The 115,343-nt window shown below is 68.5% G+C and carries 96 protein-coding genes and 1 tRNA gene; 72 read left to right on the top strand and 25 right to left on the bottom strand.

Translation table 11 applies throughout. The annotated features are described in order from the left end of the window. The first annotated feature begins 645 nt into the window (after positions 1 to 645). The 18 genes from WS91_RS37955 (at position 646) to WS91_RS37765 (ending at position 23,373) form a co-directional block, all read left to right on the top strand. On the top strand, positions 646 to 861 hold the full coding sequence (locus WS91_RS37955; RefSeq protein WP_081989341.1) for a hypothetical protein: 216 nt from the start codon (positions 646 to 648) through the stop codon (positions 859 to 861). Then, the gene (locus tag WS91_RS16425; protein ID WP_059670611.1) at positions 834 to 4,115 is read left to right on the top strand and encodes a hypothetical protein; all 3,282 of its coding nucleotides are present in this window, start codon (positions 834 to 836) and stop codon (positions 4,113 to 4,115) included. Before WS91_RS37955 ends, WS91_RS16425 begins: the two co-directional genes overlap by 28 nt. A 21-nt stretch (positions 4,116 to 4,136) precedes the next feature. Continuing rightward, the gene (locus tag WS91_RS16420; RefSeq protein WP_059670610.1) at positions 4,137 to 10,235 is read left to right on the top strand and encodes a toxin TcdB middle/N-terminal domain-containing protein; all 6,099 of its coding nucleotides are present in this window, start codon (positions 4,137 to 4,139) and stop codon (positions 10,233 to 10,235) included. A 422-nt stretch (positions 10,236 to 10,657) separates the two neighbouring features. Continuing rightward, positions 10,658 to 11,101: a hypothetical protein gene (locus WS91_RS16410; protein ID WP_038744423.1), complete on the top strand. Its 444-nt coding sequence runs from the start codon at positions 10,658 to 10,660 to the stop codon at positions 11,099 to 11,101. After that, positions 11,098 to 12,066: a hypothetical protein gene (locus WS91_RS16405; protein ID WP_038744424.1), complete on the top strand. Its 969-nt coding sequence runs from the start codon at positions 11,098 to 11,100 to the stop codon at positions 12,064 to 12,066. Before WS91_RS16410 ends, WS91_RS16405 begins: the two co-directional genes overlap by 4 nt. Positions 12,067 to 12,193: 127 nt before the next feature. Further along, the gene (locus WS91_RS16400; RefSeq protein WP_038744425.1) at positions 12,194 to 12,511 is read left to right on the top strand and encodes a hypothetical protein; all 318 of its coding nucleotides are present in this window, start codon (positions 12,194 to 12,196) and stop codon (positions 12,509 to 12,511) included. A gap of 165 nt (positions 12,512 to 12,676) precedes the next feature. Next, positions 12,677 to 12,952: a hypothetical protein gene (locus tag WS91_RS16395; RefSeq protein WP_038744426.1), complete on the top strand. Its 276-nt coding sequence runs from the start codon at positions 12,677 to 12,679 to the stop codon at positions 12,950 to 12,952. An 847-nt stretch (positions 12,953 to 13,799) separates the two neighbouring features. Next, positions 13,800 to 14,114 carry a hypothetical protein gene (locus tag WS91_RS16390; protein WP_038744427.1) on the top strand — a complete coding sequence of 105 codons (315 nt, stop codon included), beginning with the start codon at positions 13,800 to 13,802 and terminating at the stop codon, positions 14,112 to 14,114. A 157-nt stretch (positions 14,115 to 14,271) separates the two neighbouring features. Next, positions 14,272 to 15,498 carry a YcaO-like family protein gene (locus WS91_RS16385; protein WP_059670608.1) on the top strand — a complete coding sequence of 409 codons (1,227 nt, stop codon included), beginning with the start codon at positions 14,272 to 14,274 and terminating at the stop codon, positions 15,496 to 15,498. Further along, complete coding sequence (locus WS91_RS16380) at positions 15,495 to 16,145, top strand: TfuA-like protein (protein ID WP_059575837.1); 651 nt, start codon at positions 15,495 to 15,497, stop codon at positions 16,143 to 16,145. The genes WS91_RS16385 and WS91_RS16380 overlap by 4 nt, the downstream gene beginning before the upstream one ends. A 1-nt stretch (position 16,146) precedes the next feature. Continuing rightward, positions 16,147 to 16,914 carry an aKG-HExxH-type peptide beta-hydroxylase gene (locus tag WS91_RS36870; RefSeq protein ID WP_038744429.1) on the top strand — a complete coding sequence of 256 codons (768 nt, stop codon included), beginning with the start codon at positions 16,147 to 16,149 and terminating at the stop codon, positions 16,912 to 16,914. After that, a complete protein-coding gene (locus WS91_RS16370) occupies positions 16,904 to 17,512 on the top strand; it encodes a TIGR02466 family protein (RefSeq protein WP_161788635.1) in 609 nt (202 codons plus the stop codon). Before WS91_RS36870 ends, WS91_RS16370 begins: the two co-directional genes overlap by 11 nt. Further along, a complete protein-coding gene (locus WS91_RS37370) occupies positions 17,509 to 18,123 on the top strand; it encodes a hypothetical protein (RefSeq protein ID WP_059670607.1) in 615 nt (204 codons plus the stop codon). Before WS91_RS16370 ends, WS91_RS37370 begins: the two co-directional genes overlap by 4 nt. After that, the gene (locus tag WS91_RS16360; RefSeq protein ID WP_059575835.1) at positions 18,120 to 19,460 is read left to right on the top strand and encodes an MFS transporter; all 1,341 of its coding nucleotides are present in this window, start codon (positions 18,120 to 18,122) and stop codon (positions 19,458 to 19,460) included. The genes WS91_RS37370 and WS91_RS16360 overlap by 4 nt, the downstream gene beginning before the upstream one ends. Before the next feature lie 49 nt (positions 19,461 to 19,509). Beyond that, on the top strand, positions 19,510 to 20,508 hold the full coding sequence (locus tag WS91_RS16355; RefSeq protein ID WP_038744432.1) for a methyltransferase: 999 nt from the start codon (positions 19,510 to 19,512) through the stop codon (positions 20,506 to 20,508). Between the two features lie 35 nt (positions 20,509 to 20,543). After that, complete coding sequence (locus tag WS91_RS16350; RefSeq protein WP_052145004.1) at positions 20,544 to 21,221, top strand: hypothetical protein; 678 nt, start codon at positions 20,544 to 20,546, stop codon at positions 21,219 to 21,221. A gap of 506 nt (positions 21,222 to 21,727) precedes the next feature. Continuing rightward, positions 21,728 to 22,900, top strand: a complete 1,173-nt coding sequence (gene moeB / locus WS91_RS16340; RefSeq protein WP_059575831.1) for a molybdopterin-synthase adenylyltransferase MoeB — start codon at positions 21,728 to 21,730, stop codon at positions 22,898 to 22,900. Between the two features lie 29 nt (positions 22,901 to 22,929). Then, a complete protein-coding gene (locus WS91_RS37765; RefSeq protein ID WP_269434498.1) occupies positions 22,930 to 23,373 on the top strand; it encodes a MoaD family protein in 444 nt (147 codons plus the stop codon). A 94-nt stretch (positions 23,374 to 23,467) separates the two neighbouring features. On the opposite strand, the gene WS91_RS16330 is transcribed toward WS91_RS37765, so the two are convergent. Then, positions 23,468 to 24,010 carry a single-stranded DNA-binding protein gene (locus tag WS91_RS16330; RefSeq protein WP_059670605.1) on the bottom strand — a complete coding sequence of 181 codons (543 nt, stop codon included), beginning with the start codon at positions 24,008 to 24,010 and terminating at the stop codon, positions 23,468 to 23,470. A gap of 113 nt (positions 24,011 to 24,123) precedes the next feature. Continuing rightward, the gene (locus WS91_RS16325; RefSeq protein ID WP_038744436.1) at positions 24,124 to 25,311 is read right to left on the bottom strand and encodes an MFS transporter; all 1,188 of its coding nucleotides are present in this window, start codon (positions 25,309 to 25,311) and stop codon (positions 24,124 to 24,126) included. Positions 25,312 to 25,523: 212 nt separating this feature from the next. Between WS91_RS16325 and uvrA the strand changes: the two genes are divergently transcribed. Continuing rightward, a complete protein-coding gene (gene uvrA / locus WS91_RS16320; RefSeq protein WP_059644107.1) occupies positions 25,524 to 28,391 on the top strand; it encodes an excinuclease ABC subunit UvrA in 2,868 nt (955 codons plus the stop codon). Positions 28,392 to 28,609: 218 nt separating this feature from the next. After that, positions 28,610 to 29,695, top strand: a complete 1,086-nt coding sequence (locus WS91_RS16315) for an AI-2E family transporter (protein ID WP_038744438.1) — start codon at positions 28,610 to 28,612, stop codon at positions 29,693 to 29,695. A gap of 285 nt (positions 29,696 to 29,980) precedes the next feature. Here WS91_RS16315 and purU read toward each other — a convergent pair whose 3' ends face one another. The 5 genes from purU to WS91_RS16290 all read right to left on the bottom strand — a co-directional run bounded on the left by purU (position 29,981) and on the right by WS91_RS16290 (position 35,147). Then, a complete protein-coding gene (gene purU / locus WS91_RS16310) occupies positions 29,981 to 30,862 on the bottom strand; it encodes a formyltetrahydrofolate deformylase (RefSeq protein WP_038744439.1) in 882 nt (293 codons plus the stop codon). A 55-nt stretch (positions 30,863 to 30,917) separates the two neighbouring features. After that, positions 30,918 to 31,769, bottom strand: coding sequence for an NUDIX hydrolase (locus WS91_RS16305; RefSeq protein ID WP_038744440.1), 852 nt, complete (start codon positions 31,767 to 31,769; stop codon positions 30,918 to 30,920). Between the two features lie 11 nt (positions 31,770 to 31,780). Then, on the bottom strand, positions 31,781 to 32,395 hold the full coding sequence (locus tag WS91_RS16300) for a LysE family translocator (RefSeq protein ID WP_038744441.1): 615 nt from the start codon (positions 32,393 to 32,395) through the stop codon (positions 31,781 to 31,783). Between the two features lie 79 nt (positions 32,396 to 32,474). Further along, a complete protein-coding gene (locus tag WS91_RS16295) occupies positions 32,475 to 33,041 on the bottom strand; it encodes an adenine phosphoribosyltransferase (protein WP_059670604.1) in 567 nt (188 codons plus the stop codon). Positions 33,042 to 33,137: 96 nt separating this feature from the next. Further along, the gene (locus tag WS91_RS16290) at positions 33,138 to 35,147 is read right to left on the bottom strand and encodes a monovalent cation:proton antiporter family protein (RefSeq protein WP_038744443.1); all 2,010 of its coding nucleotides are present in this window, start codon (positions 35,145 to 35,147) and stop codon (positions 33,138 to 33,140) included. Positions 35,148 to 35,273: 126 nt separating this feature from the next. On the opposite strand from WS91_RS16290, the gene kdsD reads away from it, so the two are divergent. The 11 genes from kdsD to WS91_RS16235 all read left to right on the top strand — a co-directional run bounded on the left by kdsD (position 35,274) and on the right by WS91_RS16235 (position 44,523). Further along, positions 35,274 to 36,257, top strand: a complete 984-nt coding sequence (gene kdsD, locus WS91_RS16285) for an arabinose 5-phosphate isomerase KdsD (protein WP_038744444.1) — start codon at positions 35,274 to 35,276, stop codon at positions 36,255 to 36,257. Then, positions 36,257 to 36,796 carry a KdsC family phosphatase gene (locus WS91_RS16280; protein ID WP_038744445.1) on the top strand — a complete coding sequence of 180 codons (540 nt, stop codon included), beginning with the start codon at positions 36,257 to 36,259 and terminating at the stop codon, positions 36,794 to 36,796. Before kdsD ends, WS91_RS16280 begins: the two co-directional genes overlap by 1 nt. A gap of 4 nt (positions 36,797 to 36,800) precedes the next feature. Next, positions 36,801 to 37,415: an LPS export ABC transporter periplasmic protein LptC gene (gene lptC / locus WS91_RS16275; protein WP_059670603.1), complete on the top strand. Its 615-nt coding sequence runs from the start codon at positions 36,801 to 36,803 to the stop codon at positions 37,413 to 37,415. A gap of 18 nt (positions 37,416 to 37,433) precedes the next feature. Continuing rightward, on the top strand, positions 37,434 to 38,099 hold the full coding sequence (lptA, locus tag WS91_RS16270; RefSeq protein WP_059575821.1) for a lipopolysaccharide transport periplasmic protein LptA: 666 nt from the start codon (positions 37,434 to 37,436) through the stop codon (positions 38,097 to 38,099). Continuing rightward, positions 38,096 to 38,872, top strand: coding sequence for an LPS export ABC transporter ATP-binding protein (gene lptB / locus WS91_RS16265; RefSeq protein ID WP_038744448.1), 777 nt, complete (start codon positions 38,096 to 38,098; stop codon positions 38,870 to 38,872). The genes lptA and lptB overlap by 4 nt, the downstream gene beginning before the upstream one ends. A 167-nt stretch (positions 38,873 to 39,039) precedes the next feature. Continuing rightward, entirely contained in the window at positions 39,040 to 40,548 is a 1,509-nt protein-coding gene (locus WS91_RS16260) for an RNA polymerase factor sigma-54 (protein ID WP_038744449.1), read from the top strand. A 150-nt stretch (positions 40,549 to 40,698) separates the two neighbouring features. Beyond that, positions 40,699 to 41,055, top strand: a complete 357-nt coding sequence (gene hpf, locus WS91_RS16255; protein WP_038744450.1) for a ribosome hibernation-promoting factor, HPF/YfiA family — start codon at positions 40,699 to 40,701, stop codon at positions 41,053 to 41,055. Between the two features lie 233 nt (positions 41,056 to 41,288). Then, entirely contained in the window at positions 41,289 to 41,798 is a 510-nt protein-coding gene (gene ptsN, locus WS91_RS16250; protein ID WP_059575819.1) for a PTS IIA-like nitrogen regulatory protein PtsN, read from the top strand. Positions 41,799 to 41,926: 128 nt separating this feature from the next. Continuing rightward, positions 41,927 to 42,895: an HPr(Ser) kinase/phosphatase gene (hprK, locus tag WS91_RS16245; RefSeq protein ID WP_004195225.1), complete on the top strand. Its 969-nt coding sequence runs from the start codon at positions 41,927 to 41,929 to the stop codon at positions 42,893 to 42,895. Between the two features lie 75 nt (positions 42,896 to 42,970). After that, positions 42,971 to 43,864 carry an RNase adapter RapZ gene (gene rapZ, locus WS91_RS16240; protein WP_006024491.1) on the top strand — a complete coding sequence of 298 codons (894 nt, stop codon included), beginning with the start codon at positions 42,971 to 42,973 and terminating at the stop codon, positions 43,862 to 43,864. A gap of 26 nt (positions 43,865 to 43,890) precedes the next feature. After that, positions 43,891 to 44,523: an LON peptidase substrate-binding domain-containing protein gene (locus tag WS91_RS16235; protein WP_038744451.1), complete on the top strand. Its 633-nt coding sequence runs from the start codon at positions 43,891 to 43,893 to the stop codon at positions 44,521 to 44,523. Positions 44,524 to 44,833: 310 nt separating this feature from the next. Here WS91_RS16235 and mutY read toward each other — a convergent pair whose 3' ends face one another. Together mutY and mutM are read right to left on the bottom strand one after the other, a co-directional pair. Then, a complete protein-coding gene (mutY, locus tag WS91_RS16225) occupies positions 44,834 to 45,940 on the bottom strand; it encodes an A/G-specific adenine glycosylase (RefSeq protein ID WP_059670602.1) in 1,107 nt (368 codons plus the stop codon). 8 nt (positions 45,941 to 45,948) lie between these two features. Then, a complete protein-coding gene (mutM, locus tag WS91_RS16220; RefSeq protein ID WP_059575816.1) occupies positions 45,949 to 46,779 on the bottom strand; it encodes a bifunctional DNA-formamidopyrimidine glycosylase/DNA-(apurinic or apyrimidinic site) lyase in 831 nt (276 codons plus the stop codon). An 88-nt stretch (positions 46,780 to 46,867) separates the two neighbouring features. Here mutM and WS91_RS16215 point away from each other — a divergent pair, with 88 nt between their 5' ends. The 8 genes from WS91_RS16215 to hisC all read left to right on the top strand — a co-directional run bounded on the left by WS91_RS16215 (position 46,868) and on the right by hisC (position 54,017). After that, positions 46,868 to 48,688 (top strand): tetratricopeptide repeat protein, encoded by a 1,821-nt coding sequence (locus tag WS91_RS16215; RefSeq protein ID WP_059670601.1) that lies wholly within the window; start codon positions 46,868 to 46,870, stop codon positions 48,686 to 48,688. Further along, positions 48,685 to 49,314, top strand: a complete 630-nt coding sequence (gene lolB / locus WS91_RS16210) for a lipoprotein insertase outer membrane protein LolB (protein ID WP_059575815.1) — start codon at positions 48,685 to 48,687, stop codon at positions 49,312 to 49,314. Before WS91_RS16215 ends, lolB begins: the two co-directional genes overlap by 4 nt. A gap of 34 nt (positions 49,315 to 49,348) precedes the next feature. Further along, complete coding sequence (gene ispE / locus WS91_RS16205; protein ID WP_059670600.1) at positions 49,349 to 50,230, top strand: 4-(cytidine 5'-diphospho)-2-C-methyl-D-erythritol kinase; 882 nt, start codon at positions 49,349 to 49,351, stop codon at positions 50,228 to 50,230. A 54-nt stretch (positions 50,231 to 50,284) separates the two neighbouring features. After that, positions 50,285 to 50,361: transfer RNA gene (locus tag WS91_RS16200), tRNA-Gln, on the top strand. 46 nt (positions 50,362 to 50,407) lie between these two features. Beyond that, positions 50,408 to 51,364 (top strand): ribose-phosphate pyrophosphokinase, encoded by a 957-nt coding sequence (locus WS91_RS16195; RefSeq protein ID WP_059670599.1) that lies wholly within the window; start codon positions 50,408 to 50,410, stop codon positions 51,362 to 51,364. A gap of 163 nt (positions 51,365 to 51,527) precedes the next feature. After that, complete coding sequence (locus WS91_RS16190) at positions 51,528 to 52,142, top strand: 50S ribosomal protein L25/general stress protein Ctc (protein ID WP_038744482.1); 615 nt, start codon at positions 51,528 to 51,530, stop codon at positions 52,140 to 52,142. 123 nt (positions 52,143 to 52,265) lie between these two features. Next, positions 52,266 to 52,871 carry an aminoacyl-tRNA hydrolase gene (gene pth / locus WS91_RS16185; RefSeq protein WP_038744458.1) on the top strand — a complete coding sequence of 202 codons (606 nt, stop codon included), beginning with the start codon at positions 52,266 to 52,268 and terminating at the stop codon, positions 52,869 to 52,871. Between the two features lie 78 nt (positions 52,872 to 52,949). Continuing rightward, entirely contained in the window at positions 52,950 to 54,017 is a 1,068-nt protein-coding gene (gene hisC / locus WS91_RS16180) for a histidinol-phosphate transaminase (protein ID WP_059575889.1), read from the top strand. A gap of 143 nt (positions 54,018 to 54,160) precedes the next feature. Here hisC and WS91_RS16175 read toward each other — a convergent pair whose 3' ends face one another. From WS91_RS16175 to rsmD, 3 genes are all read right to left on the bottom strand, one after another. Then, positions 54,161 to 54,424: a YfhL family 4Fe-4S dicluster ferredoxin gene (locus tag WS91_RS16175; protein ID WP_038744459.1), complete on the bottom strand. Its 264-nt coding sequence runs from the start codon at positions 54,422 to 54,424 to the stop codon at positions 54,161 to 54,163. 63 nt (positions 54,425 to 54,487) lie between these two features. Beyond that, positions 54,488 to 54,988: a pantetheine-phosphate adenylyltransferase gene (coaD, locus tag WS91_RS16170; protein ID WP_038744460.1), complete on the bottom strand. Its 501-nt coding sequence runs from the start codon at positions 54,986 to 54,988 to the stop codon at positions 54,488 to 54,490. Positions 54,989 to 55,099: 111 nt separating this feature from the next. Beyond that, positions 55,100 to 55,726 carry a 16S rRNA (guanine(966)-N(2))-methyltransferase RsmD gene (gene rsmD, locus WS91_RS16165; RefSeq protein ID WP_059575811.1) on the bottom strand — a complete coding sequence of 209 codons (627 nt, stop codon included), beginning with the start codon at positions 55,724 to 55,726 and terminating at the stop codon, positions 55,100 to 55,102. A 255-nt stretch (positions 55,727 to 55,981) separates the two neighbouring features. Between rsmD and ftsY the strand changes: the two genes are divergently transcribed. Beyond that, positions 55,982 to 57,280 (top strand): signal recognition particle-docking protein FtsY, encoded by a 1,299-nt coding sequence (ftsY, locus tag WS91_RS16160; protein WP_059670598.1) that lies wholly within the window; start codon positions 55,982 to 55,984, stop codon positions 57,278 to 57,280. 110 nt (positions 57,281 to 57,390) lie between these two features. Here the strand turns inward: ftsY and maiA are convergent, their stop codons facing one another. Further along, positions 57,391 to 58,035 (bottom strand): maleylacetoacetate isomerase, encoded by a 645-nt coding sequence (maiA, locus tag WS91_RS16155; RefSeq protein WP_059670597.1) that lies wholly within the window; start codon positions 58,033 to 58,035, stop codon positions 57,391 to 57,393. Positions 58,036 to 58,428: 393 nt separating this feature from the next. On the opposite strand from maiA, the gene nirB reads away from it, so the two are divergent. The 4 genes from nirB to ybiB are packed head-to-tail and all read left to right on the top strand — an operon-like array spanning position 58,429 to position 65,153. Then, entirely contained in the window at positions 58,429 to 60,873 is a 2,445-nt protein-coding gene (nirB, locus tag WS91_RS16145; protein WP_059670596.1) for a nitrite reductase large subunit NirB, read from the top strand. Positions 60,874 to 60,928: 55 nt separating this feature from the next. Beyond that, positions 60,929 to 61,324 carry a nitrite reductase (NAD(P)H) small subunit gene (locus tag WS91_RS16140; protein ID WP_059575803.1) on the top strand — a complete coding sequence of 132 codons (396 nt, stop codon included), beginning with the start codon at positions 60,929 to 60,931 and terminating at the stop codon, positions 61,322 to 61,324. Then, entirely contained in the window at positions 61,321 to 64,176 is a 2,856-nt protein-coding gene (locus WS91_RS16135) for a nitrate reductase (protein ID WP_059670595.1), read from the top strand. The genes WS91_RS16140 and WS91_RS16135 overlap by 4 nt, the downstream gene beginning before the upstream one ends. After that, positions 64,173 to 65,153, top strand: a complete 981-nt coding sequence (gene ybiB, locus WS91_RS16130) for a DNA-binding protein YbiB (RefSeq protein WP_038744469.1) — start codon at positions 64,173 to 64,175, stop codon at positions 65,151 to 65,153. Before WS91_RS16135 ends, ybiB begins: the two co-directional genes overlap by 4 nt. 266 nt (positions 65,154 to 65,419) lie before the next feature. On the opposite strand, the gene WS91_RS37950 is transcribed toward ybiB, so the two are convergent. After that, the gene (locus WS91_RS37950; RefSeq protein ID WP_082745057.1) at positions 65,420 to 65,683 is read right to left on the bottom strand and encodes a hypothetical protein; all 264 of its coding nucleotides are present in this window, start codon (positions 65,681 to 65,683) and stop codon (positions 65,420 to 65,422) included. Between WS91_RS37950 and leuA the strand changes: the two genes are divergently transcribed. After that, positions 65,577 to 67,217, top strand: a complete 1,641-nt coding sequence (leuA, locus tag WS91_RS16125) for a 2-isopropylmalate synthase (RefSeq protein WP_059670594.1) — start codon at positions 65,577 to 65,579, stop codon at positions 67,215 to 67,217. The two genes, WS91_RS37950 and leuA, sit on opposite strands and share 107 nt — an antisense overlap. A 359-nt stretch (positions 67,218 to 67,576) precedes the next feature. Here leuA and WS91_RS16115 read toward each other — a convergent pair whose 3' ends face one another. Together WS91_RS16115 and WS91_RS16110 are read right to left on the bottom strand one after the other, a co-directional pair. Further along, a complete protein-coding gene (locus tag WS91_RS16115) occupies positions 67,577 to 67,963 on the bottom strand; it encodes a nuclear transport factor 2 family protein (protein ID WP_059575795.1) in 387 nt (128 codons plus the stop codon). Between the two features lie 41 nt (positions 67,964 to 68,004). Beyond that, positions 68,005 to 68,574, bottom strand: a complete 570-nt coding sequence (locus WS91_RS16110) for an acyloxyacyl hydrolase (protein WP_059575794.1) — start codon at positions 68,572 to 68,574, stop codon at positions 68,005 to 68,007. Between the two features lie 364 nt (positions 68,575 to 68,938). Between WS91_RS16110 and rpoH the strand changes: the two genes are divergently transcribed. The 6 genes from rpoH (at position 68,939) to WS91_RS16080 (ending at position 77,085) form a co-directional block, all read left to right on the top strand. Then, on the top strand, positions 68,939 to 69,874 hold the full coding sequence (gene rpoH / locus WS91_RS16105) for an RNA polymerase sigma factor RpoH (RefSeq protein ID WP_038744472.1): 936 nt from the start codon (positions 68,939 to 68,941) through the stop codon (positions 69,872 to 69,874). A gap of 341 nt (positions 69,875 to 70,215) precedes the next feature. Then, a complete protein-coding gene (gene cydP / locus WS91_RS16100; protein WP_038744485.1) occupies positions 70,216 to 70,500 on the top strand; it encodes a cytochrome oxidase putative small subunit CydP in 285 nt (94 codons plus the stop codon). Continuing rightward, entirely contained in the window at positions 70,490 to 72,085 is a 1,596-nt protein-coding gene (locus tag WS91_RS16095) for a cytochrome ubiquinol oxidase subunit I (RefSeq protein WP_059575792.1), read from the top strand. Before cydP ends, WS91_RS16095 begins: the two co-directional genes overlap by 11 nt. A gap of 31 nt (positions 72,086 to 72,116) precedes the next feature. Beyond that, entirely contained in the window at positions 72,117 to 73,253 is a 1,137-nt protein-coding gene (gene cydB, locus WS91_RS16090; protein WP_038744474.1) for a cytochrome d ubiquinol oxidase subunit II, read from the top strand. An 80-nt stretch (positions 73,254 to 73,333) separates the two neighbouring features. Beyond that, positions 73,334 to 73,432 carry a cytochrome bd-I oxidase subunit CydX gene (gene cydX / locus WS91_RS16085; RefSeq protein ID WP_004550904.1) on the top strand — a complete coding sequence of 33 codons (99 nt, stop codon included), beginning with the start codon at positions 73,334 to 73,336 and terminating at the stop codon, positions 73,430 to 73,432. Positions 73,433 to 74,607: 1,175 nt separating this feature from the next. Continuing rightward, complete coding sequence (locus WS91_RS16080) at positions 74,608 to 77,085, top strand: family 20 glycosylhydrolase (RefSeq protein WP_059670593.1); 2,478 nt, start codon at positions 74,608 to 74,610, stop codon at positions 77,083 to 77,085. 496 nt (positions 77,086 to 77,581) lie between these two features. On the opposite strand, the gene nagE is transcribed toward WS91_RS16080, so the two are convergent. The 6 genes from nagE to WS91_RS16050 all read right to left on the bottom strand — a co-directional run bounded on the left by nagE (position 77,582) and on the right by WS91_RS16050 (position 86,580). Then, on the bottom strand, positions 77,582 to 79,360 hold the full coding sequence (nagE, locus tag WS91_RS16075; RefSeq protein ID WP_059575788.1) for an N-acetylglucosamine-specific PTS transporter subunit IIBC: 1,779 nt from the start codon (positions 79,358 to 79,360) through the stop codon (positions 77,582 to 77,584). A gap of 104 nt (positions 79,361 to 79,464) precedes the next feature. Further along, on the bottom strand, positions 79,465 to 82,077 hold the full coding sequence (ptsP, locus tag WS91_RS16070; RefSeq protein WP_059670592.1) for a phosphoenolpyruvate--protein phosphotransferase: 2,613 nt from the start codon (positions 82,075 to 82,077) through the stop codon (positions 79,465 to 79,467). A 25-nt stretch (positions 82,078 to 82,102) separates the two neighbouring features. Further along, positions 82,103 to 83,110: an SIS domain-containing protein gene (locus WS91_RS16065; protein ID WP_038751536.1), complete on the bottom strand. Its 1,008-nt coding sequence runs from the start codon at positions 83,108 to 83,110 to the stop codon at positions 82,103 to 82,105. Further along, positions 83,103 to 84,206: an N-acetylglucosamine-6-phosphate deacetylase gene (gene nagA / locus WS91_RS16060; RefSeq protein ID WP_038751539.1), complete on the bottom strand. Its 1,104-nt coding sequence runs from the start codon at positions 84,204 to 84,206 to the stop codon at positions 83,103 to 83,105. Before nagA ends, WS91_RS16065 begins: the two co-directional genes overlap by 8 nt. 100 nt (positions 84,207 to 84,306) lie before the next feature. Further along, positions 84,307 to 85,041 (bottom strand): GntR family transcriptional regulator, encoded by a 735-nt coding sequence (locus tag WS91_RS16055; protein ID WP_038751540.1) that lies wholly within the window; start codon positions 85,039 to 85,041, stop codon positions 84,307 to 84,309. 615 nt (positions 85,042 to 85,656) lie between these two features. Continuing rightward, on the bottom strand, positions 85,657 to 86,580 hold the full coding sequence (locus tag WS91_RS16050; protein WP_038751542.1) for a LysR substrate-binding domain-containing protein: 924 nt from the start codon (positions 86,578 to 86,580) through the stop codon (positions 85,657 to 85,659). A gap of 445 nt (positions 86,581 to 87,025) precedes the next feature. Between WS91_RS16050 and WS91_RS16045 the strand changes: the two genes are divergently transcribed. The 21 genes from WS91_RS16045 (at position 87,026) to WS91_RS15945 (ending at position 109,804) form a co-directional block, all read left to right on the top strand. Further along, complete coding sequence (locus tag WS91_RS16045) at positions 87,026 to 88,792, top strand: AMP-binding protein (RefSeq protein ID WP_038751544.1); 1,767 nt, start codon at positions 87,026 to 87,028, stop codon at positions 88,790 to 88,792. Positions 88,793 to 88,872: 80 nt separating this feature from the next. Continuing rightward, the gene (locus WS91_RS16040; protein WP_038751545.1) at positions 88,873 to 89,949 is read left to right on the top strand and encodes a hypothetical protein; all 1,077 of its coding nucleotides are present in this window, start codon (positions 88,873 to 88,875) and stop codon (positions 89,947 to 89,949) included. A 57-nt stretch (positions 89,950 to 90,006) separates the two neighbouring features. After that, entirely contained in the window at positions 90,007 to 90,255 is a 249-nt protein-coding gene (locus WS91_RS16035) for an acyl carrier protein (protein ID WP_038751547.1), read from the top strand. Between the two features lie 32 nt (positions 90,256 to 90,287). Next, entirely contained in the window at positions 90,288 to 91,175 is an 888-nt protein-coding gene (locus tag WS91_RS16030; protein ID WP_059670591.1) for a hypothetical protein, read from the top strand. After that, positions 91,172 to 91,732 carry a hypothetical protein gene (locus WS91_RS16025; protein WP_038751553.1) on the top strand — a complete coding sequence of 187 codons (561 nt, stop codon included), beginning with the start codon at positions 91,172 to 91,174 and terminating at the stop codon, positions 91,730 to 91,732. The genes WS91_RS16030 and WS91_RS16025 overlap by 4 nt, the downstream gene beginning before the upstream one ends. 18 nt (positions 91,733 to 91,750) lie before the next feature. After that, complete coding sequence (locus tag WS91_RS16020) at positions 91,751 to 92,734, top strand: ferritin-like domain-containing protein (RefSeq protein ID WP_059670590.1); 984 nt, start codon at positions 91,751 to 91,753, stop codon at positions 92,732 to 92,734. Positions 92,735 to 92,738: 4 nt separating this feature from the next. Beyond that, the gene (locus WS91_RS16015) at positions 92,739 to 93,737 is read left to right on the top strand and encodes a 3-oxoacyl-ACP synthase (RefSeq protein ID WP_038751560.1); all 999 of its coding nucleotides are present in this window, start codon (positions 92,739 to 92,741) and stop codon (positions 93,735 to 93,737) included. Continuing rightward, a complete protein-coding gene (locus WS91_RS16010) occupies positions 93,727 to 94,923 on the top strand; it encodes a PLP-dependent decarboxylase (protein ID WP_038751563.1) in 1,197 nt (398 codons plus the stop codon). The genes WS91_RS16015 and WS91_RS16010 overlap by 11 nt, the downstream gene beginning before the upstream one ends. Positions 94,924 to 94,930: 7 nt before the next feature. Then, positions 94,931 to 96,490, top strand: coding sequence for an acyl-CoA ligase (AMP-forming), exosortase A system-associated (locus tag WS91_RS16005; RefSeq protein WP_059575777.1), 1,560 nt, complete (start codon positions 94,931 to 94,933; stop codon positions 96,488 to 96,490). A 17-nt stretch (positions 96,491 to 96,507) separates the two neighbouring features. Continuing rightward, on the top strand, positions 96,508 to 97,596 hold the full coding sequence (locus WS91_RS16000; RefSeq protein ID WP_059670589.1) for a hypothetical protein: 1,089 nt from the start codon (positions 96,508 to 96,510) through the stop codon (positions 97,594 to 97,596). Continuing rightward, positions 97,593 to 99,464 (top strand): acyl-CoA dehydrogenase, encoded by a 1,872-nt coding sequence (locus WS91_RS15995; RefSeq protein WP_059670588.1) that lies wholly within the window; start codon positions 97,593 to 97,595, stop codon positions 99,462 to 99,464. Before WS91_RS16000 ends, WS91_RS15995 begins: the two co-directional genes overlap by 4 nt. A gap of 1 nt (position 99,465) precedes the next feature. Beyond that, positions 99,466 to 100,617 (top strand): citrate/2-methylcitrate synthase, encoded by a 1,152-nt coding sequence (locus tag WS91_RS15990; protein ID WP_059575773.1) that lies wholly within the window; start codon positions 99,466 to 99,468, stop codon positions 100,615 to 100,617. Between the two features lie 40 nt (positions 100,618 to 100,657). Next, on the top strand, positions 100,658 to 101,323 hold the full coding sequence (locus WS91_RS15985; RefSeq protein ID WP_038751577.1) for a class I SAM-dependent methyltransferase: 666 nt from the start codon (positions 100,658 to 100,660) through the stop codon (positions 101,321 to 101,323). Then, positions 101,320 to 102,387 (top strand): TauD/TfdA family dioxygenase, encoded by a 1,068-nt coding sequence (locus tag WS91_RS15980; protein WP_059670587.1) that lies wholly within the window; start codon positions 101,320 to 101,322, stop codon positions 102,385 to 102,387. The genes WS91_RS15985 and WS91_RS15980 overlap by 4 nt, the downstream gene beginning before the upstream one ends. 5 nt (positions 102,388 to 102,392) lie before the next feature. Beyond that, positions 102,393 to 103,418, top strand: coding sequence for an ATP-binding cassette domain-containing protein (locus WS91_RS15975; RefSeq protein ID WP_059670627.1), 1,026 nt, complete (start codon positions 102,393 to 102,395; stop codon positions 103,416 to 103,418). Beyond that, positions 103,411 to 104,502 carry an ABC transporter permease gene (locus WS91_RS15970; RefSeq protein ID WP_059670586.1) on the top strand — a complete coding sequence of 364 codons (1,092 nt, stop codon included), beginning with the start codon at positions 103,411 to 103,413 and terminating at the stop codon, positions 104,500 to 104,502. The genes WS91_RS15975 and WS91_RS15970 overlap by 8 nt, the downstream gene beginning before the upstream one ends. A 26-nt stretch (positions 104,503 to 104,528) precedes the next feature. Continuing rightward, a complete protein-coding gene (locus WS91_RS15965) occupies positions 104,529 to 105,062 on the top strand; it encodes a hypothetical protein (RefSeq protein WP_059575766.1) in 534 nt (177 codons plus the stop codon). A 43-nt stretch (positions 105,063 to 105,105) separates the two neighbouring features. Beyond that, the gene (locus WS91_RS15960; protein WP_059575764.1) at positions 105,106 to 106,458 is read left to right on the top strand and encodes a diaminobutyrate--2-oxoglutarate transaminase family protein; all 1,353 of its coding nucleotides are present in this window, start codon (positions 105,106 to 105,108) and stop codon (positions 106,456 to 106,458) included. A gap of 74 nt (positions 106,459 to 106,532) precedes the next feature. Continuing rightward, on the top strand, positions 106,533 to 107,534 hold the full coding sequence (locus WS91_RS15955) for a fatty acid desaturase family protein (RefSeq protein WP_038751620.1): 1,002 nt from the start codon (positions 106,533 to 106,535) through the stop codon (positions 107,532 to 107,534). A 208-nt stretch (positions 107,535 to 107,742) separates the two neighbouring features. Further along, entirely contained in the window at positions 107,743 to 108,939 is a 1,197-nt protein-coding gene (locus WS91_RS15950; RefSeq protein WP_038751590.1) for an MFS transporter, read from the top strand. Between the two features lie 43 nt (positions 108,940 to 108,982). Next, on the top strand, positions 108,983 to 109,804 hold the full coding sequence (locus WS91_RS15945; protein WP_059670585.1) for a hypothetical protein: 822 nt from the start codon (positions 108,983 to 108,985) through the stop codon (positions 109,802 to 109,804). 127 nt (positions 109,805 to 109,931) lie between these two features. Here the strand turns inward: WS91_RS15945 and WS91_RS15940 are convergent, their stop codons facing one another. Genes WS91_RS15940 through imuA form a run of 3 tightly spaced genes read right to left on the bottom strand, consistent with a single transcriptional unit; the run spans position 109,932 to position 115,253 of the window. After that, entirely contained in the window at positions 109,932 to 113,129 is a 3,198-nt protein-coding gene (locus WS91_RS15940; RefSeq protein WP_059575760.1) for an error-prone DNA polymerase, read from the bottom strand. A gap of 5 nt (positions 113,130 to 113,134) precedes the next feature. Beyond that, positions 113,135 to 114,610: a Y-family DNA polymerase gene (locus WS91_RS15935; RefSeq protein ID WP_059575758.1), complete on the bottom strand. Its 1,476-nt coding sequence runs from the start codon at positions 114,608 to 114,610 to the stop codon at positions 113,135 to 113,137. Further along, the gene (imuA, locus tag WS91_RS15930; protein WP_038751601.1) at positions 114,543 to 115,253 is read right to left on the bottom strand and encodes a translesion DNA synthesis-associated protein ImuA; all 711 of its coding nucleotides are present in this window, start codon (positions 115,251 to 115,253) and stop codon (positions 114,543 to 114,545) included. The genes WS91_RS15935 and imuA overlap by 68 nt, the downstream gene beginning before the upstream one ends. Positions 115,254 to 115,343 lie beyond the last annotated feature (90 nt).

Below are 115,343 nucleotides of genomic sequence, written 5' to 3'. Positions count from 1 at the left end.
CGCGCCCGCTATGTCGTCGACGATTCCGACATCGGATTGAAATTGTTCTGTCAGGATGCCGAATGACGCGCGGCGAATCGGCCGTCTCGTTTCCGTGCGCGCCGAAGGGTCGAGCGTGACCGAACGTGATCGGCCGCAGGCGGCGCACGTCGCATTCGAGGCGAGCGGCGGCCGCGCACCGGTCATGCACCGGCCGCAGGCGGCACAGGCGGCGCAAGCGCCGTGCGCCTTCGCATCGAACCGGCAGCGCCCGCTTGCTCGCCCTTGCATGCCGGCATGTAATTCTTAATTAATTGCCGACGCAATTGAATGGCCTTTTAAATGAAATCGGCCAGCCGATCCAATGGCGAACGAATTGCTTCAAAGTTGCGAATTGACTTAACCGAATATCCGCCTAAAGTAGAGCAAGCCACGTTCCGGCAAGCGCGCGAAGTCAGAAAGAAACCGCTTGCTCGCGGTGCGCGGCGCACGCCGCGACGGGGTTCCCACGCATCCGCGCAAGAACAGGGCGCGTCTCGACCTGGCTGTCGGCGGTTTGTCTTTTCGGGCGAATTGGAAAAATTTCGACAGTCGAATTGATCTGACAATAACGATATTGAGACAAGGAATCATTTAAAGAGACGACGCGCCCGCATGCACACGGGCATGCACTCCCATTGTCTCGACACGCCGGTTTTCGATTTCGCATTGCCTCGGCAAAAGCGGCGCGCACCGCTCGACGCCGTCATCGCTGTCCGCGCGAACGAAGTTGCAACAGTGAACCAGGTGCTCGGCCGGCCGACCGCCATCCGGCGATCGAACGCGGCCGCGCGCCATTGCCGGGGGGCGCCACGATGCTTTCGCTCACACAGCGCGTTTTGACCTACAGCTTCATCGATCGTCCGCCCGTCAATCCGCGCGCGGTCGGCACGTCGAACACGGACGCCGCGCTGCTCGCGCAGATCGATGCGCTGCTCGCGTCGGCCGCCGCGTCGTTCAAGGCCCGCGCGTACGACGACGCGCTCGACGATTACTTCGCCTGCGAATCGCTGATCTACTCGCAGCTCGATCCGCAATGGGACCCCGAGTTGGGCGGCAGGCTGCGCTCGCGGCTGCCGCGCGATCCCGCGCTCTTCGATTCGCTGCTGTCCGCGACGTCGCAATGGCTGAACGTGCTGTCCGTGCCGGCGCCCGCGAGCCCCGTGCGGCCCGCGACGCCGCCGCCCGCGCAGGCGCTCGCCGGCGCCGCCGCGCTGCACGGCGCGGGGCTCACGCCCGTCAGCGCGAATCCGGCCGCGACCGCGCAGGCGCTGTCGGACATGCAGCTCGCATCGGTCTACACGGCGCAAGGCAACAGCGCCGCGAGCAACGTGGCCGTCGCGCGTGCGAAGGCGCTCGACGCGACCGTCGCCGGCGCGTTCTCGCCGCCGCAGATGCCTAACCCGACCGTGCATCCGGCCGCGAATCCGAACGTCGCGCCGCCGGCCGCGCCGGGCGCGACGCCGGCCTTTCATCCGGCGGTGACAGGCGCGCTGCCGCAACGCGGCATCGACCTCGCGCCCGCGGCGCTCACGCCGATCAAGATCCTGCCGATACCGAAATTGCCGATCACGCTGCTCGCGCAAAAGCAGGTCGGACTCCTGACGGGCAGCGGCGCGCAAACCGCGGTCAAGACGATCCAGTGGGCGGCGAGCGGCACGCCGGACATCGCGTCGATCAAGACGATCCTCTATGCGCCGCATGCAGCCGCGACCGCGCTGCCCGACGCGCTGACGAACGCGAACAGCCTCTGGGAGCGCTCGGTGCTGCTCCCGCACGACTACTTCTATACGATCCCGCTCGCGATCGCGCAGTGCTACCAGGCGCTCGGCGACTACGCGAACGCCGAGACCTACTACCTGCAGGCGGCGGCCTACGCGTACATCAACACGACGACGGAAGGCCCGTACGTGTGGGTCGCGCTCGCGGGGCTCTACGGCGCCTGGGGTGACAGCCTCTACCAGCAGGGCGACCGCGCGGGTGCGACGGCGATCTACAGCAAGGTCGTCACGCCGGGCAGCCCGGCCGCGCCCGCGGCGTCGCTCTACCAGATCGCGGGGCTCGCGAGCGCCGCGAAGAGCGCGACCGCGCTGCTGCCGCAGCTCGCGACGCTCGCGCAAACGGGCACGAGCGGCGTGTCGGCCGACGACGTCGCGATCGCGGCCGTCCTTCTCAAGGTCTACGCGAAGCTCGTGCAGATCGGCGCGGGGCTCGACTACTGGGGCACCTACGCGGCGGCCGTGCCGATCTGGTCGTTCAGCTATCTGCAGCAGGTCGCGATCAATTTCGCGCAGCTCGCGCAGCAGGCGGAAAACCAGGTCATCAACTTCTGGAACCAGGCGGACCAGGCGACATTGACGCGCACCGAGCTCGCGAACCAGGTGTCGCAGGCGAACGGCCAGGTCAACGCCGCGCAGCAGCAGCTCGCCGTCGCGCAAGCGCAGGCGCAGGCGTATCAGGCAGGCGTGACGGTCGCGCAGACGCGCGCGACGAACGCCGCGAAGAATGCGCAGGAGTACGGATCGCTCAACAGCCAGGTGATCATCATCCAGGCGACGGGCCAGCAGGTGTCGGGCGGCGACGACGGCGACTACAACGGCGTGAGCGCGATGGCAAACCAATATCTGTCGGGCCAGAGGATCTCCGGCGATTCGGCGACCGTCGCGGCCGCCACCAATCTCGCCGCGAACCGCCTGAGCCAGCAGTTCCAGATCGACAGCATGAACCGCACGACGAGCGAAATGCAGCAGGCGCTCGCGCAGGCCCAGGCGCAGGCCGCCGCGGCGAACGCGCAGGTGAGCGCGGCCGGCGCGAATCTCGCGGTCGCTCAGCTCAACGCGCAAGCGGCCGCGCAGACGCTCGGCGTGTTCGATGCGGACACGTTCACGCCGCAGGTCTGGCGAGCGATGGGCAACTTCGTCGATCAGATCTACGAACGCTACATGGACATGGCGCTGCGCGCGGCGAAGCTGATGCAGCAGGCGTACAACTTCGAGAACGACACGAGCGTGTCGTTCATCAAGGCGTCGTATCAGGGCGTCGTCGACGGGCTGCTCGCCGCGGACGCGCTGATGGCCGACATCCAGTCGTTCACCGACGATCTCGTCAACGCGAAGCGCGGCAAGAAGCAGTACCTGAAGCAGTCGATCTCGCTCGCGAGCCGCTACGGCTACCTGTTCGAGACGCAGCTCCGCAAGACGGGCACGATGACGTTCGAGACGACGCTCGACGATTTCGATTCCGCCTACCCCGGCACCTACCAGGGCCGCATCCGGCGCGTGCTCGTGTCGGTGCAGGGCATCGTGCCGCCCACGGGCGTGTCCGGCACGCTCGGCAACGACGGCATCTCGTTCTACCGGCTGCCCGCCGACGTCGCGACGCCCGCCGCGCCGAGCAAGGTGCGCGTGCAGAGCGCGGAGACGCAAATCATTTCGGACTACGATCCCGTGCAGGACGCGGTGCTCGCGCCGCCGCCCGACAACCAGACGGGCATCTTCGAAGGCGCGGGCGTCGCGAGCAGCTGGACACTGAGCCTGCCGCCCGCGCTCAACGACATCAACTACGGCACGCTGACCGACGTCGTGCTGACGTTCATCTACGAAGCGCGCTTCGATCCGCGCCTCGTGCAGCCCGTGCTCGCGCAGCTCGCGAGCCGGCCCGGCTTCTACAACCGCGAGCGTTCGATTCCGCTCGCATGGCTATATCCGGACCTGTTCTACGGCTTCGTGTCGACGGGCGCGCTGACGCTCAACCTGTCCGCCGCGGATTTCCCGATCGATCAGACCGCGCCGAGCGTCACCGCGGCGAGCCTGCTCGTCGCGGTGAAGCCGGGCACGTCCGCGTCGAACGTCACGATCGCGCTGGCCGCGCCCGGCAAGAGCGCGCTGTCCGGCGTGACCGACGCGACGGGCGCGATCTCGTCGCAGGGCGCGGGCAGCGCGTGGGCGGGCGCCGTCGGCGGCTCCGCGCTCGGCGACTGGACGCTCACGCTCGGCGCCGCCGCGAATCCGTCGCTCGCGCCGGGCGGCAAGCTCGATCTGTCGTCGCTCATCAATCTCGTGCTCGTCATCGACTACGCGTTCAAGCCGCGCAGCTGAATTCCGATCGGGAGGCGAACCGTGGCCAAGACAAGCGGTACCGCTGACGAGATCCTGAACCTGCCTTCCGGCGGCGGATCGGTCAGCGGCGATGGGGGCGACTTCAGCGTCGATCTGAACACGGGCACCGCGACGCTGAAGTTCGATCTGACGGTGCCGGCCGGCCCGAACGGCATCACGCCGCCGCACACGCTGCAGTATTCGGCGGGCGCGGGCGACGGGCCGTTCGGCCTCGGCTGGTCGCTCGGGCTGATGACGATCCGCCGCAGGATCACGCCGGCGACGGGCGCGGCCGAGCCCGCGCCGCCCGGCGCGTGCACGCTCGTCGGCGTCGGCGAGCTCGTCGACATGGGCGCGCGGCGCTTTCGGCCGATCGTCGATGCGACAGGACTGCTGATCGAATTCACCGGCGCGTCGTGGACGGCCACCGACAAGACCGATACGCAGTACACGCTCGGCACGAGCGCGAACGCGCAGATCGGCGACGGCGGCGCGCTGCCCGCCGCGTGGCTCGTCGATCGCTGCACCGACAGCGCCGGCAACGCGATCGCGTACACGTGGCTCGCCGACGGCGGCAACCGCGTGCCGCAGACGATCGCGTGGGGCACGTACCAGCTCGTGTTCGTCTACGAGAGCCGGCCGGACGTGCTCGTCGACGGCGGCTACGGCGCGCCCGTCACGCTCGACAAGCGCTGCAGCCGCATCGAGCTGCACGCGAGAACCGAAGCGCAGAGCCTCGTGCGCAGCTGGACGCTGCTGTACGACGACGACAACGGCCACGGCCGCTCGCTGCTCGCGACGATCCGCGAGCAAGGCCACGCGGCGGACGGCTCGATCCTCGCCGCGCCCGATCGCACGTTCGCGTACTCGAAGCCCGGCGCGCCCGCGCTCGTGCCGGTAACGGGCTGGACGACGCCGCTGTCCGATCCGAACACCGATCTCGTCGACCTGAACGGCGACGGGCTGCCGGACATCGTCCATCTCGGCGACGGCATGCCGACGATGCATCCGAACCTCGGCGGCGGCCGGTTCGGCGCGCCGCGCCCGCTCGCGCGCACGGCCGCGCCGCTGCGCCTGTCGGCGCCGTCCGTCGCGTTCGCGGACATGTCGGGCAACGGCAGCGTCGACGTGCTCGTGCTCGACGAGCCGTTCTCCGGCTACTACCCGCTATCCGCGCCGGGCGGCTCGGAGCCCGCGGGCTTCGGCCGGCCGATCGTGTTCGAGCGCGCGCCCGCCGTCTCGCCGAGCGACGTGCGGCTGCGCTTTCTCGATCTGAACGGCGACGGCATCACCGACATCCTGCTCGACACCGGGCGCGGCTGGCTGCTGTACCTGCGCGACGGCCCGACGACGTGGTCCGACGCGCCGCGCGTGCTGCCGCCCGCGCGCACGCCGCCCGTATCGCTCGCCGATCCGCACGTGCATCTCGCCGACATGACGGGCGACGGGCTGATGGACATCGTGCGCGTGACGGGCGGCGGGCTCACGTACTGGCCCGCGCGCGCGGACGGCGGCTGGGACGCGGCGATCGCGATGACGCCGTCGCCCGCGTTCGCGCGCGATTTCGATCCGCGCCGGCTCGCGCTGTACGACGTCGACGGCGACGGCTGCGCGGACCTCGTCTACGTCGGCCTGCAATCCGTCACGCTATGGCGCAACGTCGGCGCGACGCGGCTCGCCGCGCCCGTCGCGATTCCCGGCACGCCGGTCGCGGTTCCGGGCAGCTACCGGGTCGTCGACCTGCTCGGCTCGGGCACGGCGGGCGTGCATTTCCAGCTGCCGTCGATCGCGGGCGCGTCGCGCCAGGCCTATCTCGATCTCGGCGGCGGCGCGAAGCCGTATCTGCTGACCGATCTCACGCACGGCGCGGCGCAGAGCACGCACATCGGCTACCGGACGAGCACCGAATACGCGCGCGACGACGCCACCGCCGGCGCGCCGTGGCGAACCTATCATCCGTTTCCGATCCAGTGCGTTGCGCGCACCGACCAGACCGACCACGGCACCGGCGCGACGACGTCGACCCGCTACGCCTATCACGACGCGCGCTACGATCCCGCGACGCGCACGTTCCTCGGCTTCGGCCGCGTCGACAGCGAACAGCTGGGCGACGCGTCGTGCCCGACGCTGCGCGTCGAGACGACGTTTCATCTCGGGCTCGATCCGGCCGATCCGAGCCGCCCGCTCACGAACGACGACGCGCTCAAGTTAGGCGCGCTGCGCCGCAAGCCGCTCGTCACCGCGACGTACGGGCTCGACGGCTCGCCGCTCGAGAGCCGGCCGTATTCGATCACGCGGCATGCGTACGATGCGCTGCTCGTCGCGTCGACGGCGGGCAACGGCAAGCAAATCGCGGTGCCGTACTGCACGACGTCGACTGAAGAGCGCTGGGAGCGGCAAGGCGCGATCGTGTCGACGCGCACCGTCGACTATCTCGCGATCACGAACGAAGGCGACGTCACGTCGCAACGCACGCGCGCGCAGCGCACGGGCGTCGCCGCGCCCGACCAGGACGTGACGACGACGACCACGCTCGCGACGGGCGGCAAGAACCTGAGGCTGCCGGCACGCATCACGCAGACCGCGCCCGGCGGCGGCATCGTGTCCGCATCGATCTGCTTCTACGACGGCGACGCGTTCACCGGATTACCCGAAGGCCAGGCGACGCAAGGCCTCGTCACACGCATCGAAGACCGCGTGTTCGACGACGCGTTCGCCGCGTCGGTCTGGGGCGACCATCCGCCCGATCTCACGCAGTACGGCTACCACCGGCTGAGCGGCGACGCGTCCGGCTGGTGGAAGACGCGGCGCGCGCACGCGCGCGGATCGAACGCGACGGGGCCGACGCTCGCGACGAAAGGCCCGCTCGGCGCGCAGCAGACGCTGCAATACGACGCGAACGGGCAGCGCGTCGTCAAGGTGATCGACGCGCTCGGCAACGCGGTGTCGGCGACGACCGACGCGCGCGTGTTCCAGACCGCGTCGCTCACCGACGCGAACGGCCACCTGACGACCGACGCATTCGACGCGCTCGGCCGCGTCGTCGCGACGATCGGCCCGCTCGACACGGCCGCGCTGCCGACGATCGCGTTCGCGTACGCGGCGGGCGCGATCTCGACGATCACGAGCGCCACGCGCAGCGCGCACGGCGGCAACGACACCGTGCCCGCCGTCACGTGGATCGACGGCGCGGGCAACGTGCTCGGCAAGGGCACGCCCGCCGCCGCGCCCGGCCAATGGACCGTCACGAACGCGGTGCGGCGCAACGCGCGCGGCCTCGTCGCCGCATCGTTCCTGCCGTACGCGGCGACGGGCGCGGGCTGGCAGCCGCCGCCCGACGGCACCGGCGCGACCACCTCGATCTACGACGCGCTCGGCCGCCTCGTGCAGCTCACGCGGCCCGACGGGCTCGTCGTGACGAGCCGCCGCGAAGGCGACACGGTGATCACGAGCGAGACATGGCCGGGCGCCGCGGCGGCCGACGTCGAGCGGCAGGTGTACGACGCGGCGGGCCAGCTCGTGTCGGTCGCGCGCAACGCGGGCGATCACTGGGTCGAGCAGCGCTACGGCTATGCGCCGTCGGGCAAGGTCAGCGACGTGACGCTGCCGGGCGGCGCGCACGTCGCGTTCACGCTCGACCTGCTCGGCCGCGTGTTCGCGCAGCAAAGCCCCGACACGGGCCGCACGGTGTTTTTCCTCGACGCATCGGACAACCAGCGCGCGCGCACGAACGCGGCGGGCCAGATCGTGCGCACCGACGTCGACGCGATGAACCGCGTGACGAACGTGTATCACGACGCGGAGGCGACGCCGCGCGTGCGCTACGAATATGCCGACGCGAGCGGCGCGCCGCCCGCCGACGGCATTACCGCGAATCGCTTCACGCGCGTATGGCGCATCACCGACGAGATCGGCGCGGTCGTCTTCGAATACGACGAAGCGGGACGCAAGACGACCACCGCGCGCACCGTCGCCGCCACCGGGCAAAGCTTCGTCACGCGGCGCGCGTACGACGCGCTCGGCCGCCTCGCGAATGCGACGCTGCCCGCGACCGCGCCGGGCGGCGCGGCCCGTACGATCGACTACGGCTATGCGGCCGACGGGCGGCTCGTGAGCGCATCGGGCGTCGTGAAGGACGCGGCCTACGATTTGTTCGGATGCCTGACGTCGATCGATTACGCGAACGGCGCGTCGACGCTGATCGACTACGCGGCGAACGCGGGCGGCATCGCGCGCATACGCGTGCTCGACGCATCGCGCAACGTACTGCGCGACACGACGCTCACGCGCCGCGACGGCCTCGCCACGACGCTCGCGAGCGCGAACGCCGCGGACGACAGCGTCGACTTCGGCTACGACGCGCTGCGCCGCCTGACGAGCGCGAACTACCGGCAAGGCGCGACGGCCGCGGACACGCACGGCTGGACCTTCGACGACGCGTTCAACGCGACGGCCGCCACGGACGCGGGCGCGCTGACGTACGAGCCGGGCACGCACCGGCTCGCGTCGATCGGCGGCGCGGCGATCGCGTTCGACGCCGCCGGCCGGATGACGACGGGCCGCTTCGGCGCGGCGGCGTTCGACGCGGCCGATCATCTGAGCGGCGTGACGCTGCCCGACGCGACGCAGATCGCGCACACCTACGACTACCAGGGCCGCCGCGCGCGCTCGACGAAGAACGGCGCGCAAACCTACTTCAGCCCGACCGAGGACATCGAATTCCAGGGCGACGCGGCGATCGTATGGATCACGTTCGGCAGGCAGCGGATCGCGGCCGACATCGGCGGCGCGCTGACCTTCGTGCATCCGAACGCGCTCGGCGTGATGGATCTCGTCACCGATTCGAACGGCGCGTACGGCACGCGCGTGCGGCAAACGCCGTTCGGTTACGCGCGCCCGGCCGACGGCGCGGCGCTTGCGGGCGGCGTCGCCGTGGTGGCGCTCGCGCTCGGCGCGACGGACGCGACGGGCCTCGTCTGCCACGGCCTGCGGTGGTACGACCCGCGCGCAGGCCAGTTCATCAGCCCCGACCCCGTCGTGACGAGCGTGTACACGGTCGGCTCGTGGAACCCGTACGCGTACTGCCTCGGCAATCCGATCCTGCTCGCGGACCCGAACGGCTGCAGCTTCCTGAGCGTGCTCGAGATCATCGGCGTCGCGATCCTCGCGGCGGCTTGCGTCGTCGGCGCGATTTTCACGGGCGGCGCGACACTCGTCGCGCTCGGCGTGCTGTCCGCGAACATCGGCGGGTGGCTCCTCGCGGGCGTCGCGCTCGGCAGCCTGGGCGGCGCGATCGCGGGCGAGCTCGCCGCGCAGAAGGCGGGCGGCAATCTGTGGGCGGGCGCGTTCCTCGGCGCGTTCCTGGGCGGCGCGACGTCGCTGATCGGCGGCGCGCTCGGCGGCGCGGCCGCGGCCGGCATCGACACGCTGATCGGCGGCACGAAAACATTCCTGTCGTTCGTCGCGGCGGGCGCGATCCAGGGCACGCTCGCGGGCGCGGGCACGGGGCTCGCGATCGGCTATGCGGGCGGCAAGGGCAACGCCGAATCGATGCTGATCGCGATGGCGAAGGGCGCCGCATGGGGCGCGGTGCTCGGCACGCTGCTCGGCGCGGGCATCGGCGCGATCGCGGGCACGGGCATCAGCGGCGCGGCGAAGCCGGACAACTTCCTGAACATCGGCGCGTTCGGCCAGAAGTTCGCGGATTTCACGAGCACGTCGACGGCGATCAACTCGGCCGACAACGCAGCGGGCGTGACCGAATCGCTCGCGCAACTGTCGATGCCGAACGGCTTCAACGCGAGCAACATGCTCGGCCTGCTGCCGAACCTCGTGACGACGAACGAACAGGCGGCGGGCTGGTTCTCGATTCCGATCGGATGGCTCGGGCCGGGCGTGCTGAACGACGCGGGATTCGCGGGGCTCGTCGACACGTCGATGGCGCTCGACCAGGCGGGGCTCAGCTACGCGCACCAGATCTCGCTGCTGCTCGGCGCCGCGCCCTACTTCATCGACTACGCGGCGACGATGGCGCAAATCGTCGACGCGAACGGCGTGAACAGCTTCGAGACGGCGTTCAACAAGGCGTTCGGATCGGGGAATCCGAGCAACACGGGGTGACGCAAACGAACCCGGATCGCGGTTCGCCGTGCTCGCAAACGGAACGACATGGGAAACGAGACAGAAAACGAAATGGGAAGCGCTCGACGCCGCACGCATCGCACGCATCGCCGGGCGTCGAATGTCGGCGATCGCTTGCCGCCGCGCAATGCTCGCCCGCGGCGAGCTCGCTCACGCGGAACATCGCCGAGATCCGTTCGCTCTCCTGAGCGCGCGTCGCCTCGCGCGCTCGACGCGTCGGCGCTTTTGAACCCGCGCGCACGCGACCGAGCGTCGACGCAAGCGCCCGCCGCTCCGATCGGCGCATGTGGCTTCGCGCGAGGCCGCACGCGCTCGATTTCGAGCGTGCCCCGACAGGCGCAACCGGCCGACTGAACCGGACGCCGGCGCCGAAGCGAGATGCCGCGAGGCTGGAGAGTGCGATGAAAGCGTTCAGGCAAATATTCGACGCCATTCAGGCCGAGACGGTGGAGCCCGTATCGGCTCGCATCGGGATTCCGGTTAAAACCGACGTCACCGCGACTTTCGACTGGATAAGCGGCTACCTGGACGCCCATCCTGAATTCGTCGTAAAACTTTATATCCACCGAGCCAATCCCAAATTCGAATCGATCTCGGCGTTGGTGACGAAGAAATCGATGGCGCAGGCGAAACGTTCCGGCGACTTTCAGCTTCTCTTGACCAGTTTCGGCGGCGCCGGACAAGGATCGCTGCCGGGCGTCGCCCGATTCGTGCTGCGGACATACGAATGTCCGGAATGTCATCGCCAGGTGGACATCATTCCACTCGACGGCGTGCCGCCGCCCAAGTGTCAGAACGGCCATTCGCCCCGTGAAATGGAAGTCGCGGCGGGGTCCCCGGCATGAAGTTCGACGCGCTGTTCGAAGCGGGATTCAAGGAGCTGGGCGCCAGGTTCTTCCTCGTCGCGTTCCTGCCGATCCTGTCGGTGGCCGTGTTGATCGTGGGACTGAATGCGTCGGGCGCGCCTGCGGCGTCCCCGTCATGGGCGAGTTTTGCGAAGGCGATACGAGAACTGGACCTGACCCAATCGCTCGGGCTGATATTCGCCGTGCTCGTATTGTCCCTCCTCACCATGCCGTTGCAGGAAGCGCTGGTGCGGGTGCTCGAGGGCTATTGGGGAAAACTGGCGTCATCCAGCCGCCTCGGGAAGTTCTTCTTGAATCGGCAGAAGAAGAAAAGAGACGCGCTGGTCGCCATCGTGCAAAACATCGAACAGCCGCCGACACCGAGCCGGAAATCGGAAGTCGACTCGGCGGCGCGCCGGCTGCTCAAGTACTACCCCGCCGAAGACCGGCTGCTTCCGACGAGCCTCGGCAACGCGCTCCGAGCGGCCGAGGATCTCGCGACCAGCCGCTACGGGCTCGACGCCGTGACCGTCTGGCCGAGGCTCTACCCGCACATCGGCGAGGGGCTGGGCCGCCTCGTCGATAGCGCCCGCAACCAGCTCGACGTTTCCGTTCGTCTCGTGCCCACGTTCGTCGTCTGCGCACTCGTGTCGTTCGGATTCCTGTTGCGTCACGGATACTGGCTTCTGGTGCCCTTCGGGTTCGTCGCGATGGCGTGCCTCGGCTACCGCGCGGCGGTGGAATCGGCCGCCGCCTTCGGCGCGGTGATGAATGCGGCCATCGACATCCACCGGTTCGACATGGTCAAGGGGCTGCATTTTCCGATGGCCGACAACCTGGCCTCCGAGAGGCGGATCAACCAGGCGATCAGCAATTTCCTGCGCCAAGGGATTCCCCATGAATTGCCGTACGTGCATCCGAAAGCCGGCGACGAAGGCAAGACGCGAACGACGAACGGCGCGTGACGACACACCGGTGCGCATGCCGACCGACGGCCGAACAGGCGCGAATCTCCGCATGGATCAACTTCCGCTATCCCCTCCGGCCGTCCCACAGCGCTAAACTAAAGGCGCCAAAGCCGGAGAACACACCATGATTCCTCCCGACCCTGAAAGCACCTTCCGCGGCTTGCCGTTGACGCCCGAGCAGAACGCTGAAGTAAGGCATTACATCAAGATTCGAACTCAGCGCGGCTTACCGTGGGACACGCCTGAACTGCAGGCGATGATTCGCGACATGATGCTGCCGCCGGAGGAAGATGCCGGCGCGGCGGATTTCCTGTCGGACGAGACGCGAGCGGTCGCCGAACGCGCGATGTCGTCGGTGGAAGACGAGATGGACCCCATCGAGGCAAACGAGGAATGGCGAGCGGCCATGGAAGCGGAAAACATGAAGGGCCTGCGTCGGTGACGCCCCTTCCCGCGCCACGAAGCCGCCCCGCACGACGCCCCGCCACGCGAGACGACGTAGGTCGATCGTCGGCCCCGCCGCGCGTGAGGCGCGCGACGCCGATCGCGTCGGCGCGGCGAAACGCGCGGCGCGCTCATTGAACATCGAACGCACGGGAGAACGACCATGCGACTGATCGAACCGAACGAACACAAGGACTATCTCGCGGCGCTGCACGGCCGCGGCCTGTCGGGAAGCGATTTCGCGCTTCGCGAAACGGACACGACGGACCCGAAGAGCGACGAAAACTTCGGCCAGATGGGCTTCGTCACGATCACCCGACGCTCGACGCACGTGACGAAGGAATATCCGCTCGGCGACGCGAGCGACTGGCTCCAGCACTTCAAGAACGATTTAGAAACGGGCGCGTTCGACGAAGCGAACGACAGCCAGCACACCTGAGCGTGACCGGCACGCGATGCGTTGCCGCCCGAACGCGTACGCCGAAATCGTCCGCCGCCGCATGCGCGAAGCCGGCATCTCGACGGCTCCGACATCATCCGAACCGGAAACGTCCCGCATGCCGTCGGCGGGCCGCCATCGATCGCGCGACGACCGCAGCAAACTCATTCGCGAACGTTCAATGCAGACGGGCAACCTTGGCCATCGCCGACACTTGAATCGAACATGCGCTCGGCGCGCCTGTGCCCGGCGCGGCGCCGCGCGCACCGCGTAACTCGGCGACATCCTGTTGAACGTTCGGCCGTCGCCGGTTGCGCGCCGCACAAATCCGAGGATCTCTCGTTCCCGATGCGCGTCGATCAACGAGATCAACGCAATAAACGCGACAATCTCGACAAACGCGGAATATTCCGAATGCCGCATGCGAGCACGCGCGGCGCCAGCCGGACCACCCGTCCTCACTAACCGGCCGATCGTTTCACGCCGCGTATCGCGCAAGGCCGCACGCGTGCGATCCATGCACGCCGCCGAAGCGCCGTCGAACCGATTTCACACGGCACGCCGCCCTCCGAACATCGCGGTTTTCGTGCAACTCGCCATTACCGTGAATTAGGGCCACGTCTTTCGATTCAATTCATGCGCCGAATCAATAACCTGTCATCTTAGACAGGAACCTTTAAATTAGCTTGCTGTTTGTTTATTTAACATGCTAGCCTTCCCAGGCCTTGGATATTTGTCAAACCGTATAATCAATTTTTTTGATTATTTACAAAAACTCCATGGCGGCAATCCGACTTCATGCTGACTGATGTCTTCTTATGTTGATCTATCCATTGAGGAGCAATATATGAGTATCGTCGCTGGACCTTTCCCGTATGAAAACATCACGCGCCGCACGACCGACGAGGAACGTGCTCAAATCGAACGCATCGATCTGAACGACGGCGACATCGAACGTCTCGTCGATCTGTTCCGCGACGGCCTGCGCGAAACGGCGCAATTTCACAGCGCCGCCGTGCAAAACAACTTCCAGATCCGCGCCGAGGTTTCCGTCCGCCTGTCCCGGCCGATCCAGAGCGAGGACGGCGCCAGGGTCGAGGAAATCGTCAGTCGCAGCACCATCGACGAAACGATCGAATCGAAAAAGGTCTTCAAGAACTGATCCTTTCGTCTCGACGAATCACCCCTAAATGATTCAAGTCGCCCCGCAGTGCAGCATTTACTGTCGGGCGATTATCGATTCATTTATCGCCTCAATGATTTCCATCTTTATTGCGCATGACTGACATGCCACATTTGCTTTTCATACAGGCAGTGTGATGCAAGAACATCCGGTCTATTTCGAGACATCCTCATCTTCGAATCAGTCGTTCATGCCGCCGTCGTCACATGACCTGGCCGAAACGCTGGCATTGACGCAACCCTATCTCGAACGCTGCGGAATCACGCGGGTGACGGATATCACGCGGATGGACGTCATCGGCGTGCCGGTGTATTCGGCCATTCGCCCGCTGTCGCTGACGCTCGCCGTCAATGCCGGCAAAGGCATGACGCGCGAAGCGGCCAGGATCAGCGCGATCATGGAGGCGATCGAGTATTGGCATGCGGAGCGGATACCGGCCGAGACCGCGCATTTTGCGTCCTCGGCCGCCATGCAGGCCGAGCACGGCATTTCGATACTCGACTTTTGCCCGGAACTGGGCGCGACGTTGAAGCGCACGCAACCCATCGGCTGGGTGCCGCTCGAAAACCTCTCGGGCGCGGGCGACGTATTCGTGCCGATGGAGTGCGTGTTCATGCCGTGCCCGCCCCCGTACGGAGCGAACTTCCTGCGGGCCACCAGTTGCGGGATGGCGTGCGGAACGACGATCGAACAAGCAACCTTGCACGCGATCTGCGAGGTGGTCGAACGGCATCAGCAGTCGTTCGACACCGTCTCGCCCCGCTCCCGCGCGACGCCGCTGCGCCTGCTGGCCGGGGACGCGGCCGAGCTTGCGCAACGGATCGACGCGGCGGGACTGACGCTCAAGATGCGCTCCCGGTACGACATGGGCCTCTTTTTCGTCGACGCCGTCGTGGCGGCCACGGAGGGCGCCAGCTTGTCGTACGTGAACGGCGGGACGGCGTGCCACTCGGATTTCCAGTCGGCCGCTCGCGCCGCCCTGCTGGAAGCGGTTCAAAGCCGCCTGACGGTGATCCACGGCGGCCGCGACGATCTCGACGAACGTCTCGCGCCATCGGAAAGCAAGACGTACGACGCCAGCAAAGCCGAGATCGAACACATCCTCGACGCGTATTCGAGCGGCATCGAGGTCACGGAACAGGACATCCGCAAGCGCTCGCCCGAGCACGCCGTCGCGCGGCTGATCGACGAGATCCGCTCGGCCGGCTTTGCGCGGGTCCTGCGCCATCGTTTCACGCAGCCGGACGATCCTCTCCAGGTGGTGCGCGTCGTCATTCCGCAAATGGAGCACTTCTCCCGCGCCACCGGCAAGGTGGGGCGGCGCCTGCTGGATTACATTCGCTCGACGGGAGGGCGGCCGTGATCTGCCACGTGTTCGTCGGCCCCACCGCGTTCGGCTTGCCAAATCGGCTCCTGGTCCGCCCGGATCTGGTGATTCACGGACCGGCCGCGCGCGGCGACATCCGCGCGTTGGGCGGCACGCTTTCGCGCGGCGCGGCCGTCGCATTGATCGACGGCCGCTTTGGAGACGTGCCGTCCGTCGCCCATTGGGAGATTCTGGAAATGCTCGACGCCGGCGTGCGCGTCTTCGGGCTGTCCTCGATGGGAGCCATACGCGCCGCGGAATTGCAACGGTACGGCATGACGCCGTATGGCTCGGTAGCGCAGCGCTTCGTCGACGATCCCGATCTTCCGGATGACGAAGTGATGATGCTTCACTCGCCTCGCCCTCCGTACGCGCCGATTTCGGAGCCGCTGGTTCATTTGCGCGAAGGTGCGCGCCACCTGGTCGCCCGCGAAATTTTGTCCGATGAACAGGCAGCGCGAATCATCGGCGATCTGCGCGAACGATGGTTCGGCGAGCGGACCTGGGAGACGCTGATCGATTCGGCCGCGCAACAGGGCGTCGACCGAAGCGCGCTCCTTCGCGCGCTCGGCGATCCGCAGCGCTACCGGGTCAAGTCGCGGGACCTGGAGAACTTCCTCCATGACGAGCCCTGGGCAAGTTGACATGAAAAAAATCGACGAGATTTTTCACGGACTCCCTTTCCTCGACGAGCCGTTCAAATCGGACCTGCTGCTGACGCTGATCGGCCGGGTGCGAAAAATCCTGGGCGACGACATCGTCGGTCCCGCCATCGACGCCGACTGGCTCGATCCCGATCAAGCCCTGAAGCTTCGAGGCGCCGCCGGCATCGGTTGCGATCTCCCGTTGCTCCCGCTCTCCGCCCTGCAATTGCAGCAGGTGCGATCGGCGCGCGCGAGCATCGTCGAAGCGGCGCCCGAATGGCAGCGGCTGATCCTGTTCCCGGTGAAATACCACCGGCTCGACAGCAGCGACGTGATCGGGTGCTCGTGCTACGCGACACCGCAACGCGTGTTCCTCTCCGACGCCGCATTCGCCACGCCACGAGAACTCTGCGAGCAGATCATCCACGAGCATTGCCATAACTGGATGTACTTCCTCGAGGAACTGATGCCGTTTCATCGAATCGACTACCGGGAAGTCTTCGTCCTGCCTTCCGGAACCGCCAATCGCAATCCGACGGAAGTCATCGGCGCGGCGCACGTCGCCGCGACGCTCGCGCATTGGTACGCGAGGCAGGCCGATGCGCCGTCGCAACGGCGCGTCCGCGACCTGCTCACTTATCTGGACGGCTGCGTCGGCATTCTGCGCGCGCTGCCGCACGATTCATTGCTGCCGGCCGGCGCCGAAATCGCGTCGCTCCTTGCCCGATCCAATGAACGATTCCCCAGGAGAGGCGATCTTGTTTCGTGAAATTGCTCCGTCACTGTGGCAGTGCTGGCCCGTGTTCATTTACCGGCAGGTGCTCGACGACGCGGCCGAGATCAACGCGCGGCTCGCCGACGCGATCTCGAAGCGCGCGTCGACCGAGCCGAGCGCGAAGGCCAGCAACGCCGACGCATGGCAATCCGCGGCGGACTTCTTCGGTCACGACGACGCCGACAGGACGTTCCTCGTCGAGCGCATCACCACCGCGATGCGCCAGATGAACCGGCTGTCCGGCATCACCACCGACGACTTCGACGTCATCCTGGAAGGGTGGAGCGTCATCAATCGCGCGGGGCATCACCACAACCATCACATCCACCACAGCTCGGTCTGGTCCGGCGTGTATTACGTTCGCACCCCGGCCGGCTGCGCATCCGCCGCGCGAGACGGCGCGATCGAATTCATCGACCCTCGCCATGCCGCGCCCGTGACCGCGCGCAGCATCCGGACGATCCGCCCGGTCGGCGGATCGCTGCTGCTGTTCCCGAGCTGGCTCGAGCACTGGGTGCATCCTCACTACGAGGCCGGCGAGCGCATCTGCGTGCCGTTCAACATCTACCTGATGCCGAGGATGAGCCGATGATCGACCTGATACTCGAATGGCCCACCTACATCCTGTCGGGAACGATGCCGCCGGATGCGCTGGCCGCCGCCCAAAAGCGCGCCGCCGATCCGGCCGGCATCCTGCGTCTCGAGGACGCGATCGGCCCGATCGTCGCGGACGCGCCGCAAGCGCGGGCGCTCGGCGACGCCGAACTCCGCGAGCCGCGGATCGAGACCTGGTCCGCAGGACACCTCGAAGCGCTGTGCGACGACATGCCCGACGCGACGCACATCGTCATCGTCGTGCTCGACGTGTCGAGCGACGAGGCCGCGCCACCGGCGAATTATTCGGGCACCTTGATGATCCGCGACCCCCGCGCGGGCTGCGCCAGCGTCTTCGTTCCCGGCCTGCCGTATGGCCGGCCGTTCGAATTCGTCGCGCGGCCCGGCGCATACGTCTGCTACCCGGCATGGCTGCGCTGCGCGGTTCTCCCCGTCAACGCCGGTCACGAGATCCGCCTGTTGCGCGCCAAACTGGTCATGAAGCGGCCCGGCGCGCACGATCGGCCCGAGCACCGTCAACTCGATCTCGACGGGCGCCCGGACGTAAACGACATCGAACGCGCCGACCGTTCGCGCGCCTCGGCATGAACGCCAATCGAATCCTGAAGATCCTGAAGATCGAATCGATCTCGGTCAACGTGACGCGGCTCCAGATCGGCCTCGTCTGCGTCGGGCTCGCCAGCGACGCGTTCCGTTACGCGTTCGCATGGTGGGTGCTGAAGATCAACGGCTCGGTGGTCGAATTCGGCAGCCTGCTCGCCGCGATGACCTTCGCCCAGACCACGTCGACGCTCGGCGTGGGCGCCCTCGGCGACATGTGGAATCCGATGAAGGTGCTGCGATCGGCCGTGTGCCTTCAGGGCGCGACGATTGCGATCCTCGCGGCGTGGGCCGGATTCGGTCCGTATCATTTCCCGCTCGCGATGCTCTTGTCGATCGTCCTGTCGCTGTTCGTCGGCGCGATCGAACCGTTGACCAACGTTGCGATCGCGTCCATCGCGCCGGCGGGGCAGGTCACGCGAGTCATGGCGCAACGGGGCGCGCTCGCAAGCGGAACGAAGCTGCTGGGCCCGCTCATGGCGGGCGCAATGGTGTCGGTCTTCGGCGCGGCCGGAACCCTGCTCGCCTCGGCGGCATTCGCCGGCGCCTCCTGCTTGATCTTCGTTCCGCTTCGAATCGACGACGACAATCGCGCCGAGCAGCCCGGCGCGATGTCGTTTCTCTCGTCATGGGCGCGCAAGACCGCCGCCGGCCTCCGCACCTTCTATCAAGTGAAGGTCGACTTCTATTTTTGCGTCATGACGTGCATGGCGAACTTCGCGCTCCCCGCGTTTTTTCTGGTCGCGCTTCCTTACCTGGTCATTCAGGTGCTCAACTTCCCCGCCAGCATGCTCGGCATCTTCGACGGCATTTTTTGCGCCGGCATGTTCGTCGGAGGCATGCGCGTGGTGATGTGGCTCAACCGGGCCGTCGGCAAGCAGCATGCCGTGTTTCTGTCGATGGCCGCGCTCGCCGCGATGATCTTTTCGTTCACCGTCACGCGTCAGCCCGTCGTCATGAGCGGCGCATTGTTCATCGGCGGGATGTTCATGATGACGATCTTCGTCAATATCGGCGGACTGCGCGCGGTGGCCACGCCGAAGCACTATCGCACCCGCATGTTCGCCACCGCATCGTTTCTCGTCTCTCTTTCGATCACGCCCGGAATCGCTTTCGTCACGTTCGCCACGCAACGCGCGGGAATCGACGCGGCGCTCGGATCGATCGCGGGCATCTGCATCGTGTCGGCGGTCGCGATCTACTTCATTCCGAACTCGCGCAAGGTTCTCGAGATGACCGAGCGCGACGCCGAAAACGCGTATCAGCGGCTATATCCCGCTGCGTTCCTCAAACCTGACGCCGGCGGCCGCGAGATGGCCGGCTGACGGATCAGCCTGGCAGGCAATCCGGTTCGCCACTCCATCGACCCATACCATGAGCCCGAACTCCCTGGAAATCATCTTTGCGCAAAGCATCCTGCCTCATGCATTCTTCGCCGCCTTGCGCGTCGGCTTGTATTCGGCGCTCACGCGCGCGCCGGCGCCGGCGGAGGCGATCGCGCGGAAGCTCGGGCTATCGCGGCGCGCGGCCAGCGTGCTGCTCGACTCGCAGGTCCTGATCGGGCTCGTCGAACGGGATTCGGACACGCGCTATAGCGCGAGCGAAGAAGCCGCGACGTTCCTGCATCCGGACGGGACGGGCTATTGCGCGGCCATCTACGACAAGTGGCTCCAAGCGCTGCGCAACCTCGATTCGGCATTGCGGGACGACGCGCCCGCGATCGACGTCACGTCTGCGGCCTTTCAGCCCGAGTGGGTTCATTATGCGAGAAAGAGCCTGGTGTCCTGGCCGGACGAAGCGAGACTCGCGATGCAGGATTGGAGCGACCTCGTTGCTCGAGGCCAGGTGCGTCCCGACAGCCACGTCGCCTACTTCGCGAGCGGCGCGGGGGTATTCGGCATGGCGCTCGCGCAATTTTCCGAGCGCTGCCGCGTCGTGCTGCTCGATCGGCCCGACGTCCTGAGCGTCGCGCGGCGCGTCGCGTCGCTGATGCGCGTCGGCGAGCGCGTGCAATGCCATCCGTTCGAATTGCGGCGAGCAGCCCGCGAGGACGATCGCCGTGCGCCGCTGCCCGCGGTCGACATGGCGATATTCCGCGAAACGCTCCACTATCTTCCGCCCGACGAAGTCCGGATGCTGCTCGAGCGGGCCCGGAACACGTTCGAGCACGTCGACAAGATGCTCGTCATCAATCGATTCCTGAACGACGCGCGCACCGGGCCCCGCCCCTGCTTCATCGACAACGCGTACATGGCCGCCACCTCGCCGCACTGGGAAAGCTACACCGAGTCCGAAATCGGATCGATCTTCTCGGATGCCGGCTATCCGGTACGCACGCAGATCAACGAACGAACCTGGCTCTTCTCTCGCTAGTCCCCATCGATCCACTCACTGCTTCGGCTGCCACCATGAACGCATCCAACGTCTACAGCAATTTCTACAAAGTCGAGCGAACGGGCGGAGATCATCTGAGCGACGGCGGAGGGCCGTTCGGCTTCGACATCACCGTGGCGCTCCAGGCCGATTACCTCATTCGCTTCCATCGATGCGACGCCATACTGGAAACCGGCAGCTTCCGCGGCGACACAACGGCCTATCTCAGCCACGCTTACCCAGACCTGCCCGTCTTGACCTGCGACATCGATCCCGACAACGCGAAGTTCGCGCAAGTCCGGTTGCGCGCGCAGGCAAACGTCACCGCCACACATGCGGATTCCCGCGAATTTCTCCGCCGCCATCTGCCGAAATATCAGCGCCCCTTCGTCTATCTCGACGCGCACTGGTACGACGACTGGCCGCTCGGGCAAGAGCTGGAGCTGATCGATCGCGGCGTGATCTGCATTGACGACTTCGATATCGGGCACCCGCGATTCGCATTCGATCACTACGACGACGTGGTGTGCGGGCCCGACATATTGAAGCCGCATCGCAGCCGAATCCCGTTTTTCTATACGAACAACCCGCTCGGGAAATACCCGTTTCCCTGCCTGCAGATCGGCCGCCGAAGCGGCAAGGCGTACATGGAAATCGGCATGGGGGATTCGGCGTTGTCGCAAAGCGACTGGTTTCTGAAGCGGGAAAACTAGGACGCCGCCATCGACATCGCGATCGCCGATCCCATGCGCTCGTCGAACCTCCGCATTCGCGGTTCTCGGCAGCTCGCCCGTCCGGAGCGATCGCGGGCGCGCGACGTGGCGGCCCCGTGCGTGATCGCCGCCGTCTTCTTCGAACGCGGCTCGAGCCCGGCGGGACGCAGCGCGATGCGCGCATCCGCGTCGTCCGCGCCTTCCGCCGCTTCATCGTCGTCCGCCTGCGGCACCGGGATTCGATCGGGCAGCGACCGGCGCGCGGATCAAACGCTTCGACGTCGACGCCGAAAACTGCCGTTCGGGAAAGCGTCGCCCCGAAGCAGTCATCCGGGAAGCGCTCGGCACGAACGCCGAGCCACGGCATCCGGCCGCAGGCGCCATCTTCTCGCACACGCGCGAGGTGAACCGCGATCGGAAGTCGAGGCTCGGCCGCGTCGACCGGCAGCGAATCGGCTCGCTCATCGCGCCCCCCACCGCCTTCAATCGCAATCGGACCACGCCCCATGAAACTGCCCCCGCTCGTCACGAGACGCCCGCCGTTATCCCGCGAGGAATTGTCCCGCTACAGCCGGCACATCCTGCTTCCCGAGATCGGCCTGCAAGGTCAGCAGCGCCTCAAGGGAAGCCGGGTGCTCGTCGTGGGCGCGGGCGGGCTCGGCTCGCCCGTGCTGCTCTATCTCGCGGCGGCGGGCGTCGGTACGCTCGGCATCGTCGATTTCGATCGCGTGGATATCTCCAATTTGCAGCGGCAAGTCATCCACCGAATGTCGACGGTCGGCCGTTTGAAGACCGACAGCGCACGCGACGCGATTCTCGATCTGAATCCGCATGTCGACGTGCGCGCTCACGACGAACGGCTCGACAACGACAACGCCGTGCCGTTGTTCCGGCAATACGACATCGTCGTCGACGGCACCGACAATTTCGCGACCCGCTACCTGGTCAACGACGCCTGCGTCCTGGCCGACAGGCCGTATGTCTGGGGATCGATCTATCGCTTCGAGGGGCAGGCGTCGGTGTTCTGGGAAGCGGCGCCGGGCGGCACCGGCGTCAATTACCGCGATCTGTATCCCGAGCCGCCGCCGCCGGAACTGGCGCCGTCGTGCTCGGAAGGCGGCGTGCTCGGCGTGCTGTGCGCATCGATCGCGTCGATCATGGCGACCGAAACCGTCAAGCTCATCACGGGTGCGGGTGATTCGCTGCTCGGCCGGCTTGCGGTCTACGACGCGCTGGAGATGCGCTGCCGGTTCCTGCCGCTGCGGCGTGCGCCCGGGCGCCAGCCGATCACCGCGCTCGCCGATTATCGGCACTTCTGCAATCCCGCCGTGCGGCAGCCGCCGAACGGGGAGACGATCGCGCCCGGCGTCGACGTTGCGGAACTCAAGCGCTTGCTGGACGCCGGCGCGCCGCTCGAGCTCATCGACGTGCGCGAGCCGAACGAGTGGGATCTCGTTCGCATTCCGGGCGCGCGGCTCGTCCCGAAACAGCAGATGCTCGCCGGCGGCATGACGACGCTCGACAAATCTCGGCGAACCGTCATCTACTGCAAAGGCGGCGCCCGCTCGCAAGAAGTCGTGCAGGCGATGCGGCGCGCCGGTTTCACGGACGTCAGCAATCTCGACGGAGGCGTGCTCGCCTGGGTCCGCCTGATCGATCCGTCGCTGCCGTCATATTGAGCGCGTCGGGCGTCGACGCAACCGTTGCGATGCAGACGAATCCGGCGCGCGACGCCGACGCATTGCGGCCGGGGCGCGCGCGAAGGCACATGCAGAGCGTTCGCGCGGCCGAAACAACTGCGGAAGGCATCGGTCGGCAACCTCGCCGTGTTGCCGACGCCCCCGCTTCCCGCCCAACCGATTCCCTTTTCTTGCCCGCCATGACTATTACGATTCAGATTCCGACCATCATGCGCTCGCTGACGCGCGATCAGAAATACGTCGAAGCGCACGGCCAGACCGTCATCGAAGCCATCGCCCACCTCGAGCGGAACTACCCGGGCCTACAACGACGACTGATGCAGGGCGATCAACTGCATCGCTTCGTCAACATCTATGTCAACGACGACGACATCCGCTTCAACGGCGGCCTTTCTGCTCGTCTGAGGGACGGGGATACGATCACCATCCTGCCGGCCGTGGCCGGCGGCTAGCCCGCGCCGCGACGCACTGCCAACAAAAAAGCCCGCAACCACGAGGGCTGCGAGCTTTCTGGCTACCGCTTCGAAGAGAGACGGTCGGGGCGTCTCAGAACGGAATGTCGTCATCCATCTCGTCGAAACCGCCGCCCGCCGGCGCGCTGGGGCGGCTCGCGCCACCGCCACCGCCGCCGTTGCGCGCGCCCGCCGCGCCGCCGCCCGACGCGCGACCACCGCCACCGCTGCGCTCCGTATCGCGGCCGCCGCCGTAACCACCGCCGCCGTAGCCGCCTTCGTCACCGCCGCCGCCCGAACCGCCGCGGCCGCCGAGCATCTGCATCTGGTCCGCGACGATTTCGGTCGAGTAACGGTCCTGGCCGTCCTGGCCTTGCCACTTGCGCGTGCGGATGCGGCCCTCGATGTACACCGACGAGCCCTTCTTCAGATACTCGCTGACGATCTCGGCAAGGCGGCCGAAGAACGCGACGCGGTGCCATTCGGTCATTTCCTTGAATTCGCCGGACGCCTTGTCCTTGTAGCGATCGGTCGTCGCGAGGCGGATGTTCGCCACCGCGTCGCCGCTCGGCAGATAACGCACTTCGGGATCGGCGCCGAGATTGCCGACGAGAATGACCTTGTTGACGGATGCCATGTGTTTCTCCAGTTGATTCGATGCCAAACAGCGCGGCAAAACCGTTCACGGCTTCATCGGCCGGCGTGTGCCGGAGCGGCAACACGCCGTGCGCTTCGAAGGGCGTTCGCGTGTCAGGCTTTGCGCGGCGGCTGTTTCATGCCGGCCGCGATTATAAGCCACACGGCTACGAGCGCCGAGCACGCGAAAAACACCGTGTCCGCGCCGCCGTGCTTCAGCAGCACGCCGCCGACCACGCCGCCCAACGCGAGCCCGATCGACTGCGTCGTGTTATACACGCCCGTGGCCGCGCCCTTGCGCGAACCCGGCGCGAGCTTCGACACGAGCGACGGCTGCGACGCCTCCAGAATGTTGAAGCCCAGGAAGTAGACGAACAGGATTGCCGCGACAATCAATATCGTATGCGTTGCCATGCCGAGCAACAGTTGGCCGATCAGGATAGCCGCAATTCCGCCCAATAGCACGGGCTTCATCTTTCCCTGTTTTTCCGCGACGATGATGGCCGGCACCATCATCACGAACGCGAGCCCCATCACCGGCAGATAGACCTGCCAGTGCGACGCGACGGGCAGCCCGCCGTCGACGAGAAGGCGCGGCACGACGAGAAAGAGCGCGGTCTGCGTCGCGTGCAGCACGAGCACGCCGAAGTTCAGGCGCAGCAGCTCGACGTTGTGCAGCACTTCGGCGAACGGAGCCGGCACGTGCACGGGCCGCGGCGCGTCCGGCACGACCCAAAGCACGACGCCGATCGCCGCGATCGACAGCGCGCCGACGATCGCGAAGAGCCCGCTCATTCCGACCCAGTGGAACACGATCGGCGCGCCGACGATCGCGACCGCGAACGACATGCCGATCGAGCCGCCCACCATCGCCATCGCCTTCGTTCGGTTGTGCTCGGACGTCAGATCCGCGATGAACGCGAGCACCGCCGACGATACCGCCCCCATTCCCTGGATGACCCGGCCGACGATGATCCACGTGATGTCGTGCGCGAACGCCGCGACGAAGCTGCCGAGCGCGAAGATCAGCAGGCCCGCGGCGATCACCGGCTTGCGCCCGAACTTGTCCGACGCCCAGCCGTAAAAAATGTAAAGCAGCGATTGCGTGACGCCGTAAGCGCCGAGCGCGATGCCGACGAGCACGACGTTGTCGCCGCCCGGGATCGTCTTCGCGTAGACGGAGAACACCGGCATGATCATGAACAGACCGAGCATGCGCAGCGCGAAGATCGCCGCGAGCGACGCGGTCGCGCGCAGCTCGGGTGCGCTCATGCGAGTGGAGGTAGCGGACGGATTGGACATCGGGCGTGTGTTCGATTGAATCGGTGGTCCGCCCGCTGCCGGGCGGCGGGAGATCCGGGCCGGCCGCCTGCCGCCGCGCGCCGCCTCGCTGCGGCCCGGGCGTCGCGAAAGCCCGCTGCCGGGTGGCGCGGGAATTGGTTGGGAGCCTGAAACGACGGACTCGAAAAGTCGTTATAGTAGCAGGTTTGGTTCTCTCATCTTCCGCCGGGTTCATGGAACAAATACGTATCCGTGGGGCGCGCACCCACAACCTGAAGAACGTCAATCTCGACCTTCCGCGGCACAAACTGATCGTGATCACGGGCCTCTCCGGCTCGGGCAAATCGTCGCTCGCGTTCGACACGTTGTACGCCGAAGGCCAGCGGCGCTACGTCGAGAGCCTGTCGGCGTATGCGCGCCAGTTCCTGCAGTTGATGGAGAAGCCGGACGTCGACCTGATCGAGGGCCTGTCGCCCGCGATCTCGATCGAGCAGAAGGCGACGTCGCACAATCCCCGCTCGACGGTCGGCACCGTCACCGAAATTCACGACTATCTGCGGCTTTTGTACGCACGCGTGGGCACGCCGTACTGCCCGGATCACGAGATCCCGCTCGAGGCGCAGAGCGTGTCGCAGATGGTCGACGCGGCGCTCGCGCTGCCCGAGGAAACCAAGCTGATGATCCTCGCGCCCGTCGTCGCGAACCGCAAGGGCGAGCATGCGGAGCTGTTCGAGGAAATGCAGGCGCAGGGCTTCGTGCGCTTTCGCGTCCGCTCGGGCGGCGGCGCGGCGAACGAAGGCGTCGCGAAGATCTACGAAGTCGATTCGCTGCCGAAGCTCAAGAAGAACGACAAGCACACGATCGACGTCGTCGTCGATCGCCTGAAGGTTCGCCCGGACATGAAGCAGCGGCTCGCCGAATCGTTCGAGACCGCGCTGCGCCTGGCCGACGGACGCGCGATCGCGCTCGAGATGGACACCGACCGCGAACACCTGTTCAGCTCGAAGTTCGCGTGCCCGGTGTGCTCGTACTCGCTGCAGGAGCTCGAGCCGCGCCTGTTCTCGTTCAACAACCCGATGGGCGCGTGCCCCGAATGCGACGGCCTCGGCCAGATCACGTTCTTCGATCCGAAGCGGGTCGTCGCGCACCCGTCGCTGTCGCTCGCGGCGGGCGCGGTGAAGGGCTGGGACCGGCGCAACCAGTTCTACTTCCAGATGCTGCAGAGCCTCGCGGCGTTCTACGATTTCGACATCGACACCGCGTTCGAGGACTTGCCCGAGAAGATCAAGAAGATCCTGCTGTACGGCTCGGGCAAGCAGACGATCCCGTTCTCGTACATCAACGAGCGCGGCCGCACGACGATCCGCGAGCACGTGTTCGAAGGGATCATCCCGAACCTCGAGCGACGCTACCGCGAGACCGATTCGGCCGCGGTGCGCGAGGAGCTCGCGAAGTATCAGAACAACCAGCCGTGCCCGTCGTGCGACGGCACGCGCCTGCGCCGCGAGGCGCGCTTCGTGCGCGTCGGCCAGGGCGACTACGCGCGCGCGATCTACGAAGTGAGCGGCTGGCCGCTGCGCGACGCGCTCGGCTACTTCGACGGCCTCACGCTCGACGGCGCGAAGCGCGAGATCGCCGACAAGGTGATCAAGGAAATCGTCGCGCGGCTCACGTTCCTGAACAACGTCGGCCTCGACTACCTGTCGCTCGAGCGCAGCGCGGAAACGCTGTCGGGCGGCGAGGCGCAGCGCATCCGGCTCGCGTCGCAGATCGGCTCGGGCCTGACAGGCGTGATGTACGTGCTCGACGAGCCGTCGATCGGCCTGCACCAGCGCGACAACGACCGCCTGATCGCGACGCTCAAGCACCTGCGCGACCTCGGCAACTCGGTGATCGTCGTCGAGCACGACGAGGACATGATCCGCACGGCCGATTACGTCGTCGACATGGGCCCGGGCGCGGGCGAGCACGGCGGCGCGATCGTCGCCGAAGGCACGCCGAAGCAGGTTCAGGCGAACGGCGATTCGCTGACGGGCCAGTACCTCGTCGGCAAGCGCACGATCGAGTATCCGGACGAGCGAATCGGGCCCGATCCCGAGCGGATGCTGCGCATCGTCGACGCGCACGGCAACAACCTGAAGCACGTCGACCTCGATCTGCCCGTCGGCCTCTTGACCTGCATCACCGGCGTATCGGGCTCCGGCAAGTCGACGCTCATCAACGACACGCTGTACAACGCGGTCGCGCGCCACCTGTACGGCTCGGCCACGGAGCCGGCGCCGCACGAGTCGATCGAGGGCCTCGAGCACTTCGACAAGGTGATCAACGTCGACCAATCGCCGATCGGCCGCACGCCGCGCTCGAACCCGGCCACCTACACGGGCGTCTTCACGCCGATCCGCGAGCTGTTCGCGGGCGTGCCGGCGTCGAAGGAACGCGGCTACGATCCGGGCCGCTTCTCGTTCAACGTGAAGGGCGGGCGCTGCGAGTCGTGCCAGGGCGACGGCGTGCTGAAGGTCGAGATGCACTTCCTGCCGGACGTCTACGTGCCGTGCGACGTCTGCCACGGCAAGCGCTACAACCGCGAGACGCTCGAAGTCCAATACAAGGGCAAGAACATCAGCGAAGTGCTGGAGATGACGGTCGAGCACGCGTACGGGTTCTTCGGCGCGGTGCCCGTCGTCGCGCGCAAGCTGAAGACGCTGCTCGACGTCGGCCTGGGGTACATCCGGCTCGGCCAGTCGGCCACGACTTTGTCCGGCGGCGAGGCGCAGCGCGTGAAGCTGTCGCTGGAGCTCTCCAAGCGCGACACGGGCCGCACGCTGTACATCCTCGACGAGCCGACGACCGGCCTGCACTTCCACGACATCGCGCTCTTGCTCGAAGTGATCCACCGGCTGCGCGACCAGGGCAACACGGTCGTGATCATCGAGCACAACCTCGACGTGATCAAGACGGCCGACTGGGTGATCGATCTCGGGCCGGAAGGCGGCGCGGGCGGCGGCCAGATCATCGCGCAAGGCACGCCCGAGCAGATCGCGAAGACGAAGGCGAGCTTCACCGGCAAGTACCTCGCGCCGCTCCTCAAGCGCGGCAAGTAAGCGGGACGCGGCCGCCGGGCGCAACGTCCGGCGGCCGCCCGGCTCGCGCGCGGCGCGCGGCGCCGTGCCGGCCTCGCGCGGCCGATACGGCGCTACATTCTTCCTTACAAGATCCTAATATTTAGGTCGATAATCGTTGCTATACTTCGCGGCGATACAGGGTTACGCCCGCTTGCGGCCACAAGCGCGCCGAGTAGCCTCCGAATACAGGGATAGTCATGGAGAAGCAATCTGAGCCGCCGCGCGAGCCGCAGACGCGGGAGCCGCACCTGCGCAGCGTCCGGCTGACGAGCGATTTCAGCCTGCCGAAGCTTTCGGCGATCGAGATCGGCAGCTACCTCCTCGCCCTCGTCGGCCTGTGGCTCGTCCTGCACCTGAAGCTGCTCGGCGGCCTCTTGGCCGGCCTGCTCGTCTATCAGCTCGTCCACATGATCGCGCCCGCGATCGAACGCCACATGTCGAGCCAGCGCGCGCGCTGGCTCGCGGTCGTGCTGCTGTCGGCCGCGATCGTCGGCGGGCTCGCGAGCCTCACGATCGCGGTCATCGAGCATTTCGAGCACACCGTGCCGAACGCGCAGAATCTGCTCGGCCAGGTGATGCAGATCATCGACCAGGCGCGCACCCGCACCCCCGAGTGGATCGCGAACCTGCTGCCCGTGGACGCCGAGCAGATGCGCGCGAAGGCGGCGGGCCTGATGAACAAGCACATGGATCAGCTGCAGCAAGGCGGCAAGAGCGTCGCGCGCGGGTTCGGGCATGTGCTGTTCGGGATGATCATCGGCGCGATGATCGCGATCGGCGTCGATCGCCACAAACCGCGCCAGCCGCTGTCGACCGCGCTCGTCACGCGGATCTCGCGCTTCGCCGACGCGTTCCGCCGGATCGTGTTCGCGCAGATCAAGATCTCGGCGCTCAACGCGTTCTTCACGGCGATCTACCTGCTCGCCGCGCTGCCGGTCTTCCATCAGCGGCTACCGCTGTCGAAGACGCTCGTGCTCGTCACCTTCATCGCGGGCCTGCTGCCCGTCGTCGGCAATCTGATCTCGAACACGCTGATCGTCGCGGTGTCGCTGTCGGTCAGCATGGGCACGGCGATCGCGTCGCTCGTGTTCCTCGTCGTGATCCACAAGCTCGAATACTTCCTGAACGCGAGGATCATCGGCGGGCAGATCGAATCGCGCGCATGGGAGCTGCTGCTCGCGATGCTCGTGATGGAAGCCGCGTTCGGCGTGCCCGGCGTGATCGCCGCGCCGATCTTCTATGCGTACATCAAGCGCGAGCTGATCTACTTGCGGCTCATCTGAGCGGCGCGCGCCGCGCGGCCGTCCGGCGGGATGCGTCGGCGAATTCCGTTGCGGGCGCGAACGCTGTAGCGAACGCATCGTCGCGAACGCGCCCGCGCAGACGCCGCGTCGCGCGAACGCGTCATCGCGAACGCGCCGCGGCGAACCCAAAGAAGGCAAAGGCCGCGTCCGTCACCGGACGCGGCCTTCTTTATTTCGGTCGCGGTTCGGCCGCGGCGAGGCGGCGCGCGCCTCCCGCAGCCGAGCCGACGCACGCCGACCGGCCGGAAGACGCACGCGGCCCGCTTAGCGGAACACCACCGTCTTCGTGCCGTTCAGCACGATCCGATGCTCGACGTGCCACTTGACCGCGCGCGCGAGCGTCACGCATTCGACGTCGCGGCCGACGGCTGTCAGCTCGTCCGGCGTCATGCTGTGATCGACGCGCTCGACTTCCTGCTCGATGATCGGGCCCTCGTCGAGATCGGTGGTCACGTAGTGCGCGGTCGCGCCGATCAGCTTCACGCCGCGGTCGAACGCCTGGTAATAAGGCTTCGCGCCCTTGAAGCTCGGCAGGAACGAATGATGGATGTTGATCGCGCGGCCGGCGAGCCGCTCGCACATGTTCGACGACAGGATCTGCATGTAGCGCGCGAGCACGACGAGATCGGCCGAATGCTCGTCGATCACCTCGAACACGCGCGCCTCCTGCGCGGCCTTCGCGTCGGCCGACGCGCCCGCGGCGAGCGGGAAGTGATGGAACGGGATGTCGTAGCTCGCGGCGAGCTGATAGAAATCCTTGTGGTTCGACACGATCGCCGAGATCTCGATCGGCAACTGGCCCGTGCGATAGCGGAACAGCAGGTCGTTCAGACAATGGCCGATCTTCGACACGAGGATCACGACGCGCGGCTTCACCGACGCGTCGTGCAGCTCCCAGCGCATCGCGAACTGCTCGGCGAGCGGCGCGAACTCGGCGCGCAGGCCGTCGAGCGCGGCCGCGGCGGGCGCGCCGCCCGTCTGCTCGAAATGCACGCGCATGAAGAATTCGCCGGTGCGGCTGTCGCCGAACTGCGCCGAATCGAGGATGTTGCTGCCGCGCTCGAGCAGGAAGCCCGAGACCGCGTGAACGATGCCGCGCCGGTCCGGGCACGACAGTTTCAGGATAAAGCTGTGATCGGCCGACATGACCGGGACTCCCTTCTCTTACTCTAATCTTGCGAACAATGGATTCGTGCCGCGCTCAGCCGAGCGGCGGCGGCGCGAACAGCGCGTCGAGCCCGCGCGCGTCGTCGTGCGAGATCGCGCGGTGGCGCAGCAGGCTGTCGAGCATCGCGAGGCTCGCGTCGACGGTGGCTTCTCCCGCGCGCAGCCACGCGACGATTTCGTCGACGCCGGCGAGCAGATGCTCGGCGACTTCGCCGTCCTGATTGTGGGGCGCGAAATCGGCGGGCAGCGGCAGATCGTAGACGAAGATCTGCTCGGCCTGCGTGCCTTCCGGCAGCGAGCACAGCACGTGCGCGACGCGGCCGGGAATCGCGCGCGCGGCAAGCTCGGCCGGAATGCCCGCTTCTTCCCAGCATTCCTTCGCGATCGTGTCCTCGATCCCGAGCCCCCAGCCGATGCCGCCCGCGACGACGTTGTCGAGCATGCCCGGATCGGTCGCCTTCGTCGCGCTGCGGCGGCCGAGCCACATCGCGAGCGGCGCCGAAGGCGCGTATTCTACGACGCCGTTCAGATGCACCGCGTACGTCATCGTACCGAAGAAGCGCGACGCCGCCCGCTCGATGTACGCAAGCGGCGGATCGTCGAAACGGTTGCGGATCGCGTAGATCTCGTCGCGCCAGCCGGGAATCGCGCCTTCCGCCGCCAGCGCGCCGATCGGGCTCGCGAGCGCCATGCTGCGCGCGTCGACGCTGTCGTAGCGCGCGGCGAGCTCGACGCATCCCGCCGGAAACTCGAACACGTCGGGCCAGCGCGCAAGGCGCGCGACGTCGTCGCGGCGCAGCCAGCCGACCCGGCGGCCGGCGATCCGGAACGGCACGTGCGCGGCCGGATCGAAGCGGCGCGCGGCGGCGATGCACGGAAACGTCATCGCGCGCTCCGTCAGTCCTTCAGCGCGACACGCAGGCCGAGCGCGATGAACGCCGCGCCCGCGAGCCTGTCGAGCCACACGCCCACGCGCGGGCGGCGCTTGAGCCACGTGCCGATCACGCCCGCGCCGGCGCCGAACACCGAGAACACGATGGCCGTCTGCGCCATGAAGAGCGCGCCGAGCTCGAGCATCTGCAGCGCAACGGGCTGCGCGCCGTGCGGATCGACGAACTGCGGCAGGAACACGACGAAGAAGAGCGTCACCTTCGGGTTCAGCAGGTTGCCGATCACGCTCTGGCGGAAGATCGTCGACAGCGGCTGCGGCGCGCGCTCGTGCGCGGTCGCGAGGCCTTTGCTGCGCAGCGCCTTGATGCCGATCCAGATCAGATACGCGCCGCCCGCGAGCTTGAGCAGATGGAACGCGACGGGCGACGAGCGCAGCAGCGCGGCCACGCCGAACGCGGCGAGCGTCGTATGGAACAGCACGCCCGACGCGAAGCCGAGCGCCGCGACGACGCCGGCCGCGCGGCCTTGCGAGATGCCGCGCGCGAGCACTTGCAGGTTGTCGGGGCCGGGCGCGACGGTAATCGCGATCGACGTGGCGAGGAACAGCATGAAGTTCGGCATCGTGAGCTCGCTTGTATCGGTGGACGATGAACTGGCGCTGACTGCAACTTGAACCGGATGGGCTGACGGCGCGCCGCGCTCAGTGTCCGGAAAATTCGGTCACGGTATAAAGCGGCAGGCCGGCCTGGCGCAGCAGCGCCGAGCCGCCGAGATCCGGCAGATCGACGATCGCCGCGCCTTCGACGACGACCGCGCCGAGCCGCTCGAGCAGGTTCTTGCCCGCCAGCATCGTGCCGCCCGTCGCGATCAGGTCGTCGACGATGACGACGCGCTCGCCCGGCCGGCACGCGTCCTCGTGAATCTCCACGGCCGCGGTGCCGTACTCCAGCGCGTACGACTCGCGCTGCGTCTTGTACGGCAGCTTGCCCGCCTTGCGGATCGGCACGAAGCCCACCGACAGCTCGTACGCGACGATCGGCGCGATGATGAAGCCGCGCGCGTCGAGGCCGGCGATGTAGTCGAGCTTCGCGTCGACGTAGCGCTCGACGAACAGGTCGACGAGCACGCGCAGCGCCTTCGCGCTCTGCAGAAGCGGCGTGATGTCGCGGAACATCACGCCCGGCTGCGGCCAGTTCGGCACCGTGCGGATGCGGCTGCGAATGAACTCGACGGGATCGAGCTGCGCGTCCGACGACGTGGACATCATGAAAATCTCCGAAAAAAACGGCGCCGGAATCTCGCGCCGCCCGCCGATCGCTCGACTACCCCAAAACCACGCCAAAAAATCAGCGGCCGCGCGGCCTCATGCCGCGGCGGCCGATCCGCCATCGCGCCGGTGCCGCGACAGCCGCTCCTCGGCCTCCGCGAGCGCTTCCGGCAGCCCGCGAAGCACGACGATGTCGCTCGCGCGCAGCTTCGTCTCGGGGTCAGGCTCGACGCCGCGAATCCCGTGCCGGCGGATCGCGGTCACCTCGAGGCCGAGCGCGAACAGCCCCAGCTCGGCCAGCGAGCGGCCGACCGCGTCCGAACGCGCGTCGACGGGCACCGATTGTAGCCGCACCTGCTCGTGGTCGTCGTCGTCCGCGTCGTCCGCGCCGTGGAAGTAGCCGCGCAGCAGGCTGTAGCGCTCGTCGCGCATCTCCTCGACGCGCCGCACGACGCGCCGCATCGGCACGCCCATCAGCACGAGCGTGTGCGACGCGAGCATCAGGCTGCCTTCGACGATCTCCGGGATCACCTCGGTCGCGCCGGCGGCGAGCAGCTTCTCGAGATCGGCGTCGTCGACGGTGCGCACGATCGCGGGCAGCGTCGGCTCGAGCTCGTGCACGTTGTGCAGCACGCGCAGCGCGGACGGCGTGTTCGCGTATGTGACGGCCACGGCCGCCGCGCGGTGGATGCCCGCCGCGAGCAGCGACTCGCGGCGCGCCGCGTCGCCGAACACGACCGATTCGCCCGCCGCCGCGGCGGCCGTCACGCGGTCCGGATCGAGGTCGAGCGCGACGTACGCGATCCCTTCCTGCTCGAGCATCCGCGCGAGGTTCTGCCCGGCGCGGCCGTAGCCGCAAATGATCACGTGGCCCTTCTGCTTGATGCTCTGCGTCGCGATCCGCGTCATCTGCAGCGACTGCTGCATCCATTCGGCCGCGGACAGCCGCATCACGATCCGGTCCGCGTTCTGGATCAGGAACGGCGCGGCGAGCATCGACAGCAGCATCGACGCGAGGATCGACTGCAGGAGCGTCGCGTCGACCAGATGCCGATCGAGGATCAGGTTCAGCAGCACGAAGCCGAATTCGCCCGCCTGCGCGAGCCCGAGCCCCGTGCGCATCGCGACGCCGGGCGTCGCGCCGAACGCGCGCGCGAGCCCCGTGATCATCACGCTCTTGAGCAGCACCTGGCCGGCGAAGAACGCGAGCACGAGGAACGGATGCCGCCAGATCACGCTCGGGTCGAGCAGCATCCCGGTCGTCACGAAGAAGAGGCCGAGCAGCACGTCGCGAAACGGCTTGATGTCCTCCTCCACCTGATGCCGGTAGGGCGTCTCGGAGATCAGCATCCCGGCGATGAACGCGCCGAGCGCGAGCGACAGCCCGAAGCGGTCGGTGATGAACGCGGCGCCGAGCGTGATGAGCAGCAGGTTCAGCACGAACAGCTCCTGCGAGCGCCGCCGCGCGACGACGTTCATCCAGCGCGTCATGAAACGCTGGCCGACGATCAGCAGCAGCGCGAGCGCGACGACGATCTTCACCGCCGCGAGCCCGAGCGACATCGCGAGATCCTTCGACGACTCGCCGCCGAACGCGGCGATCACGATGAGCAGCGGCACGACGGCGAGATCCTGAAACAGCAGCACGCCGAAGATGTTGCGGCCGTGCTCGGTCTCGATCTCGAGCCGCTCGGCGAGCATCTTCGAGACGATCGCCGTCGACGACATCGCGAGCGCGCCGCCGAGCGCGACGCTGCCTTCCCACGTGATATGCATCCAGCGCTCGAAGAGCGCGCCGAGCAGCAGCGCGACCGCGATCGTGCCGAGCACCTGCGCGAGCCCGAGCCCGAACACGAGCCGGCGCATCGCGCGCAGCTTCGACAACGAGAACTCGAGGCCGATCGAGAACATCAGGAACACGACGCCGAATTCGGCGAGGTGCTCGGCGCGCTCGAGATCGGCCGCGAAGCCCAGCGCATGCGGGCCGACCAGGATGCCGACCGTCAGATAGCCGAGCATCGGCGGCAGGTTCAGCGATCGGAACACGACGACGCCCGCCACCGAGGCAAGCAGCAGCAGAAGCGTCATTTCGAGCGGGGAAATCACGGGCGAAGCGTCCTCGTTCGTCGTCGGCGCCGCATGACGGACGCCGGGTTGGGCCGGGAGACTACTCGGGAAGATGGGCGCAAGGGGCCCGGCGCGGCGAACAAACGCCTTTGCTATACTCCGCGCATGATAGCGAAAATCAATGATGATCGGGCGCTCGCGCTCGCCCGCGACGTGCTCGACATCGAGGCGAACGCCGTGCGCGCGCTCGCCGACCAGCTCGACGGCGAATTCGTCGCCGCGGTCGGGCTGCTTCTGAATTGCCGCGGCCGCGTCGTCGTGTCCGGGATCGGCAAATCGGGGCACATCGCCCGCAAGATCGCCGCGACGCTCGCCAGCACCGGCACTCCCGCGTTTTTCGTTCACCCGGCCGAAGCCAGCCACGGCGATCTCGGCATGGTCACCAAGGACGACGTGTTCATCGCGATCTCGAACTCCGGCGAATCGGAGGAGCTCGTCGCAATCCTACCGCTCATCAAGCGCCTCGGCGCGAAGCTGATCGCGATGACGGGCCGCCCGGCGTCGAGCCTCGCGACGCTGTCCGACGTCCACCTGAACGCGGGCGTCGCGAAGGAGGCGTGCCCGCTGAACCTCGCGCCGACGGCCAGCACGACGGCCGCGCTCGCGCTCGGCGACGCGCTCGCGGTCGCGGTGCTCGACGCGCGCGGCTTCGGCTCCGACGATTTCGCGCGCTCGCATCCGGGCGGCGCGCTCGGCCGGCGCCTCCTCACGTACGTGCGCGACGTGATGCGCACGGGCGACGAGGTGCCCGCCGTGCCGCTCGGCGCGACGCTCGCCGACGCCCTCTTCCAGATCACCGCGAAGCGGATGGGAATGACGGCCGTCGTCGACGACGCGGGCCGCGTGGCCGGCATCTTCACCGACGGCGATCTGCGCCGCGTGCTCGAGCGCGACGGCGACTTCCGCCGCCTGCCGATCGCCGACGTGATGACGCGCAATCCGCGCACGATAGCGCCGGATCACCTCGCCGTCGAGGCGGTGGAACTGATGGAGCGCCACCGGATCAACCAGATGCTCGTCGTCGACGAGCGGGGCGCGCTGATCGGCGCGCTCAACATGCACGATCTGTTCTCGAAGAAGGTGATTTGATGTCCGCGCCCCCTGTCACGGCGGCCGAGCGCGCGAGCCGCGTGAAGCTGATGATTTTCGACGTCGACGGCGTGCTGACCGATGGCGGCCTCCATTTCACCGCGACGGGCGACACGATGAAGTCGTTCAACACGCTCGACGGCCACGGCGTGAAGCTCCTCGGCGAAGCCGGCGTCGCGACCGCGATCATCACCGGCCGCCGCTCGGAAGCGGTCGCCGCGCGCGCGAAGGAAATGCGGATCGCGCACCTGCATCAGGGCGTCGAGGACAAGCTCGCCGTGTTCGGCGAGCTGCTGCGCGCGCTCGGCCTCGAGGCCGCCGAGTGCGGCTACATGGGCGACGACTGGCCCGACCTCGCGGTGATGCTGCGCTGCGGCTTCGCGGCCGCGCCGGCGAACGCGCATCCGGACGTGATCGCGCGCGCGCACTGGGTCGCCGAGGCTCGCGGCGGCCACGGCGCGGTGCGCGAAGTGTGCGACGCGATCCTGCGCGCGCAGCACCGCTACGACGCGCTGCTCGCGGCCGCCTGCGGAGTCTGAGCGGATGGACGGCAAATTCCGGCTGACTTCGATGATCCCGCTCGTCGCGATGGCGGCGCTCGCGGGCGGCACGTACTGGCTGCTGCAGGCGACGCTGCCGCCGCCCGGCGAGGCGGTCGTGCGGCCGAAATCGCACACGCCCGACTATTTCGCGGACAATTTCTCCGTCACCGAGCTCGACCAGACGGGCTCGACCCAGTACCGGCTGGCGGCGGCGGGCCTCGTCCACTACGAAGACGACGAGACGAGCGACCTGACTCAGCCCGCGCTGCGCGCGTTCCAGCCCGGCAAGCCGACCGTGACCGCGACCGCCAAGCGCGGCGTCGTCAACGGCGACGTGTCGATCGTCGATTTGTATGACGAAGCGCGGATCGTACGCGCGGCGGGCGCGGGCGACCCGCCGATGCAGGCGGATTCCGAGCATTTCCGGGTGTTGGTCAACGACGATGTGATCGAGACCGAAAAGCCGGTTAAACTTCAGCGCGGCCTGTCGATCGCGAACGCCGCCGCCGGGATGAAGTACAACAACGCCACCCGAGTCATCGAACTCTACGGCAACGTGCGCGGCACGATCGCCTCTTCCGACGCGTCCGGCGGCGCTCCAGGCCAACCCAAGTAACTCACCACGCGGGACTGCATGAACGAATCGTTCCCTTGTTTATTCCAGAGCGGCGCACGCCGCGTCGTCCGCGCGGTGCTCGCGGCGGCGCTCGTCGCGGCGCCGCTCGCGGGCGTCGCGCCCGCAGCCCATGCCGAAAAGGCCGACCGCGACAAGCCGATCAACGTCGAAGCGGACAACCTGACCTATGACGACCTGAAGCAGGTCACGGTCGCGACGGGCAACGTCGTCATCACGAAGGGCACGATCCTGATCAAGGGCGACCGCGTCGAGGTGCGCCAGGACGCGCAGGGCTACCAGTACGCGACCGCGACGGCCTCCGGCAAGAAGCACGCATCGTTTCGCCAGAAGCGCGAAGGCCTCGACGAATACATCGACGGCGACGCCGAGCGAATCGACTACGACGGCAAGCAGGATCTGACCACGCTGACGACGAACGCGACCGTGCGCCGCCTGCAAGGCCTGTCCACCGTCGCCGACACGGTTCACGGCAGCGTGATCACCTACGACGGCCAGCGCGACTTCTACACCGCGCGCGGCGGCAAGGACGTCGTCGCGCCGGGCAACCCGGGCGGGCGCGTGCGCGCGATGCTGACGCCGAAGAACAGCGGCCCGGCGCCGCTGTCCGGCGGCCCCGCGCAGCTCTCGCCGTCGAACAGCCTGCAGGGAGCACCGAACCCGTGAACGCGCTCCCCAATCGCCAGCCGGCCGGCACGTCGAGCTCGCTCGTCGTGCGCAACCTGAAGAAGCGCTACGGCTCGCGCACCGTCGTCAAGGACGTATCGCTCGACGTGAAGAGCGGCGAAGTCGTCGGCCTGCTCGGCCCGAACGGCGCCGGCAAGACGACGTCGTTCTACATGATCGTCGGCCTCGTGCCGCTCGACGCGGGCGACATCTCGCTGAACGGCAGCCCGATCAGCCTGATGCCGATCCACAAGCGCGCGTCGCTCGGCCTGTCGTACCTGCCGCAGGAAGCGTCGGTGTTCCGCAAGCTGACCGTCGAGCAGAACATCCGCGCGGTGCTCGAACTGCAGCACGGCGACAACGGCAAGCGGCTGTCCAAGGACGAGATCGGCGCGCGCGCGGAGGCGCTCCTCGAAGAGCTGCAGATCGCGCACCTGCGCGACAATCCGGCGCTGTCGCTGTCGGGCGGCGAGCGCCGCCGCGTCGAGATCGCGCGCGCGCTCGCGAGCAACCCGAGCTTCATTCTGCTCGACGAGCCGTTCGCGGGCGTCGATCCGATCGCGGTGCTCGAAATCCAGAAGATCGTGAAGTTCCTGAAGCAGCGCAATATCGGCGTGCTGATCACCGATCACAACGTGCGCGAGACGCTCGGCATCTGCGATCACGCGTACATCATCAGCGACGGCTCGGTGCTCGCGTCCGGCGCTCCGAAGGAAATCATCGAAAACGAAAGCGTGCGGCGCGTCTACCTCGGCGAGCACTTCCGCATGTGAGCGGCGCGGGACACGATCCCGCGGCCGTCCTTTCCCAGGCGCGATCCGCGCCGTCCCTCCGCACGTTCGGCATGCGCCGGGCGTGCGCATTCGCGCGCCAAGCGTCATCCCGAATGCCTCAACGCGCCGCCCTCGTGGCAAACTTCCGGCATGACTCCCTTTTTGCCATGAAAGCCAGCCTCCAACTCCGCCTGTCGCAGCATCTCGCGCTCACGCCCCAGCTTCAACAGTCGATCCGGCTGCTGCAGCTATCGACGCTCGAACTGCAACAGGAAGTCGCGACGGCGATCGCGCAGAACCCGCTGCTCGAAAACGACGACGACTGGATCGCGAGCCCGCTGCGCGTCGCGGCCGACGGCTCGGTGATCGCGCAGACGCCCGCGTCGCCCGCACCCGAGCCGATGCAGGGCGCGTCGAACGGCACGAGTGCGACGAATGAGCGCACCGAGCGCGACGAGCCCGCCGGCGTCGACGAATACGACAGCTATTCGGCCGACAGCGGCGACGCGAACCAATGGAACCTCGACGACTTCGGCCGCTCGCCCGCCGCCTCCGACGACGACGATCTGCCGCCGATGCAGATCCACGAAACGTCGACCTCGCTGCGCGACCATCTGATGGCGCAACTGCGCGTCACGCAGGCGAGCCCGCGCGATCGCGCGCTCGTCACGTTCCTGATCGAATCGCTCGACGACGACGGCTATCTGGCGGCGCCGCTCGATGAAGTGCTTTCCGATCTGCCGGCGGAGCTCGAAGTCGACGTCGACGAACTGAGCGCGGCGCTCGCGCTCCTGCACAGCTTCGATCCGGCCGGCGTCGGCGCGCGCTCCGCATCCGAGTGCCTGAAGCTGCAGCTGCTGCGCCTCGATCCGTCCCCTACGCGCGCGCTCGCGCTCGATATCGTGTCGCAGCATCTCGAGCTGCTCGCCGCGCGCGATTTCACGCGCTTGCGCAAGCAACTGAAAGCGACCGACGACGAACTGCGCGACGCGCACGCGCTGATCCGCTCGCTCGAGCCGTTCCCCGGCGCGGCGTACGGCAAGGCCGAAGCGGACTACGTGGTGCCCGACATCATCGTGAAGAAGACGGGCCAGAACTGGCAGGCGGAACTCAATCCGGAAGTCGTGCCGCGGCTGCGGATCAACCACCTGTACGCGAACATCCTGCGCAACAGCCGCGGCGATCCGAGCACGGGCTCGCTCAAGCAGCAACTGCAGGAAGCGCGCTGGCTGATCAAGAACATTCAGCAGCGATTCGAGACGATCCTGCGCGTCGCGCAGGCGATTGTCGAACGTCAGAAGAATTTCTTCGCGCACGGCGAAATTGCGATGCGCCCCTTGGTTTTGCGGGAAATAGCTGATACGCTGGGCCTACACGAATCGACTGTCTCCCGTGTGACAACCGGCAAGTACATGCTGACCCCGTTCGGCACACTTGAATTTAAGTACTTCTTCGGATCGCACGTTTCGACAGACACCGGAGGTGCCGCGTCGTCGACGGCCATCCGCGCCCTCATCAAACAACTGATAGGAGCCGAAGACCCCAAATCCCCTCTTTCGGATAGTCGTATAGCCGAGCTGCTAGCGGAACAAGGGTTCGTGGTCGCGCGCCGCACGGTTGCCAAATATCGCGAAGCCCTCAAGATCCCGGCGGTGAATCTGCGCAAGTCTTTGTAGCCCGTCGCCACGCGGCGGGTGTTTTCCGGCCGCCGCATAGTCGACGGCAAAGCCTGCCGACCGATTCGCTCGCGCGCCGAGCGGCGGCAAGCGGAACCGGCAGGCATGCCGCCTCTATGCGGAAGGTGGTCATTAGCTTGGAGAAGCACTATGAACCTGAAGATCAGTGGACACCATCTCGAAGTCACGCCTGCTATCCGCGAATACGTGATCACCAAGCTCGATAGGGTGCTACGGCATAGCGATCAGGTCATTGATGGCGCTGTGATCCTCACGGTCGACAACCACAAGGAGAAGGACAAGCGGCAAAAGGCGGAAATCACGCTGCATCTGAAGGGAAAGGACATCTTCGTCGAAAGCGCAAACGGCGACATGTACGCGGCGATCGATCTGCTGATCGACAAGCTCGACCGCCAGGTCGTCAAGCACATGGAGCGCCTGCAGACGCACGCGCACGAGCCGATCAAGCATCAGGCCGTCGAACAGATCGAACTTCCGCCGCAATGAGCGCGGCGCGACAGCGCCGGCCGAACCGCCCGCCTCGACGGGCGGTTTTTTATTGTGCAAACCGCTGTGGCGCGACGCGCGCATGTGCGGCGCCCGGGCGATTCCCGGCGCTTTGCACGGTGCGCGGCGCCGTCTGCAGTGCTCTATAATGTGTCGGTTATTATCGGGGGCGATGAACCGGTTCGCCGCGCTTCACAGGTCTCCGTCGCCAAACGCCGTCCTTTTTGACCGACATGGAAAATCAGTCCGCCGCGAGGAGACCCCAGGCCGCCCCTATGCCTGCCAACATGAATCGCCTAGCCAAAATCCTGCCTTTGGAGAACGTCGTCGTCGGCCTCTCCGTCACCAGCAAGAAACGCGTCTTCGAACAAGCCGGGCTGATCTTCGAGAATCAGAACGGCATCGCCCGCAGCACCGTCACCGACAATCTGTTCGCGCGCGAGCGGCTCGGCTCGACGGGCCTCGGCGAAGGCGTCGCCATTCCGCATGGCCGGATCAAGGGGCTCAAGCACCCGCTCGCCGCGTTCGTGCGGCTTGCCGAGCCGATCCCGTTCGAGGCGCCGGACGGCCAGCCCGTGTCGCTCTTGATCTTCCTGCTCGTGCCCGAGCAGGCGACGCAGGCGCATCTCGAAATCCTCTCCGAAATTGCCCAACTGCTGTCCGACCGCGACACTCGCGAGCGTCTGCACACCGAACCGGATCGCGACGAGTTGCATCAACTCCTGACTCAGTGGCAACCTTAAGCTGATCGGGGCGGTTCGTTCCCCATTGCGTCGCGGCCCGCGCCGCCGAGTCGAGCCGCCCGCCGCCGGGCCGGCGCCGCAACCGTCGTTGCAGCGTCCGGGCGCCGGCTCCTTGGAGTGACGGACTCATGGATACGTCCAGCATCAACGCCCAGAGCATCTTCGACGACAACGCAGCCATGCTGAAGCTCAGCTGGCTGACGGGGCATGAAGGCTGGGAACGCGGGTTTTCCGCCGATACGGTCGCGAACGCGACGTCGAGCGCCGACCTCGTCGGCCACCTGAACCTGATCCACCCGAACCGGATTCAGGTGCTCGGCGAAGCCGAAATCGACTACTACCAGCGCCAGACCGACGAAGACCGCTCGCGCCACATGGCCGAGCTGATCGCCCTCGAGCCGCCGTTCCTCGTCGTCGCCGGCGGCGCCGCCGCGCCGCCCGAGCTCGTCCTGCGCTGCACGCGCTCGTCGACGCCGCTCTTCACGACGCCGATGTCGGCCGCCGCGGTAATCGACAGCCTGCGCCTCTACATGTCGCGCATCCTCGCGCCGCGCGCGACGCTGCACGGCGTGTTCCTCGACATCCTCGGAATGGGCGTGCTGCTGACGGGCGATTCGGGCCTCGGCAAGAGCGAGCTCGGCCTCGAGCTGATCAGCCGCGGCCACGGGCTCGTCGCCGACGACGCGGTCGACTTCGTCCGACTTGGCCCCGATTTCGTCGAAGGGCGCTGCCCGCCGCTGCTGCAAAACCTGCTCGAAGTGCGCGGCCTCGGCCTCCTCGACATCAAGACGATCTTCGGCGAAACGGCCGTGCGCCGGAAGATGAAGCTCAAGCTGATCGTGCAACTCGTGCGCCGGCCGGACGGCGAGTTCCAGCGGCTGCCGCTCGAAAGCCAGACGGTCGACGTGCTGGGGCTGCCGATCAGCAAGGTGACGATCCAGGTGGCGGCGGGCCGCAACCTCGCGGTGCTCGTCGAGGCGGCGGTGCGCAACACGATCTTGCAGCTGCGCGGCATCGACACGCTGCGCGACTTCATGGACCGCCAGCGCCTCGCGATGCAGGACCCGGACAGCCAGTTTCCCGGCAAGCTCGTGTAACCCGCGCCGGCTCCCGCTCGCCACGCTGGCGCAACGAGCCGGTGCTATGATGAAACGTCAGGATTTTCTCTTTCCATGCGCATTGTCCTCATCACCGGCATCTCCGGCTCCGGCAAGTCCGTCGCGCTGAACGCGCTGGAGGACGCGGGCTACTATTGCGTCGACAATCTGCCGCCGCACGTGCTGCCCGAGCTCGCCCGCTACCTCGCCAACGAAGGCCAGAACCGGCTCGCCGTCGCGATCGACGCGCGCTCGAGCGCGTCGCTCGACGAAATGCCCGGCCTCATCCGCGCGTTGTCGCGCGAGCACGACGTGCGCGTGCTGTTCCTGAACGCGAGCACGCAGGCGCTGATCCAGCGCTTCTCCGAGACGCGCCGCCGCCATCCGCTGTCGGGCTCGCCGTCGCACGACGCGGACGTGGGCCTCCTCGTATCGCTCGAAGAGGCGATCGAGCGCGAACGCGATCTCGTTGCGCCGCTCGCCGAATTCGGCCACCAGATCGACACGAGCAATCTGCGCGCGAACGTGCTGCGCACGTGGGTCAAGCGCTTCATCGAGCAGAAGAACGACGATCTCGTGCTGATGTTCGAATCGTTCGGCTTCAAGCGCGGCGTGCCGCTCGACGCCGATTTCATGTTCGACGTGCGCGCGCTGCCGAACCCGTACTATGACCACGAGCTGCGCCCGCTCACCGGGGTCGACCAGCCTGTCGTCGCGTTTCTCGACGCATTGCCTGTCGTCCATCAAATGCTGGACGACATCGAGTCGTTTCTCGTCAAGTGGCTGCCGCATTTCCGCGAGGATAATCGCAGCTACCTGACGGTCGCGATCGGCTGCACGGGCGGCCAGCATCGGTCGGTGTTCCTCGCGGAGACGCTCGCCGCGCGTCTTTCGAGGCAGGCCAACGTGATCGTGCGGCATCGTGACGCGCCCGTCGCCGTGGACGCGTCGTCGCGGCTCGTCACCTAGCGCCGCTCACTTTTCGCGTGCCCGCCATGTCCTCTCTGTCGACCACCCTCATCGATTTGCCGCTGTTTCCACTGCATACGGTGTTGTTTCCGGGCGGACAGTTGCCCCTGAAAGTCTTCGAGGCGCGTTATCTGGACATGGCGCGCGCGTGCATGCGCGACGAGGCGCCATTCGGCGTGTGCCTGCTGAAGAGCGGCCCCGAAGTCGCTCAGGAAGGCGAAGTATCGGTGCCCGAGACGATCGGCTGCATGGCGCGCATCGTCGAATGCGACACCGGCGAATTCGGCATGCTGTTCCTGCGCACGATCGGCACGCAGCGCTTCGAGCTGCTGTCGCATCGGGTCGAGGCGAACGGCCTCCTCGTGGGCATCGCCGAGCCGATGCAGGACGACATCCCGCTCGAAGGCGACGAAGCGCTCGCGCAATTCGGCGCATGCGCGGAAGCGCTCGAGCGGATCGTCGACGTGCTGCGCAAATCCGACGCCGAATTGCCGTTCGTCGAGCCGTTTCGCTTCGGCGATCCGACGTGGGTGTCGAACCGGCTCGCGGAAGTGCTGCCGCTCGATCTGCGCGCGCGGCAGAAGCTGATGGAGTTTCCCGACGTCGGCGCGCGAATCGACGCGGTTCATCGCGAACTGAATCGTCACGGCTGGCTGTAGACGCGCAATGCGCGCGGTTGCCCCGCGGGCATCGCGGCAAGCCGACCTGATGCGTTCGGCGTCGTTGCCGTTATCGGCGTTCCAGGCACGAGCCGCGTGCGCGCGCCCGATCGAATGCTCGATTCGTCCGCGCAACTCACGCGTTCGCGCACGACGCTCGCGGTAATCACGGCAATCCCGGCCCGCTATGAAAGCGAGCCGGACGCGGCCGCCGCCCTTGCGCTTCGCCGTCGACGTCACATGTTTTCGCCGCACGTGTTCGCCGCATCGAATCGCCCGCCCCCTCGGCGTCCGCGCGACCGCTCCCCGCCTAAAGCAACGACCCGCTCAACCCGTCGAGCAGCTTGCGCACCGGGGCCGGCACGCCGTACGCGTCGAGCTTGTCGAGCGCAACCCATGCCGTCTCGTCGTCGGCCGCCTGCAGCACGCCGCCCATCGCGCCGGCGAGCTCGGCGAGCCTCGGCTCGATCTCGAGCTTGAAGTGCGTGAACGTATGCGTGAACGGCGCGAGCGCCGCGAGCGCCGCGCCGCCTAATTCGCGCGCACGCCGCGCGAGCGCGGCGTCGCCGTCCGCTTCGGGCAGACTCCACAAGCCGCCCCAGATGCCCGTGGGCGGACGCCGCTGCAACAGCACCGCGTCGCCGTCGCGCAGCACGAGCATCCACGTACGGCGCGTCGGCACCGCCTTCTTCGGGCGCGCGGCGGGCAGTTCGCGTTGCCGCCCGCTTCGCTCGGCGGCGCAGTCCCCCGCGAACGGGCAGCGCGCGCAATCGGGCTTGCCGCGCACGCAAAGCGTCGCGCCGAGATCCATCAAGCCCTGCGTGTACGCGGTGACGTCGGCCTGTTCGGCCGCATCGGGCAGCAGCGACTCGGCGAGCGCCCACATCTCGTTCTCGACGCGCTTGTCGCCCGGAAAGCCCTCGACGCCGAATACGCGCGCGAGCACCCGCTTCACGTTGCCGTCGAGGATCGTCGCGCGCGCGCCGAACGCGAACGACGCGATCGCCGCGGCCGTCGACCGGCCGATGCCCGGCAGCTCGGCGAGCGCTTCGGGCGACGCCGGGAACGCGCCGCCGTGCAGCTCGACGACCGCCTGCGCGCAGCGATGCAGATTGCGCGCGCGCGAGTAGTAGCCGAGCCCGGCCCAGAGCGCCATCACGTCGTCGATCGGCGCGGCCGCGAGCGCGGCGACGTCCGGATAGCGCTGGAGAAAGCGCACGTAGTACGGCACGACGGTCGACACCTGCGTCTGCTGCAACATGATCTCCGACAGCCAGATCCGGTACGGTTTGCGCGTGTTCTGCCACGGCAGGTCGTGACGGCCGTGCTTGCGCTGCCATGCGATCAGCGTCGGCGCGAAGGCGGCGTGAAGCGGCGTGACGGCGGGCGGCGCGGGGGGAATGCGGGGCGGTTTCAAGATTTATTTCAACGCTGGCAATTCGGACAAAAATAAGTGGACCGCTGACCCTGGACGATCTGGCGGATCGGCGAGCCGCACACCCGGCACGGCTCGCCCGCGCGATCGTAGACGAAGCAGTCGAGCTGGAAGTAGCCGCTTTCGCCGTTGCTGCCGACGAAGTCGCGCAGCGTGCTGCCGCCGCGCTCGATCGCGTCGGCGAGCGTCGCGCGCACGGCCTCGGCGAGGCGCTCGTAGCGCGGCAGCGACACGCGCCCGGCCGCCGCGGTCGGCCGGATGCCGGCGCGAAAGAGGCTCTCGGACGCATAGATGTTGCCGACGCCGACGACGATGTCGCCCGCGAGCAGCGCCTGCTTGACGGCCACCTTGCGCCCGCGCGTGCGCTTGTAAAGGAGCTCGCCGGTAAACGCGGCCGAGAACGGCTCGACGCCGAGGCTCGCGAGAAGCGGATGCGCATGCACGTCGCCCGCGTCGCGCGGATGCCAGAGCACCGCGCCGAAGCGTCGCGGATCGCGAAAGCGCAGCACGAACTCGTCGAAGATCCAGTCGACGTGATCGTGCTTCGCGGGCGCGGGCGGCGGCGCGTCGTTCGGCAGCACGCGCAGCGTGCCTGTCATGCCGAGATGGACGATGAACCATCCGGCGTCGACTTCGAACAGCAGGTACTTGCCGCGCCGCTCGACGCTCAGCACCTCGCGCGACTTCAGCATCTCGGCGAAGCCCGCGGGCACGGGCCAGCGCAGCATCGCGGTGCGCACGTCGACGCGCTTCACGCGTCGCCCGGCGACGAACGGCTCGATGCCTCGGCGCGTAACCTCGACTTCCGGCAACTCTGGCATGTTTTACGGGTCTCTATCTGGCTAATGGCATTGGTGCGCGTATTGTAGCGAGCGCGTTACAATCGGCTGAAACATTGAACGGATTTCCATGACCTTGCCCTCGAAGCTGTCCCAGAAGCGCCCTGCCGCTGCGCGCGGCCCGCGCGCCGTCCCGGTGCGCCGCGCGATCGGCGCCGCGCTCGTCGCGGCGTGGGCGCTCGCCGCGTTCCCCGCTCACGCGCAGGACGACGCAGGCGACGACGCCCCTCGGGCCGCGTTCGCGTCGATGCTGCCGGAAGAGCAGAAGGATCTGCCGAACGTCTCGCTGACGAGCCAGATCGTCTACCAGGTGCTCGCGGCCGAGGTCGCGCTGCAACGCAATCTCCCCGCCCCCGCCTACCAGACCTACCTCGCGCTCGCGCGCGACACCCGCGATCCGCGGATGGCCCAGCGCGCAACCGAGATCGCGCTCGCCGCGCAGAGCCCCGCGGACGCGCTGACGGCCGCGAATCTGTGGCGCGAGTATTCGCCGAATTCGCCCCGCGCCGCGCAGGTCGACGCCGCGCTCCTCGTGCTCGGCGGCAAGCCGGCCGACGCGCAGCCGATGCTCGCGCAGGAGCTCGCGCGCGCGACGGGCGCGAACCGCGGCGAAGCGATCATCGCGCTGCAGGCGCTGCTCGCGCGCGGCCCGAACCGCGTCGGCGGCCTGACGGTGCTTCAGGATCTGCTGAAGAACGATATGAACCGGCCGGAGGCGCGGATCGCGATCGCGCGCCAGCAGCTCGCGACCGACGACAAGAACGGCGCGACGCAATCGCTGAAGGAGGCGCTGCGGCTCAAGCCCGACTATCTGCCGGCCGCGCTGATGCTGTCGCAGATGGGTCCGGGCGAGCGCGCGACCGGGATCGAATCGTTCGAGAAGTTCGTCCAGCAGAATCCGAAATCGCGCGACGGCCGCCTCGCGCTCGCGCAGCTCTACCTCGCCGACGATCGGCTCGACGACGCGCAGAAGCAGTTCGACGCGATGCGCCGCAACGATTCGGGCGACCCGACGCCGCTCATGGCGATCGCGCTCATCAAGATCCAGCAGAAGCACCTCGACGACGCGACCAAGTACCTGAAGCAATACGTGAAGGTCGCGCAGAAGAAGCCTGGGGCGGACGTCGGCCAGGCGTACGTCTATCTCGCGCAGATCGCGCTCGACCAGGGCAACGATGCGCTCGCCGGCCAATGGCTCGACAAGGTCGACGAATCGAGCCAGCAATACGTGCCCGCGCAGGTCACGCGCGCGCAGCTCCTGCAGAAGCAGGGCAAGGTCGACGAGGCGCGCAAGCTGCTCGCTAACCTGCAGGTGTCCGACCCGCGCGACGCCGCGGTGATCGCGCGCACCGACGCGTCGATCCTCTTCACGTCGAAGCGCTACAAGGAAGCTGCGGACCGGCTCGCGCAGGCGGTCGAGGATTACCCGGACGATCCCGATCTGCGCTACGACTACGCGATGGCCTGCGAGAAGATCGGCCAGTACACGATGATGGAGCAGCAGTTGCGCCTGCTGATGCGCGCGCAGCCGGACAATCCGCAGGCATACAACGCGCTCGGCTATTCGCTCGCCGATCGCAATCTGCGCCTGCAGGAAGCGGATAAGCTGATCGAGAAGGCCAGCTCGCTCGCGCCGAACGACGCGTTCATCATGGACAGCCTCGGCTGGATCAAGTACCGCCTCGGCGACACGGCAGGCGCGACGAAGGTCCTGAAGCGCGCTTACGACCTGCAGCCGAACGCGGAAATCGGCGCGCATCTCGGCGAAGTGCTGTGGAAAAGCGGCGCGCAGGACGAAGCGCGTGCCGCGTGGCGCGCCGCGCAGAAGCTCGAGCCCGACAACGATACGCTCGTGCAGACGCTCAAGCGCTTTCAGGTGAACGGACTTTGATGACGACGCCGCGTTTTGCCCGGTCGCGTGCGCACGCCGCGCGCGGCTTTGTCCTCGCCGCGGCGGCCGCCATCGCGCTCGCCGGCTGCGCGACGCAGCCCGAGCGAGCGAGCGCCTCCATCGCGCCGAACGCGCTGCAAACCGAGCAGAACCGCGCTTACACGGGCCGCTTCGCGGTCCAGTACCAGGATCAGCTCGGCAATCCGCGCAACGTCTACGGCAATTTCGATTGGCAGGAGCAAGACGCGAGCGTGTCGCTCGAACTGCGCAGCCCGCTCGGCCAGACGCTGGCCGTCGTGAAGTCGGCGCCGAGCGGCGCGTCGCTCGAACTGCCGAATCGCCAGCCTCAATACGCGCCCGACGTCGGCGAGCTGATGCAGCGCGCGCTCGGCTTCGCGCTGCCGCTCGACGGCCTGCGCTACTGGCTGCTGCCCACGCCCGCGCCGGCGACGCCCGCGACGACGGTGCGCGACCCGCAGGACGGCACGCGGATCAAGGAGATCCGCCAGGACGGCTGGACCATCGATTACATCGCGTACGCCGATGCGCCCGCCGCCGGCGTGAAGCGCATCAACCTGGTGCGGCAAACGCCGCCGCTCGACATCAAGCTCGTGCTCGACCGCTGAACGCGCGCTTTTGCCCGACAACGTTTCCTCAAGCATGACCGATACGACCCGCTCGCTGCGCGACTGCCTCGCCCCGGCGAAACTGAACCTGTTCCTGCACATCACGGGCCGCCGCCCGGACGGCTATCACGAACTGCAAAGCGTATTCCAGCTGCTCGACTGGGGCGACACGCTGCATTTCACGCTGCGCGACGACGGCAAGGTGTCACGCAAAACCGACGTGCCGGGCGTGCCGGAGCAAACCGATCTCGTCGTGCGCGCGGCGTCGCTGCTGAAGGCGCACGCGGGCGTCGAAGCCGGCGTCGACATCGAGATCGACAAGCGCCTGCCGATGGGCGCGGGCCTCGGCGGCGGCAGCTCGGACGCGGCGACGACGCTGCTTGCGCTCAACCGCCTGTGGAAACTCGATTTGCCGCGAGAGGAACTGCAATCGCTCGCAGTGAAGCTCGGCGCCGACGTGCCCTTTTTCGTGTTCGGCAAAAATGCGTTCGCGGAGGGTATCGGAGAAGCATTGCAGCAGGTACAATTGCCGGCTCGTTGGTTCCTGGTTGTGACGCCACGGGTTCATGTTCCGACCGCAGCGATTTTCTCCGATAAATCGTTGACAAGGGATTCAAAGCCCATCACAATTACGGACTTTCTTGCACAGCAAAGCCGCGACGCAGGATGGCCGGACAGCTTCGGCCGGAATGACATGCAGCAAGTTGTGACGAGCAAGTACGCGGAAGTTGCAAAGGTGGTCGAATGGTTTTATAATCTGACCCCCGCGCGGATGACCGGCTCTGGAGCTAGCGTGTTTTCAGCGTTCAGGAGCAAGGCTGAAGCAGAAGCGGCGCAAGCCAAACTGCCGGCCGGCTGGAACAGCGCAATTGCCGAGAGCTTGAGTGAGCATCCACTCTTCGCTTTCGCGTCATAAAGTTTTTGCGCCGTCGGATGGCCTACACTTCCGGTGGAGCTCAAAGTTAAGTGTAGGGGAGTCGCCAAGTTGGTCAAGGCACCGGATTTTGATTCCGGCATGCGAGGGTTCGAGTCCTTCCTCCCCTGCCAAAATTTCTTTCCCGCATTTCCCGCCTAAGCCCGAAGCAGGTGCACGATGAGCAGCCATGACGGCCTGATGGTTTTTACTGGCAACGCCAATCCCGCGCTTGCTCAGGAAGTCGTCAAAATTCTTGGTATTCCCCTCGGCAAAGCGATGGTCAGCCGTTTCGCCGACGGCGAGATCCAGGTCGAAATCCAGGAAAACGTGCGCGGCAAGGACGTCTTCGTCCTGCAATCCACGTGCGCGCCGACGAACGACAACCTGATGGAACTGATGATCATGGTCGATGCGTTGAAGCGCGCATCCGCAGGCCGGATCACCGCCGCCATCCCCTACTTCGGCTATGCGCGCCAGGATCGCCGTCCGCGTTCGGCGCGCGTCGCGATCTCCGCGAAGGTCGTCGCGAACATGCTGGAAATCGCCGGCGTCGAGCGGATTATCACGATGGATCTGCACGCCGACCAGATTCAAGGCTTCTTCGACATCCCCGTCGACAACATCTACGCGACGCCGATCCTGCTGGGCGACCTGCGCAAGCAGAACTACTCGGATCTGCTCGTCGTGTCGCCGGACGTCGGCGGCGTCGTGCGCGCCCGCGCGCTCGCGAAGCAGTTGAACTGCGATCTCGCGATCATCGACAAGCGCCGTCCGAAGGCGAACGTCGCCGAAGTGATGAACATCATCGGTGAAGTCGAAGGCCGCACCTGCGTGATCATGGACGACATGGTCGACACGGCGGGCACGCTCTGCAAGGCCGCGCAAGTGCTGAAGGAGCGCGGCGCGAAGCAGGTGTTCGCGTACGCGACGCACCCGGTGCTCTCGGGCGGTGCGGGCGACCGGATCGCCGCCTCGGCGCTCGACGAGCTCGTCGTCACCGACACGATTCCGCTGTCCGCCGAATCGCTCTCGTGCCCGAAGATCCGCTCGCTGTCGAGCGCGGGCCTTCTCGCCGAAACGTTCTCGCGGATTCGCCGCGGCGATTCGGTGATGTCGCTGTTCGCGGAATCGTAAAGCGATCCGCCGCAAAGTGGTTTAGCGCAAAAGCGAAGCGACGAGCTTCGCTTTTTGCACAATCGGCCGGGACCGACGAACCCCCGGCCATTCGATCGGGGGCCTCATGCAGTCGCGGGGCCCCGTTTTACTGCCTGGTCGCGGGCAGCAAATGGAGAAACACATGAAAGTCGTCGCTTTCGAGCGCCAACAGCAAGGTACGGGTGCGAGCCGCCGCCTGCGCAACGCCGGTAAGACCACGGGTATCGTGTACGGTGGTGAAACCGCCCCGCAAATGATCGAGCTCGATCACAACGCGCTGTGGCACGCGCTGAAGAAGGAAGCCTTCCACTCGTCGATCCTCGACCTCGAAGTGGCCGGCAAGTCGCAACGCGTCCTGCTGCGTGACGTGCAATACCACCCGTTCCGTCAGCTCGTGCTGCACGTGGACTTCCAGCGCATCGATCCGAAGAAGAAGCTGCACACGAAGGTGCCGCTGCACTTCCTGAACGCGGAAACGAGCCCGGCCGTGAAGCTGTCGAGCGCGGTCGTGTCGCACGTCGTGACGGAAATCGAAATCGAGTGCCTGCCGGCCGACCTGCCGGAATTCCTCGAAGTCGATCTGTCGAAGATCGAAGCAGGCCAGTCGCTGCACGCGAAGGACATCGCGCTGCCGAACGGCGTCGCGCTGACCGCGCACGGCGACGCGGAAAACCCGGTGGTCGCTTCGGCGACGATCCCGGCTGGCGCCGTGTCGGAAGAAGCGGCTGCGGGCGAAGGCGAAACGCCGGCCGCCTAAGCGCCCTTCGAACCCGCCTTTCGAACCGTTTCGCACGACGGTCGACGACCCGCCGCGGCTTGCCCGGCGGGTTTTTCATTTTTGCAGCCCGCCAGGGCGAGCCCTGACGGGCAAGCGTTCATCATGATCAAACTGATCGTCGGCCTCGGCAATCCCGGGGCGGAATACACCGCGACGCGCCACAACGCAGGCTTCTGGCTCGTCGACCAGCTCGCGCGCGAAGCCGGCGCGACGCTGCGCGACGAGCGGCGCTTTCATGGCTTCTACGCGAAAGCGCGCCTCCACGGCGAGGAAGTGCATCTGCTCGAGCCGCAGACGTACATGAACCGCTCCGGCCAATCGGTCGTCGCGCTCGCGCATTTCTTCAAGATCCTGCCGAACGAAATCCTCGTCGCGCACGACGAGCTCGACCTGCCGCCCGGCGCGGTCAAGTTGAAGCTCGGCGGCGGCAGCGGCGGCCACAACGGCCTCAAGGACATCTCCGCGCATCTGTCTTCGCAGCAGTACTGGCGGCTGCGGATCGGCATCGGCCATCCGCGCGACCTGATTCCCGAAAGCGCGCGCGCGGGCGCGAAACCCGATGTCGCGAACTTCGTGCTGAAGCCGCCGCGCAAGGATGAGCAGGACGTGATCGACGCCGCGATCGAACGCGCGCTCGCCGTGATGCCCACCGTCGTCAAGGGCGAGACCGAGCGCGCGATGATGCAGCTGCATCGCAACGGCGCCTGAGTCGGGCGTTCTTCCCGCCTTCTCGCGCCGCGCGCGCATCGGTTAAGCTGGTTGTTTTACCGCATCAGGAGCCACGTGGTGAGCCGTTACTGGAGCGACATCGTCCATCAACTCGAGCCGTACGTGCCGGGCGAGCAGCCGGCGCTCGCGCATCCCGTCAAGCTGAACACGAACGAGAACCCGTATCCGCCGTCGCCGCGCGCGGTCGACGCGATCCGGCGCGAGCTCGGCGACACGGGCGAGGCGCTGCGCCGCTATCCGGACCCCGTCGCGCGCAAGCTGCGCGAGGCGGTCGCCGCGCATCACGGCGTCGCGCCCGAGCAGGTGTTCGCCGGCAACGGCTCGGACGAAGTGCTCGCGCACGTGTTCCAGGCGCTCCTGCGGCACGACAAGCCGCTGCGCTTCCCGGACATCACATACAGCTTCTACCCGACCTATGCGCGGCTCTATCGCGTCGCGTGCGAGACGGTGCCGCTCGCCGACGATTTCTCGATCGTCGTCGACGACTATCTCGACGACGCCGGCTGCGTGCTGTTCCCGAACCCGAACGCGCCGACGGGCCGCGCGCTGCCGCTTTCCGACATCGAGCGGATCGTCGCCGCGAATCCGAGCTCGGTCGTCGTGATCGACGAGGCGTACGTCGACTTCGGCGCGGAATCGGCCGTGTCGCTGATCTCCCGCTACCCGAACCTGCTCGTCGTGCATACCGCGTCGAAGGCGCGCTCGCTCGCCGGCATGCGCGTCGGTTTCGCGTTCGGCGACGTCGCGCTGATCGATGCGCTCACGCGCGTGAAGGACAGCTTCAACTCCTACCCGCTCGATCGTCTCGCGCAGGCCGCGACGCAGGCTTCTTACGAGGACGACGCGTGGTTCCAGGCCACGCGAAAGCGGGTGATCGCGAGCCGCGAGCGGCTCGTCGGCGCGCTGGCCGCGCTCGGCTTCGACGTCGTGCCGTCGGCGGCGAACTTCGTGTTCGCGCGCCATCCGCGCCATGATGCGGCGACGCTTGCCACGCAACTGAAGCAGCGGGAGATTTTCGTGCGGCACTTCAAGCTGCCGCGAATCGATCAGCACCTGCGCATCACGGTCGGCACCGACGCCGAGTGCGACACGCTCGTCGCGGCGCTGCGCGAGTTGCTCGCGTAGCGGCTCGCCGGCGCGGACTCGCGACGAACCGCACAAACACGTACGAACACGAGCGAAACCGATGGCGGCGACGGTACGGCGGCGGACAGCCCGCCGCCGCCTTTCCGCGCCGGCGCGCTTCGCCCGTCAATCGCCGCGGCGCATCACGCGCCGTTTTTCTCCGCCGCGATCAGCGCGCGATATTTCGCCATCAATTGGTCCTTCGTCTCGGGACGACTCGGGTCCCGCGGAATGCACTCGACCGGGCACACCTGCTGGCACTGCGGCTCGTCGAAATGGCCGACGCACTCGGTGCACTTGTTCGGATCGATCACGTAGATCTCCGGGCCCATCGAAATCGCGCCGTTCGGGCACTCGGGCTCGCACACGTCGCAATTGATGCACTCGTCGGTAATCATCAAAGCCATACTGGTCTCACTTCCGCCGGCGCGCGGCCGGCCGCTTCGGGCCGCCTGCCGCGCGCGCGGCGCTCACGCGGACGGCTCCTGGGCCATCGCGGCCACCTTCTCCGTCAGCCATTTCTCGACCGACGGAAACACGAACTTGCTGACGTCGCCGCCCAACTGCGCGATCTCGCGCACGATCGTGCCCGAGATGAACTGGTATTGGTCCGACGGCGTCATGAACATCGTCTCGACGTCCGGCAGCAGGTAGCGGTTCATCCCCGCCATCTGAAACTCGTACTCGAAATCCGACACCGCACGCAGGCCCCGCACGATCACGCGCGCGTCGTTCGCGCGCACGAAGTCCTTCAAGAGCCCGGTGAAGCCCATCACTTTCACGTTCGGGTAATGGCCCAGCACCTCGTTGGCGATCTTCAGACGCTCCTCGAGCGAGAAGAACGGCTTTTTCGCGCGGCTGTCGGCGACGCCGACGACCAGCGTATCAAAAATGCTCGACGCGCGCCGAACGAGATCCTCGTGGCCTCGCGTGAGCGGATCGAACGTACCCGGGTACACGGCGACTACCATGTCGCTCCTCCTGTCATCGAGCCAATTGGGGTCACGGCCATGCGCGTCGCGCGCGGCCGCCGACATGGGCGCACGTCGCGACTGCGCGCGGCGCCTCGTTTGGAACGCGCATTATTCATCATTTTCGCGTTGCAGCAAATGATAGTGGACGGCGCCTGCCTTGCCGTGCCGCGTCACCTGCCAGCCGGCGAGCGACGCGTGCGCGGACGCATCGAGCTGCGCGCCCGTCTCGACATACAGATAGCCGCCCGGCGCGACGAGATCCGGCGCGAGCGCGAGCGCGCGCGCGAACGCGGCCGCGTCGCCGAACGGCGGATCGACGAACACGATGTCGAACGAGCGCGGCGCGAGGCCCGCGGCGATGCGCAGCGCGTCGGCTTCCGCGATCTCGATCGCGCGCGCGGCGAGCTTGTCCTTCAGCGCGCGAAGCTGCTGCGCGGCGCGCGGATGGCGCTCGACCATCACGACGCTCGCCGCGCCGCGCGACGCGGCCTCGAAGCCGAGCGCGCCGCTGCCCGCGAACAGATCGAGGCAGCGCCGGCCTTCGAGATCCTGGCCGAGCCAGTTGAAGAGCGTCTCGCGCACGCGGTCGGGCGTCGGACGCAGGCCGTCCAGGTCGAGCACCGGAAGCGGCGTGCGCTTCCAGTCGCCGCCGATGATGCGGATCGTGTGCGGCTTGCCGCGGCCGGCCGCTGGGGCTCGCTGCGCCGGCGGCCGCGCCGAAGAGGAACGGGACATACCGAAGAATTCGTGACGGAAACGTTGGAAACGGAATCAACCGATCGGAAGCGGCGCGATGCGCCGCGATGACGCGCACGTTACCACAAGCGGCGCGCAGGCCATGCCGCTGCCGCGCGGCGAAGCCCCGGCGCCTGATAAAATGTCCCGTTTCCGGCGCGCGAGCACGCCGCACGCGCGCCGCCGGGCTCGCTCACCAAGCCCTGCCGACCGGCGCACCCGGCGCCGCGCGCCGCCTCTTCCGCAAGCGAAACCATGTTCAGCTTCTTCAAACGATTCAAGAAAGCGCCCGACGCCGCACCGGCCGAGCCGCAGCAAGCGCCCGAAGCGCCGCAGGACGACACCGGCGGCCCGGCCGCGTCCGAGGCCGCGCGGGTCGATGCGCCCGCCGCCCCCGCCGCTGCGCTCCCGCGCGACGAGGCGCCGTCGCGCGCCGTCACACAGACACAGACGCCCGCGCCCGCAACGCCGCCTGCCGCCCCTTCCGTCAGTGCGCCGGAATCGCCGGTCCGACAGCCGCCCGCCGCCGCGCCGGCGCGCGCGGCCGCCGAGCCCGCGCCGTCCGTCGTGATGACGGTCACGCCGTCGGCGAACGGCCGCGACGGCGTCGTCGAGACGGTCGAGATCGTGCCGCCGCCCGCGCCCGAGCCGACCGCGAAGAAATCGTGGCTCGCGCGGCTGAAGTCCGGCCTCTCGAAGACGAGCTCGAGCATCACGAACGTGTTCGTCAACACGAAGATCGACGAGGCGCTCTACGAGGAGCTCGAAACGGCGCTGCTGATGTCGGATGCCGGCGTCGACGCGACCGAGCATCTGCTCGGCGCGCTGCGCGAAAAGGTGCGCACGGGCCGCCTCACCGATCCGCAGCAGGTGAAGGACGCGCTGCGCGGCCTGCTCGTCGATCTGCTGGAGCCGCTCGAGAAGTCGCTCGTACTCGGGCGCGCGCAGCCGCTCGTGATGATGATCGCGGGCGTGAACGGCGCGGGCAAGACGACGAGCATCGGCAAGCTCGCGAAGCATCTGCAGAGCTTCGACCAGTCGGTGATGCTCGCGGCGGGCGACACGTTCCGCGCGGCCGCGCGCGAACAGCTCGCGATCTGGGGCGAGCGCAACAACGTGACGGTGGTCCAGCAGGAGAGCGGCGACCCGGCCGCGGTGATCTTCGACGCGGTCAGCGCCGCGCGCGCGCGCAACATCGACGTGATGATGGCCGACACCGCGGGCCGCCTGCCGACGCAGCTGCATCTGATGGAGGAGCTCCGGAAGGTGAAGCGCGTGATCGGCAAGGCGCACGACGGCGCGCCGCACGAGGTGCTGCTCGTGATCGACGCGAACACGGGCCAGAACGCACTCACGCAGGTGAAGGCGTTCGACGACGCGCTCGGCCTCACGGGCCTCATCGTCACGAAGCTCGACGGCACCGCGAAGGGCGGCATCCTCGCCGCGATCGCGCGGCAGCGGCCGATTCCGGTGTATTTCATCGGCATCGGCGAGAAGGTCGAGGATCTGCAGCCGTTCAGCGCGGCGGAATTCGCGGACGCACTGCTCGGCTAATCCGCGCCGCGCGGCGCCAGCCGGTCGCCATTCCGGCGACCGGCCCGCCACGCAACGAAACGGGCGCCCCGAGGCGCCCGTTTTTCATGGGCGCGCGGCCGACGCCGCGCTCACTCGGCGTCCGGCTGCGCGGCGGGCGCGGCCGCCCTGAAAGCGTCGAGCGTCATCGCGTGATCGTGGATGCGCCGAATCGTCGGGAACCGCTCGAGGCCGATCGAGAAGCGCTGCGCATTGAACACCTGCGGCACGATGCAGAGATCGGCGAGCGTCGGCGTATCGCCGAAGCACAGCTTGCCCGTGCGCGGGTCGCTCGAAAGACGCGCCTCGAGCGTCTTGAAGCCGTCCTCGATCCAGTGGCGATACCACGCGTCCTTCGCGTAGTCGTCGACCTTCAGCGTGTGCTTCAGGTACTTCAGCACGCGCAGATTGTTGAGCGGGTGAATCTCGCAGGCGACCTGCAGCGCGATCGCGCGCACGTACGCGCGGTCGACGGGCGCCTTCGGCAGCAGCGGCACGTCCGGATACGCTTCGTCGAGATATTCGACGATCGCGAGCGACTGCTGCAGCGGCGAATCGCCGTCGATGAGCGTCGGCACGAGCGCGTCGGGGTTGAGCGCGCGATATTCGTCCGTCAATTGCTGGCCGCCGTCGCGCAGCAGATGCACCGGCACGTAGTCGAACGGCAGCTTCTTCAGATGCAGCGCGATACGCACGCGAAACGCCGCCGAACTGCGGAAATAGCTATAGAGCTTCATCAGTGTCCCTCATAGTCTCGATCGTCGATCTTCTCGCCGGCGTTCGCGCGCGACGGGCGGCGGGCAACGCGCCGCCGCGTTGCGGGCGCCCGCCGGCGTCGTCGAGCCGAACGCCGCGGCAACGGCCGAAAGTGTAACGCGGCTCGCGCCGCGCCGGTTTCGCGCCGCCGATCCGGCGGCACTTTGCTGGTGCGTCGCCGCCGCGATGCACGCTTCGCGTGCGAAACGGCTCGCCAGCCGTGCGCCGGCGCACCACGCGCACGCGCGCGATCGCCGCCCGATCCCCCGCCTTCCTTTTAAATAGCGGCCAAATAAAAAGTGGCATGGCGATTGCTATTTTCCGTGAATCGATCACGGGCCCCCACGACAAGCGGCCCAGTCAGGAGATCCCCGATGCGGAAGATGAAGCTGGTGATGGTCGGCAACGGCATGGCCGGAGTGCGCACGCTCGAAGAATTGCTCAAGCTGGCGCCCGATCTGTATGACATAACGGTGTTCGGCGCCGAGCCGCATCCGAACTACAACCGGATTCTGCTGTCGCCCGTGCTCGCGGGCGAGCAGACGCTCGAGCAGATCGTCCTCAACGATTACGCGTGGTACGAATCGCACGGCATCACGCTCCACGTCGGCAAGAAGATCGTGAAGATCGATCGCGTGAAGCGCGCCGTGATCGCCGAGGACGGCACCGAGGCCGCGTACGACCGGCTGCTGCTCGCGACCGGCTCGAATCCGTTCATGCTGCCGATCCCGGGCGCGGATCTCGACGGCGTGCTCGGCTATCGCGACATCGCCGACACGCAGGCGATGATCGACGCCGCCGCACGGCACACGCACGCGATGGTGATCGGCGGCGGCCTGCTCGGCCTCGAAGCGGCGAACGGCCTGAAGCTGCGCGGGATGGACGTGACGGTCGTTCACCTCGCGCCGACGCTGCTCGAGCGCCAGCTCGACGCGACCGCGGGCAGCCTGTTGCGCGCGTCGCTCGAGGCGCGCGGCCTGACGTTTCTGATGCCGAAGGAAACGCAGGCGCTCGTCGGCGACGAAAGCGGCCGCGTGCGCGCGGTGCGCTTCAAGGACGGCGGCGAATGCAAGGCCGACCTCGTCGTGATGGCGGTCGGCATCCGCCCGAACACGGCGCTCGCCGAAAGCGCGGGGCTCTATTGCAACCGCGGGATCGTCGTCAGCGACACGATGCAGACCTACGACCCGCGCATCTACGCGGTCGGCGAATGCGTGAGCCATCGCGGCATCGCGTACGGCCTCGTCGCGCCCCTCTTCGAGCAGGCGAAGGTCGCGGCGAACCATCTCGCGCAGTTCGGCATCGGGCGCTACGCCGGCTCGGTCACGTCGACGAAGCTCAAGGTCACGGGCATCGATCTCTTCTCCGCGGGCGACTTCCTCGGCGGCGGCGACACGGAAGACATCACGTTGTCGGACCCGATCGCGGGCGTCTACAAGAAGCTCGTGGTCAAGGACGACAAGATCGTCGGCGCGTGCCTGTACGGCGACACGGCGGACGGCGCGTGGTACTTCAGGCTGCTGCGCGAAGGCCGCAACATCGCCGACATCCGCGACACGCTGATGTTCGGCGAAACGAGCCTGGGCGACACCGGCCACAGCGGCGCGACGCGCGCGATGTCGATGGCCGACGACGCCGAGGTGTGCGGCTGCAACGGCGTGTGCAAGGGCACGATCGTCTCGGCGATCAAGGAAAAGGGCCTCTTCACGCTCGACGACGTGCGCAAGCACACGAAGGCGTCCGCATCGTGCGGCTCGTGCACGGGCCTGGTCGAGCAGATCCTGATGTCGACGCTGGGCGGCGACTACTCGGCGTCGCCGAAGGCGAAGCCCATATGCGGCTGCACCGATCATACGCATGCCGAAGTACGCACGGCGATTCGCGAGCACAAGCTGCTGTCGGTGCCCGACGCGATGCGCTTTCTCGAATGGCGCACGCCGAACGGCTGCGCGAGCTGCCGCCCGGCGCTCAACTATTACTGCATCAGCACCTCGCCGCACGACGCGAAGGACGATCCGCAGTCGCGCTTCATCAACGAACGCGCGCACGCGAACATCCAGAAGGACGGCACGTATTCGGTCGTGCCGCGGATGTGGGGCGGCGTGACGACCGCTAGCGAGCTGCGCCGGATCGCGGACGTCGTCGACAAGTACGCGATCCCGACCGTCAAGGTGACGGGCGGGCAGCGCATCGACCTGCTCGGCGTGAAGAAGGAGGATCTGCCCGGCGTGTGGCGCGATCTCGGCATGCCGAGCGGCCACGCGTACGCGAAGGCGCTGCGCACGGTGAAGACCTGCGTCGGCTCCGAATGGTGCCGCTTCGGCACGCAGGATTCGACGCTGATGGGCCAGCAGCTCGAACGCGCGCTGTGGCGGATGTACGCGCCGCACAAGGTGAAGCTCGCGGTGTCCGGCTGCCCGCGCAACTGCGCGGAATCGGGGATCAAGGACGTCGGCGTGATCGGCGTCGATTCGGGCTGGGAGATCTATGTCGGCGGCAACGGCGGCATCAAGACCGAGGTCGCGCAGTTCTTCTGCAAGGTGAAGACGCACGAGGAAGTGCTCGAATACGCGGGTGCGTTCCTGCAGCTCTATCGCGAGGAAGGCTGGTATCTCGAGCGCACCGTGCACTATCTCGAGCGCGTCGGCATCGATCACGTGAAGGCGCGCGTGCTCGACGACGCCGACAACCGCCGCGCGCTCTGGGAGCGCCTGCAGTTCGCGTTGAAGGACGAGCCCGATCCGTGGCACGACACGAACGACGCGCGGGTCGATCTGCGCCAGTTCATCCCGATCGCGGTCGCGCCCGCCGATGCGTGAGACGCCGCGCATCGCGCCGCATCCGAGCCCAGTCAATCAGCAAGGAATTCGAATCATGTCCGCCACGCAACCCGAATGGATCGCCGTCTGCCGGCTCGACGACATCCCGCCGCTCGGCGCACGCGTTCTCACGCGTGACGCCGGCGCGCCGATCGCCCTCTTTCGCACCGCGAGCGACGCGGTGTTCGCGCTGCTCGACCGCTGCCCGCACAAGGGCGGCCCGCTGTCGCAAGGCATCGTCCACGGCGAGCAGGTCACGTGTCCGCTGCACGGCCTGAACCTCGCGTTCGCGAGCGGCTGCGCGCTGCCGCCCGACGACGGCTGCACGACCGTCTTCAGCGTGAAGCGCGACGGCGACGCGGTGCTGCTCGATCGCGCCGAGCTCGCGACGCTCGGCATCGACAGCGCGCCGCAGCCGGTCGCGCTCGTGTCGCCGGGCGCCGCCGCATGACGATCGAGACGCTCGCGCAGCCCGCCGCGCAAGACACGCCCGACGCCGTGCGCGAAACGCGCTCGACGTGCTGCTATTGCGGCGTCGGCTGCGGCGTCGTGATCGAGACCCGGCGCGACGCCGACGGCCGCGACCGGATCGTCGGCGTGCGCGGCGACCCCGAGCATCCGGCGAACTTCGGGCGCCTGTGCTCGAAGGGCAGCACGCTGCATCTGACGGCGACGCCCGAGCGCTACGCGCAGACGCGCGCGACGCATCCCGAGCTGCGCCTGTCGCGCGACGCGGCGCGCACGCGCGTGTCGTGGGACGACGCGCTCGATCACGTCGCGCTGCGCTTCGCGCGCATCGTCGAGCAGCACGGGCCGGACGCGGTCGGCTTCTACATCTCCGGCCAGCTGCTGACCGAGGACTACTACGTCTTCAACAAGCTCGCGAAGGGGCTCGTCGGCACGAACAACATCGATTCGAACTCGCGCCTTTGCATGAGCTCGGCCGTCGTCGGCTACAAGAAGACGCTCGGCGCAGACGCGCCGCCGTGCAGCTACGAGGACCTCGATCATGCGGGCACCGTGCTGATCGCGGGCGCGAATCCCGCGTACGCGCATCCGATCCTGTACCGGCGGCTCGAAGCCGCGCGCGCGCGCAATCCGCAGATGAAGGTGATCGTCGCCGATCCGCGCCGCACCGATTCGGCGAGCGACGCGACGCTGCATCTCGCGCTGCAGCCCGGCACCGACACGATGCTGTTCAACGCGATGCTGCACGTGCTGATCTGGGACGGCGCGCTCGATTCCGCGTTCATCGGCGCGCACACGCAAGGCTTCGACGCATTGCGCGACTCGGTGCGCGACGCGACGCCCGCCGCGGCCGCGCAGGTTTGCGGGCTGCGCGCGGACGACATCGTGCAGGCCGCGCGCTGGTTCGGCGCGGGGCCGTCGCTGTCGCTGTACTGCCAGGGGCTCAACCAGTCGGCGACCGGCACGACGAAGAACGTCGCGCTCATCAACCTGCATCTCGCGACGGGCCAGATCGGCAAGCCGGGCGCGGGGCCGTTCTCGCTGACGGGCCAGCCGAACGCGATGGGCGGCCGCGAGGTGGGCGGCATGGCGACGCTCGCGTCCGCGCACCGCGATCTCGCGAACCCGGCCGACCGCGCGGAAATCGCGCGCCTCTGGGGCGTGCCCGATCTGCCGGCGAAGCCGGGCCTCACCGCGGTCGAGATGTTCGAGCGGCTCGCCGAGGGCACGCTGAAGGCGGTCTGGATCGTCTGCACGAACCCCGCGCACTCGATCCCGAGCCAGACGGTCGCGCGCGCGGGGCTCGAACGCGCGGAGTTCGTCGTGCTGCAGGACGCGTACGCGCACACGGGCACCGCGCCTTACGCCGACGTGCTGCTGCCCGCGGCCACGTGGGGCGAGAAGGAAGGCACGGTGACGAACTCCGAGCGGCGCATTTCACGCGTGCGCGCGGCGACGCAGCCGTACGGCGACGCGCGCGCCGACTGGCAAATCGCCGCCGACGTGGGCCGCCGGCTCGAAGCGCGGCTCGCGCCCGGCCGCCCGACCCTCTTTGCGCATGCGCACGCCGAAGCCGTGTGGAACGAACACCGCGCGACGACGGTCGGCCGCGATTGCGACATCGGCGGGCTGTCGTGGCCGCTGCTCGCGCGCGACGGCCCGCAGCAATGGCCGTTTCCGGCGGGCGCCGAGCGCGGGCTCGCGCGCCTGTACGCGGACGGCCGCTTTCCGACCGCCGACGGCCGCGCGCGCTTCGTGCCCGCGCCGTATCAGCCGGTCGCCGAGGCGCTCGACGCGCGCTACCGCTTCGCGCTGACGACGGGCCGCCTGCGCGACCAATGGCACGGCGGCAGCCGCACCGGCTCGGTCGCGAAACTGTTCGCACACGCGCCGCAGCCTTGCGTCGAGCTCAATCCCGGCGATTGCGCCCGGCTCGCGCTCGGCCCGCACGACTTCGTCCATCTGACGTCGCGGCGCGGCAGCGCGCTCCTGCCCGCGCGCGCCGACGACGCGATCGTCCCCGGTCAGGCGTTCGCGCCGATGCACTGGGGCGACGAATACGTGTCGGGCGTCGCGGGCAATCGCGCGGCGATGGGCATCAACGCGCTCACGACGCCCGCGCGCGATCCGTACTCGCAGCAGCCCGAGCTCAAGCACGCGGCGATCAAGCTGCTGAAGGCCGACCTGCCGTGGCGCTGGCTGATCGCCGCGCGCGTGCCGGCCGACGCGATGCTCGCTCGCCAGCGGGCCGCGCGCGCGTTCTTCGCGCGCTTCCCGTATGCGAGCTGCGTGCCGTTCGGCACCGACGGCTACACGGGGCTCGCGTGGCGCGTCGCCGCGTACGAGCCCGCGCCCGCCGAGCTGCAACGCGAAATCGAGGCGCTCTTCGAATTGCCCGCGCAAGCGGCCGACGTGATGAGCTACGGCGACGCGCGGCGCGGCACCGGCCGGCGCGTGCGAATCGTCGACGGCGCGCTCGTCGCGTTCTCGGTCGCCGGCGCGGCGGGCGCGACCGAGGACGGCGCGGCCGCGCTGCGCGAGTACGTCGAGAGCGGCGCGGGCGTCGGCGCGCTCGGCCGCCTGCTGCTGTTCGCGGGCCGCGTGCCGCTGCAAACGGCGCCCGCGCGCGGCCGCACGATCTGCAACTGCGTGGGCGTGAGCGAGCGCGAGATCGACGCCGTGCTGACGGCCGATGCGCCGTCCGCGGCGCCCGGCGAGCGGCTCGCGAACTTGCAAGAACGGCTCAAATGCGGTACTCAGTGTGGTTCCTGCATACCCGAGCTGCGCCGCCTGATCGCCGAAACCGCGACGGCCGCGGCCCCTTCCCCTCGATGACCGAAACCGACGCCAACGCCGCCCTGCCCGACCACTTCCCGTGCGCCCGCTTCATCAAGGAGATCGGGCGCGGACCGAACGGCGCACGCGCGCTGCCGTACGACGACGCGTTGGCGCTCTACCGCGCGATGCTCGACGGGCACGTATCCGACGTCGAGCTCGGCGCGATCCTGATCGCGTACCGGCTCAAGGGCGAGACGGCCGCCGAGCTCGCGGCGATGCTCGCCGCCGCGCAGGCGTCGTTCGAGCCGCTGCACGTGCAGGACGCCGCGTTCCACACGGTATCGATCCCGAGCTACAACGGCGCGCGCAGGCAGCCGAATCTCGTGCCGCTGCTCGCGCTGCTGCTCGCGCGCGAGGGCGTGCCGGTGCTCGTGCACGGCGTGACGGAAGACCCGGGCCGCGTGACGAGCGCGGAGATCTTCACCGAGCTGGCGATTGCGCCCGGCGGGTCGCACGACGAAATCGAGGACACGCTCGCCGAGCGCCGCGCCGCGTTCGCGCCGATCGACGTGCTCGCGCCGAAGCTCGCGCGGCTCCTCGCGCTGCGGCGCGTGCTCGGCGTGCGCAACTCGACGCACACGGTCGTCAAGCTGCTGCAGCCGTTCGAGCCCGCCGGGCTGCGGCTCGTGAACTACACGCATCCGCCGTATCGCGACAGCCTCGTCGAGCTGTTCCGCGAACACCCGGCGGCCGGCGCGGGCGGCGCTTTGCTCGCGCGCGGCACCGAGGGCGAGGCGGTCGCCGACACGCGCCGCCAGGTGCAGGTCGACTGGCTGCACGACGGCCGGTGCGAGACGGTCGTCGAACCGGTGCGCTCGTCGCCCGACGCGCCGCCCGTCGAGCTGCCCGCGTCGCGCGACGCGGCGACGACGGCCGCGTGGACCGACGCCGTGATGCGCGGCGAGATCCCGATTCCGGACGCGGTCGCGACGCAGGTCGAGACGATCGTGCGGCTCGCGCGGATCGTCGAATGAGCCGAATGAGCCTCGGAGCGCCGGCGGGCGGCGCGCCGCCCCCGGACATGCCGCCCGCCGCCTTCGAATACCCCGACGATTGACAGCCGCCGGCGACTTCGCATAGAGTTGTCGTCATGCGTTCCTTCCAGAACACCCTCCGAATTACCTCCGGCCGCCTAGCGCGGCCGCTATCGCTACGACTAGCGTAAAGCTGTCGTGGCGCCGCGTCGTCCCGGCGCGGTCCCTCCCCTAGCAGTTCCTCGCAGTTTCTTTCTCGCAGTTTTTTACAACCCGTAGTCGTCAGCTTTCGTTCGTCGATCCGACGGGCGAATCGCGAAGATTCCGCGTCGTCGTGCCATCGCGCATGCACGTGCGCAGGCGGCGCCCACCGGCGCGTCATGCCGTCCGTCTTCGCTCGCGACTTGACCGCCCGAGGCAACGATGAAGCGCAACCCCGCCGACAAATACCGACCGTTCGAACCCGTCCGCATCAACGGACGCCGATGGCCGAGCCGCACGATCGAGCGCGCGCCGATCTGGATGAGCACCGATCTGCGCGACGGCAACCAGTCGCTGATCGAGCCGATGACGATCGAGCAGAAGCTCGAGTTCTTCGAAATGCTCGTCGCGATCGGCTTCAAGGAGATCGAAGTCGGTTTTCCGTCGGCGTCGCAAACCGACTTCGATTTCGTGCGCAAGCTGATCGACGAGCGGCGCATTCCCGACGACGTGACGATCGAAGTGCTCGTGCAGTCGCGCGAGGATCTGATCGCGCGCACGTTCGATGCGCTCGAAGGCGCGCCGCGCGCGATCGTGCACCTGTACAACGCGATCTGCCCGTCGTTCCGCCGCATCGTGTTCGGAATGTCGAAGGACGACGTGAAGGCGCTGGCGGTCGAGGGCACGCGCATCATCAAGGCGCACGCGCAGGCGCGCCCCGGCACGCACTGGACGTTCCAGTACTCGCCCGAGACGTTCAGCATGACCGAGCTGTCGTTCGCGCGCGAGGTCTGCGACGCGGTCGCGCAGACTTGGCGGCCCACGCGCGATCACAAGATGATCGTGAACCTGCCCGCGACCGTCGAGGCCGCGACGCCGAACGTGTTCGCCGACCAGATCGAATGGATGGACCGCAATCTCGGCTACCGCGACAGCATCGTGCTGTCGGTGCATCCGCACAACGATCGCGGCACCGCGGTCGCGGCGGCCGAGCTCGCGCTGCTCGCGGGCGCGGACCGCATCGAGGGGTGCCTGTTCGGCAACGGCGAGCGCACGGGCAACGTCGATCTCGTCACGCTCGCGCTGAACCTCTACACGCAGGGGATCGATCCGGGGCTCGATTTCTCGGACATCGACGCGGTGCGCCGCGTCGTCGAGCGCTGCAACCAGATTCCCGTGCATCCGCGCCACCCGTACGCGGGCGACCTCGTCTTCACCGCGTTCTCCGGCTCGCATCAGGACGCGATCCGCAAGGGCCTCGCGCGGCAAAAGCCCGACGCGATCTGGGAAGTGCCGTATCTGCCGATCGATCCCGCCGATCTCGGCCGCAGCTACGACGCGGTGATCCGCGTCAACAGCCAATCCGGCAAGGGCGGCGCGACGTACCTGCTCGAGCGCGGCATGGGCTTCGCGCCGCCGCGCCGCGTGCAGATCGAATTCAGCCATGCGGTGCAGGCGCTCGCCGACGCTTCGGGCGAAGAAGTGACGGGCGACGCGATCTGCGAGCTCTTCACGCGCGAATACCTGCGGACGATGGGCCCCGCCGCGCGCGCGGGCGCGTCGGCGAGCTGGCATGACCGCGAAATCGCGCTCGCTCGCGCGGACGACGCGCCAGGCGCGGCGCGGCAGGCCGCGGCCGCGTTCGCCGCGGCGGCGGGCGTCGCGATCGGCGTCGCGTCGTGCGAAGTCGAGCGCACCGCGAGCGGCGACACCGTGGTGTTCGTCGGCGCGAAGGTCGGCGACGCCGCGCTGCGCCACGGCGCCGGCGTGCATCGCGATCCGGTCGCGGCCGCGACGGATGCGGTCGCGAGCGCGATCAACCGCTCGGCGTGGAGCTGCGACGAGCGGCGCGCGGCCGCCTGACGCCGCGCGCAACGGCGGGCGAACGACAGGCGGACGACAGGCGGACGAACCTCGCGCGGCGCACGCCGCCGCGCGACAACCGGTGCGACGCGCGATCCGCGGCGCGCCGGCGCACGCCGGGCGGCTCACGAAACCGCACGGCGACGAAGGGCCCCGACGAGGGGCCGGAAGAACGGCCGAGAACGACGGCTGAGAAAAACGGCTGAGAAAAACGGTCGAGAAAGGACCAGGAAAGAGGCGCAAAAGCAGGCGGCGATTGCAGGCGGCAGTTGCGTGCGGGCTGGCGGACGAACGCGTGCTTCGCGCCCATGGCCCGTTCACGCCGATAGCGGGGCGAAGAAACGGCAATAAACGGGGCCTTAGCCCTCGGTCGCGCAGCGCGTCGCCTGCCATGCGAGCAGCCGCCAGCGGCCGCTTTCCTGCGTCTGAATCGCGGTGTAGGCGATCGGGAACACGAGGCCGCCGTTGTTCGTCTCCATCTCGATCAGCGCGCGCCCCGCGACGACGCACGTGGCATCGCCGACGGGCAGCACTTCCTGCGACTGGATCTCGATCTGCCGATAGCGACGGCGCCCTGCCGTGATCGCGTCGATGAACTGCTGCTTGGTCTCGCGTTTGCCGTTGGTGTGCACGTAATAGACGTTGTCGGACAGCAATGCGTCGAGCGCCTCGCCGTCGCCGTCGACCATCGCACGAAACCGGTCGCGCTCGAGCGCGCGAATCGCATCGATCACCTTTGCCGCCATCGCCATGCTCCTCGACTGCATGCGCGCGTCCGGCGCGCCGATCAGAAGTTGTATTGCACGTAGAGCTGGCTGAAATTTATACCAGGATTCGGGTCTTTGATACCCGCGTTCGACACGTGCTGTAAACGGACACCCGCTTGATACTGCTGACGATTGCCGAATTGCGCGCCGATGCCGACCATGTCGGCGAACTGGAACGACGTCGACATCGAATAGTTCTGGGAGATCGTCGGATGCGACAGGAAGCGCACGCCGGCGCCCACCTCGACGAACGGCCGCACGTAGCCCGCGCTCTTGATGAATCGTATGATCGGCGTCGCGCCGACTTCCCAGACGCTGTCGTTGATCGCGTGATCGCCGGTATAGCGCCAGTAAGACACGTGCCCCTCGGCGACGAACGCGAAGTGCCAGCCGCCGATTTCCCACCAGGTCCAGTTCGGGTCCCAGACCACGCCGATGTCGCCCTTCTTCATGTCGTGATCGGCGACGCCGCCGCCGAGCTGCAATCCCCAGCGATCCGCGAAGGCGGCCCCGGAACCGCCGGCGAGCGCCGTTGCCACTGCGATCTGCACGATGATCCGCCCCGCCCGACCGCCGTTCTTATCGTTCATCTCTTTCTCCAACTTCTCTGGTTGAATAGAGCCTCGCCGCAATTCACACGCTGGGGCTCGAGAGAACAGCATCTTATGGTAAAGGACTTTTTCGATCGGCACCGTCTGACGAAATGGTTTTCTGCCGAATTGACAAGAATCAGGAACCTTTACCTGAAATGCCCGTAAAACAAACACTTACGGACAGCGGGCGCGGGCAGTGCCGCAGAAAGAGCTATCGCCCCCTCAAAAGCGATAGCAATTCGGGAACTCCGACGACCCTGTTCCTTCTAAGGATTAGCACTCCGCTAGATGGAGTGCTAAGATTCATCGAGGAATCGCCCCGGCAATGGGGCTCGTCCCTGATTCCAAAGGAGTTTTCTACGTGAGCAACGCATTGACCCTTCCGAACACTTTGCGCCCGGCGTCCGCTAAGGCCGCATCGGCAGGCTCGCTGGCGCTCGCATCCCACTCGATGCTGCCCGGCCAGCTGGGCAACATCGACGCCTATATTCAGGCCGTGAACCGGATTCCGCTGCTGACGGCGGAGGAAGAGCGTCAGTACGCGACCGAATACCACGAGGACAACAACCTCGACGCCGCGCGCCGGCTCGTGCTGTCGCACCTGCGGCTCGTCGTGTCGATCGCGCGCAACTATCTCGGCTACGGCCTGCCGCACGGCGACCTGATCCAGGAAGGCAACATCGGCCTGATGAAGGCGGTCAAGCGTTTCGATCCCGCCCAGAACGTGCGCCTCGTGTCGTACGCGATCCACTGGATCAAGGCCGAGATTCACGAATACATCCTGCGCAACTGGCGCACGGTGAAGGTCGCGACGACGAAGGCGCAGCGCAAGCTGTTCTTCAACCTGCGCAGCCACAAGAAGGGCACGCAGGCGTTCACGCCGGAGGAAATCGACGGCCTCGCGCAGGAGCTGAACGTCAAGCGCGAGGAAGTAGCCGAGATGGAAACCCGCCTGTCGGGCGGCGACGTCGCGCTCGAGGGCCAGATCGACGACGGCGAGGAGTCGTACGCGCCGATCGCCTATCTCGCCGATTCGCACAACGAGCCGACCGCCGTGCTCGCCGCGCGTCAGCGCGACATGCTGCAGACGGACGGCATCGCGCGCGCGCTCGAATCGCTCGACGCGCGCAGCCGCCGGATCATCGAGGCGCGCTGGCTGAACGTCGACGACGACGGCTCGGGCGGCTCGACGCTGCACGACCTCGCCGCCGAATTCGGCGTATCGGCGGAGCGCATCCGCCAGATCGAAGCGAGCGCGATGAAGAAGATGCGCACGGCGCTCGCCGCGTACGCGTAAGCGCGCTCAAACCCGAACATCCGGCCCGCCGCGGCCGCGCCGAAACGAAAAAGCCCGCTGTCCGACGACAGCGGGCTTTTTTGTGTGCCGCGAAACCGTGCGCGACGCGCGCATGCTTGACCAACATTATGAAAAATTTCATCCGGCGCATCGCGATTCGCGCAGATCTTGAGCCAGCTCAAGTTTCTGCGATCGCTTCGCGACGGAGTGCCGCAGCGCGGCACTAAGGGTTTTCCGGGACGCCTCCTACAATTGGGAGGACCGGCCAACAGATGCAGCGCGTATGCGAAACGCGTCACGAGACCGGCCAGTTTTGCGCCAACCGCGTTATCCCGGACATCATGGCTTTGACTCTCGTCAACAAAAAGGCGTCGCCCCACGACACGCCGCCCGCCCCTCGGGCGGGCTGGCGCGCTCGGGTCGCCGCCTGGGCCCGTGGCCCGACCCTCGCGCGCGACCTCTCGATCGTGCTGCTCTTCAAGCTGATCCTGCTCGTCGCGCTCAAGTACGCATTCTTCAACCATCCGCAGGCCGAGCACATGTCGTTGCCGCCTGCCGTCGTCGCAGCAAAGCTGCTGTCGGCGACGCCATACGCACCCACTCAGGGAGACCGCCATGATAAGTAGCGAAGTCGTCGATCTGTCGCGTCTGCAGTTCGGCATCACAGCGCTCTACCATTTCCTCTTCGTCCCGCTCACGCTCGGCATGTCCTGGCTGCTCGTCATCATGGAGTCCGTCTACGTGATGACCGGCAAGCAGGTCTACAAGGACATGACGCAGTTCTGGGGCAAGCTCTTCGGGATCAACTTCGCGATGGGCGTGACGACGGGGATCACGCTCGAATTCCAGTTCGGCACGAACTGGTCGTACTACTCGCACTACGTCGGCGACATCTTCGGCGTGCCGCTCGCCGTCGAAGGGCTGATGGCGTTCTTCCTCGAATCGACGTTCGTCGGCCTGTTCTTCTTCGGCTGGAACCGCCTGTCGAAGGTCCAGCACCTGATCGTCACGTTCCTCGTCGCGCTCGGCTCGAACCTGTCCGCGCTGTGGATTCTCGTCGCCAACGGCTGGATGAACAACCCGGTCGGCGCCGAATTCAACTACCAGACGATGCGCATGGAGCTGTCGAACCTCTTCGACGTGATCTTCAACCCGGTGGCGCAGGTGAAGTTCGTGCACACGGTGTCGGCCGGCTACGTGACGGCCGCGATGTTCGTGCTCGGCGTGTCCGCGTGGTATCTGCTGAAGAAGCGCGACACCGACTTCGCGCTGCGCTCGTTCGCGGTCGCCGCGGGCTTCGGCCTCGCGTCGACGCTGTGCGTGATCGTGCTCGGCGACGAATCCGGCTACACGACGGGCGAAGTGCAGAAGATCAAGCTCGCCGCGATCGAATCCGAATGGGAAACGCAGCCGGCGCCCGCGTCGTTCACGCTGATCGGCCTGCCGAACCAGGCCGAGGAGCGCACCGACTACGCGATCAAGATCCCGTATGCGCTCGGCCTCATCGCGACGCGTTCGATCGACGAGCCGGTGATCGGCCTGCGCGAGCTCGCCAAGCGCAGCGAAGAGCACATCCAGAGCGGGATGATCGCGTACGGCGCGCTGCAGAAGCTGAAGGCGGGCGACACGAGCGCCGAGACGAAGTCGACCTTCGACCAGCACAAGCAATATCTCGGCTATGGCCTGATGCTCAAGCAGTTCACGCCGAACGTGACCGACGCGACGCCCGAGCAGATCAAGGCCGCGGCCAAGCAGACGATTCCGCCCGTGGCGCCCGTGTTCTTCTCGTTCCGGATCATGGTGTTCCTCGGCTTCCTGTTCCTCGCGACCTTCATCGCCGCGTTCTGGTTCTGCGCGCGCCGCGAGCTGCTGCAGGACAACCGCCGCTGGTTCCTGCGCTACGCGGTGTGGGCGATTCCGCTGCCGTGGCTCGCCGCCGAGTTCGGCTGGGTCGTCGCCGAAGTGGGCCGCCAGCCGTGGACGATCGCGGGCATCCTGCCGACGCACCTGTCCGCGTCGAGCCTCACCGCAACCGATCTGTACCTGAGCCTCGCGGGCTTCATCGTGTTCTACACGGCGCTCTTCATCATCGAGATCACGCTGATGTTCAAGTACGCGCGGCTCGGCCCGTCGTCGCTGCACACCGGCCGCTATCACCACGAACAGGAGAAGCGCCGGCTCGACCAGGCCGTCGCCGGCTCGGCCGCCTGACGCCGCCATCGAATTCGCACAAGGAATCGTCATGGACTATGCAACTCTCAAAGTGATCTGGTGGCTGCTCGTCGGCATACTGCTCGTCGGCTTCGCGCTGACGGACGGCTTCGACATGGGCGCGGCCGCGCTCCTGCCGTTCCTCGGCAAGACCGACGACGAGCGCCGCATCATCGTCAACACGGTCGGCGCGACCTGGGAAGGCAATCAGGTCTGGCTCATCACCGCGGGCGGCGCGATGTTCGCCGCGTGGCCGCTCGTCTACGCGGCGTCGTTCTCGGGCTTCTACTTCGCGATGCTGCTCGTGCTGTTCGCGCTGTTCTTCCGGCCCGTCGGCTTCGACTACCGCAGCAAGCGCGACGATCCGCGCTGGCGCGCGGGGTGGGACTGGGCGCTCTTCGTGGGCGGCTTCGTGCCCGCGCTCGTGTTCGGCGTCGCGTTCGGCAACCTGCTGCAAGGCGTGCCGTTCGCGTTCGACACCGACATGCGCGTCACCTATCACGGCAGCTTCTGGGCGCTGCTGAATCCGTTCGCACTGCTCTGCGGGCTCGTGAGCCTCACGATGCTCGTCGCGCACGGCGCCGCGTTCGTCAAGATGAAGACGGACGGCGCGATCGCGAAGCGCGCGTCGATCGCGCTGCGCGTGTCGTCGCTCGTCGCCGTCGTGCTGTTCGCGCTTGCGGGCGCGCTGATCGCATCGTTCATCGGCGGCTTCGAGATCACGCAGGCGGCGCCCGTCGACACCGTCGCGAATCCGCTCCTCAAGCAGGTTTCCGCGGCCCCGGGCCTCTGGCTCGTGAACTACGGCCTGTATCCGTGGATGATCGCCGCGCCCGTCGTCGGCATCGCGGGCGGCGTGCTCGCGATGCTGCTCGCCGGCTCGAAGCTCGAGAAGACCGCGTTCATCTGCACGGGCCTCATGATCACCGGCGTGATCCTGACGGCGGGCTTCTCGATGTTCCCGTTCATCATGCCGTCGTCGCTCGATCCGAAGAGCAGCCTGACGGTCTGGGATTCGACGTCGAGCCGGCTCACGCTCGAAGTGATGCTCGTCGCGGTAATCGTGTTCCTGCCGATCGTCCTGCTCTACACCGGCTGGGTGTATCGCGTGCTGCGCGGCAAGGTGACGCCGCGCGCGCTCGAGGAAAACCGGCACTCGATGTATTGATGTCCGGCCGGCCGCCGCGTGCGCCGCATCGTGCGGCCGGCTTTTCGCAAGATTGTCGCAAGTTTCGAAGGAGTCGGATCATGTGGTACTTCAGCTGGATTCTCGGCATCGGCGTCGCGCTCGCGTTCGGCATCATCAATGCGATGTGGCTCGAAGCGCGGCAGAAACGCGACGCTTGAGCGCCGCGCGCGCGTCGGGCCGGTTCAGCGCGGCGGCGACGCGGCGGTGCGGCGGACGCGAGCGGATGTCGTTGTGCGTCGTTCGTTGTTCGTTGTTCGTTGTTCGTTGTTCGTTGTTCGTTGTTCGTCGTTCGTCGTTCGTCGTGCGTCGTGCGTCCGGCGCTGGTTCGCTCCGGATGCAAAGCGCGCGTCGCCATGAAGCAGGACACGCCCTCGCCTCGTGCGAGGGCTTTTTGTTTCTTGCCGTGCGCGCACGAAAAATACGCCCTCGGCGCGAATCGTCGCCGCGCGTCGGCCGCGGCGCGTATGGGCTGACGACGTCTTCGTCGCGCCCACCGCTCGCGGCCCGCGGCGACGCGACGCCGCGCGTTCCGGCGCGTCGCTTTCCGGCTATTTTCTTGCGGCGGACGAACCGCGCATCGGCTTCCTGTCCGCACGCATGCCGTTCCCGCCTTCGTCCTGCGCCGCCCCCTTCCCTTCACCGGCTGACCTGAACGGCGCTTCGTCGGCAATCTGCCTGCCTTCGCCGCAACGCGACGGCGCATGCCGGCGCATGCGTTTCAGGCGCGCCGAACGCGCCCGCCAACACGCCGTTCAATCCCCCCCTTTTTTACCAAACTCAATGCCAATCCGATTCCAAATTGATACCACTTGAACACCAATCGAAGGTTTCATAAGATCTTTTCACACGGTCGCTCACAGGCCGCATCCACACCGGTGGAGGAGACATGAAGAATCCCCGTTTCCGTTTGGCCGGCATCGTCGCTGCCACCCCGTTCGGGCGAGCCCGCGCGCGTCGCTTCGATTCGCGCGCCGCCACTCGCCCCCATGCCGCCGCACGCTCGCCGGCAGTGCGTCCCGCATCGTCGGCGGCGCGCGCCGCGCGGCCCGCGCATCTCGCGCTCGAAGCCTTCGTCATCGCGGCAAGCCTCGCGTCCCGCGGCTGCGCGGCCGCACGTCGTGCATGAGCACGCGCACGCCCGCGCGCCGTCGCCGCCCCGACCGGCACGACCGCCCCGAATCCGACCCGTGACGGGCGAACGCGCGCGAACGCTTCGCCCCTCGTTCGCTCGCGCGCGGCATCCGCGCCCCCTTTTCGCAGCTTCCTTGAAAGACCCGATCGCAGCGACGTATTTCCACGGCGTCGTATCACCGCTTTTTTCCAAGGAATTCTCATGAACCGAATCTCGCATTCCCTGTGCGCCGTGTTGCTCGCCGCGGCGGCGCTATCGCCCGCGGCTTCGCCCGCGCAATTGCCCGCGCGGGCCGACGCCCGCACGGCCCACACGGCCGCCACGCCCGCCGAGCTCGCGGCGCTGCTGGCGAACGGCCTCGCGGTACGCGTCGCCGTCGACAACAATCACGCGGCGTCGGCGGGCGTGCCGTGCGCCGACCTCGGCGCCGACTGGGCGAGCTGCGCGACGGGCCGCCTGATCCTGCAGAACCGCGGCCATCCGCAGATCACCGACGGCGGCTGGCGGCTCTATCTGCACAGCATTCGCCGGCTGCTCAGGATCGACCGCCCGGGCTTCACTCTGCGCCACCTGACGGGCGACCTGTACGAGCTGACGCCGCAGCCCGGCGCGATCAAGCTCGCACAGGGCGAGCGGATCGAATTGCCGTTCGTCGCCGAATACTGGCTGCGGCGCTACAGCGACGTGATCCCGCGCCCGTACGTCGTCGTCGACGGCACGCCGCCCGCGGTGCTGCGTTACGACGACACCGACGACGAACTGCGCTACGTCGAAACGCTGCCCGCCGACGCGCAGAGCAACTCGCCCGGCAACGCGCCGCCCGCCGCCGCGCAGCCTGTCGCGAACCGCGCGCTGCCGAGCGTGAAGCGGCAGCGCGCGCTGCCCGGCGCACTCGATCTGCGCGGCGTGGATCTGACGCTGCCCGAGCTTTCGTTCGCGCAGGTCGCGGCGCTGCGCGATCGCGCGGGCACGCTCGGCCTAGGCGGCGCGGGCACGCCCGTCTGGGGCGTCGTCGCGCCGCGCCGGCTGCCCGCCGACGTCGCGGCGCCGGGCGGCTACCGGCTCGCGATCGGGCCGCGCGGCGTGCTCGTCGAAGGCTTCGATCGCGCGGGGCTCTACTACGGCGTGCAGACGCTCTTCTCGCTCGTGCCGGCGGGCGGGGGAACGGTGCCGGCGATGCTCGTCGAGGATGCGCCGCGCTTCGCCCATCGCGGCATGCACGTCGATCTCGCGCGCAACTTCAAGCAGCCGGCGACGCTGCGCCGCCTGATCGACCAGATGAGCGCATACAAGCTCAACCGGCTGCATCTGCACCTGTCCGACGACGAAGGCTGGCGCATCGAGATTCCGGGCCTGCCGGAGCTGACCGACGTGGGCGCGCGCCGCTGCCACGATCCGAGCGAGACGCGCTGCCTGCTGCCGCAGCTCGGCTCCGGGCCGGACAACCAGTCGGGCGGCGGCTACCTGACGCGCGACGACTACATCGCGCTGCTGCGCTACGCGGCCGACCGTTTCGTCGACGTGATTCCCGAGATCGACATGCCCGCGCATTCGCGCGCGGCCGTCGTGTCGATGGAGGCGCGCTATCGCCGCCTGCACGCGGCGGGCCGCGAGCGGGAGGCGAACGCGTACCGCCTGCTCGATCCTCAAGACACGTCGAACCTGCTGACGGTCCAGTTCTACGACCGGCGCAGCGACTTGAACCCGTGCGTGCCGGGCGCGCTCAACTTCGCGTCGAAGGTGATCCGCGAGATCGCGTCGATGCACGCGGACGCACAAGCGCCGCTGCGGATCTGGCACTACGGCGGCGACGAAGCGAAGAACATCCTGCTCGGCGCGGGCTTCCAGCCGCTCGAAGGCGCCGATCCGGGCAAGGGCCGCGTCGATCTCGCCGCGCAGGACAAGCCGTGGGCGCGCTCTCCGGCGTGCGCCGCGCTTTTTCGGCGCGGCGAGATCAAGTCGATCGACGAGCTGCCGACGCGCTTCGCGAAACAGGTGAGCGCCGTCGTCAACGCAAACGGGATCAGCACGATGGCCGCGTGGCAGGACGGCATCAAGCACGCGAACGGGCCGCAGGATTTCAGCACGCGCGGCGTGATGGTGTCGCTGTGGGACACGATCTTCTGGGGCGCGTCCGACAGCGCGCGCGACCTGAGCGCGAAGGGCTACCGGACGGTGCTCGCGCTGCCCGACTACCTGTACTTCGATTTTCCGTACACGCGCAATCCGCGCGAGCGCGGCTACTACTGGGGCTCGCAGGCGACCGACGAGTACAAGGTGTTCTCGCTCGCGCCGGAGAACCTGCCGCAAAACGCCGAGGTGTTCGGCGATCGCGACGGCAATCCGTTCGACGTGACGAGCGCGGGCGCGGCGCCGCGGATCGAGGGCATCCAGGGGCAGGCATGGGGCGAGGTGATGCGCAACGGACAGTTCCTCGAATACATGGTGTATCCGCGCCTGCTCGCGCTCGCCGAGCGCGCGTGGCACAAGGCCGATTGGGAGCTGCCGTACGCGGCCGGCGTGCGCTACAAGCTCGGCGACACGCACCACGTCGACACGGCCGCGCTCGAACGCGACTGGGCAGGCTTCGCGACGGTGCTCAAGCAACGCGAGTTGCCGAAGCTCGAGCGCGCGGGCATCGGGTATCGCAAGCCCACCTTCACGCTGACGGGCGAATGACGGGCGGCCGGGCGGCGCGCCGCGTGCGCGTCGCCCGGCTCGCCGCGCGCCGTCCGTCTCGCAAGTCGCCGGCGATTTGCCGCGTCGCATCGCTCGTCGACGCACAATGCCATGCGCGCCGCGCGGACGCTCTTCGGCGAACCCGCGGCCCACGGTTCGGTTGCGCTCGGGACGCAGGAGGTCGTGACGTCGGCGGGCGGGATGTGCTTTTCGCTTTTCGCTTTTCGCTTTTCGCTTTTCGCTTTTCGCTTTTCGCTTTTCGCTTTTCGCTTTTCGCTTTTCGACCCTCGAGATTCGAGGTGCGAGCTTCGAGGTGCGAGGTGCGAGGTGCGAGGTGCGAGGTGCGCCTCCAACGTTCAACGCCCGAAGCGCGAAAACGACCCGCGCGAAACGCCGCGTCAAAGAAAAAACGGCTTGCGACAGCCGCAAGCCGTTTCCCGTATGGCGCGATCGAACCGAACCCGCGCCGCGGATTCGGCCGACCCACGTCGTCGCGTCAGGCGGGCTGCGCCGCCGCGCCGCCGTCCGTCGAAGGCAGGCGCACCGCCAGTTGCTGCGCGTAGCGCGCTGCCGCCGGGCCGCAAACGATGTGGAACGTGTCGCTCGCGACCCACGCGACGTCGAGCGTCGCGAGGCGCTGGCGATCGACCGCCGACGGATCGCGCACGACGACACGCAGGCGCGTCGCCGCGACCGCGTCGAGCGACGCGACGTTCGTCGCGCCGCCGAACACCGCGAGCCAGCGCGTCGGCTCCGGATCGAGCGGCCCCGCCTGCGCGCCAGCGGCCGATGCCGCAGCGCCGGTCGCGGCCGCGGCCGCCGACGCGGCAGCCGCCGGCGCGGACGACGCCGCACCGCTGCCGAGCGTCGTGCGAATCTCGTCGGCGATGAGGTCCGCCTCCGGCCCGATGATCACCTGCACGCTGCTGCCGCCGCGCTTGAGCACGCCGCGCGCGCCGATCGTGCGCAGATCCGCTTCGGACACCTTGCCGGGATCGACGACGGACAGACGCAGGCGCGTCGTGCACGCGTCGACGACCGACAGGTTCGCCGCGCCGCCAAGCGCCGCGATGTAGCGCTGCGCGCGCGGCACGGCGGCGCCCGCCGTCGGCGCGACGAAGCCGCCCGACGCGAACGACTGCACTTGCGCGTCGGCGCCCGCCGGCTCGCGGCCCGGCGTGGCCATGTTGAACTTGCGGATGCAGAAGCGGAACAGGCCGTAGTACGCGGCGCCGTACGCAAGGCCGAGCGGAATCGCGATCCAGCCCTTCGTCGACAGCCCGTAGTTCAGCACGTAGTCGATCGCGCCCGCCGAGAACGTGAAGCCGAGCTTCACGCCGAGCAGCTGGCAGATCGCGAGCGACAAGCCCGTGAGCACCGCGTGGATCACGTACAGCACCGGCGCGAGGAACATGAAGCTGAATTCGATCGGCTCGGTCACGCCCGTCAGGAACGACGTGAGCGCCATCGAGAACAGCAGGCCGCCGACCACCGCGCGGCGCTCCTTCGGCGCTTCGTGGAACATCGCGAGGCACGCGGCCGGCAGGCCGAACATCATGATCGGGAAGAAGCCCGCCATGAAGCTGCCCGCGCTCGGATCGCCGGCGAAGAAGCGGTGCAGATCGCCCGTCACCGCCGCGCCGCCCGACGCCGGCGCGAACGTGCCGAACACGAACCAGACGAGCGAATTGATGATGTGGTGCAGCCCCGTGACGAGCAGCAGACGGTTCAGGAATCCGTAGACGAACGTGCCGATCGCGCCCGCCGTCAGCAGCCACTGGCCGACCGCGTCGATCGCGTGCTGAACCGGCTGCCACACGTAGCCGAACACGATGCCGAGCACGACGCACGCGAGCCCCGTGATGATCGGCACGAAGCGCTTGCCGCCGAAGAACGCGAGGTAGTCCGGCAGCTTGATGTCCTTGTAGCGGTTGTACAGCAGCCCCGCGACGACGCCCGCGATGATCCCGGACAGCACGCCCATGTTCAGCTTCGGATCGATGTCCTTCATGATCGCGACTTCGATCAGATAGCCGATCGCGCCCGCGAGCGCCGCCACGCCGTTGTTATCCTTCGCGAAGCCGACCGCGACGCCGATCGCGAAGAGCAGCGGCAAGTTGTCGAAGATCGCGCCGCCCGCGTCGGCGATCATCTTGATGTTGAGCACGTCCTGCTGCCCGAGGCGCAGCAGGATGCCCGCCACCGGCAGCACCGCGATCGGCAGCATCAACGCCCTGCCCAGGCTCTGTATTTTCAGAAACGGATTCCCGTCCATTCGATCCTCCAATCCTTATCGTGTCTCGTCGTTGAATAATTGATCGGCTCTGTTGATTGAAACGCGCTTCGAACGCGCGCGATTGCCCGGACGGCGGACGTGCGTCAGTCCGCCGGCCAGATTTCGCGGCTTGCTGCCCTCACCGCCTGCGCCGATTCGAGCGCGAGCAGGTCTTGCGCGCGCTGTCGGCACAGCTGGTAATCGAGATGGCGCACCTGCGCCTTGATGCCCGGCACCGCCCCCGGGTCCACCGACAATTCCGTCACGCCGAGGCCGACGAGCACCGGCACCGCGACCGGATCGCCGCCGAGCGCGCCGCACACGCCGACCCACTTGCCATGCTTCTGCGCGCCGCGCACGGTCGCGTCGACGAGCCGCAGCACGGCCGGATGCAGGCCGTCCGCCTGCGCCGCGAGATCCGCCTGGCAGCGGTCCATCGCGAGCGTGTATTGCGTGAGGTCGTTCGTGCCGATCGACAGGAAATCCGCGTGCTTCGCGAGCTGATCGGCGAGGAGCGCGGCCGACGGCACCTCGATCATCACGCCGACTTCGACGGCCTGCGCGCGGCCCATCGCGCGCGCGAAATCGTCGATGCGCTTCCTGATGCGCACGAGCTCGCCGACGTCCGTCACCATCGGCAGCAGGATGCGCACCGAGCCGAACGGCTTCACCGCGAGAAGGCCCTGCAGCTGATCGTCGAGCAGATCGGGGCGCACCTGCGCGAGACGAATCCCGCGCAGGCCGAGCGCCGGGTTCGGCTCGGGCGGCAGCGTCAGGTAATCGACTTCCTTGTCCGCGCCGACGTCGAGCGTGCGGATGATCGCGGTGCGGCCTTGCAGCGCGTCGACGATCGATTGATAGCTCTGCTGATGCTCGGACGTCGTCGGCGCGGCCTGCCGATGGATGAACATCAGCTCGGTGCGCAGCAGGCCGATCGCGTCGGCGCCGTTGTCGACGGCGACGCGCGCGTCGTCGAGCGTCGCGATGTTCGCGGCGACTTCGATCTTGTGACCGTCGCGCGTGACCGCCGCTTCGCCCGACATCCGCCGGTTCGCCTCGCGCACGCCGGCAAGACGCTGCCGCTCGTGGCGCGCGCGCTCGACGTCGAGCGCGGTCGGCGCATATTCGAGGCGGCCCGCGCTCGCGTCGACGACGACCTGCGTGCGCTCCGGAATCGCATAGAGCGCGTCGCCCACCGCGACGAGCGCCGGAATGCCGAGCTGGCGCGCGATGATCGCCGCATGCGAGGTCGCGCCGCCGCGCGCCATCACGAGCGCCGTCACGCGCTCGCGATCGAGCGACGCCAAATCGGAAGGCGTGAACTCCTCCGCCGCGAGCACGGCTTCGGCGGGCAGCTCGCGCACGGTCGCGCTCCCGTAGCCGAGCGCGCGCAGCACGCGCTTGTCGATGTCGCGCAGATCGGCCGCGCGCTCGGCGAGGAGCGCGTCGTCGACATCGGCGAGCACGGCCGTCTGCGCGCGGATCGTCTCGCGCCACGCGAAGCCCGCGCTCTTGCCGAGGCTGATCAGATCGCGCGCGGCGTCGACAAGCGCCGGGTCCTCGAGCAGCACGCGATGCACGGCGAAGATGCCCGCTTCGCCGATCGCGCCGCGCTGCGACGCTTCGCGCACCGTCGCCTCGAGCTCCGCATCGACGGCGGCGAGCGCGCGGTCGAGCAGACGGCTCTCTGCCGCGGGCGTGCCGCTCGCGAGCTCGGGCGGCGTGATGTCGGCGTCGTCCCCGCGCACGAGCGCGCCGACCGCGATGCCGGGCGCCGCGCACACGCCCGCGAGCGTGTTCGGATCGAGCGGCGCGCGCCCGATGCCCATGACGACGGGCGCGGGCGACACGACGCGCGCCGGCTTCTCCTCGGCTTCGCCGTGCGTTTCGCGCAGCAGCTCGCTCGCCACCAGCTCGACCGCCTTCGCGGCGTCGCGGCCCGTGGCGACGAGCTCGACCGTCGCGTGCTCGCCCGCGCCGAGGCCGAGCAATCCGACGACGCTTTGCAGCGCCGCCTTGCGTCCGTCGAAATGCACTTCGACGTGCGCGTCGAGCCCGCGCGCCGCTTCCCGCGCGCGCGCGGCGGGCCGTGCGTGCAGGCCGCCCGGCTGCGTGAGCGTGATCGACTTGCGCGCGTCGGCGGCATCGGCCGAGCCCGCCGCGACACCCGCACCTGCACCCGCACCCGCGCCGGCGACTGCCCCCGCCGCCGCGCCGCGCGCACGCAGCGTGAGCAGCATCGTCTCGCCCGCCTTCACGACGCCCGCGCCCGCGCGCCCGACGACTTCGAACGCGTCCGAATTCGCGATCGCGATCACCGACACGAGGCTGTGCGCGGCGCGCGCGATCGCGTCCTGATCGAATTCGATCAGCAGATCGCCCGCCGCGACGCGCGCGCCTTCCGCGATCTTCGTCGAGAAACCGAGCCCATTCAGCTCGACCGTGTCGATGCCGATGTGCAGCAGGATCTCCGCGCCGCCGTCGGCCGCGATCGTCACCGCGTGGCCCGTGCGCGCGACGTGCGACACGATGCCCGCGCACGGCGCGACGAGCCGGCCCTCGAGCGGATCGACGCCGATGCCGTCGCCGAACATGCCGCCCGCGAACACGGGATCGGGCACGTCGGCGAGCGGCACGACGGGGCCCGTCAAGGGAGAGACCAGCACGATCTGGTCGTGGGATGCATGCTTCAACTGTGACTCCTCGGCGCGTCTCATGGCTGTTTCGTCTCGTCGGTGATCGTCAGTGTGTTTCGGTGACTTTGTGCAGATGGCGCGGCGCATCGGGATCGCGGCCGCGTGCGGACGCGAGCTCGGCCGCCATCACGTAGAACGACAGGATCGCGGCGATCGGATCGAGCGCCGCGTGCGCGGTGCGCGCGAGCGGCAGCGTCGCATCGGGCATGCCCGCGGGCGCGGCGAGCAGCACGCGCGCGCCGCGTGCGCGCATGTCGCGCGCGAGCTGCAGCAGGCCCTCCTGCTCGGGCCCGGGCGGCGCGAACACGAGGAGCGGATAGTCGCGGTCGATCAGCTCCATCGGGCCGTGCCGCACTTCGGCGCTCGAGAACGCCTCGGCCTGGATGCCCGACGTTTCCTTCAGCTTGAGCGCCGCCTCCTGCGCGATCGCGAGGCCGAGCCCGCGGCCGATCACGATCATCCGCTCGACGTCGCGCAGCTCGCCGACGGCGCTCGACCAGTCGAGCCGGCCCGCCTGCTCGAGCGCGTCGGGCAGGCCGCGCAGCGCGGAGACGAGCGCGGCGTCGCGCTGCCAGAACGCGACGAGCTGCGCGGCGAGCGACAGCATCGCGATGTAGCTCTTCGTCGCGGCGACCGACAGCTCCGGGCCCGCGAGAAGCGGCAACGGGTGCTCGCACGCGTCGGCGAGCGGCGACGGCAGCACGTTGACCGCGGCGACGGTAAGCGCGCCCGCTTCACGCAGCGCCGTCATCGTGTTGACGAGATCCGGGCTCTTGCCCGATTGCGAGAACGCGAGCGCGAGCTGGCCCTGCACCTTGAGGGGCGCCTGCTGCAGCGTCGCGACCGACATCGGCAGCGACGCGACGGGCACACCGAGGCGGCTCATCGTCAGGCTCGCGAAGTAGCTCGCCGCGTGATCGGAGCTGCCGCGCGCGACGGTCAGCGCGACTTGCGGCGCGTGCGCGGCGAGATGAAGCGCGAGCGCCTCGACGCGGCGCGTGTCCGCGAGCTGCGCGGCGACGACGCGCGCCGACTCGCGCGCCTCGTTAAGCATATTCGACAATCGATTCTCCTTCGACGTAGGTCGCAGTCAGGTTCAGTTCGCGATCGAACACGACGAAGTCGGCCCACGCGCCGCGCTCGATGCGGCCGCGATCGGCGACGCCGAGGTAATCGGCCGCGTAGCGCGACATCCGGTTCGACACATCGGCGATCGGCAGGCCGAGCGACACGAGATTGCGCAGCGCCTGGTCCATCGTCAGCGTGCTGCCGGCGAGCGTGCCGTCGGCCAGACGCACGCCGCCGAGGCACTTCGTCACGCGCTGGCTGCCGAGCCGGTATTCGCCGTCGGGCATGCCGGTGGCCGACGTGCTGTCGGTCACGACGTACAGCCGCGGAATCGCGCGCAGCGCCGCGCGGATCGCGCCCGGATGCACGTGCAGCAGGTCGGGAATGATCTCCGCGTACTCGGCGTGCGCGAGCGCCGCGCCGACGATGCCGGGATTGCGGTGATGCAGCGGCGACATCGCGTTGAACAGGTGCGTGAAGCCGCATGCGCCGTGCTTGAGCGCGGCGACCGCGTCGTCGTACGTGCCGAGCGAATGGCCGAGCTGCACGCGCACGCCGCGCGCGGCCATCTCCGAGATGATCTCGATGTGGCCGGCGATTTCCGGCGCGAGCGTGACGACGCGGATCGGCGCGATCGACAGGTACTTCAGCACCTCGTCGAGCACCGCGGACACCGCCGCGTCCGGCTGCGCGCCGAGCTTGCCGGGATTGATGTACGGGCCTTCTAGATGCACGCCGAGCACGCGCGAGCCGCCCGGCGTGCGCACGCGCGCGACGTCGCCGAGCTCCGCGACGACGCGCATCAGCTCGTCGCGCGGCGCGGTCATCGTCGTCGCGAGCAGGCTCGTCGTGCCGTAGCGCGCGTGCGTGCGCGCGATCGTCTCGATCGCGTCGCCGCCTTCCATCACGTCCGCGCCGCCCGCGCCGTGCACGTGCAGATCGATGAAGCCGGGCAGGACGTATTGCGCGTCGTTCTTCGACGGATCGGCCGCGTCGCCCGACAGCGCCGTGATCCGGCCGTTCTCGAACTCGAGCGAGCCGTGAATCCAGCCTTCGGAGGTCAGTATGTTTCCGGTCAGCATGACGTTCTCTGATATCTGGTGATGCGTATGGGATCGGTGCTGCTTACTGCTTGCGAGAGGGTTTGCGGGTCGTCCGGGCCGCCGCGGACAGTCTGTCGTGTCAGCGTTTCAGCTCGGCGACGAAATCGTAATAGTCGTCGCGGCAATAGGTTTCGGTCGCTTCGATCGCCCGCCGATCGGCGCCGTAACCGATCCGCGTGATGACGAGGAGCGCCGCGCCCGGCGCGAGGCCGAGCCACTGCGCGACGTCGGCCGATGCGTTCACCGCGCGAAAACGCTGCGACGCGCGCACCACCTCGACACCATGCGACTGCAGGTAGTCGTACAGCGAGCCTTCGAGCGCCTGCGGCTCGGGCACGCAGGTCGCGGGCAGCGTCGAGCGCTCGTACGCCATCACGACGCCGTCCGCGCGCCGCAGCCGCTCGAGGCGCGCGACCGTCGCGCCGGGCGACAGGCCGAAGCGCGCGATCTCGTCGCGGCTCGCGGCGCACAGGCTGCGCGCGAGCCACACCGAATCGGGCGCGAACCCGCGCTGGCGCATCTTCGTCGTGAACCCGGCGAGCCGCGACAGCGGATCGGCGACGCGCGGCGTGATGAAGCTGCCCGCGCCGCGCACGCGGCGAATGAGGCCCTGCTCGACGAGGAGCGCGAGCGCACGGCGCGCCGTGATCCGCGACACGCCCGCCGCCGCCGACAGCCCGCGCTCCGACGGCAGCGCTTCGCCGGCGCGCCAGGCGCCGCCGCGAATCGCGCCGGCGAGATTGCGGGCGAGCTGCAAGTAGAGCGGGGTGTCGCTGCGAGCGTCCGGCGTCAGCGCCGACCAGCCGATATCCATAGGTCTCCGGGTGCGAAAACGGAAGGGCGTCGTCCGAAAGCGAGGCCATTATATAACCAAAATAATACCAGTCAATTTATCGCCGGCGGCCCGCCGGAAATCGCGGAAACGGTTGCCAGACAAGGGAGACGGCACGCTCAAACCCTTTATTTACAAAGCGTTTTGGGCTAGGTATTTACCCGATGGCGTGAAGCCTCGTTGACGTGCGTCAGATGCGCCAACCGGTTTGGGAAGCCGTTCGATTGAGACCGAAATAGAACCAGTCATCCGTACTGGTATGTACGGCGGACGCCGCTCGCGGCCCGCGTCGGATGACGTCGTCGCGCGGCGAAAGCGGAGCGGCGCATCGGCGATTCCCGCGACGATCCGGGCCGTGCCTCGTGGGCCGACGCGCGGCCCGGGTGCCCGGGCGAAGCGAGACGAAGAAGGAGGACGAATGGAGGAAGCCGCGAGCGGCGCGGCGTGTGCGACCTGTGCGACGTGTGCGACATGCGCCGTATCGGACTCACGGGGCGGCGAGCGTGACGGACGCTTCCCGCGGCAAGCGAGCGCGCCGGAGGGCCGCGAGCCGCCGCGAGCCGGCCGCAACGCTCGGCAGCGTGCGGCGCGCCTCGGTCACTCGACGCCGACCGCGCTCTCGATACGCTGCGTCACGTGCGCCTTGTGCCATTCAACGAACGAGCGCGCGGCAAGCGACAGTCCCGCCTCGCGCCACATCAGCACCAGCTCGATCAACGCCGAATCGTCGATGAGCGGCACGTATGCGACGCCCGGCTTGCGCAGCGTCGAGACGGCCGAGGGCACGATCGCGACGCCGCGTCCCGCCGCGACGAGCGCGATCATCGTCGTCATCTGCGACGCGCTCGGCCCGCGCCGCGGCGTGAAGCCCGCCGCCGCGCAAAGGTCGAACGCCTTGCGGTCGAGCGTCGAGCCGTAGCCCGGTGGAAACAGCACGAACGGCTCGTCCGCGAGACGATCGACGGACAGCGACGCCTCGTCCGCCAGCCCGCATTCTTCGGACACCGCGACGACGAGCGTCTCGGCCGCGATCGTCTTGACCCTGCATCCCTCGTAGTCGTCGATGGAATTCTTCCAGCCGATGCCGATGTCGAGCAGGCCCTCCTTGATGCTGCGGCTCTGCTGCGCGGAAGAAGCCTCGACGAGCGACAGCTCGATGTCCGGAAACGAGCGCGCGAAATTGCGGATCAGCGTGCCGAACGCATCGCAAAGCGGCACCGAGCTCGTGTAGCCGAGCGCGACCTTGCCTTCCTTGCCGAGCGCCGCGCGCTGCGACGCGGCCTCCGCGCGATGCACCGCGTCGAGCACGTCGCGTGCGTGCGGAAGAAACAGTTCGCCTTCGGCGGTGAGCTTCACCGAGCGCGTCGAGCGATCGAACAGGCGCAAACCGAGTTCGCCTTCGAGCGCGGAAATGTGTCGCGTGAGCGGCGGCTGCGCGAGATGCAGCCGCTGCGCCGCCTTGCCGAAATGAAGCTCCTCGGCGACGACGATGAAATAGCGCAAACGTCGTAGATCGATCATCTTTTCGTTCCAAGTATCAATCTGTCGCAATTCGGTATTGGCATTAATCAGCCTTATTGGGCGAAACTACGCCTCGTCAACAGTTATCGATATTTCAGAAATTCGACAACCATTTATACCTTAATTTTCGCTAGACGTTTGTACAGTTTTCTTAGCGTGTCCGTTACGCACGATAATTCGCCTCCGGCGATCGAAGCCTGCCCACTATGCAGCCGGATCGGCCTTCCAGCGCGGTTTTATTGCGATCGACACAACGCCGCCCACCATTCCGGCAGCGAATGTTTCATTGACCGAAATTCGCCGCCACGCGTGTCGCAAATGAAATTCGGACCCGACATTTCATTTTTTGTATGGAAATTGTCAGGAAAACAGGCCAATAAGCCAAACAATCCGAATTAATTATTGCAAATCGAGTTTTAGCGGATTTTTAATAAAGGGGCAGTCAATGCGCGATTCCTCGTCGCTGATCGACAAGCTGTTGGCTCCGCTCGGAGAGGGGCGGATCTGCCGCGCGCACGGCATCGGCACGCTCGACGAGAGCGGCATCGAGCACGTGCTGTCCTATCGTCAACTGAGCGAGGCGGGCTTGCGCATGAGCGCCGCGTTGAACGCGCTCGGCGCGCGCGCGGGCGATCTCGCCCTCCTCGCGCTGCCCGCGACGAACGACTATCTCGCGCTGCTCGTCGGCTGCGTGCTGTCGGGCGTCGTGCCGTGCACGGTGCCCGCGCCGCTCAAGCGCGCGAACGGCGCGAGCCCGCAAGTGCTCGAGGTCGCCTGCCAGCTCTATCGTCCGACGTTCGTGTTCACCGCATCCGCGCACGTCGCCGAACTCGAGGCGCAACTGCGCGGCACGGGCGCGCGCGTGATCGACGTCGGCATCCTCCGCGCCGCGTCGACGGGCGCCGAGCCGCGCCTCGCGCCGCGCGGCCGCGACGATACGCACCACATTCAACTGACGTCCGGTTCGACGTCGCATCCGAAGGCGGCGATCATCAGCCACCGCAACGTCGAGAGCAACATCGCGGGCATCGCGAACGCGTGCGGCTACAGCAAGCAAGCCGCCGACAACACCGTGATCTGGCTGCCGCTGCATCACGACATGGGCCTCGTGAGCCTGCTGCTGCATCTGTACTACGGGACGTCGCTGCGGCTGATGCCGTCGATGAGCTTCGTGCGCAACCCGCTCGGCTGGCTCAAGCGCATCGCGCACACGCGCTCGACGATCGCCGTCGCGCCGACCTTCGCGCTGCGCTACTGCGTGCGCCGCTTCAACGCGGCGGCGATGGAGGACGCCGACTTCAGTCATCTGCGCACGTTCCTCGTCGGCGCGGAACGGGTCGACCGCGCGACGCTCGCCGATTTCGCCGCGACGTTCACGCCGTACGGCTTCCATGCGTCGGCGCTGCAGCCCTGCTACGGCATGGCGGAAGCGACGCTCGCCGTCACGTTGCACCGCTCGATCGACGCGCCGGCGACTCGGGCGTTCGCGCACGTGATCGCCGATCGCATCGACACCGCGGCGCTCGCGCAGCATCACCGCGCGACGCCCGTGCCCGACGGCCACGCCGGCGCGACCGACACGCTGCTCGCCGTCGGCGCGCCGCTCGACCAGATGGCCTACGAAATCCGCGATGCGCAGGGCCGCGCCGTCGCCGAACGCGACACGGGCGAGATCTTCATACGCGGCGCATCGGTCATGCAGGGCTACCTGCCGAGCGCCGACGCCCCCGCGCCGCAACCGTTCGACGCGCACGGCTGGTTCGCGACGGGCGACATCGGCTACGTGAGCGGCGGCCAGCTCTTCATCCTCGGCCGCAAGAAGGAAATCATCATCATTCGCGGAACCAACTACTTCCCGCACGAGATCGAGGAGACGATCGACGGCCATCCGGCCGTCTACAAGGGCGCGTGCATCGCCGTCGGCATCCACGACGAAACGCAGGGCACCGAGAACCTCGTCGTCCTCGTCGAGGCGCATGCGAATCGCGTCAACAGCGATTCGCGCGCCGAGTTGCAGACGCGCATGCAGCAGCGGCTCGGCTATTGCGCGCAACGCATTGCGTTCGTCGAGCCGGGCGCGTTGCCGCGCACGACGAGCGGCAAGCCGCAACGGCTGAAGGCGCGCGCGATGTTCATGAGCGGCGAGCTGCGCGAAATCGCGCCGCCGCCGTCGCGCCTGCCCGGCGTCGAGCGCCTCGCCCCGCAGCCATGACGGCCGCCGCCTCGCGATCCTCCCTCTCGCGCGCCGCCCACATACGACGTTCATCAACGCATGCCCGAACCCGATTGCCCATGATGCTCGACACCCTGCCCGACACGCATTCGCACCTCGACGCCGCCGATCTGCCGGCGCTCGCCGCGCAACCGATCCGCGACCGCCTCGAAGCGTTCGGCGCGCTGCCCGCGCCGCTCGACGCGCTGCTGCGCGCGAGCGCGACGCGCCTGCTCGACAGCGACATGATCATCGCGCAGCCGCGCACCCCGGCCGAGCCGGCCGACGCCGCGCGCGCGACCACGCCGCTGCGCTACGAGCAATCGGCCGAGACCGAGGCCACGCTCGAGCGAATCGCGCGCGAGGGCTTCGCCCCGCACTTCAAGCCGTTCATGCGCGGCTTCTCGCGCGTGATGTCGACGCTCTTTCTCACGCCGGAGCAGGACGCGAAGGTCGAGGCGCACCGCGCGGCCGGCCACCATCTGCGCTTTCTGATGAGCGACGGCGGCGGCCCCGCGCTCGCGGGCTGGCGCTCGACCGTGCGCGGCGAAAACGGCCGCACGGTGCTCGCGATCGACAAGGTGTGGGGCATCGAGGCGCATCGCGAAAGCATCGGGCTCGTGGCCGTGCGCGCGCCGGGCGCGTTCATGCCGGCCGCCTATCTCGTGTGGCCCGAGCAGTACCGCACGCTCGAGCGCGCCGCATGCGGCGAGCCGTTCCTCGAAGGCGGCCTGCAGCTCGGCAACGTGCGCGGCGAAGTCGAGACGACGCCCGAGGATCGCCTGCGCATCGGCGGCCCGAACGTGTTCAACAAGTATCTGACGATCGTGCGCCCCTATTTCGTGCGCGCGCTGATGGCGCACGTCGGCTGGCTCGCGCGCGCAGACCGGCTCGCGCTGTCGCCCGCGCACGAATCGGTCTGGCGGTTCGTCGCGCAAGGCGCGCGCACGCAGTCGCGCTCGACCGTGTACGGCGCCGACAGCGTGCAGCGCGTGCTCGCGCTCAAGTTCGCCGCGAACGAGCTGCTCGGCGAGCTGGTGCGCCAGGGCGCGGTGCGCCGCTTCGACGATCAGCGCGACCTGCTCGCGCTGTCGAAGATGGAAGGCAGCGCATACCGCTGCTACTACGAAATCCGGATGGGCGCGAAACGCGCCTGATCCGTCGTTCATCGTTGTTTCGCCGTGTTGTCTCCCTACTCGAAAAAGGAAACCGTCATGAGCACGCCCGCCACTGAAACGCTGCCCCTTCTCGCACGCGAGGTCGCGAAGATCCTGAACGTCGAGGCCGTCGAAACCAACGTCGGCATCGGCGAGCTCGGGATCGACTCGCTGAACATCGTCGAGCTGATCGTCTTTTGCGAGCAGTTGTACGGCTCGATCGATCCCGAAGCGCTGAACATCACGCAATACACGACGCTCGCGCAGCTCGACGCCGAACTGCGCGCGTCGCAGACGGCCGCCTGACGCGCGGCGCGAAAGCAGCACACGAGGCCGCGATGATCGAGCTCGCCCCCATTCCGGAACCCGCCGCGACGACGCTGACCGCCGCGCGCCTGCAGGTGCGCGCGCTCGCCTACCGGCGCGTCGCGGCGCCCGCCGCGGGCGGCGTCGACGACCTGCTGGACGCCGCCGCGCGGCTCGGCCGCCTGCTCGGGCGCGAGGCGCTGGCGTGCGCCGGTTCCGCGCGCGCGGGCGACGCGATCGACGACTACGTGGTGTGCTCGACGATCCTGTCCGGCCTGCTGATGGACGACTCGCCGCATCATGCCGCGTTCGCCCGCGCGATCGCATCGCACGGGCCGCGCGCCGCGGACTGGCTCACGCACGGCTACGAGTGCGCGAGCTGGGGCTATGTGTTGCGCGAGACGCTCGGCAAGGCGATGCATACCGGCACGCGACGGCTGCTGCTGCAGATCGTCGACGTCGACATCCATCGCTTCAGCTACTGGCTGAGCCATCCGCAATGGGGCGCATCCGGCTTCGGCATCTGCACGCTCGCGCTCGACGTCGCGCCGGGTGCCGACTGGCCGCTGCATCTGGGCGCGGCGCCGCCCGCGCACGCGCTCGCGATGCTGGGCCGCGCGCTTGCCGCGTTCGGCCGCGCACGGCCGGGCACGCCTGTCGCGCCGCCGTTCTTCAAGGAGGCGTCGCGCCGCGCGCTGCTCAAGTGCCTGGGCGACGCGCCTGTGCACCCGGACGGCCACGCACGCTTCGGCCACGCGTTCGGCAGCGACCCATGGATCTCGCTGCTGCTGCATCGCTGCGCGCCCGGCGCGCCGGCCGCGGCGCGTGCGATCGTCGGCTCGCTCGCGCTCAACGGCTACTTCGCGATCGCCGAGATCACGTACGGCGCCGACGCACGCTTTCGCCTGGACCCGGCATGACGCACTTCGCCACTCGCCGCTACCGGCTCGAACGCGCGCCCCGCGCACCCGTGCTCGTGCGCGCGTCGAGCTACGGCATCCCCGCTGCCACCACCGACGACTACGCGCGCCTCGCCGCGTATCAGCCGGATTCGACCGCCCCCGTGCTGCTCGACCACACGCAGTACGCGCGCTTCATGTCGGAGCTCGTCGACGCGCTGTGGCAGGCGCTCGGCGCCGATACGCGCGTGTACGTCCGGTTCCGGATGCCGTACAACGGCGCGCTGCCCGCGAACCTGCTCGATCCGCGCGTGCTGATCGGCAGCGGGCTCGGCTCGCAGATGGCGTTCTGGTCGCGCGTCGAGGCTCGGCCCGGCATAGGCATCGTCGACCGAATCCGCCGCGATCTCGACTACCCGGGCGACAACACGCTCGCCTTCGCCAGCGCGAGCGAGGAGCGGCTCGACACGCTGGAGGCCGCGCTGTTGCGCGACTGGCCGCGCTACGCGGTGCGGCTCGCGCGCGCCGACGGCGGCGCGGCCCGCCGCCCGGTCCGACCGGACGCCCGTTTTGCCTAACCGAACATGGAAGCCACTATGCAACCGTACGAAGACGCCGCCCGCGGCCATCGCTGGTCGATGCCCGTCGACGCGCTGATGATGAGCGACTACGAATATCGCGAGACCGCGCTGACGAACCTGTATCACAAGGCCAAGGCCGCCCAGTGGGACGTCAACCGCGACATCGACTGGAACGTGACGCTGAACCCCGACAACCCGCTCGGGATGCCCGACGGCATGCTGCTCGTGTTCGGCACCGATCTGTGGCACAAGCTCGGCGCCGCCGAGCGTGCGGAGATGCGCCATCACTGGCAGGGGTGGCTGCTGTCGCAGATCCTGCACGGCGAGCAGGCGGCGCTCATCTGCGCGTCGAAGCTCGCGAGCGCCGAGGAAAGCCTGTCCGCGCGCCTGTGCGCGGCGGCGCAGATCATGGACGAGGCGCGCCACGTCGAAGCGTACGCGAAGCTCGTCAACGAGAAGATCAGCGTGCGCTATCCGATGAGCCGCTCGCTCGAAGGGCTGCTGAAGGACACCGTCACGTCGAGCGCGCTCGACATCACGAACCTCGGGATGCAGGTGCTCGTCGAGGGGATCGCGCTGTCGACGTTCCAGACCGTCGTCGCGTTCAGCACCGATCCGTTCGTCAAGGATCTGTTCGCGCGCATCCAGCGCGACGAGGCGCGCCACTTCGCGGTCGGCCGGCTCACGCTCGCCCGCGTGTATTCGGACATGACGTCGGCCGAGCTGAAGGAGCGCGAGGAGTTCGTGAGCGAAGGCGCGTCGGTGCTGTACGAGCACCTGTGCGCGGACGACATCTGGGAGCCGCTCGGCTATTCGAAGCAGGCGTGCGCGCAGATGGTGCGCGAATCCGAGGTGTCGCGCGCGCTGCGCCGCTCGATCTTCCGCCGCCTCGTGCCGACGATCCGCGAGATCGGCCTGCTGACGCCGCGCGTGCGCCGGACCTTCGAGCAGCTCGACGTGATCGACTACGAAGACATGCCGCTCGCGATGGACATGTGACGCCATGCGCCAAGATCAAGCGAACCACTGGATCGGCATCGACGCCGCCGCATACGAGCTGCCCGACGCGGCGATCGACATCGACGCATGGGCGGCCCGCCATGCGTGGCCGCGCGCGCAGGTCGACGCGATCCTCGAATCGGGCTGCCGCTTCTTCCATGCCGCGCCGCAGACGAGCGAAGTCGAGCTCGCGTCGCGCGCGGTCGGCGCGCTCGTCGACGCGACGGGCATCGCGCCGTCGTCGATCGATCTGATGGTGCACGTGCACACGCAGACTTTCAGCATGCCCGCACCGCCGCGCAGCCTGCTCTACGAAGTCGCGCACGCGCACGGCATCCGGCCGCTATGGAGCGGATCGATCGCGCAGTTGAACTGCGCGTCGATCGCCGCGGCGATCCGCATGATCGACGCGCTGTTCGCCGCGTATCCGCAGGCGCAGTCGGCGCTCGTCGTGTCGGCCGACCGCGCGTACGACGAAGCGACCCGCCTGCGCCAGTTCTCCGGCATCCAGGGCGACGGCGCCGCATGCCTGCTCGTGACCCGCAACAGCCGCCGCAATCGCGTCGGCGGCATCGCGCTGCGCAACCAGGCCGCGTGGTATCCGGGCTCCGACTCGGCGAAGGAAGTCGAGCGCACGATGATTTCGACCGAATGGCTGCATACGCACCGGATCGTCGACGCCGCGTGCGCGCTGACGGGCCGGCCGATCACGGGCTACGAGCGCATCCTGCCGATCAACACGGATCTGCGCGGCTGGCATGCGCTCTGCCGCGCGCTGCGCGTGCCCACCGAGCGGCTGTTCGGCGAGAACGTCGCGCGCTGCGGCCACGTGTGCTGCTCCGATTTCGCCATCAATCTCGCCGACGACGGCCTCGCCGCGCTCGACGCGGGCCTGCACGTGATGGGCGTCATGCAGTCGAACGTCGGCGCGTTCGCCGCCGTCGCGCTGCATCCGCTCGCCGCCGATTCGTCGTCCACTCCCCCCGAGGCCTATGAACATTGACACGATCGGAACCGCGCCGCGCGCCGCGGCCGACGCCGACCACGCCGACTGGCTCGAAGGGCTCGACACGCCCTGCTACGTGTTCGACCCACAAAGCGTGCTCGCGAGCTACGCCGCGTTGCGCGCGGCGCTCGGCACGCGCGTCGTCGTGTCGCTGAAGGCGAACTCGCACGCGGATCTGTTCCTGCGCTGCGCGCACGCGTTCGAAGACGGCATCGAGCTCGCGAGCCAGGGCGAGCTCGACACCGTCGTCGGGCGCGGCAAGCACGTGAAGTACCTGAACAACCCGGCGATGGGCGACGCGCTGATGCGCGCGGGCATCGCGTCGCGCTGCCACTTCATCCTCGACGGGCCGGACATGGTGCGCCGCTTCGTCGCGCTCGCGTCCGGCAAGGAGACCGAGGACGTGATGCTGCGGATCAACGCGGGCGCGCTGCTCGGCGCGCATGCGCCGAAGTCGCTGCGCGACCATTTCGGCATGACGCCCGCGGAGGCGCTCGGCATGGCGAACCTCCTCACGCAGGCGGGCCGCCGTGTGGCCGGCCTGCACACGTTCGTCGGCTCGGGCAACTTCCGCGCCGGGCCGACGAAGGGCGGCGACGCGGATTCGGCCGATCTCGCATGGGCGCTCGCGCAGCTCGCCGAGCAGATCGAATCGCTCGTGCGCGCGCCCGTCACGCATCTGAACCTCGGCGGCGGTTTTTCCGAGAAAGGCCATGACGACGCGACCTTCGAGCGCTATCGCGCGCGCATCGCGCCGCTCGCGAAACGCTACACGCTCGTTCACGAAGCGGGCCGCGCGATCTTCGCGAACGCGGGCGTGTTCGTCACGCGCGTGCGCGCCGTCAAGGTCTGGGACGACCGCGTGATCGCCGTGTGCGACGGCGGCATGAGCCACAACTTCCTGCTCGCGAAGACGGAGGCGGTCCTGAAAACCTGGGAGGCGCCGACGCTCGTGCCGGCCAGCCCCGCCGACGCGCATCGCGCGCCGAACGCGCTGCCGGTCACGTTCGTCGGCAACACCTGCAACCGCGCCGACGTGATCGGCCGGCTCGAGCGTCATCCGCGGCTGCCGCAGCCGGGCGACTTCGTCGTGTTCTCGCAGTGCGGCGCCTATCACCACTCGTACACCGTGAGCGGCTTCCTGTCCCACAAGCCGGCTCAGGTCTATATCCGTCAGGCATGAGAGCGCCATGAATCCGCACATCCGACTCGTCGATCTTCTCGACTCCGCCGCGACGCAGCGGCCCGACGGCATCGCGATCGCCGATCCGCGGCGGCGCGTGCGCTACGCGCAGCTCGCGGCCGACGTGCGCCGCGTCGCCGCCGCGCTCGCCGCGTCCGGCATCGAGCCGGGCGAGCGCGTCGCGACCTACGCGCCGAAAGCGTACGAAACGATCGTGACGATGCTCGCCGCGAATCTCGCGGGCGCGATCATCGTGCCGATCAATCCGCAGCTGCGCGACCATCAGGTGCTGCACATCCTCGCCGACAGCGGCGCGCGCCTGCTCGTCACCACCGCGCCGCGCCTCGCGCGGCTCGCGGCGCGGCCGGCCGCGCTCGTCTGCTGGCGGGTCGACGACGTCGCCGCGCTGCCCGACGCGAACGACTACGCGGGCCACGCGCTCGCCGTCGATTCCGATCCGGCCGCGATCCTCTATACGTCCGGGTCGACCGGGCGCCCGAAGGGCGTCGTGCTGTCGCACCGCAATCTGACGGCGGGCGCCGAGAGCGTCGCCGCCTACCAGCGGCTCGCACACGACGACGTGATCCTCGGCGCGCTGCCGCTCAGCTTCGACGCGGGCCTGAGCCAGCTGACGAGCGCGCTCGCCGCGCACGCGTGCTACGCGCCGCTCGACTTCCTGCGCGCCGAAGAAGTGCCCGCGTGGTGCGCGCAGGTCGGCGTCACGTCGATCACCGGCGTGCCGCCGTTGTGGATGCAGCTCGCCGCGCTCGCGTGGCCCGACGGCCCGCGCCTTGCCGTGCGCCGCTTCGCGAACACGGGCGGCACGATGCCGGCGCCGCTCCTCGAACGGCTGCGGCGGGTCTTTCCGAACGCCGCGCCGTATCTGATGTACGGCCTCACCGAGGCGTTCCGCTCGACGTACCTGCCGCCCGACGAGGCCGCGGCGCGCCCCGGCTCGATCGGCAAGGCCGTGCCGAACGCGCAGATCCTCGTGCTGCGCGCCGATGGCAGCGAGTGCGACGCCGACGAGCCGGGCGAGCTCGTGCATCGCGGCGCGTTCGTGACGCTCGGCTACTGGAACGCGCCCGAGCTCACCGCGCAGCGCTTCCGGCCGCTGCCGCACGCGCGTCATCCCGTCTCGCTCGCCGACGTCGCGGTGTGGTCCGGCGACATCGTGAAGCGCGACGCGGACGGCTTTCTCTACTTCGTGTCGCGCGCCGACGAGATGATCAAGACGTCCGGCTATCGCGTGAGCCCGACCGAGATCGAAGAGATCCTGTTCGAGTGCGCGCAGACGCTCGAAGCCGTCGCGTTCGGCGTGCCGCATCCGACGCTCGGCCAGGCGATCGTCGCATGCGTGTACGGCCGCGGCGATCCCGCGCAATGCCGGCAGGCGCTGATGCAGGCGTGCCGCGCGCGGCTGCCGTCGTACATGGTGCCGCAGCACATCGACGTCGCCGGCGCGCCGCTGCCGCGCAACCCCAACGGCAAGATCGACAGGCCGCTGCTGAAAAGCGGCCACCTGTCGCGTTTCGACGTCGAGCCGCGCGCGGCCGCGCTCGGCTGAATCAGGTAACCAAGACCATGCTCACGATCCATCACACCGCCATCCGGCAGCCGTCCCGCCAAACGGTCGACGCGGCGCAGGCGGCCGGCCGCTATCGCTACGACGGCCGGCTCACGCCGAGCGCGATCCGCTTCGCGATGCCGTACGAACGGCTCGACTACGACGCGGACGCGTTCGCGCATCTGTCGCGCTCCACGCCCGCGTCGCTGCCCGTCGAGACGGACGGGCTGACGCTGTCGGATCTCGCGCTCGCGGCCGTGCGCGACGTCGTCGACGCGGCGGGCCCGAGCGCTCGCGAGTCGATCTCGCACATCGTCGTCGCGCAGGCGTCGCTCAACGAGCAGGCGGGCGAATCCGTCGCCGGCCGGATGCAGCATGCGCTCGAACTGAAGCACGTCGTGCCGTTCGCGCTCGGCCAGTGCGGCACGCTCGGCTTCTATACGGCGCTGCCGCTCGCGAGCGGCCTGCTGCGGCACGGCGGCCGGATGCTGTTCGTCGCCGCGGACAAATGGGTATATCCGTTTCTGCGCGCGTACGGCGACTTCGTCGCATACGGCGACGGCGCCGCCGCGCTCCTGCTGAGCGACACCGATGCGGACGACGGCGGCGGCAGCGCCGAAAGAGACGGCGAAAGCGACGGCGGAGAAGGCAGCGGCAGCAACGGCGGCGCGCGCGTGCTCGGCCACGCGCTCGCACACGGCGACGCGATCGCCGATCCGTGGGCGCGGCGGCCCGCCGAGCTCGAACGCGCGCTGATCGCGCCGACCGTCGACGCGGCGCGCGCGGCGCTCGGCGACGCGGGCGTCGACGCCGCGCAAATCGACTGCTTCGCGCCGAGCGGCTTCGGCGCGTCGTTTCGCACGGCGCTCGCGCACGCGCTCGCGATTCCCCCTTCGCGTCTGCAAACGCGCGACGGCGCCGAGCATCTGTCCACCGCCGATACGCCGCGCGCGCTCGCGCGGGCGCAGGCGTCGCTCGCGCCCGGCGAGCGGCGGCTCGCGCTCTTTTGCGACACCGCGCTCGCGGGCGGCGCCGGCGCGCTCGTTGCCGAGCTGCGCGGCGCGCACGCGGCGCCCCCGTCCACCCGAACCCGGTATCCGTCATGAGCGCCTATCAAGTCAGCCTGCGCGAACTGCGCTTCTTTCTCTGGGAACTGTTCGACGCCGAAACGGCGTTCCTCTCGCACGCGCCGTACCGAACGCACGACCGCGCTTACTACGACCGCCTCCTCGAGCGCGCGCGCGACTTCGCGCTCGAGATCGGCGAGAGCTATCGCGCGAGCGACATCGAATCGTGCTCGCTGCGCGAGGACGGCACGGTGCGCATCCCCGCCGATTTCCACGCGCTGTGGCCGCGCTTTCGCGACGAATGGGCGGGCCTGCTGTTCGACCGCCACTCGGCCGAAGCGGGCGACGCGCCGCACGCGGACGTGCCGATGGTCGTCAAGCAAGTGGTGTTCGAAATGCTGATGGGCGCGAACCCGTCGTTCATGACGTACGGCGGCTTCACGCATCCGGCCTGCAAGCTGCTGACGCTGCACGGCACGCCCGGGCAGAAGGCGCTGCGCAAGCCGCTCTTGCGCTACGACTGGGACGCATGCTTCTGCGCGACCGAGCCGCAGGCGGGCTCCGACATGACGGCCGTGCGCACGGCCGCGACGCCGCTCGGCGACGACGTCTACGCGGTGACGGGCGAGAAGGTCTACATCTCGGCCGGCATGCACGACCTGACCGAGAACACGCTGTATTTCGTTCTCGGCCGCATCGGCTCGGCGGCGCCCGGCTCGTTCTCGCTGTCGTGCCTGATCGTGCCGCGCTTCTGGCGCAACGAGGCGACGGGCGAGCTCGAACCGAATCACGTCGAATGCGTCGCGGTGCCGCGCAAGATGGGATTGAACGGCTGCGCGAACACGCATCTCGTGTTCGGCCGAAGCGGCACGACGCGCGCGCATCTGCTCGGCAACCGCAGGAACGTCGGCCTGCTGCAGCTCGTGCCGCTGATGAACCAGGCGCGCATGGGCACGGGGCTATTCGGAATCGGCGTCGCGTCGAGCGCGTATCTGCAGTCCGTGTCGTACGCGCGCCGCCGCGTGCAGGGCCGGCGGATCGACGCCGCGTCGGACGCCGCCGCGCCGCGCGTGCGCATCGTCGAGCACGGCGACGTGCAGCGGATGCTGCTCGACATGAAGGCGCGCGTCGAAGGATGCCGCGGCCTGCTCGGCAAGCTGACCGCGGCCGCGACGCGCGCGGCGATCCTCGAGGCGACGCCCGGCGCGGACCCGGCCGATATCGAGCGCGAGCGCAAGCTGCAACTGCTGCTCACGCCGATCTGCAAGGCGTTCATCTCCGATCAGGCGTGGCGCATCTGCGAGACCGCGATCCAGGTGCACGGCGGCGTCGGCTACACGGACGCGAGCCCCGTCGAGCAGAACGCGCGCGACGTGAAGATCCTGTCGATCTGGGAAGGCACGAACTACATCCAGGCGCAGGATCTCGTGCGCGAGAAGCTCGGCTTCGGCCGCAAGCCGCTGTTGCTGCGCTATTTCCGCGACGCGCTCGATGCGGGCCTTTCGCGCATCGAGCCCGATGCGCCCGAATCGTTCGCCGGGTGGTTCGCGCAGCTGCGCGACGCCGCCGACGCGCTCGAGCGTGCGCTCGCGTCGATCGCGCGCGCGGTGCAGGACGGCCACATGCACGCGAGCAGCCAGGTCTACACGCGCTTTCTCGAGATGTTCGGGCTCGTCGCGTCGGCATGGTCGCTGCTCGAAGCTGCTTGCGTCTCCGAGCGCCGCCTCGCGCAGGGCGCGGTCGCGGCCGACGCCGCGCAAGCCGCGTTCTATCGCGGCAAGGTGAAGGCCGCCCGCTACTGCTTCGCGAACCTGCTTCCGCTCGCCGCCCAGCACGCCGCCGCGATCGACGCGCTGCCGGACATCGCGTGCGCGATCACCGCCGAAGAACTCGCCGAGGTCGAATGACATGGGACTCGCACCTGAGCTGCTGAAACGGCCGGCCACCCGCTATCGCGGCACCGACATCGACGGCGTGACCCTCGATCCCGAAGGACTATGGGTGCGCGAGCGCAACCTGAACGATCTGATCGGCGCGGTCTCGTTCGAGGACGCGCTCTGGCACCTGTGGTTCGAGCGGCTGCCCACGCCGTCCGAAAGCGCGGCGCTGCGCGCGCGGCTCGCGCAGTACGGCGCGCGCTTCGCGCGCGGCAACCTGTCGACGGCCGCCGCCGCGAGCGTCGCGCAAACGGGCGTGGAGATGGTGTTCGCCGCCGCGACCGGCTTGCTGCGCGACATCGAGCGGCCGCCGTTCGACGACGCCGTCGCGGCCGGCTGGGGCGCGGATTTCGACACGCTGCTCGGCTGCCTCGCGGGCGCGCCGTACCTGATGCGCGCGGCGCTCGGCCAATCAGGCGTCGACGATCCCGGCACGAGCCACGCGGCGCGCGTGCTGCGCGCGGCAGGCGCGAGCGGCGCCGGCTCGCCGCACGCCGAGCGCGTGATCGACGCGCTCCTCGTCGCGTGGCACGGCGGCTTCGGCTACGTGACGCCGACCGTGCTCGTGCCGCGCTGCGCGATCGGCACCGGCGTATCGCTGTCGCAAGCGATCGCGGCGGGCTTCATGTCGAGCGGCCCGAATCACGTCGGCGCCGCGCGCAACGCGATGCAGTGGCTGCTCGCCGTCGCGCGGCGGATCGACGAGGAACCGGCCGGGCTCGACGCCGCCGTGCGGCACGCGATCGATCGCGTGCTCGACGAATCCGGCGCGCTGCTCGCGGGCTTCGGCCATCCGCTCTTCGAAGCGGACCCGCGCCCGCCGCGCATTCGCGCGCTCTTCGCGGAGTGGGGCTTCGGCGGGCGCTACGTCGACATGTTCGACGTGGCGTGCGACCAGGCGCTGCGGCGCAAGAGCCTGAAGCCGAACATCGATTTCGCGACGGGCGCGGCGCTCCTCGACCTCGGCATCGCCGAGCCGCAATGGGGAATCGGCGTCGGCCTGAGCGCGCGGATCGCCGCAATGGCCGCGCACGCGGTCGAACGCCGCCGCCGGCCCGCGTTCGGCGCGAACAGCGCGACCGCCCGCCGGATGCTCGCGGCCGTCCCCGTGGGCTGGCTGTAGCGCCCTTTCTCAACCGCTGGCGATTCAAGGAGAGTCCGACATGCTGCTCAAGAATCTGCGCCCCGCCGACGATTACGATCGCTTCGCGACCGAGGCGCTCGCGCCGTGGGACGCGCTGTTCATCGCGCGCATCCGCGACCTCGCACGCGCGCTGCCGCCCGGCACGCTCGCCGACATCGGCACGGCCACGGCCGTCGTGCCGGTGCGGCTCGCGGCCGACCCGTCGATGGCGCACTGGCGCTTCGTCGGCGTCGATCTCGATCCCGCGATGCTCGACGAAGGCGTGCCGCGCATCGCGCGGCTCGGCCTCGCGGAGCGCGTCGAGCTGAAGATCGGCGACGCGCTCGCGCTGCCGTTCGACGACGCGTCGCTCGCGATGGCCGTCAGCCGCGCGACGCTGCATCACCTGCCGGACAAGGCGCTGAGCCTGACCGAGATGTTCCGCGCGCTGCGCCCGGGCGGCGTCGGCGTCGTGCACGACATGCGCCGCGACGCGCCGCCCGCGCTGCTCGAGCGCTTCACGCAGATGCGCGCGGCCGCGAACTATCCGCCGACGCATCTCGAGGAAAAGCTCACGCTCGCCGAGGCGCGCGCGCTCGTCGCGGCCGCCGGCCTCGCCGGCCACGCGAGCGTGACGAGCCCGCCGTTCGGCCTGGGCGCGCTCGGCTTCGAGATTCTGCTCACCAAACCGGGGCTGCCGTCATGAGCGAGATCCAGGATTCGATCACCTTCCAGAACGCGTCGGCGCTGAAGGCGCAGGCGCGGCTCGGCCGCGGCGTGCTGTGCGGCTTCAGGAGCGAACGCACGCTGCTGCCGCTCGTCATCACGCCGCACGACGGCGGCGCGCTCGCCGCCGAGCGCGCCGCGGCGCTCGCGTGGTTCGACGCGCATCGCGCGGACTTCGACGCACTGCTGCTCGAGCACGGCGGCCTCCTGCTGCGCGGCTTCGCGGTGCCGGACACGCACGCGTTCCGCGCGATGACCGATCTCTATGCGCCGCACGCGTTCGGCTACATCGCGGGCGCGTCGCCGCGCAAGGCGATCGACGGCAACGTCTACGAATCGACGCAGCTGCCCGCGCCGTTCAAGCTGAGCCTGCATCAGGAGAAGGCGTACATGTCGCGCTATCCGCGACTCATCTCGTTCTACTGCCGGCAGGCCGCGCCCGTCGGCGGGGAGACGCCGCTGTCGGACATGCGCGCCGTCACGCGCCGCCTGCCCGCGCGCACGCTCGAGCGGTTCCGCAGCAAGGGCGTGATGTACCGGCGCAATTTCTCGGCAAAGCCGATGCCCACGCACTTCAACCAGTTCTACCGGCGCTGGCAGGACGCGTTCATGACCGACGAGCGCGCCGAGGTCGAATCGCTGTGCCGCGCGACGCAGCTCGAATTCGAGTGGCTGCCGGACGGCAGCATCACGGTCACGCATGTCGGCCCGGCGACGGTCGCGCATCCGCGCACGGGCGAGGAGGTCTGGTTCAACCACGCGAGCACGCAGCACATCAACGCGCGCGTCGTGCATCCGACCATCCTGCGCGCGCTGCAATCGTTCTACAAGACACGCGCCGCGCTGCCGTACGACATCCGCTACGGCGACGGATCGCCGATGCCCGCCGAGGACCTCGATCCCGTCTACGACGCGATCGACGCCGAGGAAACCGCGTTTCGCTGGCACGAGCAGGACGTGCTGCTGCTTGACAACATCCTCGTCGCGCACGGGCGCAACCCGTTCAGCGGCCCGCGCGACATCCAGGTCGCGATGATGGATTGAATGCGATGAACCCTGTTCCGTTTCCGGCCGTCGAGGCCGCTCAAGCCGACGGCGCCGCCAACGCCGCCAACGCCGCCGCCGCCGCCGGCCCGCTCGAACGCGACGCGGCGCCGAGCCGAGCGGCCAGCGCGCTCGCCGCGCGCCGCATCGACGTGAAGGCGGGCGACTTCGCGTTCCACGCCACCGACATCGCCTTTCGCGCGGGCGCGCTGACGGCGATCGTCGGGCCGAATGGGTCCGGCAAGAGCACGCTGCTCGAGGCGCTGTTCGGCTTTCGCCGCGCGCGGCTCGAGGGCGCGACGATCCTCGGCGTGCCGGCCGCGCGATTCATGCGCGACACGCGCGAGCTGCGGCGCTTCGGCGCGCAATTGCAGCGCGTCGAATACGCTGAGCACGCGCGCGTCGACGAGATCCTCGCCGTGCATCGCGCGCTGTACCGCAAGCAGGACGCCGCGGTCGCGCGGGCGCTCGCGATCGACGAGCTGCGCGCGAAGCCGTACAGCGGGCTGTCGAAGGGCCAGAGGCAACGGCTCGATCTTTTCATCGCGTTCGCGCATCGCCCGGCGCTCGTCGCGCTCGACGAGCCGTTCACGGGCCTCGACCGCACGATGACGCGCAGCGTGCTCGACCTGCTGCGCGGCCCGCTCGCGGGCATCACGGTCGTGATGATCTGCCACGCGGGCGAGGAGCTCGCCATCGCCGACGACGTGCTGTGGGTGCGCGACGGCGCGCTGCGCTATCAGGGCGGCAAGGACGCGCTCAAGCGGCGTCTGGTCGGCGAATTTCGCGCGCTGATCCACGTCGACGACGACGCGCAGGCGGACCGCGTGCGCGCGGTGCTCGCGCGGGACGCGCACGTGCAGCGCATCGTCGCGCCGGCGCCGCGGCAGATCGGCGCGTTCGGCCGCGCGGGGCTCGATCGCACGCTGCGCGCGCTGATGGAGACGGCGGGCATCCGGCACTTCGAATTCGCGCCGACCGACGAGGGCGATCTGCTGCGCGCGTGCACCGAAGGAGCGACGGATGCTTAAGGTCTTTCTGATCCTCACGCGCAATGAATTGCTCGGGCAATTGCGCAGCAAGGCGCGGCTCTTCTGGACGTTCGTCTTTCCGATCCTGCTGATGAGCGTGATGCTCGTCGCGTTCGGCAAGAGCAGCTCGCTCGGCGTCGTCGAGCTCGCGTTCGACGGCGACGCCGCCGCGCCGCAGGCGCGCGCGTGCCGCGCCGCGATCGAGGCCGCGTTCGCGGGCAACGGCACGGTCGGCGCCCGCGTGGTCGCGCCGAACGCGGCGGGCGCGGCGAGCGGCGATCGCGTGCGCGTGATCTGGCCCGCGCGCGCGACCGATCCGGTGCGCGTCGCATACGACTTCAACGGCCCGCTCGCGGCGCGCGCCGCCGCGCGCACGATCGAGATCGCGCTCGTGCGCTGCGCGGCATCCGAGGCGGGCCTGCCCGCCGCGTACCGGGCCCGCTTCGAAAACGACGGCCATGCGCTCGCGCCGCTCGATTACGGCGAATTCTTCGCGACCGGCATCCTGATCATGGCGTTCATGTCGGTCGGCGTCGTGTCGACCGCCACGACGATCGCGACGCTGCGCGAGCGCAACACGTTCAAGATGTACGTGTGCTTTCCGGTGTCGCGCTTCGTGTTCCTCGCGTCGCTGATCGTGTCGCGCGTGCTTTTGATGCTCGCCGCGGCGGTGACGCTGATGCTCGCCGCGCGCTACCTGTTTCAGGTGCCGCTGCCGCTCTGGAGCGTGCGCGCGCTGCGCGCGATCCCGATCGTGCTGCTCGGCGCGGCGATGCTGCTGAGCCTCGGCACGCTGCTCGCGAGCCGCGCGCGGTCGGTCGCCGCGGCCGAGGCGTGGTGCAACCTGATCTATTTCCCGCTGCTGTTTTTCAGCGATCTGACGATCCCGCTGCGCGCCGCGCCGCACTGGCTGCGCGTCGTGCTGCTCGTTTTGCCGACCAACCAGTTCGCCGTCGCGCTGCGCGGCGTGTTCATCCGCGACATCGGCTATGCGCAGGCCGCGTGGCCGCTCGCCGTGGTCGCGGGCTGGACGCTCGCGTTCCTCGCCGGCGCCGCGCTGACGTTCCGCTGGCATCAAGACTGACACACATCGAAGGAGGCCATTGCGTCATGCCTGATCTGATCACCGCTTATCTGCGCAACGCCGTGCTGTTCGTGCCCGCGATCGGCTTCATGCTGGTCATGCGCGCGCTGCCGGGCGACGGCGACGCGCACTGGCGGCTCGCCGCGCTCGCGGGCGCGCTGCTCGCGCTGCCGCACACCGCGTGGCTGCTGCGCCGCCGCCCGCTGCACGGCACCGCGCTCGGCCTGAACGCGTATCTGATCGTCAGCGCGGCGCTGCCGTTCGTGTCGGCCGACGCGAGCCGCGCATGGGGCGAAACGCTCGGGTCGGCCGCGATGCTCGTCTGCGTGCTCGCGACGCACGCGATCGGCCTGGCCGTCGCACCCGAAGCGTTCTCCGGCGCGGCCGATCCGGCACTCGCGCAGGCGCTCTGCAAGAAGATGGTCGCATACGGCGGCGTCGCGCTCGCCGTCGCGTTCCCGCATCGTCACGACCCGCTCTTCGGCGGCGTGCTGCCCGTCATCGCGCTGATCCTGCTGCACAAGCGGCTGCGGCGCGGCGCGCTCGCGCCGCTCGCCTGAAATGCGGGGCCGCCCCGCTCCGCCCTTTTTTCGTGAGGTAGCCATGCAAGACGTCGATCCCGCTTACGCTTTCGTCCGCGCCCGAGAATCGAGCGCGCGCACCTATGCGGAAACCTTCGACACCGTTTTCGCGCACGGCGCGGGCACGGTGCTCACCGACACGGCCGGCCGCCGCTACCTCGATTTCCTGTCGTGCGCGGGCACGCTCGCGACCGGCCACAACCATCCGGCGATCGTCGAGCGCGTGCGCGAGTTCGTCGGCAGCGGCCAGGTGATGCAGATGCTCGACGTGACGACGCCCGTCAAGCACCGCTTCGTCGAGCGCCTGTTCGAGATCCTGCCGCCCGCGTTCGGGCGGCACGCGCGCGTGCAGTTCTGCGGCCCGTCCGGCGCGGATGCGATCGAAGCGGCGATCAAGCTCTTCAAGACGGCGACGGGCCGGCGCTCGGTGATCGCGTTTCACGGCGGCTATCACGGAATGACGGCGGGCGCGCTCGCGCTGACGGGCAACTTGCGCGCGAAGGACAAGGTCGCCTCGCTGATGCCCGATGTGCACGTGATGCCGTATCCGTACGCATATCGCTGTCCGTTCGGACTCGGCGCGCCGCAGACCGCGGCCGCATCGCTGCATTACGTCGAATCGATGCTGAGCGACCCGGAAAGCGGCATCGCGAAGCCCGCCTGCGTGATCGTCGAGGCGGTGCAAGGCGAAGGCGGCGTGATTCCCGCGCCGCCCGAATGGCTCGCCGGCCTGCGCGCGCTGACCGCACGGCTCGACATTGCGCTCGTGATCGACGAGGTGCAGACGGGCATCGGCCGCACGGGCGCGATGTTCGCATTCGAGCGAAGCGGCATCCGGCCCGACGCGATCGTGCTGTCGAAGGCGATCGGCGGCGGCTTCCCGCTCGCGCTCGTCGTCTACGACGCGCGCTACGACGTGTGGCAGGCGGGCGCGCACGCGGGCACGTTCCGCGGCAACCAGATCGCGATGGCGGCGGGCGTCGCGTGCCTCGACGTGATCGACTCGGAAGGGCTGATCGCCGGCGTGGCGGCAAAGGAGGCGCATGTCCGCGCGCGGCTCGAATGGCTCGCCGCGCGCCATCCGGAAATCGGCGACGTGCGTGGGCGCGGGCTCATGTGGGGCATCGAGCTCGTCGATCCCGACGCCGAACCGAACGCGATCGGCGCGCGGCCCGCCGCGCCCGCGCTCGCGCGCGCGCTCAAGCGGTACTGCTTCGCGCACGGGCTCATCGTCGAGACGGGCGGCCGCCACGGCGCCGTCGTGCGCCTGCTGCCGCCCCTCACCGTCAGCATCGCCGAGCTCGATCTCGCCTTCGACACGCTCGACGCCGGCTTCGCCGCGCTCGGCGAGCGCGCGCATGCCGAATTCGCGTGACGCGGATCGCCGGCGCACGTCACGACTTTCAAGGACACACGATCATGTCTTCCGGAACCGCCTCCACCGACACCGTGAACTACCGCAAGAAATACGCGACCGAAGCGCATGCGCTGAGCACGATCCGGCCGTGGCGCTGCGCGTGGGTGATCGCGCGGCAATGGGCCGGCATCGCGATCGCGTTCGCGTTGCCGATCGCGCTCGTCGCGCGCCTGACGGGCGGCACGAGCCTCGCGCACGCGTTCGCCGTGCTGCCTGCGCCGCAGCGGCTCGCCGTCGTCGCGAGCCTCGTCGCCGCCTACGTGTATCTCGCATGCAAGCAGCATGCGCTCGGCATCGTGATGCACGACGCGACGCACTTTCGCCTCTTCGAATCGCGCCGTGCGAACGAGCTCGTCAGCAACTGGCTGTGCGCGTTCCCGATCGGCATGGTGACGTCGTGCTACCGGCGCAGCCATCTGCCGCATCATCTGTTCACGAACAAGCCGAACGATCCGTACTGGGCGCGCCTCGTCGAGGACGAGCACTACGCGTTCCCCAAGTCGCGCGCCGCGTTCGGCCGAATCCTGCTCGGCGACGTGTTCGGCGCGAACCTGCGCGCATGGTGGCCGACGCTGCGCAGCTGGACGGGCTGGAGCAGCGTCCTCAGCAACCGCGAAAAGCTGCTCACGCCGTCCGAGCGCCGGCAATTCGCCGCGTTCTGGATCGGCGCGATCGCGCTCGCCGCGCGCTTCGGCCTGCTGCCGTATTTCCTGCTGCTGTGGGTGCTGCCGATGTTCACGCTGTCGCTCGCGTTCATCCGCATCCGCGTGATCGCCGAGCACGATCTCGAGCAGGCCGGCCACGAGCTCGAACGCACGCGTCACGTCGACGGCAACTGGCTCGAGCTGCTCGCGATCGCGCCGCTCAATATCAACTTTCACGTCGCGCACCATCTGTTTCCGAGCGTGCCGCTCTACAACCTGCCGAAAATGCATGCGCTGCTGATGCAGGAGCCGGCGTTCCGCGAGAAAGCGCAGCTATGGCGCACCTATCTCGGCAGGAAGCACGGCATGGTCCGCTCGCTGCTCACCTGACGCGGACCGCGGCGAGTGAACGGACGCATCGATCGCGCGCGAACGCGGCGCCCGCGCGGCCGCGAACACGAGCGCGAACACGACCGCGGCCGCAACCGCAGCCGGTCCGCGTCATTGCGCCTGCGGTATCAATCGGTCGGAATTCGGTATTGGCCCGGATGCGCGCTCTCGGGGGAGACTGTCATTCTTTCAGAATCCGAAACGAACCGTGGTGACCAACACGCTACGCTTTGCACTCTTCATGTGCGGCTGCGCGGCTTTTCTGAGCCTGTATGCAACGCAAGGCATCCTGCCTCAGATCGCGGCCACGTTCGGCACGCACATCGAGCAAGCCGCGCTCGGCATTACGGTCACGACGGTCGCGATGGCGACGACGGCGCCTTTCGTCGGCATGCTGACGCACCGCTTCGATCGACACCGGATCATCGCGTTCGCCGCGCTGCTGCTCGCGCTGCCCACGCTCTGGACCGCGCATGCGGATTCGTTCGCCGAATTCCTCGCGGGGCGGATCGCAACGGGGATCGTCATTCCGGTGCTGTTCGCCGTCACGGTGTCGTACATCGGCGAAACCTGGCAGGGCGACACGGCAACCGAGATGACGAGCTTCTTCGTCGCGGGCACGACGCTCGGCGGCTTCGGCGGGCGCTTCATCGTCAACGGCGTGACGGCGGCGAGCGACTGGCCGCATGCGCTCGACGTGCTCGCCTACACGATGCTCGCCGCCGGCACGGCGATCCATCTGTGCCTGCCGCGCACGCGTGCGCGCACGGCGCCCGCGGCGGCCCCATCGGCGATGTCGCTACGCGCGCTCGGCCGCAACCGGCCGGTGCTCGCGTCGTATTTCATCGGCGCGTGCATCCTGTTTTCGCAGGTGACGACGTTCACGTACGTCGGGCTCCATCTCGCGAAGCCGCCGTATCGGTTCGGCACCGCGGCGATCGGCTCGATCTACGCGGTGTTCCTGCTCGCCGTCGTCGTCACGCCGATGGCCGCGCGGCTGTCGCGCAAGCGCCGGCCGGCGGATCTGCTGCTGCTCGCCGCCGGGCTCGGCGTCGCGGGCGCGCTGCTGACGCTTCATTCGGGCGTGCCCGTGATCCTGCTCGGGCTCGCGATAGGTTCGACGGGCGTGTTCGTGGGCCAGACGGCCGCGAGCGCGTTCGTCACACGTTCGACCTCCGAGGGCCGGACATTCGCAGTGGGGCTTTATCTGTCGTGCTATTACCTGGGCGGCAGCGTGGGAACGGTATTGCCGGTTCCTGCATGGCAGCGCTTCGGCTGGGCAGGCTGCGTCGCACTCGTCGTGTGCGCGCACCTGCTCGCCGCGGTCGCCGCGTGCACGTTCTGGAAACCGGGCGGTATCGACGCAACGCGCACTCGACAATCATCCATTACGACATCGCGCTAGGCTGGCCAGAGCCGCAGCGATGCGCATCAGAGAGAAATCGTGCATGAACTCGATCACCATCACGCCAACCAATCTTGTCGACATCGTTTGTCCCGTGCTGGAAGGGATGGCGCCCGGCGCGCTCCAGCGCGCGCTCGTCGACGCGTTCGACGCCGAGGCGGATTCGCTCGCACGCATCGAGCATGCGTTCAACGCACTCACGTCCGGCAAGCCGTCGAAGGAGGCGCTGCGCGTCTTTTTCGCGAGCTGGTCGAAGACCAACAACTCGGCGGCGAGCGTGTCGGGCCTCGCGAACCGCGTGACGCTCCTCGCGCGCTCCGATCCGGCGTCGCCCGCGTCGGCGAAGCTCTACGACGCATGCGGCAGCCTGCAGCGCATCACCGACGAGGATCTCGGCGCGCTCGGCGGCACGCTGCACGCCGACCTGTTCTACAACATGGCGACGACGATCTGCGGCGACGACGCCTGGCTGCTGAGGGCGAACTGCCTCGCGGCCGCGCAGGCGTTCAAGGACTGGACCGACCGGCAGCGGCTGCGCAACCGCGATCTGATGCAAGGCCTCCTCACGACGCTCGTGCACGAGGTGTACACGCACGGCGAAGTCGAGTTCATCCATCCGCTGTTCAAGACATGGTTCGAGCATCGGATGAACGTCCCTGCCGAGCGCGTGCGCTTCGTCCTCGCATGGGTGACGGTTCATACGGGCGGCACCGAGAGCGCGCACTTCGCGCATGCCGTCCAGGCGGTCAAGACGTTCTGCGACGCGATGGACGTGCGGATCGATCCCGCATCGTCGACGGAGCTGTTCCGCGAATATCTGCGCCGCAAGGCGGCCGTCATGCAGGAATGCGCGGCCGCGCTTTGAGCGCGCGAGCGGGCCGCCGCGCCGCTTGACGAAGATCGCGCGCCGCCTTCGGGCCGCGAGCGGTGCCCGGATCGATGGATCGCGATCGCGCGGCAAGCGCCCGCCGCGCCGCGTGTGCCGGCGAGCGTCAATGGAACTCGCGGCTCTCGGTCCGCAAGCCGGCGATGAGCGGCGTCAGATCCTCGAGATATTGCGCGACGAGATGCCGGACGTCGCTCTCGCACTGCCACACGCCCGACACCGCGAGCAGCCGCGAATCGAGCGTCTCGCGCCGCTGCCGCTCGAGCAGCTCCGGCCGCACGATCACGTTCACGCAGCCCGTCTCGTCCTCGAGCGTGACGAACAGCACGCCCTTCGCGGTGCCCGGCATCTGCCGCGCGGTCACGAGCCCGCATGCGCGCGCGAGCTGGCCGTTGCGGCGATCGCGCAGCGCCGCGGCGGACGACAGCCGCCGCGCGTCGAGCGCGGGCCGCAGCAGCGCGACCGGATGCCGGTTCAGCGTGAGGCCGATCGTGTGATAGTCGGCGAAAACGTCGTCGGCCTCGGACGGCGCGCCGAGCGCGGGCTTCTCGGCTTCGTCGATCGGCGCGGCGGCGAGCAGATCGCGCTCCGGCACCGCGGCGACCGCCTGCCACAGCGCATCGCGGCGATTGCCGGCCAGCGTCGCGAACGCGTTCGCGGCGGCGAGCGCCTCGAGATCGCGGCGCTCGAGGCGCGCGCGGCACGCGAGCTCGTCGACGCTCGTGAACGGCCCCGCCGCGCGCGCCGCCTCGATCCGCCGCGCGGCGTCCTCGCCCAGGCCGCGCACGAGCGACAAACCGAGCCGCACCGCCGGCTGCCCGCCGGGCGGCGCCGCGCCGGGCCGCGCTTCGAGCGACGCTTCCCAGCCGCTCGCCGACGCGTCGATCGGCAGCACCGTCACGCCGTGGCGCTTCGCGTCCTGCACGAGCTGCGCGGGCGGATAAAAACCCATCGGCTGGCTGTTCAGGAGCGCCGCGAGAAAGATCGCCGGCTCGTGGCACTTGAGCCAGCTGCTCGCATAGACGAGATGCGCGAAGCTCGCCGCATGGCTCTCCGGAAAGCCGTATTCGCCGAAGCCCTTGATCTGCTCGAAGATCTGCTCGGCGAACTCGGGCGGATAATCGCGCTCGCGCATGCCGTCGACGATCTTGCGCCGATACTGCTCGATGTTGCCCTTGCGCTTCCACGCGGCCATCGCGCGGCGCAGCTCGTCGGCCTCGCCGGGCGTGAAGCCCGCGGCGATGATCGCGATCTGCATCACCTGCTCCTGGAAGATCGGCACGCCGCGCGTGCGCTCGAGCGCCTGCTTCAGATCGTCCTTCGGATACGTGACGGGCTCGAGCCCCTGCCGCCGCTTCAGGTACGGATGCACCGCGCCGCCCTGGATCGGCCCCGGCCGCACGATCGCGACCTCGATCACGAGATCGTAATAGTCGCGCGGCCGCAGGCGCGGCAGCATCGACATCTGCGCGCGCGATTCGATCTGGAACACGCCGACCGTGTCCGCGCGGCAGATCATGTCGTACGTCGCCGCGTCGCCCTGCTCGATGTGCGCCATGCCGAACGGCTTGCCGTCCCGCCCGCCGCGCCACGCGGTGACCATGTCGAACGCGCGATGCAGCGCGGACAGCATGCCGAGCGCGAGCACGTCGACCTTCATCAGCCCGAGCGCCTCCAGATCGTCCTTGTCCCACTGGATCACGCGCCGCCCCTCCATCGCCGCGTTCTCGACCGGCACGAGCCGCGTGAGCTTGCCGCGGCTGATCACGAAGCCGCCCGAATGCTGCGACAAATGGCGCGGAAAGCGCAGCAGCCGCGCGGCGAGCTTGGCCCACTCGCGAATGAGCGGCGTGTCCGGATCGAGCCCCACCGATTCGAAGCGCGCGAGCAGATCGCGGCTGCCGTCGAACCAGCGATGCTCCTTCGCGACCCGCTCGACGAGCATCGGATCGACGCCGAGCGCCTTGCCGGTCTCGCGCAGCGCGCCGCGCGGGCGATAGGTCGACACGGCCGCGGCGAGCGCCGCGCGATCATGGCCGTATTTCTCGTAGAGATACTGGATGACTTCCTCGCGGCGCTGATGCTCGAAGTCGACGTCGATGTCGGGCGGCTCGCCGCGCTCGCGGCTGATGAAGCGCTCGAACAGCAGCGTGCTGCGCTCGGGGTCCACCTCGGTCACATGCAGGCAGTAGCAGACGACCGAGTTCGCCGCCGAGCCGCGCCCCTGACACAGAATGTTCTTGCTGCGCGCGTATTGGACGATGTCGTGAACCGTCAGGAAATACGGCTCGTATTCGAGCTCGGCGATCAGCGCGAGTTCGTACTCGATTCTTTTCCGCACCGTTTCCGGCACGCCGCCGGGATAGCGCGCGCGCGCGCCCGCCCAGGTTTCCTGCGCCAGATAGCTCGCCGGCGTGTAGCCTGCCGGCACGATTTCGTGCGGATATTCGTAGCGCAGCTCGTCGAGCTCGAAACGACACGCATCGAGAATCCGGCACGTCTGCGCGAGCGCGTCGGCCGGAAACAGCTTCCCGATCCGATGGCGCGTGCGCAAATGCTGCTCCCCGTTCGGCGCGAGCGCGTAGCCGCATTCGGCGATCGGCATGCCGAGCCGAATCGCCGTCATCGCGTCTTGCAGCGGCTTGCACGAGCGCCTGTGCATCGTCACGTCGCCGAGCGCGACGACGCACATTCCGCGCCGCTCGCCCGCCGCCCGGACTGCCTCGCCATGCGCGCCGTCGAGCGCGCGCTGCAGCTGCACGAGCCCGAGCCGCGCGCGCGCGCCGAACAGCGCGTCGAACCACGCGAGCTGCGCGTCGAGCATGTCGGCGCGCGCCGGATACGTCGGCACGAGGATCGCGAAGCAATCGGGCACGCCGCGCAGATGCGCGAGCGCCGGCGGCGGCGCGGCCAGCATCCGCGGCGTGAGCCGGTAGGTGCCCTTCGGCGCGTCCATCCGCCGCCACGAAATCAGCTCGGACAGGTTGCCGTAGCCTTCGCGGTTCCGCGCGAGCAGCACGAGGCCGAACGCGCCGGGGCCCGGATCGTGGCCCGGCGCGGCGTCGTCCGGCGTCACGTCGAAGTACGCGCCGACGACGAGCGGCAGCCCCTTCGCCTTCGCCGCGACGTGCATGCGCGGCACGCCGGCGAGCGAGCATTCGTCGGTGATCGCGATGCCGCGATAGCCGTGCGCCGCCGCGCGCTCGACGAGTTCGTCCGCCGACGACGTGCCGTGCAGGAACGAGAAGTTCGACCGGCAGAACAGCTCCGCGTAGTCGGGCAGGATCTTGGATGCCGCATCCATGCCGCTCACCCGAAGAGGCCGTGCAGGAACCAGCACTGCCTCGCCGCGCCGCTGCCGCGCTCCTGGTAGACCCAGTAGCACGCGCCATCGTCGTCCTGCGCGATGCGATAGTCGCGCTCGACGAGCGGGCCGTCGAGCCAGCCGGCCTCGATCCGCTCGATCGACGACACGAACCTGAGCGGCGTGCGATAGAACGGCCGGTTCTCGCGCATCGCGAGCGGCAGCGGCTGGTCGAGCAGCCATGCGGGACGCGGAGCCGCGACGCCCGGCACGGCCGGCCTGCCCGCCGGCGCGCCGAGCGGCAGCCAGCGGTTCGCCGCCTCGGGGCGATGATCGGCGACGGGCGCCGCGCGCAGCACGTTGTCCGCGCCGAGCCGCGCGCTCAGGAGCTCGACGAGCCGCGCGCGCGCCTCGCGGGTGCCGCCCGGCTCCGGAAACAGATCGTCGGCGGGCGGCGCGACCGATTCGACGCGCGTCGCCGCCAGGCGCACCGCGATCACCGCGGCGGGCAGCGCGACGCGCGCGAGCCGCTCGCCGAGGAGTCGCATGAAGTGCGTCTCGTCGCGCGCGGGCTCGGCGAACGCGAGTTCGAGCGACGTCGGCGGCACCGCCTGGCGGCCGCGCTCGTGCTCGAGCGCGAACGTCATCGCCGACAGCGACAACTGCCGCGCGGCGAGCCAGCCGCACAGCTGCACGACGAGCCGGCGCGCGACGAACAGCACGGCTTGCGCATATTCGACGCGCTCCGGCAATTCGAGCCGAGCGTCGAACACGGGCGGCACCGCCATCCAGGCGAGCGGCTCCGCGACGTCGCCGTACGCACGATCGAGCGCGGCGACGAGCGCGGGACCGCAGCGGCGCGTGAGCCCCGCGCGCGGCAAGCGGCGCAGGTCGGCGAGCGTGCGGCAGCCGAGGCCGTCGAACCAGCCGGCATACGGACGCGCGGCGGGCAGCAGCTCGCACGGCAGCGCGTCGAGCGCGCGCGCGAGCGATGCCGCCCGCACGATCCGCCGCCGCGTGCGCGGCCGGCCCGGCGCGCGCGCGAGCAGCCATGCGCCGCGTCCCGTCGGCGCGGCGGCAAGACGCGCCGCGTAGCCGAGCGTGGCGAGCGTCGCGCGCACTTGCCGGCACAGCGACGGCAGGCCGCCGAACAGCCGCAGGCTTGCGCCGACGTCGACGACGAGCGTCGCTTCGTCGTCGAGCGCGACGCATGGCGAGAAGCGCAACAGCGCGAGCGCGACCGCGCGCAGCGCGTCGGCCTCGCGCGCCGGATCGCGCTCCACGAGCCGCGTGCCGGGTGCGAGCGTCAGCACGCCGCCGCGCTTCATGCCGGCGCGCACGCCGCGCGAACGCGCGGCCGCATCGGCGATCAGCACGACGCCCTGCTCGAGCACCGCGCAGCCGTCGCCGCCGTCAGGCGACGACGGCGCGCACACGTCGAGCGGCAGGCGCGGCAGATGAATGCCGAGCAAGACGCGCATAGCGGCCCTCCACGATGGGCGACGGCAATTCGAGCGAAAGCGGCTCGCCGTGCGCCGGCCCACGACGCTTGACGATCTCGACCGACACGCCGCCCGGCGACGGATGCAGCGCGACGCGCAGCATCGCGGGCGACGGCTGCCGCGCGGCGGCCAAGGGCCGAAACATCACGAACAGCGTATCGCCCGCACGGGCGGCGGCGAGATGCAGGCGGCGCAGCGCATCGGCGCGCGTGTTCTGCTGCCACAGCAGGAGCGCGCCGCAGCAGCCGGTCTTGAGCGCCTGCTCGGCCGCCCACAGCGCGTTCGCGCCGCTGTCCGCGCGCAACCACAGCAGCGCGTCGAGCGGCACGCCGAGACTGGCGAGCGCGCACGCGTGCGGCGGCTGCGGCGGCGCGACGAACGCAAGCGGCCGCCGCGCGCTGCCGGTCGCCGCGAGCGCGGGCGCAAGCACGCGCATCTCGCCGCAACCCGCGTGGGGCACGAGCAGTTCGACGAGCCCGCCGAGCGGCCAGCCGCCCCCCGGCAGCTCGGCCGACAACGCCGCATGGCCGGTATCGACCGTACGCGGGCCGCCGCGCGCGAGTTGGGAGCCTCGCCAAAGCGACGGATGCAGCGATTCGAGGGAAAGGGAGGAAGCGGACATCGCATTGCCGATTAGTCGGGTAGCGACGACGCATTGCTGCGCCGCCGCCCCCTAAGAACCGTACGTGCGAGTTTCCCCGCATACGGCTCA

Origin of the sequence: Burkholderia sp. MSMB1498, from assembly GCF_001526245.1 — a bacterium.
Taxonomy (GTDB): domain Bacteria; phylum Pseudomonadota; class Gammaproteobacteria; order Burkholderiales; family Burkholderiaceae; genus Burkholderia; species Burkholderia savannae.
This window is presented reverse-complemented; position numbering and strand designations above follow the sequence as displayed.

Bases quoted from the DNA above. Each gene is read 5' to 3' on its own strand.
- WS91_RS37955 (WP_081989341.1), top strand. From the start codon at position 646: ATGCACTCCCATTGTCTCGACACGCCGGTTTTCGATTTCGCATTGCCT.
- WS91_RS16425 (WP_059670611.1), top strand. From the start codon at position 834: ATGCTTTCGCTCACACAGCGCGTTTTGACCTACAGCTTCATCGATCGT.
- WS91_RS16410 (WP_038744423.1), top strand. From the start codon at position 10,658: ATGAAAGCGTTCAGGCAAATATTCGACGCCATTCAGGCCGAGACGGTG.
- WS91_RS16405 (WP_038744424.1), top strand. From the start codon at position 11,098: ATGAAGTTCGACGCGCTGTTCGAAGCGGGATTCAAGGAGCTGGGCGCC.
- WS91_RS16400 (WP_038744425.1), top strand. From the start codon at position 12,194: ATGATTCCTCCCGACCCTGAAAGCACCTTCCGCGGCTTGCCGTTGACG.
- WS91_RS16395 (WP_038744426.1), top strand. From the start codon at position 12,677: ATGCGACTGATCGAACCGAACGAACACAAGGACTATCTCGCGGCGCTG.
- WS91_RS16390 (WP_038744427.1), top strand. From the start codon at position 13,800: ATGAGTATCGTCGCTGGACCTTTCCCGTATGAAAACATCACGCGCCGC.
- WS91_RS16385 (WP_059670608.1), top strand. From the start codon at position 14,272: ATGCAAGAACATCCGGTCTATTTCGAGACATCCTCATCTTCGAATCAG.
- WS91_RS36870 (WP_038744429.1), top strand. From the start codon at position 16,147: ATGAAAAAAATCGACGAGATTTTTCACGGACTCCCTTTCCTCGACGAG.
- WS91_RS37370 (WP_059670607.1), top strand. From the start codon at position 17,509: ATGATCGACCTGATACTCGAATGGCCCACCTACATCCTGTCGGGAACG.
- WS91_RS16360 (WP_059575835.1), top strand. From the start codon at position 18,120: ATGAACGCCAATCGAATCCTGAAGATCCTGAAGATCGAATCGATCTCG.
- WS91_RS16355 (WP_038744432.1), top strand. From the start codon at position 19,510: ATGAGCCCGAACTCCCTGGAAATCATCTTTGCGCAAAGCATCCTGCCT.
- WS91_RS16350 (WP_052145004.1), top strand. From the start codon at position 20,544: ATGAACGCATCCAACGTCTACAGCAATTTCTACAAAGTCGAGCGAACG.
- moeB (WP_059575831.1), top strand. From the start codon at position 21,728: ATGAAACTGCCCCCGCTCGTCACGAGACGCCCGCCGTTATCCCGCGAG.
- WS91_RS37765 (WP_269434498.1), top strand. From the start codon at position 22,930: ATGCAGACGAATCCGGCGCGCGACGCCGACGCATTGCGGCCGGGGCGC.
- WS91_RS16330 (WP_059670605.1), bottom strand. From the start codon at position 24,010: ATGGCATCCGTCAACAAGGTCATTCTCGTCGGCAATCTCGGCGCCGAT.
- WS91_RS16325 (WP_038744436.1), bottom strand. From the start codon at position 25,311: ATGTCCAATCCGTCCGCTACCTCCACTCGCATGAGCGCACCCGAGCTG.
- uvrA (WP_059644107.1), top strand. From the start codon at position 25,524: ATGGAACAAATACGTATCCGTGGGGCGCGCACCCACAACCTGAAGAAC.
- WS91_RS16315 (WP_038744438.1), top strand. From the start codon at position 28,610: ATGGAGAAGCAATCTGAGCCGCCGCGCGAGCCGCAGACGCGGGAGCCG.
- purU (WP_038744439.1), bottom strand. From the start codon at position 30,862: ATGTCGGCCGATCACAGCTTTATCCTGAAACTGTCGTGCCCGGACCGG.
- WS91_RS16305 (WP_038744440.1), bottom strand. From the start codon at position 31,769: ATGACGTTTCCGTGCATCGCCGCCGCGCGCCGCTTCGATCCGGCCGCG.
- WS91_RS16300 (WP_038744441.1), bottom strand. From the start codon at position 32,395: ATGCCGAACTTCATGCTGTTCCTCGCCACGTCGATCGCGATTACCGTC.
- WS91_RS16295 (WP_059670604.1), bottom strand. From the start codon at position 33,041: ATGATGTCCACGTCGTCGGACGCGCAGCTCGATCCCGTCGAGTTCATT.
- kdsD (WP_038744444.1), top strand. From the start codon at position 35,274: ATGATAGCGAAAATCAATGATGATCGGGCGCTCGCGCTCGCCCGCGAC.
- WS91_RS16280 (WP_038744445.1), top strand. From the start codon at position 36,257: ATGTCCGCGCCCCCTGTCACGGCGGCCGAGCGCGCGAGCCGCGTGAAG.
- lptC (WP_059670603.1), top strand. From the start codon at position 36,801: ATGGACGGCAAATTCCGGCTGACTTCGATGATCCCGCTCGTCGCGATG.
- lptA (WP_059575821.1), top strand. From the start codon at position 37,434: ATGAACGAATCGTTCCCTTGTTTATTCCAGAGCGGCGCACGCCGCGTC.
- WS91_RS16260 (WP_038744449.1), top strand. From the start codon at position 39,040: ATGAAAGCCAGCCTCCAACTCCGCCTGTCGCAGCATCTCGCGCTCACG.
- hpf (WP_038744450.1), top strand. From the start codon at position 40,699: ATGAACCTGAAGATCAGTGGACACCATCTCGAAGTCACGCCTGCTATC.
- ptsN (WP_059575819.1), top strand. From the start codon at position 41,289: ATGGAAAATCAGTCCGCCGCGAGGAGACCCCAGGCCGCCCCTATGCCT.
- hprK (WP_004195225.1), top strand. From the start codon at position 41,927: ATGGATACGTCCAGCATCAACGCCCAGAGCATCTTCGACGACAACGCA.
- rapZ (WP_006024491.1), top strand. From the start codon at position 42,971: ATGCGCATTGTCCTCATCACCGGCATCTCCGGCTCCGGCAAGTCCGTC.
- WS91_RS16235 (WP_038744451.1), top strand. From the start codon at position 43,891: ATGTCCTCTCTGTCGACCACCCTCATCGATTTGCCGCTGTTTCCACTG.
- mutM (WP_059575816.1), bottom strand. From the start codon at position 46,779: ATGCCAGAGTTGCCGGAAGTCGAGGTTACGCGCCGAGGCATCGAGCCG.
- WS91_RS16215 (WP_059670601.1), top strand. From the start codon at position 46,868: ATGACCTTGCCCTCGAAGCTGTCCCAGAAGCGCCCTGCCGCTGCGCGC.
- ispE (WP_059670600.1), top strand. From the start codon at position 49,349: ATGACCGATACGACCCGCTCGCTGCGCGACTGCCTCGCCCCGGCGAAA.
- WS91_RS16195 (WP_059670599.1), top strand. From the start codon at position 50,408: ATGAGCAGCCATGACGGCCTGATGGTTTTTACTGGCAACGCCAATCCC.
- WS91_RS16190 (WP_038744482.1), top strand. From the start codon at position 51,528: ATGAAAGTCGTCGCTTTCGAGCGCCAACAGCAAGGTACGGGTGCGAGC.
- pth (WP_038744458.1), top strand. From the start codon at position 52,266: ATGATCAAACTGATCGTCGGCCTCGGCAATCCCGGGGCGGAATACACC.
- WS91_RS16175 (WP_038744459.1), bottom strand. From the start codon at position 54,424: ATGGCTTTGATGATTACCGACGAGTGCATCAATTGCGACGTGTGCGAG.
- coaD (WP_038744460.1), bottom strand. From the start codon at position 54,988: ATGGTAGTCGCCGTGTACCCGGGTACGTTCGATCCGCTCACGCGAGGC.
- rsmD (WP_059575811.1), bottom strand. From the start codon at position 55,726: ATGTCCCGTTCCTCTTCGGCGCGGCCGCCGGCGCAGCGAGCCCCAGCG.
- ftsY (WP_059670598.1), top strand. From the start codon at position 55,982: ATGTTCAGCTTCTTCAAACGATTCAAGAAAGCGCCCGACGCCGCACCG.
- maiA (WP_059670597.1), bottom strand. From the start codon at position 58,035: ATGAAGCTCTATAGCTATTTCCGCAGTTCGGCGGCGTTTCGCGTGCGT.
- nirB (WP_059670596.1), top strand. From the start codon at position 58,429: ATGCGGAAGATGAAGCTGGTGATGGTCGGCAACGGCATGGCCGGAGTG.
- WS91_RS16140 (WP_059575803.1), top strand. From the start codon at position 60,929: ATGTCCGCCACGCAACCCGAATGGATCGCCGTCTGCCGGCTCGACGAC.
- WS91_RS16135 (WP_059670595.1), top strand. From the start codon at position 61,321: ATGACGATCGAGACGCTCGCGCAGCCCGCCGCGCAAGACACGCCCGAC.
- ybiB (WP_038744469.1), top strand. From the start codon at position 64,173: ATGACCGAAACCGACGCCAACGCCGCCCTGCCCGACCACTTCCCGTGC.
- leuA (WP_059670594.1), top strand. From the start codon at position 65,577: ATGAAGCGCAACCCCGCCGACAAATACCGACCGTTCGAACCCGTCCGC.
- WS91_RS16115 (WP_059575795.1), bottom strand. From the start codon at position 67,963: ATGGCGGCAAAGGTGATCGATGCGATTCGCGCGCTCGAGCGCGACCGG.
- WS91_RS16110 (WP_059575794.1), bottom strand. From the start codon at position 68,574: ATGAACGATAAGAACGGCGGTCGGGCGGGGCGGATCATCGTGCAGATC.
- cydP (WP_038744485.1), top strand. From the start codon at position 70,216: ATGGCTTTGACTCTCGTCAACAAAAAGGCGTCGCCCCACGACACGCCG.
- WS91_RS16095 (WP_059575792.1), top strand. From the start codon at position 70,490: ATGATAAGTAGCGAAGTCGTCGATCTGTCGCGTCTGCAGTTCGGCATC.
- cydB (WP_038744474.1), top strand. From the start codon at position 72,117: ATGGACTATGCAACTCTCAAAGTGATCTGGTGGCTGCTCGTCGGCATA.
- cydX (WP_004550904.1), top strand. From the start codon at position 73,334: ATGTGGTACTTCAGCTGGATTCTCGGCATCGGCGTCGCGCTCGCGTTC.
- WS91_RS16080 (WP_059670593.1), top strand. From the start codon at position 74,608: ATGAACCGAATCTCGCATTCCCTGTGCGCCGTGTTGCTCGCCGCGGCG.
- nagE (WP_059575788.1), bottom strand. From the start codon at position 79,360: ATGGACGGGAATCCGTTTCTGAAAATACAGAGCCTGGGCAGGGCGTTG.
- ptsP (WP_059670592.1), bottom strand. From the start codon at position 82,077: ATGAGACGCGCCGAGGAGTCACAGTTGAAGCATGCATCCCACGACCAG.
- WS91_RS16065 (WP_038751536.1), bottom strand. From the start codon at position 83,110: ATGCTTAACGAGGCGCGCGAGTCGGCGCGCGTCGTCGCCGCGCAGCTC.
- nagA (WP_038751539.1), bottom strand. From the start codon at position 84,206: ATGCTGACCGGAAACATACTGACCTCCGAAGGCTGGATTCACGGCTCG.
- WS91_RS16055 (WP_038751540.1), bottom strand. From the start codon at position 85,041: ATGGATATCGGCTGGTCGGCGCTGACGCCGGACGCTCGCAGCGACACC.
- WS91_RS16050 (WP_038751542.1), bottom strand. From the start codon at position 86,580: ATGATCGATCTACGACGTTTGCGCTATTTCATCGTCGTCGCCGAGGAG.
- WS91_RS16045 (WP_038751544.1), top strand. From the start codon at position 87,026: ATGCGCGATTCCTCGTCGCTGATCGACAAGCTGTTGGCTCCGCTCGGA.
- WS91_RS16040 (WP_038751545.1), top strand. From the start codon at position 88,873: ATGATGCTCGACACCCTGCCCGACACGCATTCGCACCTCGACGCCGCC.
- WS91_RS16035 (WP_038751547.1), top strand. From the start codon at position 90,007: ATGAGCACGCCCGCCACTGAAACGCTGCCCCTTCTCGCACGCGAGGTC.
- WS91_RS16030 (WP_059670591.1), top strand. From the start codon at position 90,288: ATGATCGAGCTCGCCCCCATTCCGGAACCCGCCGCGACGACGCTGACC.
- WS91_RS16025 (WP_038751553.1), top strand. From the start codon at position 91,172: ATGACGCACTTCGCCACTCGCCGCTACCGGCTCGAACGCGCGCCCCGC.
- WS91_RS16020 (WP_059670590.1), top strand. From the start codon at position 91,751: ATGCAACCGTACGAAGACGCCGCCCGCGGCCATCGCTGGTCGATGCCC.
- WS91_RS16015 (WP_038751560.1), top strand. From the start codon at position 92,739: ATGCGCCAAGATCAAGCGAACCACTGGATCGGCATCGACGCCGCCGCA.
- WS91_RS16010 (WP_038751563.1), top strand. From the start codon at position 93,727: ATGAACATTGACACGATCGGAACCGCGCCGCGCGCCGCGGCCGACGCC.
- WS91_RS16005 (WP_059575777.1), top strand. From the start codon at position 94,931: ATGAATCCGCACATCCGACTCGTCGATCTTCTCGACTCCGCCGCGACG.
- WS91_RS16000 (WP_059670589.1), top strand. From the start codon at position 96,508: ATGCTCACGATCCATCACACCGCCATCCGGCAGCCGTCCCGCCAAACG.
- WS91_RS15995 (WP_059670588.1), top strand. From the start codon at position 97,593: ATGAGCGCCTATCAAGTCAGCCTGCGCGAACTGCGCTTCTTTCTCTGG.
- WS91_RS15990 (WP_059575773.1), top strand. From the start codon at position 99,466: ATGGGACTCGCACCTGAGCTGCTGAAACGGCCGGCCACCCGCTATCGC.
- WS91_RS15985 (WP_038751577.1), top strand. From the start codon at position 100,658: ATGCTGCTCAAGAATCTGCGCCCCGCCGACGATTACGATCGCTTCGCG.
- WS91_RS15980 (WP_059670587.1), top strand. From the start codon at position 101,320: ATGAGCGAGATCCAGGATTCGATCACCTTCCAGAACGCGTCGGCGCTG.
- WS91_RS15975 (WP_059670627.1), top strand. From the start codon at position 102,393: ATGAACCCTGTTCCGTTTCCGGCCGTCGAGGCCGCTCAAGCCGACGGC.
- WS91_RS15970 (WP_059670586.1), top strand. From the start codon at position 103,411: ATGCTTAAGGTCTTTCTGATCCTCACGCGCAATGAATTGCTCGGGCAA.
- WS91_RS15965 (WP_059575766.1), top strand. From the start codon at position 104,529: ATGCCTGATCTGATCACCGCTTATCTGCGCAACGCCGTGCTGTTCGTG.
- WS91_RS15960 (WP_059575764.1), top strand. From the start codon at position 105,106: ATGCAAGACGTCGATCCCGCTTACGCTTTCGTCCGCGCCCGAGAATCG.
- WS91_RS15945 (WP_059670585.1), top strand. From the start codon at position 108,983: ATGAACTCGATCACCATCACGCCAACCAATCTTGTCGACATCGTTTGT.
- WS91_RS15940 (WP_059575760.1), bottom strand. From the start codon at position 113,129: ATGGATGCGGCATCCAAGATCCTGCCCGACTACGCGGAGCTGTTCTGC.
- WS91_RS15935 (WP_059575758.1), bottom strand. From the start codon at position 114,610: ATGCGCGTCTTGCTCGGCATTCATCTGCCGCGCCTGCCGCTCGACGTG.
- imuA (WP_038751601.1), bottom strand. From the start codon at position 115,253: ATGTCCGCTTCCTCCCTTTCCCTCGAATCGCTGCATCCGTCGCTTTGG.